Here is an 85,798-nt window from a genome sequence, read left to right as displayed (position 1 = left end):
ACTGTTATACTGAATTAAAATACCCTACGGATACGGCTGCCCCGTCCTCATTTACATGTTGCTTTAACGAGTAACCCCTTCTCTCCCGTAGAACTAAGAAATGAGCCCTCATACCATCCTGTTTTACTCAAAAACAAGAAATGTATTACCCACTGAATCAGACCACCACAACAGAGTCACCTTTAACTTATTCCTATAGATAACGACAGCTACTGTTTTAATAAACAAATCAATACCACAATAACAACATTAAACGCAAGAAAAATTCAATCAGGTAAAGCAAAACAATCAAATAAAAAATGCGAAAATAATGTAAAACCAACAAAAAATTACTTTAATTTTTAAAAAAAAGGTTAAACCATCCTTTCTGAAAAACATCAACAATCCCCTTTTACACAAAATTACCCAATAAAAGGACTTGTAATTACCTACACTTGATATATTGTATACAATATATCAGCAACCAGATGTTGATAGTTATTCTTTCCAAAAGCAAAACAGTAACTCTTATTTGCATGCACAGAAAGCATATGAAAAATATAACAATAATTAGTGATACTAAGGGGTATACACAATGAATAATCAATGGGTAGCTAATACAAAGCTAAATAAAAGTTTACTTGCACTTGCTGTTTCAGCTGCAAGTCTTGGGGCTACTGCACAGGCAAATGATTCAGTTGACGTCGATACACCAGAACGAATTATGGTTACAGGCTCTCGTATAAAACGAATCAACTTCGAAGCGCCTTCTCCTACCGTTGTCATCTCAGCAGAAGACATCAAACTAACTGGTGCTCAGAACGTAAATGATATTCTTACAGGCATGCCACAATTTTCCGATGGTTTTGATTCCGCTTCAGGGAACTACTCGTTTGGTAATTCAGGTCTAAATATATTAGATCTTCGCAATATGGGTGAAGAGCGTACTCTAGTATTGGTAAATGGTAAACGTCCCCCTTCTGTATCTACTGATAACCAAGGGCTTTTCGCTGATGTTGGTACTATCCCGGCCTCTCTAATTGAACGTGTAGAAGTTATGACGGGTGGTGCATCAGCAATTTATGGTTCAGATGCAATTGCAGGCGTTGTTAACTTTATTCTGCGAAAAGACTTTGAAGGTACTAAAGCAAACGCACACCTTTCTGGTACGCAAGAAGGTGGTCATAGCACACGCAGCTTATCATTTACCCATGGTTTTAATTTCGATGATGACAATGGTAACTTTACCGTTGCCGTCGATTACTTATCAGAATCCGCCTTAACGCAAAACGACCGTGAAAAAGCGTATAATTACCAACGTTCAGTAACAAACCCAAATAAAGCCGATGGGCAGCCGAGTAAAATTTGGGTTCAAAACGTCTCACCAATCCCGTGGGGTGTACCTGAAACTATCTTCTCTGTATACAACAATGATGATGATGGCTATGATTGGTACGATTTTGATGAATCGACTCAAGATGTGGCACTTCGAGCTCGATACAGAGACATGTATGACGGCTGGTTAGTCGATGCCAGTAATGGATACGAGGGCACTCGATGGGGTAATATTGAAGACCCATTTGAGCGTATTAACCTATTCTCTTCTGTAAATTATCAGTTTGATGACTTTGATATGTCATTTGATGTAACACTTGCTAGAACAGAGTCTAATAATGTCATTGACCCACCATTCAAACGCGCGTGGATGCAGGTAGCTGATGTTAAGGAACTATTCGACACTCCAGCTTCCATTACAGACAATTTTCAAGATACCGATTGGATTGGCTTTCACCACACATTTCATGAGATTGGAGGTCGTAAGCACAAAAATGTTCGTGAATTCTTCAGTTCATCTTTGACTTTCTCTGGCGTATATAATGACGAATGGTTTTGGGATGTGAATTTTTCATCCGGTAAATCAATGAATGATTTAGAAAACAAAACTCAGTTGAGAGTGGACCGTCTAGATAGTCAATTACAAGTTATTGGTCCATGTGTTGAAGCCGGAAATTGCCCTAGCTTCTCACCTTTTGAACGTCAGTCTCAAGCATTGACAGATTATGTAATCGATGCATTTGTCGCTACAACTGACTCAGTAAACCACGCCTTTACAGCAAACTTATCTGGTGACTTATACGAGCTACCAGCAGGTGTTATGCAAATGAGTAGTGGCTTAGAAGTTCGATACGAAGGTATTCACTTTGACCCTTCAGAGCTATGGGCGTCGGGTAACTTATCATCTACAAAGCTACCATTAGATGTAAGCCGTAATATTAAAGAAGCGTATGTTGAACTATTAGTACCTGTCATTAGTGACATGCCATTTGCCGAACTGCTTGAAGTAGAAGCTGCGTATCGTGTTGCCGATTACTCAACCAATGAAAATCGTTTTGAAAGTACTAAGTTTGCTGTAAACTGGTCAATTAATGAAGAAGTCAGATTACGCTCTATTTTCTCACAAGCCGTTCGTGCGCCTCAGCTATATGAGCTATACGCAGGTGAAAGTGTTGGTTTCTCAACAATTAACGACCCTTGTGATGAATCAAATATAGATGGCGGCCCTGCTGATGGGCGCCGTAAAGCCAACTGTGCACTATACGGTATTCCAGCAGGTTGGAACTCAAATATTAAAACAACTCGCGGAGAAGTCAGAAACTCGGGTAACGCAGACCTGCAACAAGAAAAAGCCAATACACTGACGGTTGGTTTTGTATATACACCAACCTCAATACTTGAAGGTTTGACACTCTCGGTTGACTTTTTTGACATTAAGCTAAAAGACAAAATATCTGAGTTTGACGGTGAAGACGTTATGGAAAACTGCGTAGATTTGGCAGCAAACTCCATTGATAATATGTTCTGTAACCTAGTAACTCGAAAAGACAATGGCGACGTAGATTATGTTCGTCCACTGAGCTTAAACTTCGACCAAGGCCGCGTGAGAGGAACTGATTTCGAGTTATATTATAGCTGGGATGCATTGTCATTTGATTTCAAAGCAACCAGATTATATGAAGACTCAACTACGACTCAAGATTTAGCAGAAGGTACAGCTGAAACGAATAACGAAGCAGGTCAATTAGGCCGACCAAAATGGGCGTCTAACCTCGTTACTAAATATACACTGGATGATTTAACCCTAAGTTGGACATTCAAATTTAAAACGTCAGGTCGATTTGATGATGATGAGGCTGAAAGCTTCCGTGATAGTGATACACCATCACATTCCCGTATTCACAATATTCGCGCAGATTATCAACTAACTGATATGGCTTCTGTCTATGTAGGTATCAACAATATTACTGATAACAATGGCGGTGACCATTGGACCACTGCCCGTGGTGCCTATAATGGTTGGGCTCTACTAGGTCGCTCAGGCTATATCGGCGTAAATCTAGACTTCTAATAGAATTTAAAAAACTCCCTGTTATATAAAACAAACCATAAGTTGCTCTAGAATAATAGAGCAACTTATTTTACATTAGTCCCCCCATACGACTCAGTGCATATTTGCCTTTAGTAAACAATGACATGGGTTTATTCATGCATCTAAAGCACAAGCAAAACAATCAATACTTGCAAAAAACTCACAAGAAAGTTGACTCATTGCTTGGGCGTTCACGTCATAAAAATCACTTTTGGGCCACTAAACCCTTCGTTTGGCAGTTGCACGTTCATTGTGACAATAGATATATCAAAGTGATGGGATAATCACGACTTAAAATCAGCCCCATTATATTGCAAAAAAGTAAACACCCTTCGTTATGCTCATAACGGCTGAAAATAGTCGACATTCAACAGTTCACATTGTACCGAGCTATTGAAAATAGAGATATTGAAATTCAGGCGCCTTAAAAATATTTATCCTGTGCGCATAGCCAATATAGTTGGTATATCAACATTTTTATTATATCGGCATAAGCCTTCTTCTTTTGAGTCTATCGCCAGAATAGACATTCTGTCGGCAAGTTCATTGCCTTCAATACCTACATGTCCATTCACATGATATATCGCGATCTTCGATACAAGTGTCTGATAAAGTGCATACGCAGGTTGAATAATATCTAAGTTTTTTATTTCTCCAGAAGCCTTCGTCCAACCCTTTTTCTCCCAATTACTTGCCCACTTGGTAATACAATCAATTGAATATTTTGAATCACAATAAATAACCACAGATTTTCCTGTTGATAACTTATCTTGTGCTATCAACAAAGCTTGATTTAATCCGCGTAATTCCGCGGTATTATTCGTTCCGACTGACTGATAAAGCCCGTACCACAGCTCACTAAGTACATCATTTTCATAAACAGCTAGCCCTGTTCCCGCTTCCCCTGGGTTTGGTTCACAACCCCCGTCGGTATAAATTTTTATATCATAAGCCATTTGATCAATGTGCGCTTGTGACAAAGCACTAGGCTTCTTTTTTGTAATTTTGGATGAAATATCTTTAATCTTACGCTGTGGGAATGATCTTCCTCCAAAGGCTGACTCAGCTTCTTCTTGGCTTGAAAAAGACTTGTACTTAGCACCTGAAAAGCCATCCACTTGGGCTTTGCATTGTGCCCAATTAGTATAAATTCCAGGCTCTCGCCCTTGCCAAACGACATAAAATTTTTTAGCCAAGGTCACTCCTTATATTAATCAACTATATACCCCCAATTTACGCTTATCTCGCGATCATTTGATGGTATGTATGAAGAGTCATCATAACCCTAGAAACTGGGTACGATGGTTAACTGCATTAATTTCTCATACCAATTTACGACCACTGTGGGTATCTGTGTATAGTGCTGATAAAGGTAGTAATAGCCAGCCCCTACCAGACCTAACTGCGACAACGCAATAAAGGGGTAACGAATATCAATAATCTTCATTGCACTGCCAAATGAAGACTTAATACGATTGTTAGCTAAATCGACGCTGTAACATTCATCTAAAAGCAAGTGTACTAAAGAACCAAAAAAAACAAAGAGTGCTACCAATAGTGAAAAACTCAACGTGGCCCCCAACTGAAGTGCACAAACACATCCAAGTAGCGTAAACATAAGTACAGCTAAAATTGAATGTAAACTTCCCCGGTGCACCGTAATGCTTTCAAATATTGGTTTAACTAAAAACCAAACTAGGCCGTAAATACCGCCTGCACAAAGCCAAACCGACAATAATGATGATAATGGGTAAGTCGCAATAAAACCACCAGCAAGCACACAGCCTAAAATAGAAAATAACCATCCTATCGATGTTGAATCATCCGCATCAAGATCGGGCAATAATCCAGACAAAGCGCCTATTAATATAAGCAGAAAGCTCTCTGACATCGTCACAATGTGTGATGCCAATAAAGTTGTTCCTAGCATGGCACTTGATACTGTACTTGCTGTTATATGAGTAGAGAAATTTGCCAAGTGGGTTCCTTACTAAATTTAGCGACACGATCGAAAGCAACCGTATAGGCTACTGTTATAGAATGATTTTAACACTTTAACTGTACATTAAGCACGAATTCCTGCTGCAGTTAAAATAATTAACCCTACATGCAAATTCAGCAGTGATCTCCAGAGCAATCATTTGCCATATTTACAAGCAGCGAGTTTGTAATGCAATCAGTCTTGCACAACCAAAAAGCATTCATTAAATAACCTCAGCTCTGGATAAGCGCATTTGCCCAATAAAACTATTTTTCTCACTCTCGGCGTTGCTTTCATTTGTAATAGCCCGCTATTACTGCATAAAAGCGCCTTGATATTGAACAAAATATCATCATTGGATTGTACGTAAGTTTGTTTGCAAAACATTTTCTCCTCCAAAACCCTTATCCAAACCTGAGGTTAAATAGGTATCACCCTCAAAGAAGCCATACGCCTGATACTGATACTGTAAATGTAAAAATGTTTCTGTTATCGCAATGCTTTGTTACAACTTACCTTAGACTTTAAACACCTAGAAACATCTATTGTCGTATCATAATAGGTAAAGATATCAGCCGTCATTGATATTGCGTGTTTTAATAGTAGGAAGGACTATAACGTGGCTAGTAAAAAACAAATTATATTACCGATTGCGGTACTCATTACAGGAATTGGCGTTGCAGCAGCATTTTCTGCAATGAAACAACCACCAGAAGAAAAAGCCGAAAAAATCATTCACCCACTTGTTGAAATTGAATCAGTCTCAGTTGCCCCCATGCAACTTACTGTTGACTCATACGGTATTGTAAAACCGAAATATAGTACTGAACTCGTTGCCCAAGTCAGTGGTCAAATAATTCAAATCTCAGAGAAATTTGTGCGAGGAGGTTTTGTTAAAGCTGGTGAAGTATTAGCGCGCATTGATCCCAATGATTATGAAGCGGCGCTCATTGAAGCACAAGCTAATTTAGCCCAAGCGCATTCAGCCCTTGAAATTGAACAAGCTCAGGCGCATGTGGCAAAAACGGAATGGCAACGGATAAAAAACAATGCCAGTGAAACCATTCCATCTGAATTATATCTCAGAAAGCCGCAATTGGCTGACAAACTAGCGCAGTACAGAGCTGCACAAGCCAGCGAAAAGCGCGCAAATCGCAACTTAGAACGGACCTATATAAAAGCACCCTATGACGCCATTGTGGACAGTCGACAAATCAGTTTAGGGAGTGTCGTTAGTCCGGGAAATCAGTTTGGCATACTCAATGCAACATCAGTTGCTGAAGTAAGACTACCGGTTGCTGATAAAGAGCTACAATATTTAGTCAACAATGGCTTAGATTCAAAGGTATCACTCGCCGCTAAATTTGCGGGCAAAGACGTTATTTGGAAAGGTAGGATTGTCCGTAATGAAGGCGTCATAGACGAGCGAAGCCGAATGACTTATTTGGTTGCGCAAGTAGATGTCCCTTACAGCTCTGGCGACAAACAGCTTCGCTTTGGCACATATATTAATGCAAAAATTGAGGGGCAGCTTATCCAGTCCGCGGTATCTGTTCCTCGCCACTTAGTTAAAAATGGTCAAATTGCGACACTTAATGATGATTTAACGCTCAGCTTCAAATCGCTTCAAATTATTAGAGAAAGTAATGGAATGGTTATTGCGAATGCTGGCCTCTCTAATGGCAATAAAATCATCACGTCTGCACTAGAGTACCCTGCTAACGGCATGCAATTACGTATTGAAGATGCTGCTAATCAAGCGCCAACAACACAATTGGCTCTTAAGGAGGAGTAACTTATGTCATTACCATCCGAGAAAGGCATTATCGCATGGTTTGCACGTAACCCTGTTGCAGCAAACCTATTAATGATTTTTATTCTGGTTGGCGGGATCCTCACTGCTTTCTCAATTAGAAAGCAAATGTTCCCTCAATTCGAAAATAACTGGCTAAGTGTGCAAGCTGTTTATCCTGGTGCTGCACCTCAAGAGGTCGAAGAAGGCATCACGATAAAAGTTGAAGAGTCAATGGAAGGACTCGAAGGTATCAAACGGCTGATCACCTATTCCAACCGTGGTATGTCGCAAACATGGATCGAAGTCGAAGAAAAGTACAACCCTCAAGAAGTACTTGATGAAGTAAAAATGCAAGTTGACTCCATATCTAGCTTTCCTGTTGGTATGGAGCGCCCAGTTGTTCGTTACGACAAGTTTGAACAGGAAGTCATGTGGCTTGCTTTAAATGGCAGTTTAAGTCGGGCCGAGCTCAAAGAGTTAGGTAACACATTACACGACGAGATGCTTGCCCTGCCAGGTGTTAACCTTGTTGAATTCAATGGTGGTCTCAACTACGAAATTGGCATTGAAGTTAGTCCTGATAAGCTACGCGAATATGGACTAAGCTTTAGAGATATTTCAAACGCCGTTTCAGCTTTCTCCGCTAACATGTCTGCTGGTCAAATTCGCTCTGACAACGGCTACATATCAATGCGGGTTGAGAATCAGGCATACCGAGGCTCGGAGTTTGAAAATTTACCATTGATCACGTTAGCCGATGGTGCGCAAATTAAACTGGGGGATGTGGCAACCGTCAATGACGGCTTTGAGGAAGGGCTACAGTATTCAAAGTACAACGGTAAAAGCTCTCTCATTTACCAAGTAAGTGCTTCAAAAGATCAAGATATCAGTAAAGTTGCCAATGTTATAAAAAGCTACCTCGCTGAACGTAATACCACCTTACCCGCAGATGCTGAACTAGAACCTTTCATTGATTTAACTTACTATCTTGATGGCCGCTTAAATATGATGGTTGAAAACATGATCTGGGGTGGTTTGCTGGTCATGTTAATGCTGGCATTGTTTTTACGCGTTAGACTTGCGTTCTGGGTTATGATGGGGCTACCTGTTTCGTTTCTAGGTGCTTTTTTATTTATGCCAATGGGCGCGCTAGATGTCACAATAAATTTAGCTTCATTATTTGCATTTATACTGGTACTCGGGATTGTGGTAGATGATGCCATTGTTGTCGGTGAATCCGTTCACTCCGAAATTGAGGAACATGGGCATAGTTTAGATAACGTTGTTCGAGGCGTGAAGCGAGTTGCGATCCCAGCGACATTTGGTGTACTTACCACTGTTGCGGCATTTTTACCACAAACGCTAGCGACCGGCCCTGCTGCTGCTTTTTCTAAAGCCATTGGTGGCGTAATTATACTTTGCTTAATTTTCTCTTTAATTGAATCAAAGCTTATTTTACCTGCACACTTAGCCGCGATGAAAGATAAGCCTAGCAACCCTAAAAACCCCTTTCATCGACTTCGAGCACTTTTAGATGGCGCCCTTAAGAATTTTATTGAAAACCTATACCGCCCTTTTATCGAGCGTTGCATTCACTATCGCTACACAGTAATTGTCGGCTTTTTAACAATTCTTATCGTGAGCGCTGGCATGTTTGCAGGAGGCTTCATTAAGTTTGTTGCGAACCCAAAGATTCCTCATGACTTCCCCGAAATTTCAATTGAAATGAATTTATCCTCATCTGAAAGTGCCACACTTGAAACAGCACAAAAAATAGAAGCGCTTTTATTTGATGTTGATAAGCAAATTGAAGAAAAATATGGACAAGGTATGATCCGTGACTTATCTGTAAGTCTCAGAGGCCGTACCAATGCAAATATCATGGCTATTCTCGTTGAACCGGGTAAGCGTCCAATTGACACATTTGAGCTAAGTGCCATGTGGCGCGAACAAATGCCCCCACTGCCTGGTGTTAAGAACCTGAATATTCGCGACAGCATAATGAATGGCGGCCGAGATGATGGTGACATTAGCTTTAGGCTTGAGGGAAAAGATAAAGAACAATTGACAGAAGTTGCCGAAAAGCTCACCGAAAAACTCAATACGATTACAGGTGTCGGAGATGTCAATGATTCGATGCAAAGTGCAACCGATGAAGTACAACTAGAGCTGAAGCCTTTGGCTTATAGCATGGGCTTAACACTTGCAGACGTAGCCTCCCAAGTAAACTTTAGTTACTACGGATTAGAAGCTCAGCGTATTTTACGTGACGGTGAAGAAATCAAAGTGATGATCCGTTATCCGAAAGAGTCTCGCAATTCAATCAGTGACATTCAAGATGTGCGTATCGTTACGCCAGCAGGCGCAGAAGTACTCCTTGCTGAAGTCGCAAATGTAAAACTCGTCGACGGTGTGAATCGTATTCGTCGAGAAAACGCAAAACGTACTATTAACGTGTGGGCTTCTGTAGATACAAATCAAGCCCAGCCATTTGAAATTGCAACAGAAATACGTGATGAGTATCTGCCATCATTGCTGCTTAATTACCCCGGTGTACAAAGTAATGTAGCAGGTAGAATTCAAGAAGAAATGGACAGTGTTGCAGAGCAAATTCGTGATTTTGCACTTTCAATGATGATCATTTTTGCATTACTTGCGATTCCTTTACGCTCCTACTCTCAACCAATCCTGATCATGTCGGTTATCCCATTTGGTGTTGTAGGGGCTGTATTTGGTCACATGGTTATGGGTATGACCATGAGTAGCTTGTCGTTCTTTGGAATTATAGCTGTCGCAGGGGTTGTGGTGAATGACTCTCTGGTCATGGTCGATTTTGTGAATAAAGCTCGAGATGCAGGCGCTACGATTAAGCAAGCGGTTGTAGAAGCTGGCTGCAAACGTTTCAGGGCAATTCTCTTAACTTCATTAACAACATTTATTGGACTTGTGCCTATTATTACCGAAACCAGTTTACAAGCGCAAATCGTTATTCCAATGGCTGTCTCTTTAGCGTTTGGTGTATTGTTTGCGACTGTAATCACCCTAATACTTATTCCATGTCAATATGTTGTTCTTGAAGATATTAAGGCACTCAAGAACAAATGGTTTAGTAAAAAGGATACGCTACAAAAAACATCTGCAACTTAATAAACACTAAGTAATCCCAACCCCAAAGCTCGGATTCCACCGAGCTTTTTTATTTTTAATAATAATGAGTATGTGTAAACAGGTAATCTGCTGTTGTTAATGAAAATAATCTCTTTAACTAAGACAAAATACCGATCTAACAGAATTTATCTACTCATACACCGTATCGCTCTTTACATATCCATGTTTTAAAGACAAACTGACATATAAATAGATTTAGTTAGACACCACCATGAAGTATTTAACGATAATTTTAACTTGTGCCTTGGTTTTCTTATCTGGTTGCGGAAAAGATAATAAAGGAACTGGTGAATCAAGCTCTCCTGGCTACACCGCCACCGCTTTTTTTGATGCTTTGTACAATCATAATAATTTAGAAAGAGCAGCCAAGAATGCAACACCACGTCTTGCACGTGTCATGCGCTCATATGGAACTGCAAAACAGTTCACGCGAAATCTCGTTAATATGCAGTTTGATCAAGTTACCATAGAATTGGACATGACGAATCAGAGTTTGCGAGAACAATACGGTGAGACAGCTAATATAAATATGGTCTTTACAGGTACACTCAGAGGAGAGCAAGTAGATGATATGCGAAGCGTGAAGCTGCTACGTAAAAAAGGAAAATGGTACGTAGATAAAATAAACCCAGATCCGTTTGCCCGTTAACCCGCTCACTTTACTAGTTGTGCGTTGTTACAATGGACGCTTTTAGCTCGGGTAAGTTGCAGTTGCTTCGCCCGAGAGCTTGCTATAAAAACGGCTCACCTTCCCTTATCTAATGAATGCTATAACTGACAAAATGGTGTTGGCAGCAGTAACGCAAAATGTATGCTCAATAGCATCTATTGTTACACGAGCACAGTCATACATTAGTAAGAGCAATATATCGACTATCGGCAATTTGAGTTTTATTAGTTCAAGAATTAACTTCGTGAATGACCGTTCTAACCGGTAACATTACCCGAGATTTAACAAACGCATGTTGTTTTATCACGACTCTATGTGGCATTAACTCCCAGATTGAAGATATAAAAAACCGGTCTATAAAACCGGTTTATCATTTTAAACTAAGCAAGTATCTTAGCGAACTTTAGCCGCTATATTCACTAAGTCTGTCAAGTGGCAAATTTCACCATCGTGAGTTTTAATGCCATGTTCACCAAAATAATCTCGTTGCGATTGTACTAAGTGACCATTACTGGGTGTGCTTAATGTCGCAATGTAGGTTTGTGTCGATGATAATACAGGAAACGCTAAGCCGCTTGATACTGCTAAGCCTGTCACCTTACGTAACGCCGCCACCTCTAAATCTAAGCCATCAATAAACTCAACACCTTGCGCCACATCATCTAGGTAATCAGCGCGAATAATACAACCAGCGCGCCAAGTCTGTAATGTCTTTGCTAAATCAACTTTCCATTGATGAGCTCGAGATGCGCCTTTTATCAGTGCTAAACCTTGGCGATAACAGAGTAGGCTTGCTAAATAAAATGCTTGCTTAAGCTCCTCAAGATCAACTTCAATATTAATCGTACCTTTTGCTGCATAAGTCATTTCTTTTGCTGCATGAGTATCGATTGTATTAGTCAAATGGCGCGCTTGAACAGCTGCAACCAATGATGGTACTGCAATCCCCAGCTCTAGTGCATTTTGTGCAGTCCAAAGACCGGTACCTTTCGCACCCACCTTGTTATCGATCAAATCAACTAATGCTTCGTTTCGATCTGTTTCTAACTGTAAAATATGACTGGAAATTGACAATAAATAACTATTAAGTGTCCCTTCAGACCAAGACTCAAATACTTCAGCCACTTCCTTAGGTGAACGGCCTGTGCCATGGCGCAGCAATTGATACATTTCTGCAATTAACTGCATCAACGCATACTCAATGCCATTATGTACCATTTTAACAAAATGGCCGCTTGCAGATTGTCCAACACGTGCGAAACAAGATTCGCCGTTATAACTTGCAGCAACCTTTTCAAACCAAGGTTCTACGCGTTCCCAGCCACCTTCCGAGCCACTCGCCATCATAGCAGGGCCATGACGTGCACCTTCAGCACCACCTGATATCCCCATCGTCGCAAACTCAAATTTATTTTGATACTTCAACTTACGGGTAATACCATCTTTATAATTACTGTTACCACAATCGACAATAATATCTTCTTTTGCCACACCCGCTTCAATCAAATCACCACACACTCGATCAACTAATTCACCAGCTGGGACCAGTAGTAAAATTGAACGAGGTGTTTCTAGTCGTCTGACCATATCACCGAGATCTGAAACTATGTGTAAGCGCTCAGCCATGCCCATAGATTGGGCGCAGCTAATTAACTCAGCACCTGCGTCTGGGTTTCTATCATAGGCAACTAGCGTTAACCCCTTCTCAATTAGATTCAATGCTAGGTTTTTACCCATCACGCCTAAACCAACTAATGCAACTTGCATTTAGTTTCCTCCTCGGTAACTACAAAATTGTGAGTAATTTATTACTTCGCGCCGCATTATACCCTAGCTTTAGTAAGAAGCCAGCGCATGACCACGCATTAATAGCAAAGTCAGGTTAAATGTCCTTGCTAATCTGCTTTTTTTCATTATATGACTGTTGTAGTCGCTTCTTTGTACAAATACCATCACTAGTTTTTAAATGAGTAATTTCGAATTCTGTGATTTTTCTTATCTCGACTAACAAAACAACAGATGTAAACTCATATTGTCCGAATATCAGAGATTGACCAATACTGACACCGGTGTCATAATGATGTAATACAGATCATATAATTTAATTGAAGTGTAAAAAAGAGTTTATAGAGCAAATCTTTATACACACGATCTTTATCATGTGATGAATACATTGTTTTGTTCAGTAGCAAGGCAAATCATGTATTATCGATAGGTACGAATTTAAACAACCCTATAAATAGTAGGTCGACAGGAGATCCTGATGCTTAGACGCACAAAAATTGTAGCAACCCTTGGACCGGCAACAGACCGTGATAACAACCTAGAAAAAATTATCCGAGCGGGTGCTAACGTTGTTAGATTAAACTTCTCCCACGGTGTAGCACAAGATCATAAAGATAGAGCTGAAGCCGTTCGTAAAATTGCCAAAGAACTTGGAAATCATGTTGCTATTTTAGCTGATCTACAAGGCCCTAAAATCCGAGTTTCAACATTTAAAGAAGGTAAAGTAACACTTGCGGTTGGTGCTAAATTTACACTTGATGCGCAGATGGAGTTAGGTCAAGGTACTGTGGATGCAGTTGGTATTGATTACAAAGAACTTCCTCAAGATGTCAAACCTGGTGATCTATTGTTACTTAATGATGGCCTCATTCAACTTACCGTTGACTCAATTGATGGCGTTCTGGTGCATACTACCGTTACAGTTGGTGGCGTGCTATCAAATAACAAAGGTATCAACCGTTTAGGTGGTGGATTGACAGCACCGGCTTTTACTGACAAAGATAAGGAAGATTTGATAACAGCAGCAGAAATTGGGGTTGACTATATAGCGGTCTCATTCCCACGCAGTGGCGATGATATGCGCTATGTTCGCTCTTTGGCTGAAAAAGCAGGTTCAAATGCACAACTTCTGGCAAAAATAGAGCGTGCAGAAGCTGTTGCTACACAAGCTGATATTGATGATATTGTACTTGCATCTGATGCAGTGATGGTTGCCCGTGGAGATTTAGGCGTTGAAATTGGTGACGCTGCATTAGTTGGCAAACAAAAACTCATCATTAGCCGTGCTCGCTCGTTAAATCGTACGGTTGTCACTGCGACGCAAATGATGGAATCAATGATCGATAACCCTATGCCAACACGTGCTGAGGTGATGGACGTAGCAAATGCTGTACTTGACGGCACTGACGCGGTGATGCTATCAGCGGAAACAGCTGCTGGTGATTATCCTGAAGAAACCGTCGCAACTATGGCTCGAGTTTGCTTAGGAGCAGAATCACAACCCGAAATTCATGTATCAAAACATCGTTTAGATAGTATGTTTTCTGACACGTCAGAAACACTCGCACTGTCAGCTATGTACGCCGCAAACCATTTGGATAGCGTTAAAGCTATCGTGGCGCTTACTGAGTCTGGCAAAACGGCGAAACTCATGTCTCGTATTAGTTCTGGTTTACCTATATATTCATTATCTCGCCACGCAACTACACTCGGGCAAACGGCGCTCTATCGCGGTGTTTATCCTGTCTACTTTGATTCGACCACCTGTTCAGACCAATCAATGGTTCGCGACGCACTCGCTACATTGCTTGAAGCTGGCTCACTTGAAAAAGGCGATACAGTAATACTAACGCATGGTGATGCGATGGAAACTGTCGGTGCAACCAACACAATGAAAATTGTCACCGTATAAATAGTTTTCTAAGGTAGCTTCCAATGAGGCTACCTTATCTTAACTAGCCAACGCTGCTTTTACTTTATCTCTATAACTACGACTTACTTTCAGCTCTTGCCCATTATCTAAAACCAGTAAATATTCACCACTACTTTGTGTAACTAACTTACTAATTTGTTTGGTATTTACAATTGCAGAACGATGAACTCGAACAAACAATACAGGATCTAGCTCTTGCTCTAGTTCTTTCATGGTTTTACGCAATATGTGGGTTTGACCATCGCTACAATGCAAACACATGTAATCTCCTGCTGCATCTACCCATTGAATACTCGATGTTGATACCCGAACAATTTCACCTTGCTCTTTTACCGCAATCGACTCTGGATATTTTTTATCAACTAGGGTATCCCCTGTTGCTAACTTTTTTAGGATCTCTTCACAATTATTACCTGTTATTCCCGCCACAAAGCTCGCTAGCTTTTTCTTGTGTACGTTGTCTTGTTGTGTCTTCAAATAACTTTGCACTTTTTCCACCGCCTGTCTTAGTCTGTTGTCATCAACGGGTTTTAAAATGTAATCCAAAGCATGGATCTCAAATGCTTGCACAGCATATTGATCGAATGCAGTAACAAATACAATTGCAGGTAGAGGCTTAACACTTTCACTTAAAGTTCGAGCAACCTCAAATCCATTCATTCCTGGCATTTGGATATCTAGAAAAACTAAATCTATATCATTATCTTGGCATTGAGCGATTGCTTGTTCACCACCATTACATAACTCAACTATCTCTAATTCTGGAAACGACTTCAAGCGAACAGCAAGCCCTTTGCGCGCCAGCGGTTCATCATCAACAATCAACGTTCTTATTTTGCTCATTACTTCTTAGCCTTTTCAAAAGGAACTCGAATGTTTACTTTCAAGCCATTCGGTTCGTTATGCGATAACACAAATGAGTAGTTATTCTCATAAAGTGTTTTTAGCCTATCAATCGTATTGGCAATCCCAACACCTTGTGCGTTTTGTAATTGTCCGTTTTTTAATTCTGCACCAGGGCCATTGTCTCCCACTTCTAACAATAGTTCATTTGCAAAAACCTGAGCTTTTATCTCTAACTTACCACCTTCCACGAGGTGTGCTATCGCATATTTTATCGAGTTTTCTATGATTGGTTGTAGTATTAAACTTGGTACTAATGCTTGTTTGGCCTCAGAACTTACATCAACATCAATACTGAGTCGTTCGTCAAACCGCACTTTCTCTATTTCTAAGTAAAGCATCAGCGCATGGAGTTCCTGCTCTAGCGGTACCTTTTTTATAGGGTCAGTGTTTAAGGTATACCGTAAGAAGTCTGATAATCTTGCTACCATCTGGTTTGCATCTTTATTTTCTTCTACCAAAATCAACGTAGAGATAGCATTGAGCGTATTAAACAAAAAATGTGGATTCAATTGATAGCGTAACATTTTTAACTGGGCCTCATGGGCCATTGTGTTCGCTTTTAATGCTTTTTGTCGTTCACTTTGTAATAATTGATAATATTTAACGCCAAAATATAGGCCACTCCAACATAGTACAATGTAAACCGAGTCGAGCCCTTGCTGAAAGTAGTAAAACCACTCAGAGGGACGGTAGCCATGACGATAAATTTCCCACAAATTAAACTTTTGGATGACAGCCCATAGAGTCCCCGTAAAATAGGACGCACTAAATACCACTAAAATAAGAATAAGTGGAGGAGCGTTCCAAATTCTGCGGTAAAGATACCTTATAGGCACAGTTAAAAGACACCCTGCATAAGCATTGAGTACGATCACGAAGACATAAATATCTCTCATCTCAAATACTTTGGACCCTATATAGTTAACTAGCGCGTAACCTAACCAGCCAGCAATTTGAAGAACCCAAAAAAAACGTTGTCGATTATCGACTAATGCTTGCCATTTCAACAGTGTATTTAACTCCTATCATAATAATTTGATTATATATCAGTGATAACCTTTTAATCACTACCGATAGTCTCAGAATTTTTACGGCTCGACGCAAATAAAAAAGGCACTATAAAAGTGCCTTTTTAGAAAATGCTAATAATTACGCTAGTTTATCAGACGCTACCTTATATTTAGGGTCTTCAATTACGTTTACTTCTACTAAGTCATTTGCTTTGTTTAACAAGTCTTTACAATCTTGACTCAAATGTCTCAAATGCAGCTTTTTCCCTGCTTTAGTATATTTTTCGGCTAAATTGTCAATTGCCTCTATAGCGCTGTGATCAGAAACACGACTGTGTTTAAACTCTACAATAACATCTGCGGGGTCATTCAGCACATCAAACAGCTCACTAAAGTTCTTAACAGAGCCAAAAAATAATGGGCCATGCAATTCATATACTTTAGAACCTTGCTCATCAATATAATTGCTTGTGTATATGTGCTTCGCATGCTCCCAAGCAAACACTAATGCAGATACAATAACACCGACACACACTGCAATTGCCAAGTCAGTTACAACTGTCACACCAGAGACAAGTACAATCACAAATGCATCTGTTTTTGGTATACGTTTCATTAATCTAAAACTAGACCATTCAAAAGTACCGAGTACAACCATAAACATAACACCTACTAGCGCAGCTAATGGGATCATTTCAATTAGACTTGCTGCAAATAAAATAAACCCAAGCAATAACAATGCAGCTGTAATACCCGACAATCGACTACGACCACCCGAGTTAATGTTAATCATAGATTGGCCTATCATTGCACAGCCTCCCATTGCACCAAATACGCCACATGTCATATTAGCAGCCCCCTGGCCAATACATTCACGGTTACTATTACCTCGCGTGTCAGTAATTTCATCAATAAGAGTCAATGTAAGTAATGATTCAATTAAACCAATCGCAGCTAAAATAAGTGCATATGGGAAAATAATTTTAAATGTTTCAAAATTAAAAGGCACCATTGGGATATGGAACTCAGGGAAACCGCCTGCAATAGTTGCATTCATATCTCCCGACATATCTTTGAGGTAATCAAGCACTGTTCTAGCTTCAAGGTCTAACCCAATAACTAATCCAGTAACGACGAGAATTGCCGCAAGAGAAGAAGGAATAGCAGTCGTTAATTTAGGTAAGAACTGAATAATAGCCATAGTTAAAGCGACTAATCCAGCCATTATTAGTAATGGGGATCCTTGCATCCATTGTAATTGACCTTCAGCATCCATGACTTTAAATTGACCTAATTGTGCCAAAAAGATGACGATTGCTAAACCATTTACAAACCCAAGCATCACGGGGTGCGGTACCATCCTGATAAATTTACCTAGTTTAAATACCCCTGCAAGGACTTGTAAAACCCCCATCAATAGCACTGTGGCAAATAAATATTCAACCCCGTGCTCTACCACTAAACTTACCATTACAACCGCTAGTGCACCTGTAGCACCTGAAATCATACCTGGACGACCGCCAAATATTGACGTAATCAAACCGACAATAAACGCAGCATATAAGCCTACTAATGGGTCAACTTGCGCTACAAATGCGAAAGCAACAGCTTCTGGGACTAATGCAAGCGCAACAGTCAAACCAGACAGTATGTCATTTTTAGCAGAGCTTGGCGCCTTGCCGATTAAATTAAACATTCATATCCTCTTGATTTACAACGAACAGAAAAGCGCTGGATTCTATCAAAATCCAGCGCTTTTAACAAATGGTGAAGTATGACTATAGTACATCGTCAGTACATTGATATTACAATATCATGGTCATATTCTCAGAGGCTTATAGTGGAAGTGCCGTCGTACGCTTTACGCACGTCATGGTGACGTTAGAATGGACTTCTTGAACATACTCTAAATTGAGTAGATTATCTCTAACAAACTGCTCATACCCTTCTATTCCTCTCGAAATGATGCGGAGCATAAAGTCCATTGTACCTGCCATTGTATAGCATTCAGTCACTTCATCATAACTCATAATTAATCGTTCAAACTCTGATAAATTATTTCTACCATGATTAGATAAACGCACATGTGCATACACTAGCATATCAAAACCAAGTTGCTTCTCGTCGAGTAGCGCGACCTTCCCTTTTATATACCCATCTTGCTCTAGTTTAGCGATTCGACGCCAACACGGCGATTGAGACAACCCGACTTTGTCGGCAACTTCAGCAGTAGATAAACTTGCATCTTGCTGTAACAATGCCAATATTTGGCGGTCAACTTGATTTAAAGACATACATTTTTCTTAAATTTAAGTAAATTAGATAAATTATACATGCAGAATGAATACTTGTCTGCATTTCCTTAGCCAAAACGGCCACTCATAAATGGGTTATTCTGTTTCTCGTACCCTATCGTTGTGTTTTCGCCATGTCCTGACATCACGATAGTTTCATCTGGAAGAGAAAATAATTCTTTCCGAATAGATTCTTTGAGTTGCTCCGTATTTCCCTTTGGAAAATCGGTTCTGCCTATAGCCCCTTTAAATAGTACATCTCCAACAATCACTGTCTTCGACGATTTCTCATAAAAGACAACATGCCCCGGCGTATGACCTGGGCAAAAGCGTACCTCAAGCTCGAGTTTACCCACTTTGACTACATCACCTGCCGTTAGCCAGCGATCTGGTAAAAATGCCTGCTTAGGTTTGAAACCAAACATTTGAGCCTGCATTGGAATGGCCTCAAACCAAAATGTTTCATCTTGATGTGGGCCGATAATATCTACTTTGAGCACTGCTTTCAAAAGATCTGCAGCACCAACATGGTCCAAATGACCATGAGTTAACAGTATAGCCTCTACATCTAGCTTATTCTGCGCAATAACAGATTGCAGTTTATCAACATCTCCACCCGGATCTATAACCGCGCTTTTTCCTGTGCTTTGGCATGTTATGAACCGAGTATTTTGCATAAACGAGGTAACTGGGACAGTTAAAACGTGCACCTTCTTACTCTCCTAGTTCAATTAATACTGGATATTTTAAGTACGCCTGATCGTAAAATGGCGTTTTTTCATATAACCACGATAGCCTTTTTTTAGCATCATTGGCGAATGATTCATCTTCTCGGATTTTTTTATCAAACTCAAGTGCCATCGCTGGATTACTTTTTAACATAGAACGAGCGTAAGGTTCCAGTGCATAATTTTCAACATACTCAGTACGTTGAAATATGGTATTAAACTCCCCCCACTGAAAGAATGAATCAGGTGCTTCAGGGTGTAATAAATGCGTCACTAACTCAGACTTAGCCTGATCTGTAGATATTCGATACCATCCTGTTAAAGGCATTTTCTCAACTTCGTTCAAATCGAATTCAGCCGTTACTCTAAAACGTCCCTCGAAAGGCAATTTAGCGAACTCATATTGAGTAATTTTCGCTTGTTTAAGTCCCCCTTTACTTTCAGCCGTGGTAACTATTTCCACGGAGATACCATGAATCCGTAGTTTCTCTACAATATTCGGGTATGCAGGGGGAATATAAAATGCAGCAGGCACTTTTACCTTCTTCTCGACTGTTTTCTGCCAATATATTGGTAGCGCATCATAAAATTTAGGTTGACCTAAATATTTCACTTCCACTTGACCAGATAGTGCACTATCAAATTGCTTATATGCAATACCTCTAAACGGTATGTGATCAGGCTGTTTAGCATAACTACGTCGTACTACTATTTCTTTTGGCCTCGTTGCATGCTCTATGTCAATGGCTTTTTCTAATGCACTGTGACCCTTTGCCAACGCATCCACTACACCATCAAAAAACACATATGTTCCCAAAACCCTTTGTTTGTAAGGTTTTAGTGAATGATTTTCAACAAGAATAGTTGGTACACTAGCCAAATCACCCCAGCCATTTGAAAAGCGAGGTGTTGCTACCCAACCTGCCAACCCTTGTTTAAAATCTTGCTTGTCCATTACAAACACCAAAGGGCCTGTAATATGGCCTGCTTGAGTTAGCGCGGCGTCTATTTGTGGTTTAAAATGCGTATCCAATACTTTTGCAACAAGAGGGGATTCACTTGCAAATTGTGGGTTATACCCATACGTCACATCATATTGATAATCAGCGCCATCCGTCACATGAACGTCAATATATAGATCCGGGTCAAACGCTTTAATCACTTGTAATACAGCCCGCACTTCTGGTGTATCTAATTTCGTATAATCTCGATTAAGATTTAAATTATTACCATTAGTTCGAAAGCCCATATCAATTGGACCTCGCTGATTTATGCGATTGAATGGGCTTCGTCGCTCATGTCCATCCACATTTAAGATGGGAACAAATAAAATATTAACTTTTTCTAATATATCTAAGCGTTTACCAGTAGCAATATCGCGTAACAGCATAAACCCAGCATCTTTCCCGTCAATTTCCCCAGCGTGAATGCCTGCTTGAATAAGTAACGTGGGTTTAGCGCTAGTGCTGATCTCTGTCGCACTAAACGTTCCTTGCTCTGATGCGACCAGCATTTTAATATCTCGACCGGCCTGACTTTGACCAATGCTAATTGCCTTAAACTGCGTTGGGTTGGCTGCAACTAAACGGTCCACAAATGCCATCGTCAACTGGTAGTCTGGTGACGTTACCCCACCACTAAGTTCAAAATCAGTTGTTAGCGGCCCTTTTTGTTGAATTAGCTGTAGGCTTTGTCCCTGCCAAGCCTCTAAAGGTGGTAAATGTGCATCCAAATTCATTGCTGCGGATAACATAATAATACTGGCAATCATGATGCGCTCTCTAAATAGTTGCCTGAATAGCGCAATTATATCAATATTTTAATTAACAGCTTACAATGTGCGGTGATTCAACAAAAATATGCAGCTAATAACATGCTGCTCACATTTTTTAGGCATTTTTAGCTAAAATAAAGACGGTTTAATATGAAATCAATTTTAATTACCGGCTGTTCATCCGGTATTGGATACTACTGCGCCAAAAGATTACATGATGAAGGGTTTAATGTTATTGCAGCTTGTAAAAAGCAAGTAGACGTTGATGCACTCACAACCCTAGGACTCACCGCCATTTTATTGGACCTTTGCGATGAAAACAGTGTTCAATTAGGTTTTAAACGCGCACTTGAGCTATGTAACAACGAACTAGACGCGCTATTTAATAATGGCGCCTATGGGCAACCCGGCGCTATAGAAGACTTACCAACCGACGCACTAAGGGCGCAATTTGAAGTGAACTTTTTCTCGTGGCACACACTAACAAATTTAGCCATCAAACATATGCGAATCCGTGGACAAGGGAGAATAATTTATAACTCTTCAGTATTAGGTTTAGTCGCACTGCCCTACAGAGGCGCTTACAATGCCAGTAAATTTGCACTTGAAGGACTGGCGGACACGTTAAGAATGGAGTTAGCACAAACAAATATTCAAGTGAGTTTAATTGAGCCTGGACCAATTACGTCTAAATTTAGAGAAAATGCTTTACATGCCTTTATGACAAATATTGACATTGATAACAGTGCACACGCTACTAGTTATCAAAAGCAGCTCGACCGTTTAAAATCAAACTCAGCGCCACAATCATTTACGCTTGGTCCCGATGCTGTTTACAGCAAGTTAATACACGCGTTTACAGCCAAAAAAGCCAAACCTCGCTATTATGTCACTTTCCCAACGTACTTCATGGGCTACTTAAAACGGCTACTTAGTACAAATATGCTAGATAAAGTGTTACTTAAAAATAAATAAGAAGTCATTTACAACTACTTTTTCCCATCGAATTTAATGCGATAAACAAACAGAGTGAATGGATCAAAAAAAGGAGCTCAAGGCTCCTTTTTCACATAATAAGTACGAAACTTATTAAGCAGCAAGACTTTCTTTTGCTTTTGCAACTAGTGCTGCGAAAGCTACTTGATCGTATACTGCGATATCAGCTAGGATCTTACGATCGATTTCAATCGATGACTTTTTAAGGCCATTGATGAAACGGCTGTAAGATAGGCCGTTTTGACGTGAAGCTGCGTTGATACGTGCAATCCATAGTTGACGGAATGTACGTTTCTTAGCTCTACGGTCACGGTATGCATATTGACCAGCTTTAGTGATTGCTTGGAACGCTACGCGGTAAACACGTGAACGTGCTCCATAGTAACCTTTAGCTTGTTTTAATACTTTCTTGTGACGTGCACGTGCGACAACGCCGCGTTTAACTCTTGCCATTTCTGATATCCTCTATTAAGCGAATGGTAACATACGGTTGATAAGACCAAGGTCATTTTTATGAACCATAGACTTAGCACGTAGGTGTAGCTTACGCTTAGATGATTTCTTAGTCAGAATGTGACGAAGATGCGACTGCTTGCGCTTAAAACCGCCTGAAGCAGTTTTCTTGAAACGCTTCGCAGCGCCTCTGTGTGATTTTAGCTTATAAGCCATTGCAATAACTCCAATAGTATTGCTTAAACAAATATAAGTAGGCGGATGTTGCCATCACTTGGAAGGCCTAACTTACAACCATATTCCGGTGAAGGGTCGCCCCTTTCTTTAAGACCGGTCAATACAGGTGGCCAGAGGCACTTTAAACCTGTATTAAATTCGCGCGCATTCTACCGTATCTATTACTTTTTAGCAATAGGGGCCATCATCATTATCATTTGACGACCTTCAACACGATTTGGGAAAGACTCAACAATTGCTAAATCTTCTAAATCGCCTTTAACACGGTTCAATAAGTCGATGCCGATTTCTTGGTGTGCCATTTCACGGCCACGGAAGCGAATAGTGATTTTAGCTTTATCGCCCGCTTCTAAGAATTTTCTTAGGTTGCGTAACTTAACTTGGTAATCACCTTCATCAGTACCTGGACGGAACTTGATCTCTTTAATTTGGATCTGCTTCTGCTTTTTTTTCTGTTCTTTTTGTAATTTTGCTTTTTCAAAAATGAACTTACCGTAATCCATCACTTTACAGACAGGGGGTTCAGCATTTGGACTTATTTCAACTAAATCCACACCTAATTCATCAGCAATCGCCTGAGCTTCTCTTAACGACATGATCTTCGGTTCCTGGCCTTCTACACCAGATAATCGAACTTCTTTCGCTGTTATTTCTTCATTGATACGATTTTTTTGAGCTGTAGTTTGCCCTTTTTTTCCGCCTCTAATGGTACGTTCCTCCAAGAATATCAAAATATATTGTGTGCAGTTTGAATCTAACTACCGCACACAGGTTTTAGTACTTACAATTTTTACTTACGGTCTTTAATTTCTGCGCTAATATGCGCGATAAAATCATCAACCGAGAATTTGCCTAGGTCTTCACCCTTGCGTGTTCTCACTGCTACTTCTTGCTGTTCTACTTCTTTATCTCCAACAACAAGCAGGTATGGTATACGTTTTAAAGTATGCTCCCGAATTTTAAAGCCTATTTTCTCATTTCTCAAGTCGGCACAGGCTCTAATTCCAAGTTTATTTAATTTTTGTACAGTTTCGTGCACATAATCAGCTTGTTTATCGGTAATGTTCATAATTACCACTTGCTTTGGTGCCAACCAAGTTGGGAATAGACCCGCATACTCTTCTGTCAAAATACCAATGAACCGCTCAATAGACCCCAAAATTGCACGGTGGATCATAACTGGCGTTTTACGTTCGTTGTTTTCAGCCACATACGTTGCGCCTAATCGACCTGGTAATGCAAAGTCGAGCTGTACAGTACCACACTGCCATGCACGCTCTAAACAATCATACAAAGTGAATTCAATTTTTGGACCGTAGAAAGCACCTTCACCTGGTAAATATTCAAATTCAATATTATTGACTTTCAATGCTTCAGCCAAAGCTTGTTCTGCTTTGTCCCAAATATCATCCTCACCAATACGCTTTTCAGGGCGCGTTGATAACTTAACAACTATTTTTTCAAAGCCAAATGTTTCGTATGTATCGTAAACCATCTTAATACATTGTGAAACTTCATCCATCACTTGATCTTCTGTACAGAATACATGCGCATCATCTTGTGTGAAACCACGTACACGCATTAAACCATGCAATGCACCAGAGGGCTCATTTCTATGACAACAACCAAACTCCGCCATACGTAGTGGTAAATCACGGTACGACTTTAAGCCTTGGTTAAATATTTGTACATGGCCTGGACAGTTCATCGGCTTAATAGCATATTCACGTTTTTCTGACTCAGTTGTGAACATAGCATCAGAATATTTATCCCAATGGCCTGACTTTTCCCATAAACCACGGTCCATCATCATCGGACCTTTTACTTCTTCGTAGCTATATTCGCGTAGTTTTTCACGAACAAACTCTTCTAGCTCACGATAGATGCTCCAACCATCATTGTGCCAAAACACCATGCCTGGCGCTTCTTCTTGCCAATGCCATAAATCAAGTGCTTTACCAATTTTACGGTGATCACGCTTTTCGGCTTCTTCTAAACGTTTTAAATACGCTTTAAGTTGCTTTTTATCTGCCCAAGCTGTGCCGTAAATACGTTGCAGCATTTTATTTTCAGAGTTACCACGCCAATATGCACCCGCAACTTTCATTATTTTAAAGTGTTGACAGAACTTCATATTTGGAACGTGAGGACCACGACACATATCAACATATTCATCATGGTGATATAGACCGGGCTTATCATCTTTATCGATGTTTTCGTCTAAGATTTCAATCTTATAATTTTCACCACGCGCTTCAAACGCATCACGCGCTTCTTGCCAAGAAACCGTTTTCTTAACAACATCGTAATTCGTTTTTGCAAGCGCTAACATGCGCTTTTCTATTGCATCCAAGTCTTCTTGCGTTAATGAATGATCCAGATCAACGTCATAGTAAAAACCATTGTCAATCGTGGGACCGATGGCCATTTTCACATCTGGGAATAATTGCTTAATTGCATGACCGATTAAGTGAGCGCATGAGTGACGAATAATTTCTAATCCATCATCATCTTTGGCTGTTATTATTTCTAAGCTTGCGTCTTCAGAAATAATGTCACACGCATCAACGCGCGTGCCATTCACTCTGCCAGCAATAGTGGCTTTAGCAAGGCCTGGGCCGATATCTTGAGCTACATCTAAAGTAGAAACTGGATTTTCAAAAGTACGCTGACTGCCGTCAGGAAGCGTAATAATTGGCATGATATGTCCTATTTACAGTGGTGACACCTACGATGCATCACATGTATAAAAAATTAATAATAATTAAATGTGCCTAACAACGCTTTTACGAATAAGCATTGGGTTACACAAGTTATTTACCTGTATTGTGTTTGAGGTCTTTCAAACCAGCAAGTATTTTGACTGCGCCCGTGACGAAATTCAAGAGAAAGACTAAAATTGATTCATTAAATGCAAATTTTCTGCTCAATTTGAGTATAAGTAGTAAAAATATTAAGGTATTCCATGGCACATTCTCAGCAATATTGCTTCGCGTCACTAAATTTGCTTAATTTCACAGCACCTCCATTCTCATTTTATCAACTTCATGAAACTTATAACGATACGCAATGGCAAACCAAGACCCAATTCATCACAGGGCTTATTGAACATATCAACCCGACTTTAATTGTATTTCAAGAAGTTTTTAGTGTTGAGGTACTTGAGACTCTTTGTAAAGATCTGGGACTTATTCATTTCGCGGTTGTGGACATGCCTCAGCCAGACAGCATGTATCCAACGGTTTTATTTAACCCAGTCGTCGCTATTGCTTCTAAACTCCCATTTACCAGTGTTGAAGCACTTGAACCATGTCCAGAGTTACTCGAATATCTTAATAACCAACAACAGTTTAGATTTAATCGTACACCCATTAAATGCCGAATTGAGCTTGACGGCATTGGTCCTATTATGTGCTATGCCGTACACTTCAAGTCCCAGCGAGTTTTATCAATGGCGCACATGCTTGGCGAATCCGAGCAGGGAGATCCGTTACTAACTCTTTTACATGAAACGGTTGGTACTATGCAATCACAAATCTCCCGTTCGTTAGAGGCATCTATTATTTATTATGATGCTCTAAAAACACAACGCGAACAAAACTGCGCCACTTTGGTAATGGGAGACTTTAATGACCACCTGCATAGTCCAGCTCTATCTTTTATGACCCAAACTTTCCCCCCACAAATACACAATAGCTCCCCATTTGAAAGTGTCGGTCTAGTTGACAGTTATTTGTTTGCCGATAATAACCACACTTTTGACCAAAAGCCCCCGACGCACTTTTATCGCGGAAAAGGCAATGTGTTAGACTATATATTGACCTCCAAAGTGTTTAACCCCAACCAAATTAATCCAACAGTTAAAACTTTAACTTACCATAATTATGATGGCCATTTAGATGTAAAAAGAGATGAAGAAGATATTCGCTATTCAGATCATAGTGCAATTGCAATAAAGGTAACGCTATAATCTTTTGATTTAGTAAAGTGATTGCTATAATCGCTCAAAATTTTATATAAACTGGAAAGACTAATGAGAACATGTGGCGTTGAAATAGCAGGTAGCGAAGTTCTACTATGCTTGCTAACCAAAGAAAACGACGTATTCGATATTCGTGATATTCGCCAAACTCGTTTTACGCTAAGCAATGTAGGCTTAGATACTGAAGATATGCAAAAATTTCAATTTGATTTCGCCAAACTTATGCAAGACTATCAAGTTGACTCTGTGGCAATTCGCCAACGTATGCCAAAAGGTAAATTTGCCGGCAGCGCCACAGGCTTTAAAATGGAAGCAGCAATACAGCTAATTGCAGATTTAGATGTACGTTTACTGTCGACAACAGAAGTAAAAGAGCAATTGAAGCGCAACCCAGTACCAATTGACTTCGCCGATACGGGACTAAAAAAGTTTCAAGAAAATGCGTTTATTAATGCCTATGTATATATTCAAAAGAAAACGTATCGTCCAGAAGAATAACACTTCATTGATCAGTTCTCTTGTTGTTGCACAACAACTACGAACCCATAAAAACCGATATTATGTCAGGTTTTTATGGGTTCGTAGGGTGCTCGTGTTGTAGAACGTCATTGGCGTAATGATCAACTGAAAATGCATAACATACTTTAACTAGAAACAAGCCAGCAATACACTGAAACCATAACGGTGATGATAGCGATGCAATCACCCCTGCCCCTAATAAAACAAACACAATTGCAATGAGCGCCTGTGACTTGTGACCATATAATGTATTTAATATTGCTGCTGTTACGACAGTGTAGCCCCATATAATCGCGCTTTCATTGAGTGCAATATTGTAGGCCCATGCGATCACAATAATATGGACATGAATCGCAATAAACACCCAGCGAGACTGGCTACGAGCTTTATAATAATCGTTAGTTCCCTTAGTAAAATTGGCCACACAGCCAGCTATCACATCAATGATCAACAAATCACCAATGGCCAACTGCCACCAAGCGACATCTGGTAACGAATGTTGTCGAACAAAAAGTACATACACAACATAACACCCAAATAAGGTCATTAACCCTATTGAACTCAAAGCTATCCCAGATTGATGGGTGCCTAACACTTCTCGAAGTTGACTGGGAATTTTCACCACTTTCTACCTTCAAATTACCAAAATCATTTTCTAGGGGCTGTCAATCAACACTGCTCTGCGCATGAGTCGCATACAAACTATCAGACACCGAGCGTAAGTTCACATGTTCAATAAAGTCATCACTCAAACTCAAAATACCATTTAGGTTGCTTACCAACTTATCATAATGTAAATCACCTGGTTTAAGTGCAGTTTGCAAAAGGTGTAATGCCATATCAGCCAACAGTAATCGTTGTTTCTCATGCCAATTTGCATCATTTGAAGCAGCGCTATGTTGTAAAATAGCCTGCTCTACTTGGTCATGGATACTCCAACTCAATGTGAGTATTTCTTGTCGTTGTTGCTTGTCCATAGCAGCCTCAATCGTACTTATCTAACATTATTTTGTCACTGTGTAATAAAAATAAAGTAAATTCAATGTAATTTTATTCATAAGATATACATAGAAAAATATGCAATCGTGTGAAGACTGACAACGGCTATATTCATACAAAAAAAAGCACTTCATAAAAGAAGTGCCTAACTACTAGCAACAAAACCTGGAGAAGTGAATGTGCTAGTTTATTATATTCAAACGGCATGCCAAATTAATAAAAGTCTAGCCAGTTGAATTATATATAATAATCATTTTAAGAAATAATTAGTCGCAATTTGCATCGCAAATTTTCACGCATATTGTTTCGGGTTTTTAGGGTAATACTTGACTGGTTGCTCCAAGCACAAATCGAACTCTCTGGTATTTTTATAGGGCAGCTTCATAAACCCTGCGACACCTACATCATCAATACTCATCGCGTATTGCATTATCCGCGCAAGAAGGAGCTCAAATTTTTGTTTCTGGCTGGCGTCTAACAAACGATAGTAATGATGGATTTTCAATCTATTGGGCAATGACTCAAATATAATACACCCTGTATGGTGAATTTGGTTAAGCTCAAATACACATTGAATGATGCTTTTCGGCAATTGTAGCTGTTCGTCTGGATCTTTACCGTCTTCAAAATAACTATGAGGACGAGTTACCTCACTACTTGCAACGTCAACCATTGAATAGTGCAGCTGAGGCAAGGTATCAAATATAAACGCCCCCGTATCATCCCGTTCTAGTTGGATGGTTTGACGTGCATCAAATAAGCAACACTTAAACAACCCCTTTTGTGTTATCCCTTGCGCCAACATGACAGTCGCATTTATCGCATCCGTCAAAGCATTATTTAATGTCTCATCATGCAAAATTAAACTCGATTCAACATACAAAGAATCTTCCTTCCAATGAAAGCTCAAGCCACCGACTAAAGGGTATTTTGCTAAACGGCTTATTGATGCCAAAAATGCTTTTTCAGTGTCACCTGTATCAAATAAAAACTCCTTATAATACCGGTCTAACTGGGCATCATTGATATCATGTAATTGATGGTTATGGTCAGCTCTGCGTAAAAACTCTTTTCTTGAACTATAAACAACAGTATCCGGATGATCATCCGTATTAGTGACCCAAAATGGAATATTTGACTTTGGTTTTTCCACATTTAATACAGGTAAATAAGACTTTGCTATCTTAGGCATATGCTGCATAAAATAGTCACCGGCTTTGTCTCGCTCTTGTTTATCTTTACTCAGCATGGCATCAATAACCGCCGCAAACTCCTGGGGCAACCCCAAGCTCTTTGCAGGAATAACTTGTTCACCAAATCGACATGACTGAGCGCTGGCTAATGCATAAATGGTTGATGCCACGCCTTGTTCATCAAAGCGTGGAGACGATTGAGCACCTTGCATCTGCTCATCGCCAATGAAGTACACATCACCCATACGCGCATTGGTACCCGCTACATCAGACGACATTAGGTCCATAATATTGCTCGCAACAGGTTCCCCATTTGTATCTACTTGCGCATAGACAGAGCTCCCCCAATCGACTAATGAAAAGCTTTTCGAAACCTCATCCCATACGATATTAGAAGGCTTAATATCACCATGAACAATGGGTTGTGGTAAAATCCCATTGCGATGATTTCTTAAATCCAACAACACATTGCGCAACAACAATGCCAGCTCTACCAATTCTTTAGGCTCAAAACAGCCGCGTTTCAGTGATACCTTTTCTAAGTCTTCACCTTTAGCGCGTGCCATCATCAAAATCCCTTGCTTTTTAACACGCTCAAAAGCCAAAAATTTTGGAACCATAGTGTTATCAATTTGCGACAGCATATACGCTTCATCTTCTAACCTATCACGCACACTTTGTGCCAACGTAATACGAGAAAATTTAAACACCCATTGTTGACTGTCAGTACTCACTCCCCCAAACACAAAACCAAATGCGCCTGAGCCGATTAATTCTACCGACTCATAACCTAATACGGTTAATTGCTTTTTACAGATATTGAGCCATTGGCGATGCTTTTTGGCATCATGGTGAGACAACAGATAAATCGATTGCTGTTCATTAATATAAAAATTATTTATCGACTTAATGTTTGCTTTAGATAAGTTTGATATTTTCATCAGCTACAATTTCGGGCATAAAAAAGGCCGAAAAGTTCGGCCTTTATAAACAATATATTATTAAGCGTTTTCTATTTTTGCCCAAGAATCTCTTAAGCCAACCGTTTGGTTAAACACTAACGCGTCAGATTTATTATCTCTACAATAATACCCCATACGCTCAAACTGAAATCCTTGTTCAGCCATTGCATTAGCAAGTGACGGTTCAAGCTTTGCGTGAGTAATAACTTTGAGTGAATCTGGATTCAATACTTGCGAAAAATCTTCTGCCGCTGCTGGGTTAGGTACGTTGAACAAACGATCGTACTGACGCACCTCAGCATCGATACACTCAGACGCAGAAACCCAATGAATCACGCCTTTCACCTTTCGACCATCAGTTGGATTCTTACCTAGCGTCTCAGGATCATAAGAGCAAAAAATCGTCGTAATGTTACCATCAGCATCTTCTTCAATACGCTCTGCTTTAATAACATAAGCATTTCTTAAACGAACTTCTTTATCAAGCACTAATCGCTTGAACTTTTTATTCGCTTCAATTCTGAAGTCTTCACGTTCAATGAACAATTCTCGGGTAAATGGTACTTCACGTGTACCCTTTTCTTCGATTGATGGATGGTTTGGTGCAACTAATTGCTCTACTTTGTCAGCATCATAATTTTCAATAACCACCTTTATAGGGTCTAACACAGCCATTGCTCGTGGTGCATTTTCGTTTAAATCATCACGAATACAAGCCTCTAACATACCCATTTCAATCATATTATCTTGTTTGGTAACGCCAATACGCTTACAAAACTCAACCACTGACCCCGGTGTGTAACCTCGTCGACGTAAACCAGCAATGGTTGGCATACGTGGGTCATCCCATCCTTCAACATGATTATTAACGACTAAGCCATTAAGCTTTCGCTTGGACATAATAGTGTACTCTAGGTTCAGTCGCGAGAACTCTATTTGCTGTGGATGGCACTCAAGACTGATATTATCTAGTACCCAGTCATATAAACGGCGGTTATCTTGAAACTCTAGGGTACATAAAGAATGGGTGATCCCTTCAAGTGCATCAGAAATACAGTGCGTAAAATCATACATTGGGTAAATGCACCATTTATCAGCCGTTTGATGATGATGTACGAAACGAATACGATAAATTATCGGATCACGTAAAACCATAAACGAGCTAGCCATGTCAATTTTAGCTCGAAGTACACATTCCCCTTCTTTAAAATCACCATTGCGCATTTTTTCAAACAATGCCAAATTGTCTTCAACAGCCGAATCTCTGTGTGGGCTATTTTTGCCAGCTTCAGTCAAGGTACCACGATACTCGCGGGCTTGCTCTGGCGATAAAAAGCAAACATACGCTAGTCCCTTTTCAATCAGCTCAACAGCGTACCCATGTAATTGGTCAAAGTAATTAGATGAATAACATATTTCATCATCCCACTTAAACCCTAACCAAGACACATCTTCTTGGATTGACTTTACGTAATTAATGTCTTCTTTTTCTGGGTTTGTGTCATCAAAACGTAAATTACACAGACCTTTATAGTCTTGTGCAATACCAAAGTTCAAGCAGATCGATTTAGCATGACCAATATGTAAAAAGCCATTAGGTTCTGGTGGAAAACGCGTGTGCGTCTGTTGGTGCTTACCACTAGATAAATCAGAATCTATAATATTTCGAATAAAGTTTGATGGGCGATTCTCTGTTTCCGCCATGGGTATGCATTCCTCAAAAATTTAGCGCTCTATATCAGCGCATTATTACAAAAAGCTTCGACAACTTACAGCAAATCCTTTCCTTAGTTTAAAGAATATTGGTCCAAAAGTACTCGTGATCAATGAACTTAGCCAAATTCATGACAATTTTTGTTCTATCGCAATAAAAAAGTCATAAAACGTCTATATAGTGCGCAGCATAGAACGAAGTAACTTAAGGATATTCAACATGGCTTCAATGAACTTAAACCGCGTTTACATTCCCGCTAATGCGCGTAATAACCAATATATATTGGCTGAATTTAAACCCGAAAATGAATTTTACGATTGCTTTGATAACCTAAAAAGTTGCTACGAACGTATCGCCCGACAACTGTTTGCATTATGTGACGAATACGAGTTACATAATGTACATCTCATTGCCAATGATAAACTGCCCATTGTGCGGTTTCACGAAGAATCACATTGCTTGCAAACAGAAAAGCAAATTCTATTTTTCTACAACCCACAATACCATGAAGCCCATAAAACTTACTACCATGATGACACCGCAGCAAAGAAGATACGGCTATTATTTCTAGCCACTGGGGATGATATTAGAGCTAATGCGGCGCATTTTCATAACAAAGTAACCAAAACGCTCGACGCATTACATAACGCCTTAACATTCAAGAATGTGACATTTAAGGTTCGAGACCATCAACATTTAACCTATGACGTTTTTGCTAAATCCAAAGGTAATAAAGAAAGTTATGGATATAAGCTACGCAGTTTATATCCCCGATATCAAGCAAGAAATTGTACATTACCAGCCGACCACTCGGAAATGACATATGCCACATTTAGCATACCTGTGACCCGCTCCCTTAAAACTGAATATCAACACTTATTACTCAGTGACGACTGTTCACAATTTTACAAAACCATCGAAGATCTATTTTTGTCTGCATGTACCAATAAACATCTTACACACTCTGCTTTTGTTGCGAATGGACGATTGCCAATAATCAGAAACAGTAGAACGGATAAGTCGGACGGAAACTGTGAATTACAAAAATTAAGCTTCAATATTGACAATAGTGATGTACAAATTAAATCTATTTGGCAATCGGATGGTTTAGTCGACACAATGCATTTTGTGGTTGTGGCCAAAGCCTCTGATAAAAAAGATGTTGGCTATGGTAAATTCATGAATCAAGTTGAATCTATGGTCAAAACATTCACATCCTCTTTAGCGATATCTCCGCAGAAGCAAGATATTAACATTCGTTTTTTCCAGCATATTAGTTATCAATATTAGCATTAATGTATAGTTAGGAAGAGATCTTATCTCTTCCTAACTTCTTAGAGCGATACATTAGCTCATCAACCGCCTTGATAAGTGTATCTTTGGAGTAATCTGAGCTATTTACAACACCCGCACTAAACGTGACCGCTTCACTATCATGAGATAAGTTTTCTCTCAATACTGCCTGAAGCATCTCTAACCTTTGTGTTAGCTGTGATACATCCATAAATTGACACACCACAACAAACTCTTCGCCCCCATAACGACAAACTACATCAGCGTCGTCTCGAAAATGAGACCTTAAGTGCTGACCAAATCGTACGAGTATTTCATCGCCGATGTCATGCCCGGATACATCATTAATTCGTTTAAAATAATCGAGATCTAGCATGGCTAAACTAAATGACTGCTTTTGGTGGGACAACTTATCAATATGCTCTTGAAAATATCGCCTATTGAACAATTCAGTTAACGGGTCCCTATACGCAAAGTTACGATTAACTAAGCTCGCTTTACGTTGTAAATAAGCAAAAAGACCAATGCTAATACAGCTCAAAAAGGCAATAAAAATATACGCTCTACTCAATTGCTCTTCTTTTTCTAATTCAGCAAGGTTCGCCGCTTGTGCTTTGAGTTTCTCATTTGTCAGCGCTAACTTAAATTTATGCTGTTCCGCTTCAAAAAAACTTTGCGCTTCTTGCTCTAACACTTCTTTCGTTGCCAATTCATTTTCTTCTAGCAATCTAATATAGCGATTCAATACCGCAATACTGCCGATATAATCTTGCTGTAAATCCAATACATGCGCTTTTAATTTAAGTGTTCTACGCATGTACCTATTATTCAAAGGACTCTGATAATTGTCCAATATAGAGAGCGATTCTTTTAAATGGATTTGTGCTTGTGCATAACGGCTCATCGAAGACAGTGCTTTGGCTAAGTTGTTATGCAAAACGATGAGATGTGCCGGGTTAACAATAGCTTTATATTCTAATTCTTTTGCCTGCAAAAAATAGTCGACGGCTTCATCATACTCCTTTAACAATAAAGAGACCTTACCTAGGCCCGCGTTTGCCCAAAAATGATAGCGTGGCAGTGTTAAGCGTTTGGCGCTCACGAGCATGTCTGAATAACAAGATCTTGCTTTTTCAACAAGCTTAGAACGTAATAAAGCCATGCACAAATTGTATTTTATTGGTAGTCCATCCAATACATTTTGTGTTTGTACGGCGAGAACATTGGCTTGATTTGCAAACTCGATGGCTTTCCGGTGATATTTAAGTGTTGAATAATAAGCTGTGAGGCTGTCTAATACAGCTAATTTACTCACATCTCCAATATCATTTCTCATGATATAAGCATGGGCCGCTTGTACAGATTTCAGCGCTTCACTATATTCTTCTCGCCAAATAGAGATCACAGCTTCCATAGCTTGAACCCTAACTAACATAGCGGAGTCTTTAACATGCGTAAATGCCCGTTTAGATTGTTTAACTAAACGCTTCGCATCATCTAAGTGACCCTGCTCAATAGCAAAAAAGCTTCGATATAAATACCAGTACCCTGCCCCCCAAGAGAATTGTTGCGTCTTAAGTGTTGAAGAAAAGCGCGAAAATTCCTTTTTAGAACGTTCTATATGACCGGCAAAAAAAAATGCTCTTGCGCTCAAAGCACTTAAGAAAAATTCAGTGTCGGCAGAGTTTGACGTATTAATCCAGCGGTTTGTTAGCTCAATATGTAGTTCTGGTGATTTGAGTACTTGTTGTTCCAATTCCAAAAAGTCATTTACGCTCGCCTGTACTGGTTGAAAACACGACAACCAAACAAACATAGCGACCATTGCTAAAAATACTTTCACCACTACATCAACTCATCAATTTGTATTAGTATAATGTAATGTTTTGTAAAGCAAATGGCAACAAAAAAGGCCCCTTATGGGACCTTTTTTAAGCAAGAGTTGGTGATTACCAACCCGCTTTTTCTTTTAGTGCAACACCGATGTCTGCAAGAGAACGTACAGTTTTAACACCAGCTGCTTCTAGTGCAGCAAACTTCTCGTCAGCAGTACCTTTACCGCCAGCGATAATTGCACCAGCGTGACCCATGCGCTTACCTTCTGGAGCAGTAACACCAGCAATGTAAGAAACAACAGGTTTAGTCACGTTAGCCTTGATGTATTCTGCAGCTTCTTCTTCTGCAGTACCACCAATCTCACCGATCATGACGATCGCTTCTGTTTGGTCATCTTTTTCGAACATTTCTAATACGTCGATAAAGTTAGTACCTGGGATTGGATCACCACCGATACCAACACAAGTAGATTGACCGAAACCAGCGTCAGTAGTTTGCTTAACCGCTTCGTACGTCAGAGTACCAGAACGAGAAACAATCCCTACTTTACCTGGCTTATGAATGTGACCAGGCATGATACCAATCTTAGTTTCACCCGGAGTGATAACACCTGGGCAGTTAGGACCGATCATACGAACACCTGATTGGTCTAGCTTAACTTTGACGTCAACCATATCAAGTGTTGGAATACCTTCCGTAATACATACGATAAGCTCAATACCTGCATCGATTGCTTCTAAAATAGCATCTTTACAAAATGGAGCTGGTACGTAGATAACTGATGCAGTAGCACCTGTCTCTTGCACTGCATCACGTACAGTGTTGAATACAGGTAAACCAAGGTGCGTTTGACCGCCTTTACCCGGAGATACACCACCAACCATTTGCGTGCCGTACTGAATAGCTTGCTCTGAGTGGAAAGTACCTTGACCACCAGTGAAACCCTGACAGATTACTTTAGTATCTTTATTAATTAATACAGACATTATTTGCCCTCCGCAGCAGCAACAACTTTCTCAGCAGCATCAGTTAGAGATTCTGCTGCGATAATGTCAAGGTCAGAGTTAGCTAAAACTTCACGACCTAGTTCAGCGTTAGTACCTTCTAAACGTACTACTACTGGTACTTCAACGCCAACTTCTTTCACTGCGCCGATGATGCCTTCTGCAATCATGTCACAACGAACGATTCCGCCGAAGATGTTTACCAATACAGCTTTAACATTGTCATCAGAAAGGATGATCTTAAATGCTTCAGCTACACGCTCTTTAGTTGCACCACCACCAACATCTAGGAAGTTAGCTGGCTTACCGCCGTGTAGGTTTACGATGTCCATAGTACCCATCGCTAGGCCTGCACCGTTAACCATACAACCAACGTTGCCATCTAGCGCTACGTAGTTTAATTCAAAGCTTGCTGCATGTGCTTCACGTGCATCTTCTTGCGAAGGATCGTGGAACTCACGGATCTTAGGTTGACGGTATAATGCATTACCATCAATGCCAATTTTACCGTCAAGACAGTGAAGGTTGCCTTCGTCTGTCACAACTAGAGGGTTGATCTCTAAAAGCGCAAAGTCATGATCATTAAACATTTTTGCTAGACCCATGAAGATCTTAACAAATTGTTTCATTTGAACTGGATTTAGGCCTAATTTAAAGCCTAATTCGCGACCTTGGTAAGCTTGAGGGCCTACTAATGGATCGATTTCAGCTTTATGAATAAGCTCAGGTGTTTCTTCGGCAACAGTTTCTATTTCAACGCCACCTTCAGTAGATGCCATGAAAACAACTTTACGAGTTGCACGGTCTACAACAGCGCCAAGGTATAATTCGTTTGCGATGTCTGTACAGCTTTCTACTAAGATCTTAGCAACTGGCTGACCTTTTTCGTCCGTTTGATAAGTAACTAAGTTCTTACCTAACCAGTTTTCAGCAAATGCACGGATTTCGTCTTTGCTATCTGCTAGTTTAACACCGCCCGCTTTACCACGGCCACCGGCGTGTACTTGACATTTAACTACCCACTTGTCGCCGCCAATCTTAGCAGCTGCTTCTACAGCTTCCTGAGGAGTATCGCATGCGAAACCCTCAGATACTGGTAAACCATAGTCGGCAAACAGTTGTTTTGCCTGATACTCATGCAAATTCATGATGCTTTATCCAATTTCTTGTACTAAAAAAGCTGAATATTTATGCAAATAATCAGCTATCCCAAAATGCGCCCCTAGTATAGATCCCAAGGGTACTTATGAAAACCCTAGTTAGACCAAAGGCGCAAAAAAAAAGCTGTATGGACTAACATACAGCTTAATATCTAATCAGACTGCTTATACATCCAACAACAAACGTGTTGGATCTTCCAGAAGTTCTTTAATCGCAACCAAGAATCCTACCGATTCTTTGCCATCAATTAGACGATGGTCATAAGACAGCGCTAAATACATCATTGGTAATATTTCAACTTTACCATTCACAGCCATTGGGCGTTCTTGTATTTTGTGCATGCCTAAAATGGCAGCTTGCGGTAGGTTAAGAATCGGCGTAGACAACAATGAACCAAATACACCGCCGTTAGTAATTGTGAAATTACCACCCGTCATATCTGCCATTGACAGCTTACCATCACGGCCTTTGATTGCTAAATCTCGAATGCCATTTTCAATACCCGCCATACTCAACTGATCTGAGTCACGCAATACTGGCGTTACAAGACCACGAGGTGTAGAAACTGCAATCGAGATATCGAAGAAGTTGTGATAAACAATATCATCACCGTCAATTGATGCATTTACTGCAGGGTAACGCTTAAGCGCTTCAGTAACTGCTTTAACATAAAAAGACATAAAACCAAGACGTGTGTCATGTGTTTTTTCAAACAAGTCTTTATACTGCTTACGAAGGTCCATGATAGGCTTCATGTTAACTTCATTAAACGTTGTTAACATTGCAGTAGAGTTTTTAGCTTCAAGTAAACGCGTCGCAATTGTTTTGCGCAAACGCGTCATTGGTACGCGTTTTTGTGTACGCTCACCTAAATCAGCAACAGGCGCTGGCGTTGACGCAGCTTTAGTTGGAGCTGGTTTCGCCGCCGGAGCTGACAAGAATGCATCAACATCTTCTTTAGTAATACGCCCGTTTTTACCAGAACCTTTAATAGCAGAAGCATCTAGGCCTTTCTCTGCGATTAAACGACGTACTGAAGGCGTTAATACATCAGAGCTATCGTCATTTGCTGAGCTTGCTTCAGTCGCTGCTGCTGGAGTGGCTGGCGCTGCAGAACCGCTGCTAATTTTACCGATAACTTGCTCACCCAGTACGGTATCGCCTTCAGCGTGAATGTGTTCACCCATTACACCGTCTTCCGGTGCAACAACTTCTAATACCACTTTATCGGTTTCAATATCTACCAAGTTTTGGTCACGGCTTACCGCTTCACCTGGTTGAACGTGCCAAGTTGCAATTGTAGCATCTGCTACTGATTCTGGAAGTACTGGTACTTTGATGTCCACTTCGTTACCTTCTGATGCTGTAGTGGCTACTGCCGCTGCTGGTTGTTCATTTGATTGCTGAGCTGGTGCGCTTGCTGATGCACCGGCTGCACCTAAAAGTGCAATAACTTGTTCACCTAGAACAGTCGCTCCGTCTGCTTGTGAAATCTCAACGACAACACCATCTTCTGGAGCTACAACTTCTAGTACTACTTTATCTGTTTCAATATCAACTAGGTTCTGATCTCGCGTTACAGTATCACCAACGCTTACATGCCAAGTTGCAACTGTCGCATCTGCAACAGATTCAGGAAGAACAGGAACCTTAATTTCGGTTGTCATCTCTTATCCCTTATTTTTAATTGTTAAGGCGTCAGCAACTAACGCGTTTTGTTCTTTTGTATGAGTCGACATATAGCCACATGCTGGTGCCGCAGACGCTTTACGCCCCGCGTATGAAAGATTAGCACCTGACGGGATAGCTTCCCAGAAATGATGTTGAGAGCAATACCACGCCCCCTGATTTTGTGGTTCTTCTTGACACCAAACGAAATCTTTAACGTGCTGGTACCGTGCCATAACTTCATCCATTTCCTGATGAGGGAATGGATATAACTGTTCAACACGTACTATCGCTACATTGTTGAGCTCTAACTTGCGTCGTTCTTGCAACAATTCGTAATAGACTTTACCACTACAAAATACAACGCGTTCCACAGTTGCCGGATCAATATCATCAATCTCATCAATCATATTGTGGAATACACCATCTGCCAATTCATCTAAAGATGACACAGCCAATGGATGACGCAATAATGATTTTGGTGTCATTACTATCAATGGACGACGTAATGGTCGTACAGACTGACGACGTAGCATCGCATACACCTGAGCTGGCGTTGAAGGTACACATACTTGCATATTGTGATCAGCACACAATTGTAAATAACGCTCTAAACGTGCAGAACTATGCTCTGGGCCTTGCCCTTCATAGCCATGTGGTAATAACATTGTTAAGCCACACAAGCGGCCCCATTTTTGTTCACCTGAGCTTAGGAATTGGTCAAATACAACTTGTGCACCATTTGCAAAATCACCAAACTGCGCTTCCCACAATACCAACGAGGTTGGTTCTGCCGTCGTATAACCATATTCAAATGCTAATACGGCTTCTTCAGATAAAACGGAGTCATAAACTTCAAAGTTACCTTGATCAGCATGAATATTTTGCAGTGGTAAATATGTATTACCTTCAGCTTGATCATGAACAACTGCATGACGATGGAAGAACGTTCCTCGACCAGAATCTTGCCCGGTCATACGGATATTAACACCGTCATCAACAAGCGTTGCATAAGCAAGCGTCTCTGCCATACCCCAATCCAATGGCTTTTCACCAGATGCCATTAATTTACGATCTTCGTAAATCTTTTTAACTCGAGATTGTGCTTTATGGTCTTCTGGATATGAAGAGATTTTTGCACTCAGATCTTTTAGTTTTTCAACCGGAACCGTTGGGTCGTAAGCTACATCCCAGTCGTGACCTACAAACTTTGACCAATCAGATGAATGCTTCGTATCAGGACGAATCTCTTCAACAACACACTCACCATTATCCAAGCCATTTCGATAGTCATTGGCAAGTCGCTTAGCATCGTCTGCGCTTAATACACCTTCGCTTGCTAACTTGTCCGCGTATAACTGACGTGGTACTGGGTGTTTTTTGATCTTTTTGTACATCACAGGCTGCGTTGCGCTAGGCTCGTCAGCTTCGTTATGACCATGACGACGGTAACATACTAAATCGATAACAACATCACGGTGGAACTTATTACGGAAGTCAAGTGCTAACTGTGTAACAAACGTAACAGCTTCAGGGTCATCAGAATTAACATGGAAGATAGGTGCCTGAACCATTTTAGCAATGTCAGTACAATAATCTGTAGAACGTACATCTTCTTGTTTACTCGTTGTAAAGCCTACTTGGTTGTTTACGACAATACGAATTGTACCGCCCACACCAAACGCACGAGTTTGAGATAAATTAAATGTTTCTTGAACAACACCTTGACCCGCAATAGCTGAATCGCCATGAATAGTTATTGGTAATGCTTTAGAACCATTTTTACACCCTAAACGCTCTAGACGTGCTCGAACAGAGCCCATAACTACTGGGTTAACAATCTCTAAGTGAGATGGGTTAAACGCCAACGCCATATGAACGTCACCACCTTCTGTGGCGAAATCAGATGAAAAGCCCATATGGTATTTAACATCACCCGAGCCCGCTGATTCACCATATTTTCCAGCGAATTCGTCGAACAATTCTTGTGGGTTTTTACCGAGTACGTTTACTAAAACGTTTAAACGGCCACGGTGCGCCATCCCAATAACCGCTTCTTCTTGACCACTTTCACCAGCGCGATGAATCAGTTCCTTAAGCATTGGTACTAAAGCGTCACCGCCTTCAAGAGAAAAGCGCTTTGCTCCAGGGAACTTAGCACCAAGATATTTCTCTAGGCCATCAGCAGCGGTTAAGCCTTTTAATATCCGTAGTTTTGTTTCTTTGCTAAATTTAGGCTGTGAGAAGGTAGATTCAACACGTTGTTGTAACCAACGCTTTTCTTCTGTAGAAGTGATATGCATATATTCTGCACCAACAGACCCACAGTACGTGGTCTTCAAGGCCGAATATAAGTCTTTCAACTTCATTGTCTCTTTACCGGAAGCAAAAGAGCCAATGTTATATTCTTTTTCTAGGTCCGACTCCGTTAAATCGTGATATTCGAGTTCCAAATCTCGAACTCTTTCACGCTTCCATAACCCTAACGGGTCAAGGTTGGCATTTTGATGCCCTCGAAACCTAAATGCGTTTATGAGTTGTAGCACGCGAACTTGCTTGGCATCTGATGTGCCACTTGCTGCAACAACTACTTCTCTGTGTTTGTTTTTAGCAAGATCTTTAAACTGAGCTCTTACCTCGGAATGTTTAACATCAACATCCACACCATCAACTTTAGGAAGTTGATCAAACACTTCTCGCCATTCTTCTGGCACTGAAGTCGCATCGTCAAGATACGCTTCATAAAGCTCTTCTACATAAGCTACGTTTCCGCCGTACAAATGCGAAGATTCTAGCCATGCCTTCATCACACCTTCGTGCATTTATTAGCCCTTTTTTCTAGCGCAGAAATTTAATTATTAACAAGATGGCATACTAGGCATGCCATCTTACTGTTTAAATATGTATTAAACCGAACGATTTAACAACATAGATTTTATATGACCAATGGCTTTAGTTGGATTCAAGCCCTTAGGACAAACGCTAACACAGTTCATAATACTGTGACAGCGGAATACGCTGAACGCATCATCAAGATCAGCCAATCGTTCTTCTGTTGCCGTATCACGTGTATCTGCTAAGAAACGGTAAGCATGAAGAAGACCTGCTGGACCTATGAACTTGTCTGGGTTCCACCAGAACGAAGGACATGAAGTCGAACAACACGCACATAAAATACACTCATATAAACCATCTAGCTTGTCACGATCTTCTACAGATTGAAGACGCTCTTCGCCACCCGTTGGCTTATCATTGATAAGAAACGGCTTAACTTTTTCATACTGAGTGTAAAACTGGCTCATATCAATAACTAAATCACGTATCACTGGTAAACCAGGTAACGGACGTAGAATGATTTTGCCTTTTCCATTTTTTTGTAGTGCTGATATAGGCGTAATACATGCAAGGCCATTTTTACCATTCATGTTCACACCATCAGAACCACATACACCTTCACGACAAGAACGACGGAAAGAAAGTGAAGGATCCTGCTCCTTTAAGAGTAAAAGCGCGTCCAACACCATCATGTCACGACCTTCTTCTACTTCCAGCTTATATTCCTGCATATGTGGCGCATTGTCCACATCAGGATTATAACGATAAACAGATAACTCTAAAATTGCCATCGTTGTGCTCCTAGTAAGTACGTGCTTTAGGCGGGAATGCTTCACGAGTCTTAGGCGCGTAATTTACTTCACGCTTACTCATAACTTCCGTTTCTGGGTTAAATACAGTATGACACAACCAATTTTCATCATCACGATCCGGATAATCAAAACGAGAGTGTGCACCACGGCTTTCAGTACGGAAATTAGCGGCTACCGCTGTTGAATATGCAGTTTCCATCAGGTTATCTAATTCAAGACACTCAATTCTTTGCGTATTATATTCTGTAGATTTATCGTCTAAGCGAGCATGCTGTAAGCGTTCACGGATCTCTTTCAGCTGTTGTAACCCTTCAGCCATCGAGTCACCTTCGCGGAATACAGAGAAATTTAACTGCATACATTGCTGTAGATCTTTTTTGATCTGTACCGGATCTTCACCTTGACCTTTGCTCGAATTTTCCCAGCGATTATAACGCGCAAATGCCGCATCGATGTTATCGCTTGACGCTTGCTTAGTCACTTCAGCATTTGCTAAGTATTCACCTAAGAAGTTACCCGCAGCACGACCAAATACAACTAAGTCAAGCAATGAGTTACCACCTAGACGGTTAGCACCGTGTACAGATACACAAGCGATTTCACCAACCGCAAATAAACCTTCAACGAGTTTATTGTTACCCTCAGCATCAACGCTCAATACCTGACCGTTAACGTTTGTCGGTACACCACCCATCATATAGTGACAAGTTGGAATAACTGGAATTGGCTCTTTAGCTGGATCAACGTGTGCAAACGTTTTAGACAGATCACAAACACCTGGTAAACGTTTATACAGCGTTTCTTCGCCTAGATGGTCAAGTTTCAGCTTAATATGCGGGCCTAAAGGACCATCACAGCCACGACCTTCACGAATTTCTGTCATCATTGAACGCGCAACAACATCACGAGAGGCAAGGTCTTTCGCGTTAGGTGCATAACGTTCCATGAAACGTTCGCCATCTTTATTTAAAAGATAACCACCTTCTCCACGACAACCTTCTGTAACAAGCGTTCCCGCGCCCGCGATACCCGTTGGGTGGAACTGCCACATTTCCATATCTTGCATCGGAATACCAGCACGAGTTGCCATACCAACACCATCACCGGTGTTAATGTGTGCGTTAGTCGTTGATGCAAAAATACGTCCTGCACCACCGGTTGCAAGTACGACGGCCTTTGATTTGAAGAAAGTGATTTCACCCGTTTCAATCTCAATTGCAGTACAACCTACAACATCACCGTTATCGTTTTTAACAATATCTAACGCATACCACTCAGAGAAAACATTGGTTTTATTTTTTACGTTTTGCTGATAAAGCAAGTGTAATAGTGCATGACCAGTACGGTCAGCAGCAGCCGCTGTACGTGCTGCTTGCTCACCACCAAAATTTTTCGATTGACCACCGAAAGGACGCTGATATACACGGCCATTTTCAAAACGAGAAAACGGTAAACCCATATTCTCTAATTCAGTAATCGCTTCAGGACCTGTTTGACACATATATTCAATCGCGTCTTGGTCACCGATAAAGTCTGACCCTTTGACCGTATCGTACATGTGCCATTCCCAGTTATCTTCATGCGAGTTTCCTAGCGCAACTGTGATACCACCTTGTGCTGAAACTGTATGAGAGCGTGTTGGGAAAACTTTCGAAATCAATGCACACGTTTTGCCTGATTCAGAAATTGCAAGCGCTGCACGCATACCAGCACCACCGGCACCAATTACAACAGCGTCAAATTCACGGACATGATATTTCACTTAAACACCCCACAAAACAAACAGGCCTATTGCTACATAAGCAAGTGCCATCAGGTTTAACACGAAGCCAAGTACCGAACGTAATGTCGAACACTTTACATAGTCTGTTAATACTTGCCATAAACCAATAGTTGTATGAACCATAATGCATACAAGCGTGACCAATGTCGCAGCTTTAACAGCTAGGTTAGAAAACAAACCCTGCCATGCTTCAAATGTTAACTCAGGAGTTAGAAGTAAGTAGCCAACGATAAATACAGCATAAGCTGCAATTATTAACGCGGTTGTACGCAGTGAAACGTAATCTTGTACGCCATCACGCTTGAGAGTTGCTTGATTTAAGACCATATCCACACTCCTGCCAATATTGCTACAATCACAGAAAGTGCAATCGCGATATTAGCGCTGCTGTTACCTGACTCTAATTCTTCCCAATGACCCATGTCTTGGATCAAATGACGGATACCAACGATTAGGTGATATGCCAACACAGAAAGCGTGCCCCACGCGATGAATTTTGCAACGAAGCCGTTAAACAGCCCCTTTACTAATTCAAAACCTTCAGGAGAAGAAAGAGACTCAGACCATGCCCAAATGACGAAGGTTAAAGCGAAAAATAATGCAACACCCGTTACACGGTGCAGAATTGATGCTTTAGCCGTTGCCGGCATCGATATAGTCGTAAGATCTAGATTTACAGGTCTTTGCTTTTTCACAGTTACTTGCCCATCTTGCCCACAAAGGAGCTCATCTACTTTGTTTTTATAAAATCCACTTGCACGACATGCACAAATGGCACACTCTAGGTATACCTGCTTTTTCAACGAACCGATCTTAATTCATTCTGTTTGTTGTAAAAAAAGGTTTACCCACAGACGATACGGTGTAAAACCTATCACAGTATATAAGGCCGTGCGCGCTTTTACAATTCTTGTTTAGATTGAGACGCTTGCGAATTAGCCAATGGTATAATATTTAATCTCTACAGAATATTTATTATACATCTTTGCATAATTCCAAGAAAAATTGACTTTATACCCTAGTTTTACGTTAAAATGATCTGAATTTGCTTAACATTAGTATCACAACATAACAATCAGAATTGTTATTCCATAGGAGATAAATAGATGGCAGATAAAAAAGCCACTGTCCATATTGATGGTCACGACCCAATCGAGCTACCAATTTATTCGGGTACCGCTGGTCAAGATGTAATTGATGTTCGTACTTTAGGTGCTCACGGCCACTTCACTTATGACCCAGGTTTTATGTCTACCGGTTCTTGTGAATCATCTATCACCTACATCGACGGTGGAAAAGGTGTACTGCTACATCGCGGTTACCCAATTGAGCAGTTAGCTGAGCATTCAAATTACATTGAATTATGTTATTTATTGCTAAACGGTGAGTTACCAACAGCTGAGCAACATGCTGAATTTTCAGATGAAATCACACGTAACACCATGATGCACGAAAAAATCGCTGCATTCTTCCAAGGTTTTCGCGTTGACTCTCACCCAATGGCTATGCTTTGTGGTGTTGTTGGTGCATTATCATCGTTCTATCATGATGATTTAGATATCTCAGATGCAGACCAACGTCAGCGCAGTGCTATCAAATTAGTTGCTAAGTTGCCTACCATTGCGGCAATGGCGTACAAATATAACGTTGGTCAACCATTTGTTTACCCACGCAACGATTTAAGCTATGCAGAAAACTTTTTGCATATGATGTTCTCTGTCCCAGCTGAGGATTACACGGTTAACCCTGTTGTAGCTAAAGCTATGGATCGTATTTTCATGCTGCACGCTGATCACGAACAAAATGCTTCAACGTCTACAGTACGTTTAGCTGGTTCGTCAGGTGCTAATCCTTACGCATGTATTGCTGCTGGTATCGCCTCACTGTGGGGACCTGCTCATGGTGGTGCAAACGAAGCTTGTCTTAACATGCTTGAAGAAATCGGTTCGCTCGACCGTATCGACGAGTATGTCGCGAAAGCAAAAGATAAGAGCGACCCATTCCGTTTAATGGGCTTTGGTCACCGCGTATACAAAAACTTCGACCCGCGTGCTACAGTAATGCGTCAAACATGTCATGAAGTTTTGAAAGAGTTAAACATTCAAGATCCACTACTCGACGTTGCTATGCGTTTAGAGCAAATCGCGCTTGAAGACCCATACTTCATCGAGAAAAAGCTATATCCGAATGTAGATTTTTACTCAGGTATCATCTTGAAAGCAATTGGTATTCCAACGAGTATGTTCACTGTGATCTTCGCAATGTCACGTACTGTTGGTTGGATCTCGCATTGGGATGAAATGCTATCTCAAGCAGGACACAAAATTGGTCGTCCGCGTCAGCTTTATACTGGCTACGCACAACGCGACTATGCAGACTCTGCAAAACGATAACGTAAAGTCTTAAAAAAAGGCCGCTATTAGCGGCCTTTTTTATTGCATCTTACACAGATCAAATTACAATCCCTTCGTTATATTTGCCGGAATAATATTGAAATGAACATAATTGCTGAGTTGCGCCACGACTTTCCTGTACTCTCTCAATCTATTGAAGGTCAGCCTTTAATCTACCTTGACTCTGGTGCGACCAGCCAAAAGCCTCAGAGTGTGATCGATGAGATAAACGATTTTTATAGTAAAAACAACTCAAACGTACATAGAGGTTTACACTCACTCAGTGAAAATGCAACATCGAAATACGAATATGTGCGGACACAACTGGCTAAATTTTTATCCGTTAATTCCAAAGAAGTGGTTTGGACCAGTGGTGCAACTGAAAGCCTTAACATTATCGCCTCTGGTGTAACATGTGATCTAAATTCACAGGATATTATTCTAATTAGTGCATTAGAGCACCATGCTAATATTGTTCCATGGCAACAAGCAGCGCAAGAAAGCGGTGCAAAGATAGCTATCATGCCCATAAATAAACAAGGGATTTTGGATATACCAGCTGCAATCGCTATGATTGAAGACTTAAAACCCAAAGTTATGGCATGCACACATGCATCTAATACGCTTGGTAATATTAACCCCATCGCCAAGCTAATAGATGCAGCGAAGAAAGTTAATGCCATTACCGTGATTGACGGCGCACAAGCTTTTCTTCATTTAAGGCCTAATCTGTCACAGTTAGATTGCGATTTCTATGTTGGCTCAGCCCACAAAGCATTAGGTCCTACAGGGCTTGGATTCTTATATGGGAAATTTGAAAAGCTCAACGCACTAAGCGTTTTCAAAACAGGCGGCGAAATGATTGACAAGGTAACATACGAATCGTCAAGTTACCGAGAGGCCCCAGCTAAATTTGAACCAGGGACACCAAACATATCAGGTGTATTAGGGTTTGGAGCAGCCATCAATTATTTAAATAAGCTTGACCCTATCGTACTTCATCAATATGAACAAACCTTATATTCGTACTGTCTTAATCAATTACAAGCAATCGATGGCATCATTATTTATGGCGACACGCAAAATAATATAGGTACAATTAGCTTTAATTATCGCGACGAGCACCATTATGACATTGCAATGTTACTCAATAGCTATGGCATTGCTTTGCGAAGCGGCCACCATTGTACGCAACCACTTATTGCTGAACTAGGTATTCAGGGTACATTAAGAGTAAGCCTCGCTTTTTATAATTCACACAATGACATAGATACATTTATTACTGCTCTAAAAAGCAGTATTAAATTAATTGCAGGATAAGATTTGAACTATCAAGAAATACAAAACCAATTAAAAAAGACCCAAAGTTGGCAACAATGTTATCGAGAAATAATGCTATTTGGCAAACAACTGCCCGTTATACCCGACTGCTTAAAGAATGATGATGCCCTTATACAAGGGTGTGAAAGCAAAGTCTGGTTGCATATTAATTTAGATGAAAGCCGGGGAACAATTCTATTAATTGGTGACTCTGACACCCGTATCGTCAAAGGGCTATTCGCAATTATTTCAAGTATGTATAACGACATAACCCCTACCGAAGCTAAAAATATTGATGCTTACGCTGAGTTTGAGTCTCTCGGACTAATAAAGCACCTGAGCCCGTCACGCGGTAATGGTATTCAAGCCATTATTAAGGCCATACAAGAAAAGCTTTCTCAGTGGTAAATCACCGAGAAAGTTTCATACTCATTGGTTTTCAGCTTTGAGTTTTTTTTGTAAATACTTTTTAATTGCTCGTGAAGCCGCGAAAAAACCAAAGGTGCCTGTCACCATGGTTGCAGAGCCAAACCCAGTTGCGCAGTCCATGTTTTTTGCTCCCTCAGCTTGCTGCTTAGCTAGGCAAACTTCACCACTGGCTGTTGGATAAACAAGTTGCTCAGTTGAATAAACACAATCAACAGCAAATTTACGCTTTGGATTTGAGGAAAAATTATAGTTCTTACGCAATAAATAACGTACTTTCGCAAGTAAAGGGTCTTGTGTTGTTTTCGCAACATCGCCAAATAAAATTTGACTGGGATCAGTCTGTCCACCAGCACCACCGGTGGCAATGACTGGGATTTTTCGACGTTTGCAATGCGCAATTAGCGCGGCCTTTTCTTTAACCGCATCAATACAGTCAATGACATAGTCATAATTAATGATATATTCTGCAATGTTATCGACGGTGATAAAGTCATCGATCAAATTCACTGTACAATACGGGTTTATTTCTAATAAACGCGCTTTCATTGCTTCAATTTTTTGCTCACCTACACTACTTGATAACGCATGAATTTGACGATTGATATTTGTAACACAAATATCATCTAAGTCGATCAATGTTATATGGCCTACACCCGTTCGTACTAACGCTTCCGCCACCCAGCTGCCAACGCCACCAATACCAACTACACAAAAATGTGCTTGCTGCAACCACCTAAGCTGCTGTGTACCATAAAGGCGTGAAATACCGCCAAATCTCAATTCAGTTTGCTGCTCAGTCATGTTACCACTCTAACTGCCAAGGGGTTCGCCAATTAGCAAAATCCTCATGGTTAATTAATTTTATAAATTCATCACCATCTTTTGGTGTTGCATAATAGCATTGCTGCTGTCCATCCCAAGAAAACCTTAGTGCATAAGCATGCAAATATACCCGTGCTGCTGGCATTCCCCCGTACAATTCATCTCCCACTATTGCCGCGGATAAACTTTTCATAGCAACTCTTAGTTGGTGTGTTTTACCTGTAAAAGGCTTCAAAATTACACCACGTAATCCAGCAGCAATACTTTTTGAATAAAAGCGGGTAACGGCAGGGCTTTCTTGTGATTTGAGCAGCTTGTGTGCCCCCCGTCGGGATTTGACCATATCACCTTTGATCCACCCTTGCTTTTTATTGGGCTTTTTCGAAATTAACGCCAAATAAATTTTCTCTACCTCTCTTCCTACAAATTTCTGAGTAAAGAGGTTGGCTGACTTACTTGACTTGGCTAAGATTAATAGTCCTGAAGTGACTTTGTCTAAACGATGAACCGAAAACAATTTATAGCCAACTTGTTTCTCTAGTTGAACAACAAACCCAGCCCCGTCTTCGCTATGAAAACTCACTCCTGCAGGTTTTAATGCGATAATATAATCAACTTCGTCTGCGATAACTTCAAATTCACGCATTTAACAACTCAACTACTCGCGCTAAATCCTCTGGTGTATCGACCCCCGCATGGACGGGCATTATCGCCTTGGCTATCTTAATTTGCTTACCATGATACAAAACTCTCAGTTGCTCAAGTGATTCTTGCACTTCTAGTGGCGACACTGGTAACTCTAAGTATTCTTGAATAAACCCTGCGCGGTAAGCGTAAATGCCAACATGGCGTTGAAAATTATGTAAAGGAATTGAGTTTTTATCTAGCGTTAACATGCTATTTCGTTGAAATGGAATTGAAGCGCGAGAAAAGTATAGAGCATTGTTATGTGCATCTTGTACTACTTTAACCGCATTGGGGTTTAGCACTTCTTCAACATTCTCTATATCAACACTAAGGGTCGCCATAGGGGCACTTGAATTAGCCAACAACTGAGCAACTTGATCTATATTTTCAGGTTCTAGCAATGGCTCATCGCCTTGTACATTAACCACTATTGTTTCAGCACCTAAGTTTAGCTTCTCTACCACTTCCGCGAGCCGCTCAGTGCCTGATTGATGGTCAATTCTGGTCATGAGAACATTTTTTGTAAAGCCCATTGCGACATCAAAGACAGCTTGATGATCAGTCGCAATATAAACAGCATTCGCTCCTGAGCGAGACGCTTGCTCAAAAACATGTTTAATCATCGGTTTTCCGCAGATATCCGCAAGCGGTTTACCCGGTAAACGACTCGACGCATAGCGTGCTGGAATAACAACTACGAATGCCACTGTTCAACCTCTTCTAAACTCAACTCTCTCGCCTCATTTTCCAGTAGTACTGGAATATCATCTCTAATTGGATACGCCAATTTTGCCGCTGTACTAATAAGCTCACTTTGTTCTTTATCGTATTGCAGCTTACCTTTACACACGGGGCAAGCTAAGATTTCTAATAATTTTTTATCAAAGGCCATGATAGATCTCTTTTTTCTTTAAAATATCCAATAGCCGCTCAATCAACATCTTACTTGGTTGAGCGTCAACTCGTAAGTAATACCAATTTTCTAACGCAAAGCTCTTACATTTTACCGCATCTTTTTCCGTCATAAAAACGGCGGTGTGACCAAACCCCTCAAAATCACCGTTTTGATAAGCATGATGATCTCGAAAGTGTGCGGTCTCTATAATATCGACCCCTAACTCACGCAATGACTTCTCAAACCGAGCTGGGTTTCCTATTGCACTTACGGCGATGCCCTTATCTGGATATGAGTCACATTTTTCGCCACTTCCAACACGATATATACCGGTGCTTTCAAGTTGATAATTGCAAGGTGCGCCAATACCATTTGTAACAACTAGATCCACACTGCGAAGTCGACTCGGCAACTCCCTTAATGGTCCAGCCGGCAGGAGGCACCCATTTCCAAACCCACGAGTACTATCTACAATACAAAACTCAACAGCACGATTCATTTTATAATGTTGTAAACCGTCATCTGAAATAATCAAATCAACATTGTATTCACGCTTGATATACTCACAACTCGCCTGACGGTCTGGGCCGATAACAACTGGACATTGCAAACGTGAATGAAGCAAAAAAGGTTCATCTCCGGCCTCTAATACCGAGCTATTGGTCGTCACCTCATAAGGGTAATGGGGTGCATTTGATCCATATCCTCGACTGATCACTGCGACTTTCAACCCAATATTTTGTAGGTAGTTAACTAGCCATAATGCAAATGGCGTTTTACCATTACCGCCTATACTAATATTACCTATAACCAATACAGGTACATGCGCATTAAAACGTTCAATAAACCCCAATGAAAAAAGTATCCGTCTTATTATCGCAGCACACCAAAATATAGCACTGAGCGGCAGTAGTAAGTAAGTTATGAAGGATTTTGGTCTATACCAGCTATTTTCTATACTTTTCAATGTCTAATCACCATACTGCATTTTACATAAAGCAGCATAAGCCCCATGCTGTTCTAACAAGGTTGTATGTGTTCCTTGCTCAACTATTCTACCCTGCTCTAATACATATATTCGGTCTGATTTTTCTATTGTCGATAACCTATGTGCAATCACTATCGAAGTCTTGTCTTTCATCAAATTATCTAGCGCTTGCTGTATCAACCTTTCTGACTCCGTATCCAATGCGGAGGTTGCCTCGTCTAAAATCAGTATCGGCGCATCTTTTACAATCGCTCTTGCAATGGCCAAACGTTGCCGTTGTCCACCTGACAACATTACCCCATTTTCACCCACCATAGTATGTAAGCCATCAGGTAATCCCTCTATGAACTCCCAAGCATGTGCTTGTTTTGTAACTGCAATTAAAGCGTCATCTGATAACGGCGTTTCCAGCCCATACATAATATTATTCGCTATGGTATCGTTAAACAAAACCACTTGCTGTGAAACAACCGCAAATTGCCGCCTCAAGTCCTGCAAAGAGTATTCCTGAATATTAACGCCATCGAGCTCGATGCTACCATGTTGAATATCATAAAATCTTGGCAGTAAATTTGATAATGTCGACTTACCAGATCCAGAGCGGCCAACCAGCGCAATGCTCTCGCCTGCATTAACCTTTAGATCAAGTGATTGAATTACTGGGTTTTCTTTAGTCGGATAGCAAAATGTAACCGATTTAACACTTATTAACCCTTTCGCTGTCACTAACGGCGTGGTGCCTTGGTCCCCTTCTTTCTCTGTATCTAATATTGCAAATATACTTTGCGCAGCCGAAATACCTCTTTGCAGATCACTATTTACATTTGCTAACTGCTTTAATGGTCGCAACATCATCATCATTGATGTCAATAGCGCTACAAACGCACCTGAAGTAATCGTATTTATCATAGAAGGCATGGCTATAATTGCCAATATTAACGCCATCGCACTGGCCGCTAAAATTTGAATCACGGATACACTTAATGCCCGAGTCGCATCCATTTTGACCCGTTGCTGCCTATTCTTATTATTGACTGTTGCAAACTTGTCGATTTCTCTTTGTTGACCACCAAAGTTATGAATTACTTTATGCCCCGCAAGCATTTGTTCAGAACCACGGGTCACTTCCCCCATCGCATCTTGAATATTTTTCGAAATCTTACGAAACCGTTTTGATACCACTGAAACGATCAGCGCGACAATAGGAATAATAATTAAAAATACCGAGGACAACTGCCAACTCGCACCAAACATAACAAATAATAAAAAAACAACAAACGCACCTTCACGCACTATGACTTGTAATGCTCGGGTAATGGCTTGCTGAACTTGTTCTGTATCAAAAGTAATTTTAGAGATCATTTCACCATTCGAATGTTTGTCATGAAATGAGACGGGTAAAAATAACATGTGCTCAAACAGCTCTTGCCGTAATGCCCTAACAACTTGGGATCCAACATATGTCAGACAATATGATGCCATATAATTGAAGACACCACGTCCTATCACTAATACAATAACCACAATAGGGGCCCACGACAAAACATCGACGTTTCTGTCGTTTAACCCATCATCAATAAACGGTTGCATTAAGCGGACAAACAGCGCATCCATCGCTGCGTAACCTAACATACCAATGACGGCACATATCGCAACGCCCCGGTAATCTAATGTATAAGCTAGTAAACGTTTGTATATCTGCTTCGCGCTCATTTGCATGTACTTTCTCTTCCACTAACCCATTCTAAAAAAACAGTGTATTGTACTTGCCATACCAATAAAACAAAATGGGCTACTTTAAATTAATCAAACGAAAACCAAATAACTCCCCCCTTTATTGGGGTAAAAACCAATACTTCATTACTTCTCTCGCCTTTTCAGTGATTAGTCCATCAGGTGTTACTTTTATCCTAATATGGCCATCTAATGCCGTATCTAATTGTAACGTGCCCAATCGGGTGAATCGCTCTCGAACATCTGTATGAGGAAGTCCCCATTGTGATGCATAATTGCGCGAATATATCGCGATGTCGGCATTTACAGCTTGTAAAAAAGCCATTGTTGACGATGTTTTACTGCCATGATGTGGGACCAATAATATATCATTCTCTAATTGTTCAGCTGAGAGTACATTTACCAACTGCCGTTCTGCATGAGCTTCTATATCCCCCGTTAATAAAGCTGAGTAATTGCCTCCACTGACTTTCACAACACAAGAATTGTTGTTTTTAGATGCTCGCCCAGCTCGAGGCCACAGTGTTTCAATAGTGACTTCACCCATCTTGACTGTTCGCAAATTACAATCACTATTTGGTATGCCATTATGAAACGATTTAAAGGAGTGTATTCCATCAAATGCAAGCAATTCCTTAACTCCACCAACATGGTCTTTATCTTGATGACTTAAAATTGTGTGTGTTAATACGATATGATTATCCTCTATGTAGGGTTGTACAACATGCTCAAATAGGGAATATCGGTTAAAATATTTAGCTCCAAGGTCATACAATAGAGCTTCACGGTTACTTGATATAAGCACTGCGGTTCCATGTCCTACATCCAAAACATCCAATTGCCATAATACCTCTTCACTCGACAGCCTATGCACCGCATAAATCACGGCAGGAAGCCAAACCAGTTTTCTAAAAGGCGCTAACACTATAAATAGTAAAAAGAGATATATAAACATGGTTATTGATAAAGATGAAGAGCCCGTATGCAACCAGCCGTGACCAGCACTGATCATTGAGGCTCCTTTCAATAGGAAATGAAAGCAACCGTCTAGACTCGTGAGTACAAGACACACTCCCCATGATGCATGGCCTATTGCAAAGCTCAATATGAGCGCCAATATCATAAATGGAAAAACAATTATGCTTAACACTGGAATAGCCAGTAAATTTATAAATAATCCAGCTAAGCTAACTCCTTTAAAGAAATAAATACTGAGTGGCGCCAAGAATACGAAAAGACAAACTTGTATCTTTATCAATAAAATAACCTTAAAAAGGAGGTTCATTTTGTAACTATGCTGTGTGTGCTCAGAACTCATTACAAAAAATATCACGGCAACAGCTATAAATGAAAAATATAGTCCCGGATTAAGTAATAAGAAAGGATCAAGAAGTAAAATAAGGCTCAGTGCGATGACCAGTATTCTCATGCTACTTATCTTTTTACATGCAATGTAGGCTGTAATCGCAAGTAATAACATGCTATACGCTCTTAGCGCCGATACACTAAAACCGCTCAGATAAACATATATAAATGCAATTACTCCCGAGAGACACATATAAAATGTCGTTAAATTGTACTTTTGAAAGCGAGGGTTGGCATACAATAGCAAATAAGCTGATACAACCGCTTTAACAGACCAATATGAAATCCCAAATATAATACCGATATGTAACCCAGAAATGGCCATAATATGGCTCAATCCAAGCCTACGCATCATGACACGGGTATCATGACTTATCTGGCTTGTATCTCCCGTCATTAAAGTATAATAGAGCCAGCCTAACTTTAAACCTCCAAACACTTGCCATGAAAATTGTCTGTATGGTTCATAATATGCGTCATTTTGTTGGGCCGCGATGGTAGCCTCTAGAACACGTCCTTTATATGCAATTTGATTTCTAAATGCATAAAGCTCACTATCAAAACCGGAAAAATTTTTTCGCCCTCTAAATGGACGAATTTTGGCCATACCCGTAATGATACTACCAGCCTTTATCTTTAATTCATTCTGAGAAATAGCCAAGTTCGCTTTGGGGTTCATCCAAGGTAAATAGGAATGTTCACCAACATCACTGAGGCTCACCTGAAAATAATCTGCTGGCTCTTCTCCAAATACCTTTACAACTTGACCACTGAAATAAATTTCATCGTCAAATTGTTGGTTTTCTATACTAAATGAATAAAACAAATGATATTGAGTAATAACGACAAAAATAGCGAAAATAAAACCTAACAATACAGGTCGAAACGGCTTAAAATAGGGGAACAAAATAGTGAGGAAGAAAAGACTGCTATAGAACTGCCACGTTTTGAATAGAAACACGGTAATGATACAGCCGAATAGAAATCCCCAACATATAAAAATTGAAGTAAACGGTTGCATGCTATGGCTAAAAAAACGATTCAACGCTTTTTACCCGATCACAATAAAATAAAACAGCAAAAGTCTTTAAAAATTTTTGGCCGATGGTTGCATGATGCCAACCTGTGGCACCTAAACCGCCGTTCTGCGCGTGGCGCTTTTTCAGTTGGTTTGTTCTTTGCTTTCATCCCAGTTCCTTTTCAGATGATATTAGCTGCCGCATTTGCGATTCCGTTTCGCGTAAATTTACCTTTATCAGTGGCTTTGGTGTGGTTAACAAACCCACTAACTATGCCACCTATTTTTTACTGCTCTTATTTAGTTGGTGTGCTTGCTTTAGGCCAAGAAACACAACCTTTTCATTTCGAAGCCAGTTGGGAATGGCTCGTTCAAAGTATTACCACAATCGGTCCTGCGTTTATGATTGGCTCACTAATTTGTGCATCGTTCGCCGCTATTATTGGGTACTTTGGGGTTGATTACTTATGGCGACGTTCGGTAAATAAAGCATGGCATGCGCGCAATAAATAATACTTCCTCTATATTATAGATAATAAAAAAGCCCTTAAGGGCTTTTTTATTATCACGTCAAAATGCAACAACTTAGGTGCTTACGCAATCTTTAATTTTCGACGTCTTAACCAAACCAACGGCAACGTAATAAGTGCAAACACAGAAAAGCTGCCTGATTGACGTTCATACGTTTCAACCTCTGGCGCAGCACACTGCTCTACTTCACCGTTCGTTGGTGTTAACAGTACAGGTAAAGTCGCTGATTCATACTCAATCTCACCTTTGCTGTTTTTCTCTACCACTCCGAGTCTGTCTCTACGTTCTACTGTTTTAACCGCGATCGCGTAAATTTTATTCGACTCGGTGATCTTAACGGCTTCTGCTATTGTGTATGGGAATGTCGCACCACTGGCATCTTTACAAGGCAATAACGAATTAATATTCACGATACTTTCATCGCCTAACTTATAAATGAAACCTTCTCTGCGTTGGTTGTTTCCGTTTTTCTCAATTTCACCTTGCCCAACAACATACCCTGCATCATTGATGTCATTGATGACTGTTTCAGAACCAGTGAAATAAGTTGGAATATCTGCAAACTTATCCGCGTTAATGTCATAATAAAAGCCAACTGCATCAACGATAGAATTTCGACTTACTGAAGCTCTGTAACCAACAACGACATTACTGTTATTAATATCAACGGCTTTACCTGTTTTGTACCATGCATCACGTTCTTCAATTTCACTAAATTGACCTTCTTTAAAGTACCCAGGTACAACACGTGCATTAATATCATCGTCAAATCGAGTTATTGAGTAGCCAGCCGCAATATTTGAGTTATTTATGGCCATTGCAGCACTATAAATAGTATTATCTTCATTCTCATTTCTGACTGCACCAACACCTAACTCCTTTGCACTAACTACAGCAAAATTATCATCTAACGTCCATTGATATGCACGTAAGTCATAAAACGATGGTAACCCATCTAAGTTAGCCACTCGGCGCTCTTCCAACCAAACACATGCTTGTAATGGTCTATCTTCACCTTTACAACGATCATCATAACCTTCTTGGCGCTGTGTCGTAATGCCAACACTGGCATAACCAACTACGGCATAACCCCCCGTCTCCAAGCGCTGAATATCGGTTGCAATACTGGCACCACCATGTTCGGTAAATGCTGGTTCAAGGGTAAACTTTTCACCTGCTGTATTAATTACAATACCCCGATAGCTCCAATCTCTTACAAAGAAGGTCTTTGCTTCGTTTTCATCTTTAGGTGTAAATTCTGTTTTTGAAAAAGGTGCCGAACCCCAGCCAACGATCACCCCATCATCACTGATCGCCGTTAAATTATTTCCCACTGAGCGTGTCAATGAATTCAGCTCTGAGCTCTGTACATCAAATAAGACTTGTTCATCCGCAAATGTGGGGCTAACAGTCAATGCAATACGGTCTGTCAACTTTTGATATTCAGCTGAATTACTTTGGCGACTTAAAAAGCCTAACATGAAGTTGTTAGCATCTGCATTTGTTGACGCCGCACCGTTTTTTACATCTTCAAGCGTAAATGTAATCGTTTCATCAATCAGCTCATATCTTCTTTTTTCTTCATCATATGCAGCTTTTATTGCTGTACCATCTTTATCAAAATCGATATAGCTAACATCTATCGGCAAATTAAAAAGACGAGTCGCAGCCCCAATGATCTGACCATTTTCATTCGCATCCGAGACAATTGAGTGAACTGCACCTTCGTGTCTTGGTAGCTCTGTAAGTTGATATGTGGCGGCCAAAGCCTGGCCACTCAAGCCAGCAAAAATACTCGCTGCAATTAAAGTATGCTTCATTTTATTCCTTACTACTGATTCTGTAACGCTTCTAATTCTTCCCAACGCTCAAACGAGGTTTCAAGCTTCGACTCAAGGTCCGCCAAATGGTTCAACGCTGTTTGAGTAGTCTCTGCATCTTGTTTAAAGAAGTCTGCCGCATTCACGATTTCTTGTTGAGCCTCTAAAGCAAGCTCTAGCGCCTCTACTTTACTTGGCAGTTCTTCTAATTCAAGTTTTAATTTGTAACTTAACTTAGTACTTTTGTTATTGGCTTGAGTAACTTGTTTCGGAGTTTGTTTATCCGATTTCTGTGTTTTTTGCTTGTCTACCTTTTCAAGCGCTTTAGCCTGAGCCACTCTATGAGCAACATACTGTTCATAGTCAGTATATCCACCCACAATCTCCGTGACCAAGCCTTCCCCTTCAAAAGCCCAAACGCTATTACATGTATTATCAATAAATTCTCTATCGTGACTTACAATCAAAATAGTTCCTTGATATTGATTAATTATTTCTTCTAATAGTTCAAGGGTTTCAATATCTAAGTCATTGGTTGGTTCATCCAACACCAAGATATTTGAAGGTTTTAAGAAAAGTTTTGCTAGAAGTAACCTATTTTTCTCACCTCCTGACAAAGCTTTAACAGGTGTTCTCGCTCTGGCTGGTGGAAACAAAAAGTCCTGTAAATAACCTAATACGTGGCGACTGCGACCACCCATCATAACTTCTTGCTTTCCTTCTGCCACATTATCTTGCACTGTGGCATTTTCATCTAACTTTTCTCGGTATTGGTCAAAATACGCAACTTCTAAGTTAACTCCTTGTTTGATCTTACCCGCATCTGCATCCAGATTACCAAAAAGCAGTTTGAGAAGTGTGGTTTTTCCTACTCCATTTGGGCCAACAAGCCCAACTCTATCGCCCCTCATTACTAGGGTGGAGAAATCTTTTGTGATCACTTTATCTTTAAACGCATGGTTAACATGCTGCGCTTCAAATACTAATTTACCTGAGCGATCGGCGGTTTCAATATTAAAGTCTGTTTTACCAACCTGCTCTACACGTTGCTTTCGTTCATTGCGTAAAGACTTCAGCGCTCTCACTCGGCCTTCATTACGCGTTCTTCGTGCTTTAATACCTTGCCTGATCCACGCTTCTTCTTCTGCTAATTTCTTATCAAAAAGTGCATTTTGCGTTTCTTCAACTTTTAAGTCATGTGCTTTTTGTTCAAGATACGTCGCATAATCTCCTGGGTATGAGATCAACTGTCCACGATCTAAATCTAAAATTCGCGTAGCAACGGCGCGAATGAATGCCCTATCGTGTGAAATAAAGACTATACCGCCTTTAAACTCCTTTAAAAACTGCTCTAGCCAAATAACGCTGTTCATATCTAAATGGTTCGTTGGCTCATCTAAAAGCAGTAAATCAGGTTCACTTACTAGTGCTTTTGCTAACGCAACTTTACGCAGCCAACCTCCTGATAACTTCTCCAAACGCATATCTGCCGTTAATTCCAATTGACTTAATACAGTTTGAATTCGGCTTTCAAATCGCCATGCATCGGCGGCTTCTATTTGAGTCGATAATCGTTCAAGTTTATTTAACTGTGCCTGTGATTGGTCAGTTTGTAGCGCCTCATTAACATGATTAAATTCAATTAATAAATTGGCTATATCAGGTAACCCACTTGCGACGTAATCAAATACAGCACCTTCAACCCCCTTAGGGGGGTCTTGTTCTAGTCTCGATATTTTAAGCTCGCCAACGCGATTAATCTCTCCGTCATCAAGTAATACTTCACCATCAAGTACCTTTAGCAGTGTCGATTTGCCAGCCCCATTACGGCCGACAATACATACTCTTTCGCCTGCCTCGATAATTGCATCTGCGTTATCAAGCAAAGGGTGAGTTCCAAACGCAAGCTGCGCTTTAGCTATTCTAATTAGATCCATATTATTCTACGAGTTGTTGAATTTGTGTTAGTTCAAATGGCCACGTTAATTGTTGGTGGTCACTTTTACGCTCTAATACTGGAATGGTCGTTTGAAAGCGCTGCATTAGCTCTTCGCTACCAGTGATATCAACGTGCTTAATATCGCTGGCGTGAATCGCGTGCAACGCAAGTTCGTACGCCTGTTCGCAAAGGTGGCACCCATCAGTATGATATAAAACATATTTAGCCATGTGTTATTAACCAGCTATTATGTATTTGCTTATTTCTCTTAAAATCAGGAGAGAGTGTTTTGTCAGAAATATTTTCAGCTTTAAGTCCTAATCCAATAAGCGCAACTTCATCTATTTTAAAGCCGCGTTTATTATTAGAGAAAACAAGTGTGCCATTCGGACTCAATATATTTTTTATCCACGTTAATAACTGGATATGGTCACGCTGTACGTCAAACGCTTCTTTCATTCTCTTTGAATTAGAAAATGTAGGTGGATCTAAGAAGATAAGATCATATTGACCTTGGGCATGCTCCAACCATTTCAAACAATCAGCCTGTTCAAACCTGAAGCGAGTATTTTTCAGCTCATTAAGCGCAAAGTTTTCTTCTGCCCATTTTAAATACGTTTTTGACATATCAACAGTTGTGACCGCTTTAGCACCTCCCAAAGCTGCATGAACCGACACAGAGCCGGTATATGCAAATAAGTTAAGCACACGTTTACCATTAGCGTTTTCTTGAATATAACGACGTGCTAAACGATGATCTAAAAATAATCCAGTATCAAGGTAATCAAACAAGTTTACTTTAAACTTAGCGCCGAACTCTTCAACGATCTCAAAGCGATTTTGCTTATCCATCGACGTATATTGAGCTTCACCTTTCTGGCGTTTTCTCACTTTTACGGCAATATTCTCAGGTTCAATGTTGAGTTGCTGTGCCGTGAGTGTGATCACATCTTGTAAACGTTTTTGCGCTACATCATCTTCAATTTCTTTTGGTGCCGCATATTCAAAAATAACAGCACAGTCGTTGTATATGTCTACCGCTACATTATATTCTGGAATATCAGCATCATACACTCGGTAAGCATTGATCTGCTCTTTCTTGACCCAAGATTTTAATGCGTGTTTATTCTTTTTCAAACGATTTGCAAACGCACTTGAGCCTTCATAATTCAAGCCTGTTGCACGGTCGTTTTGATTCACTTGACGTTCGTTTAATTCATATAAATTAAACTCAGCATCTAATGGACCATTCTTAAATTTATAACGTTTTTCTCGTGACAATTTCAATAGTTTAAACAAACTATCGTCTGTTCCTAATAAAGCCAGCTTCCAGTTAGGAAAGTACTTTTTAAATGCCACACCCATATTACGATGCAAACTTACCAGCTCTGCCATAGACCCAATACGTTCACCATAAGGTAAATTACTAATAACAACTCCAGGACGTTTTGCAATACTTTTAAGCTGGTTTGCGTCACCTTGCTTAAATTTTATCGTGCTTCCTACCCCAGCCCTATCAGCATTTTGCTCCGCAACCTCAACTAACTTTCGATCTATATCAGAGCCAATAAGCCATAAATTGTTATCTTGTTGCTGTTCTTTGAGCTCAGCTTTTACCATATCAAATTTTGCTTTTCGAAAGCTTGGTAAACGCTTAAACGCAAATTCCCGCTCTGTATTTGTTGGTGTGTTATTTGCCATGCCAGCCGCTTCAATAAGCAAAGTACCTGAACCGCAACAAGGATCAAACAATGGCTGAGTAATATCGTCTAACCAACCGCTACGCTTTACAAGTGCTGCTGCTAAATGCTCTCGGATAGGTGCTTTACCCTGTTTAGTTCTGTAACCTCGATCTGATAATCTAGGTCCTGAGTAATCAATATACAACGCACATTTATCGCGGTTCAACTTTGCTATTATGCGAATGTTTGGTTCTGATTTATCAACATTAGGACGCTGCTCATACAAGTCATTGAAGTAATCTACAACGCCATCTTTTATCACTAAGCCTGAAAACTGAGTATTTTTCAGCTCAGTATTTGTTCCGTTGAATTCAATTGCAAACGTTTGAGTTGGGCCAAACCAATCTTGCCACGCTTGGAAGCGTGCGAATTTATAGAGCGCATCTTTATTGGTAATTTCTTCACTTTCATCAATTAAAAGCATGATACGCGTCGCAAAACGCGTCATCATACATATGCGTTGTGCTGTGCTGTTATCCGTTTCAAATCGGACCGAACCGACACTTTGTTTACCCAGTGTCACGCCTGCTTGTTCTAGTTCTTCAGCTAATAAGTGTTCTATGCCGATAGATGTAAGTGCGATAAATTGCAATGTGCTAACCCTATGTATTCAATTGAAGGCGAGTATACCATAGGTTCGGCTGAGGAGGTGTAGCGGGATTAAGCTGATTTGATAATTTTATCGGCAATAACCAGAGGATGAATACGATCATTGAGTACTTTGATTGCTTGAAACTGTTCAAGTGTTAAATGGTCATCAAGCTTAAAACTGTCAGTTAAATTAATGCAGAGTGACGACTCTGCACAATATTCAACAATAAAAAACTCACCGACTTGATTTTTTGAATGCAAACTAATGATGGCTTCTGTACAAGGCTCACCACCTACATATGTTTGAAAGAACCAACTTTTAGCCTGTACTGGTAATAAATAAAATTTTGCAGCGGTTGCATTCAGTGCAATTTGGCAACATTGCGCTTCACTCCACACAGCAAATTTGCATAGGTAGGCAAACACGTTTTGGTAATAGCCAGCTTCATTTAGGCTAAAGTTTGGGCTGTGAGTAATATCTTGAGTTAGCTGACGCTGTCTGAATGGGGTGCATAAACTAAGATCTTCACCTAGGTCTACGAGCAAGCGATTTCGTTGGCTACATAACTGCCATTGCCATTCTTTAGATGCCTGCACAATACTACTCCCATCAACTATTTATAATTATTTAATAGTAGATGGGAGTATAACTAAAAAACCTAAACTGTGAAATTTTTTATAATAACAATTTGTTTAGGATCATTTTGTTATATAACGGATCCTTATAACCCGTCAACGATCCTTTTTACCAGCCCTGGGCCTTCGTATATAAAGCCCGTATATACTTGAACTAAGTCTGCACCAGCAGAAAGTTTCTCTTTTGCAGATTCTGCTGAATCAATGCCACCAACGCCAATTATTGGTAATTTACCATCAGTAATACGTCTCAACTCATCAACAACAAACGTCGACTTTTCTCGAACTGGACGACCTGATAACCCACCAGCTTCTTCGGCATACTGCATACCTTGAACAGCAGTGCGTTCCAGTGTCGTATTGGTCGCAATCACGCCATCGATGCGATTTTTTGTAAGAGATTCAGCGATTTGAGCAACTTGGACCGCGTCAATATCAGGCGCTATTTTAACAAGCATAGGCACTGATTTGTTGTGCTTCGCAATTAAATCCATTTGCTCGCATTTTAAACTTTCTAACAAATCATCCAAAGCATCACCATACTGAAGATCACGTAACCCAGGTGTATTCGGTGAAGAAATATTCACTGTAATATAAGACGCATATTCAAACACTTTACGCATACAATGAATATAATCGTCTTTGCCTTGTTCATTCGGAGTATCTTTATTTTTACCAATATTGATCCCCAAGATCCCAGAATAACGAGATGCTTTAACATTACTTACTAAGTTATCTACACCTTTATTGTTGAACCCCATACGGTTGATAACCGCATGTGCATCAGGAAGACGAAAAATACGTGGTTTGTCATTTCCTGCTTGCGGTCTAGGTGTCACAGTACCGACTTCAATAAAACCAAAACCCATTTGTGCAAATGCATCTATACATTCCGCATTTTTGTCTAATCCTGCTGCAAGTCCAACAGGGTTTTTAAAATCAAGTCCTAAGAAGTTCACAGGCTTGTCTGCCACTGTTTGAGACCACGCTGCACTCAGTGGTGTATTTGCAAAACGACGTAAATTATTTAATGCAAAGTCGTGGGCCCATTCTGCATCGCGGCTAAACATATAACGTCGTGCAATATCGTAAAACATGAAAACTCCTAAAAGATCCTAAGTAACACACATCTACTGAATAAACAGCAGATAAAAAAATACCCCAGCAAGGCCGGGGTATTTTAACGAATTATAATTTATTTGGAAGTATCACAGTTATGACTTAATAACATCAATTCTCGTAATGCAACCGAGAACTTCGCAAAATCATGACTTTGCGAAGTCTTAAACTCTAACAACATCTGTTGCCAGCGGTGTAACAACGATGATTGACTATCCATCCACTGCTCCACTAAAGCATTTACATCATGATCATCACCTTCGAAGCTATTTAATACAACTTCTGATAACGAACGCTGCTGCCAATCGAGTTCTTCACGATACGAAGCACGAGCAAGTGCTTGCCAATGGTTCGCAACTGGCTGAGCCGTAATTTGGTCTAAGAACCAATGAAGACCCATGCTTGAACCAAGCTTGAAGTAGGTATTTGATACCACCTCAATCTTACGTTTAGAGTTATCCGCTACTTCAGCTAAATCCATAACCGAGAATAGACTGGACAATGACACAATACGTAATGCAATATCTGCCGGCACGCCTTGCGCTTCGAGCTCAGCAGCCTTAGCTGAAATAGTCTCTTTCTCTTCTTCAATCATGTAGCTGTTTAAGTTGACACTCACATCTTTAAACGTCGGAGTGAAGAACTCTATTGTTTGCTCAATGGTCATTGCTTTATTGCGATGACGTAAGAACCAACGTGTTGCTCTGCGAACCGTTCTACGTAATTGATACAGCATCTCAGTTTGAACCGCAGCTGGGATCTTATTATCCAGCGCCGCAATTGACGACCAAGTTGTACTCATTTCAAAGATAGCACTAGCAATTGAGTAACATAACGCGATTTCGCTATCTGTTGCGCCAGTTTCTTCATTCATACGTACCATAAAGTTCAGGCCCATATCATTGACGATATTATTGGCCAACTTTGTTGCAATAATTTCTTTGCGTAGTGGATGGTTATCCATTGCAGCATTAAATTTGTCACGAAGTGGTACCGGGAACGAAGTTACTAGTAACTGACGGTAATATGGATTTTCCGATACTTCATCAACGACTAATGACTCTTTAAGTACCATTTTAGAATAAGAAACCAACACCGATAGTTCTGGACGCGTCAGGTCTTTACCTGCTGCTGCACGCTCTGCTAACTCTTCATCCGTCGGTAAGAATTCAATGTTACGGTCAAGCTTACCATCTTTTTCTAATGCATGAATAAAGCGTACTTTTTCTTTCAGTGTTGCAGGGCCTTTAGACTTAGTAATAGACAACGTATGAGTTTGGCGATAACAATCTGCAAGCACCAACTCAGACACTTCATCAGTCATTGAGTAAAGTAATTCATCACGCTGTTTCTGAGTTAAATCTCCTTCAGCAACCAAGCCATTCAGTAAAATCTTAATATTTACTTCGTTATCTGAACACGCAACACCACCTACGTTATCAATAAAGTCCGTATTAATACGGCCGCCTTTCGCTGCAAACTCAATACGCCCAAGTTGCGTCGCACCTAAGTTACCCCCCTCACCAAATACTTTAGTACCAAGTTCAGAGCCATTAATGCGAAGTGCGTCATTGGCACGATCACCTACGTCAGCGCTTGTTTCGCTGGTGTGTTTAATGTAAGTACCAATACCACCATTCCAAAGTAGATCTGATGGCATCATTAGCAATGCTTTGATCAGTTCATTTGGCGTCATACTGGCTTTTTTCGTGCCCACCATTTTCTTCATTTCTGGTGTTAGCGTAATTGACTTTGCCGCTCGAGAGAAAATACCACCACCAGCAGAAATTAACGATTTATCATAATCTTCCCAAGAAGATCGTGGTAGTGCAAACAATCGCTCACGTTCTATATATGAAGATGCGGCATCCGGTGTTGGGTCAATAAAGATATGCATATGGTTAAATGCTGCTTGTAAACGAATGTGCTTTGAAGCGAGCATACCATTACCGAATACATCACCCGCCATATCACCAATTGCTACCGCTGTGAAATCGGTTGTTTGACAATCTATCCCCATTTCACGGAAGTGACGTTTTACTGACTCCCATGCACCTTTGGCTGTGATCCCCATTTTCTTGTGGTCATACCCAATTGAGCCACCAGAGGCAAACGCATCTCCTAGCCAGAAGTTATAATCATCGGCAATACCATTAGCAATGTCAGAGAATGTCGCTGTACCTTTATCAGCTGCAACCACCAAATATGGGTCATCTTCATCATGACGTACAACATCAGCCGGTGGCACAATATCACCATGAATAATGTTATCGGTAATATCTAATAAACCACGGATAAAGATTTTGTAACAAGCTTGCCCTTCTTTGAAGAATGCTTCACGTTCACTTGGTAGTTGCTTACAAACAAAACCACCTTTCGAACCAACTGGGACAATCACTGTATTTTTAACTTGTTGTGCTTTTACCAAACCAAGTACTTCGGTACGGAAGTCTTCACGGCGGTCAGACCAACGTAAGCCACCACGCGCAACTTTTCCGCCGCGTAAGTGAACACCTTCAATGCGTGGTGAGTATACAAAAATCTCAAACGCAGGAAGTGGCAATGGCATATCAGGAATATCACTTGACTTGATCTTGAATGATACGTACGACTTATTTACACCATCTGCTTCTTTTTGGAAGAAGTTAGTACGTAACGTGGCATTGATCATATCGACGTACAAACGAATGATTCTGTCATCATCTAAGTTCGCAACGTTTTCCAGTTCTTCATAAATACCCGCAATCAGTTTATCGAGGGTTTTTTCTGCTGCTGGTTTTACAGGTGTGAACTTTTTCGTAAAGAGTTCTACAATTTTTGCTGCAATATTTGGGTAATTATCAAATGTGCTTTCAATATATGTTTGTGAGAATGTAACACCAATCTGACGCATATACTTTGCGTAGGCTCTTAAAATTGACGCTTCACGACCTGTTAAACCACCTAATAAAACTAAACGGTTAAAGCCGTCATTTTCAAGGGTATTGTTCCACACATTTGTAAGCGCAGCTCTAAAGCGCGCTGATACTTTATCAAACTCAGCAATACCTTTGCTGTCTAACAACATTGAAAAGTCCATGATCCAATTGACGCGACCATCGTTTGTCTTCACTGCATATGGTGTTTCACCAATAACACGTAAGCCAAAGTTTTCCAACATTGGCATTACATCAGAAAGATGAATAGGCTCGTCTTTATGGAACAAACTTAAACGGACTATTTGTGAGTTAGCTTCTTCTTGCGGACGATAGAACAGCATTTCTAGCTTATGTTCTTCGTCTAACTGCTCTAGTTTTTCGATATCTACAACAGCTGCACTTGGTAAAACCTGATCTTTATAGGCATGTGGAAAAGCACTTGCATATTTACGATTCAGTTCATTACCCCGAGACTCACCGGCACTTTCTAATAGTGCACCTTGTAGTTTGTCTTCCCAGGTACGAGCGGCTTCAACTAGGTTATTTTCGATGTCTTTCACGTTATATTCAATGTTGTTGTCAGCTACGCGCACGGTGTAATGCGTTCGTGCAAGCGTAGATTCGGAGAAATAAGTTGTGAACTCAACTTTTTCAGAAGACTGAAACGCATTTGCTAACAATTGCTGAGTTTCACGACGAAGCGCAGTGTTATACCGCTCACGAGGAACGTATACCATGCAAGACAAGAAGCGACCGTAAATGTCCTTACGAACAAACAAACGACACATGTCACGCTCTTGAATTTGTAACACACCCATCGCGACTTCTAGCAATTCTGCTTCGCGAGCCTGCACAAGCTCATCACGAGGGTACGTTTCCAAAATATTTAAAACTGCTTTATACGCATGCGTGCCTTGGGCAAAGTCACACATTTGCATAATGCGATTTATCTTAGATTTTAAAACAGGAACATCTGCGGCACTATTATTATAGAAACTTGACGAGAACAAGCCAATGAAACGATCTTCACCAACTACATTGCCTTTGTCGTCAAATCGCTTGATGCCGACATAATCAACATAGGCTGGGCGGTGAACACGTGATAATGAATTCGTTTTTGTTAGAATCAATAAATTTTTACTACGCGCTTCTTTACGCGCAACTTCTGGCAATTCAGATAGAAGACGACTGCCTTCTGAAGAAGAGTTCTTCATCAATCCCAGACTTGTTCCTGCAACTGGTTTTAATTCATGGTCCCCTTGCACTGGGCATAAATCATATTGGCGATAACCCATAAAAGTAAAATTATCACTAACTAACCAATCTAGAAACTCAACCGTTTCATTAATTTCAGCCTTGCTGCAATCAGAATCTCGAGTTGGCAGCTCTTTGCTAACTGAAACTAGTCTATCTCTAATTGCCAACCAATCTGCAACGGCAACAGATACATCTTTCAATACAGATTCTAACTCTGTCTTAAAAGATTCAATAATTGCTTCATCAGTTTGATGATCTATTTCTATAAAGAAAACGGTTTTAGTTGACGTAAGTTCTTGCTCTGTTTTTAAATTCGTAAGGTCGCTGATTTGACCATTTTCACTGCGTTTAATTTTTAATGGGCAATGCAGTAAAAGGTGAGATGCAATGTTTTCGCGACTCAATGCCATTCGCACTGAGTCAACTAAAAATGGCATATCTTTGGCGATGATCTCGACTATCGTGTGAGACGACTGCCATCCATCTTTTGCGACTTCTGGATTAAAAACACGAATGACAGCATCATCCGAAGTATTTTGTTCTAGAGAGTTCCAAAGACTAAGCGCCGCACCGTATAGGTCACTGTCGTTACGATTGGCCAAATCCTCTTTAGACATATTGCTGTACAAGGCTTTGGCGAATGTTTCAACGAGTGACACGTTTTCGGCATGAACTTTCTTATGAATCAACTTGCAGACGTTATCGAGAATAACTGATGCTGAACCTTCATTTTGTGTCATTATGTGTTCCTTAATCTATACCACCTTTGAACGGTAGATTATTTGTACAGCCATTTATTAGCGTGGAGTCAAATGAATTTTAACCTTTCTGGCGCTAATAAACAGCTTTTTCGATGAAAACATTTTAAGCTTTTCAGCTATTTGCTCATCTATTCACAAAATATAGATATAAATGGCCAATCATGGCCATTCCAAAGCACATTTATTCACAGTTTTTTTTCTGGTCGGTCCAGAGTAGCGTGCCTATAGCAGGTAACAACAGTACTGCACCCAGCATATTCACTAAAAACATAAACGTTAAGAGTATGCCCATATCAACCTGAAACTTCAGCGCAGAGAATATCCAGGTACTTACACCAATTGCCAAGGTTATTCCTGTAAATAGTACAGCACTTCCGCGCTCGGCTAATGCATTACGATACGCCGCCGATAAAGGGACTCCTTGCTTCAGTTGCCCCATCATCGAAGACAAAATATAAATGCCGTAATCCACACCAATACCGACACCTAACGCAATAACGGGTAATGTGGAAACGGTTAATCCAATCTCCAATTTCACCATTAATGCTTGAGCTAATGTCGACACAATATACAGAGGTAATACAACTGCAATCGTTGCTTTAACACTTCTGAAGCTGATTAAGCACAAAATAATTACCGCACCATAAACGTAAATCATCATTGGTAATTGTGCTGACGATACCGATTCATTGGTCGCTGCCATAACGCCAATTGGCCCTGATGCCAATTTAAATGCAACTTTATCTGTACCCTCATCATCTGCAAATTGTTTTATATTTGAAATGACATGATCTATTGTTTCTGCTTTATGATCCTTCATAAATATAATGACTGGCATAACAGAGCAATCACCATTGAGTAAGCCTGTACTGGTTTCAACTCGTGATGTGGCTTGTACCAAAGATGCACTATTTCTTGGTAATGTTTGCCATTTTAAATTGCCTTCGTTATAGCCAGCATTAACTGCTTGGGCAACCGACGATAGCGACACCACCGACTGTACACCTGTTAAATTTTCTACTCGCCATTGAAAACGACTGATCCGCTCCATTGTGTCGTGTTCTGTACATGCAGCTGGGTATGCTTCAACGATTACCTTCAAAATATCAGACGAAATCGCATAACGATCTGAAATCAAGAATGTATCTAGGTTATACCTTGCATCTTGGTGTAACGCTGGTGCGCCAGCATGCAAGTCGCCTATTCGCATACTTTGTGATTGCCAGTAACCAAACGCAAATAAAATAGCGGACACCAACAATATAAACCGTGCCCACTTCTTATCTGTTGCTTTTACCAACCCTTCTCTGACTTTTGTGAATACTGTATTTGAGGAACTATTTCCATCATCTAAGCGTCTAATTTTACTTGAGCTAAAATACGATGCCAAAATAGGCAACAAGACCAAGTTCGTAAATATAATAACGGCAACACCCAAACTGGCCGTAATTGCTAGTTCACGAATAATACCGATATCGATCGCCAATAATGTCAGAAAACCTACGGTATCAGATAATAATGCAATACCACCAGGGATTAATAGCGCTTTAAAACTAGCTTGAGCCGCGACTTTACTTGAGACTCCCTCAGCAACTTTCTTCCCAATCGCATTGATCATTTGCACCCCATGGCTTACACCAATCGCAAAAACCAAAAACGGTACCAAAATTGACATCGGATCGAGACCAAAACCCAAGCTTGATAGTAGTCCTAGTTGCCATACAACAGCAATAAAAGAACAAGCTATCGGTAATAGTGTCAACTTAAAGCTTTTGCAAAATAGCCAAACCATGATGAAAGTAAATCCGATTGCCAATGCAAAAAAGAACACCACGCCTTTTGCACCATCAGCGATATCACCAGCCATCTTTGCAAAACCAATAATATGGATAGTAACAGTATCGGTACTTAATGGTGTTCTGATTTCTTTCTCTAATTTATCTGCAAAAGCAAGCGTATCTAACTTTTCTTGGGTTTGCGGATCTATTTCCATTAACTGTGCAGAGACCATTGCACAACTATAATCACTGGCGATCATACGCCCCACAACATTCGCTTTTTCTATGTTTTGTTTGACAGTAGCCAAACCTTGCGTCGTTGGCGCAAAATTGGCGGGAATAATTGGTCCGCCAGCAAATCCATCTTCAACAACTTCAACAAATCGTGCACTTGGAGAAAAAATTGAATTCACTAACGGCCGATTCACACCAGGAATAAAGTAAAGCTGATCATGCACCGCTTTTAATTGAGCAAAAAAATCAGCATTAAAAATATCACCTCCTTCATCACAGACTGATAGTAGTATGCTATTTGCTCCTCCAAATTGCTTTTCATGCTTTAAATACAGTTGCATGTACTCATGTTGCAGAGGAATATTCTTATTAAAAGAGGCATCTAACTGTATCTGTGTTGCTTTATAACCAAGTGCAACCGTCAATAGGCTAAATAGTACAACGACCATCATCCTATGACGAAATACCATATATTCAAGTTTACTCAATATAGCTTGCATTACTTATTAACCTCCCAAGCTATCAAACCTTTCTCTGTCGCCATAATCAACTTACCCTTAAATGAAACGGCCGCTAATACCGAATATCCAGTCTCAAGTTGTGATTGCGTCAATGTATTATTATATTTAAAAATGAAACCACTATTAGCCAACATATATGCTTGCTCTTGATGGGTTACAATCGAGTTAATTGTTGCTGTCGTTGAGATATTTAACCTTCTAAACTTCAGTTGGTTCATGTCTGCTATAAATGCGTTCCCTCTCAGCCCAGCTACAATTAGCTGATCAGAGCCATACGCCGCCACAGTAAAAAACGATCCTGGGTAAAATTCATCAAGTCTCGTCCATGACTCCCCCGAATTTTCGCTTAACGCAACAAGCCCCATTTCTCCAACTAAAATATGTCTGTTTCCTTTTATCAACAGTCGGTTAAAATGTGGGAGAATGAATTGAGTTTCCTCTTCATAGGCGACAATGTCTTCTTCTTTTAATTCAGCCAAATATGCTTTGTCGTCTGGGTGCACAAAATCGTCGATAAATTTATTCTGCCAAGTTTTTCCACCATCAACTGTTACGTAGTACATACCATATGCGCCAATTGCATATCCATGTTCGGTATCAGTAAATTCAATGTCTAAACAAGGCTTTCCTACTTCAGGCAAATACTGCTGTAACTGCCAGTTTTTACCATCATCTTTACTAAACAGAATAGTACCATCATGGCCACATGCCCATGAAGCACTTGGGCTCAAAGAAGTAATAGCCGTCAATAGTACCTGTGCCGGAACTTGTGCTTGTGACCAAGTAACACCATCCGTACTGGTTACAATCGTGCCGTGTTTCCCCACCGCGATTAAAGAGCTGCCATTATATGTAATGTCTGTGAACAGTGTTCTTTCTGGTGTTGCCACTTGTAATGCAGCGTTTGGCATCGCGAAACTATTTGCAGAAATTACAAACAGCATAAATATACTAGCAATGGTTTTTTTAATCATGCTGACTACTCAAAATGCTATATGAATGGCGAGAGTTCGCCTAGATATGAATTGCCAATAGCCCGATGGCTATTGGCAAATGGGATAAGCGTAATATTAACGCTTGCCTTCTCGACGCAATGCGCTTTGTGTAAACTCATTGTCTTGGAAAGATTTACTAAAGTCGTACATGCTTTCTTCATTATCTAGCCCGATAGCAAGATAACGACGTGAGTTCAAATCATGGTAAACATCAAGTGTACTCCAATGAGTGGGTACGTCGTAATAATTTAAACCATGCGCCATTGCTACCCTGTACATTTGGTCTCTATTGTCATACAGGTCAGCGATATGAATCTGCCAACTATCTTCATCAATATAGAAAACACGCTTTTTATAAATATGGCGAGTACCTTCTTTTAAATTAGCTTCTACAACCCATACACGGTGTTTTTCATATCTAACATGCTCAGGGTTAACATGCCCGGCCATCAAAATATCATCATACTTAAGTTTATCGCTATGCAATTTGTAACTATTGTATGGGATATATAACTCTTGCTTACCTTTGAGCGTCCAATTGTAACGATTTGGTGAACCATTGAACATATCAAAGTCATCCGTCGTTCTTAAACTATCAGATGCTGTACCAGGTGCATCATAAGCCACATTTGGTGCTCTACGAACGCGTCGCTGGCCAGTATTATATGTCCATGCTTGGCGTGGCGTTAAAATCTGATCCATGGTTTCATGTACCAGTAGAGCGGTACCTGCTAAACGTGCAGGTTCTGTGACTTTTTGTTTAAACTTAAACAACACATTTGACTCTTTAAGCTCTTCTGGTGTCACATCTGGATCCGAATACTTCACCAATAGCTTTTCATCAAAACCAATTATATTGTAAGACCCAGACTCAGTTGGCATCGCCTGACCGCCAAAACGTGCTATCGATAGCCCTCGATAACGAAGTAAGTGGTTCCAAATTGCTTCTAAACCATCTTTTGGCACTGGGAAAGGAATACCAATTGCTGTATTTTTAATACCATTCCCACCTTCAATCAGCTCCGCTGTAGATGCATATTTTTTTGTCGCGTCATAAACAAACTGAGGGTATGCCGCTGTTCGGCGTGTCTGATAGATATTCATCTTAAACGTTTCTGGATACGTTTCAAACAATGAGATTTGGCCAGGGCTTAATAACGATTTGTACTTATCAAGATTACCTTTATCTATTGTTAAAATGATTTTATCATCAGCAAATGGGTCTGGGTGATGCATTCCCGATTTAAAACTCGCTGGTGGTTTAGTTATTCCACCAGTCCACGCAGGAATAGAGCCATCTGCATTACCCGCAGTCTCTGCGCCAATTGGTGTCAAATCTGCACCTAAACGTGCAACGTCTTCTGCCGACATTTTTGCTATTGCACTCGGTGCTGATAGCATCGCTATTATTGTCGCGGCAACAAATGTAGGTTTTCTAAACATACTGAAAGCCCTTAAATTGAATACTTAATATTAAAAGATACAAAATCACGGTCTGCAAATGTATTGGTAGCACCGCCACCCCAGAACGTGTTGTAACCAAAATCAAATGACCAAGCATTTTGATAGCTAAAGTTCATAGTTACACCCAATGACTTACGATCTTCCACAAACAAAAACATTGGATCAGGAGTGATACCATTCACATCATGAGAGAAAACAAATCGTGGCGAGAAATTAACGCCGGCGAATAAGTTGTTATATTCACCTTTAGCAATAAGTCGATAACCCCATGCAGATGCTGTTGGAAATGGGTTGACCTCAGGACCGTTAGACACTGCTTGGTGTATTAAATCATAACTGCGACCCGATAAACCTTCCACAGTACCGCTTCGGCCTGTACCTGCAACGTTAAGTCGCAGCTCATCATAGCTAGGCATGTCTTTAATTGTAACCCCACCGACTTCGCCCACAACCGCCCAACTATCAGCTCCTAAGCTCGGACCGAATAAATGTGTCGCAGTAAACTGCAATTGCATCGTGTCTTTTAATACAAAGCCTTGAGCAATTTCACCTGGGTTCACATAGCTAACAGCATCACCTTGACTCAATTGAGAAAAACCAGCGAAATCATCTCGTCGACCCGCGTAAGCAAGCTGCTCGACCATGCCTGCGTATAACAATTCAACATCATCTATTTGCAGCGGTTCATCTTGACGATAGGTAAACTCACCTGCAAACGCTGTTTCACCTATGGCGGTATTAAAACTTAACCCATATAGTTTAATATCTTCTGGGTACGCTATTTGCCCCTGAGTAAATGCATTCAAGTTAGTAATATTATCTTCAGTGATTGTATTTTGCGAAATATACTGAAGATCAGCACCAACCGCAGCATTGGTAAAGTTCGAAGCTTTACCTGATATCAATGGACGCCGGCTATGATAATTTATGTAGTAAAGCGCAAATTCAGTGTCATTCAGCTCAGGTGAATAAATACCTAGACGCAAACCGAATTGACCAGAGTCTTTAGGTTCTACTTTGCCAGCATCCCCTTTTCCCTTTAAAGCAACCTTTGTCGGGTATTGCAAATACATACTCGCCAGTAAAGTTTGGGCTGAGGCACTAGTTAAAACACTCGTGTCAGTTGTATCTAAGCCCTGAGCCGCTAATGCGCCAAGCCAGTTTGCTTGCAAGCCGTTAAGAGAATCAGTTAGATGCATTAAATCTATGTCAGGATTTGATGTGAAACCAAGCTGGACATTTTGACTATAACCATTCTCAGAAGCAAAATCATTGGTTGAAAAATAGCTACCCGAGGCCGGTAAGCGCGTTTCATGCCATTGATACTGATAAAAACCTTCTAAAGTGATATTTTCAGTGATCCCTAATGATGCCCAAAGCATCCCAACAGGAATGAATGCTTCTTTAAGCTCCGAACCTGGTGCTTTCAGCCGATCAATATCAACCGGGTTAACATTTATTCCGTGAGAAATAAGTGTACTTTCCCCCCAGTTCACAACTTGCTGGCCCAGACGAACAGACAATGGGTTATTGCCACCATTTAAGTCAAAGTCAGCCCACACAAATGCATCAAGAAGGCGTACATCAGAACAAACTTGCTTTTTCGTCTCATCATCAGCACACGGATCGACTTTATTACCTGACACGGGATTTCGATAAGCAAAATCGCCATCTTCCATTGCAAAATCATAGAAATACATAAAGCGAGAAAAGAAACCAAAGTTATCTTTACTTATGCCAAAGTCATGGGTCCCTTTCACCAACTGAGAAAATGTGTCTCCAGAATCAAAGTTTAAATTCCCAGCATCGCCATTATTTGAGTACGCACCAGCATTAGCCCATACATCTGCAGACGTGTAAACAGTATTACCAGTCAATGCATTGTAGCCATCCCAATTAAAACGAGGGTGGTTACTTTTACCTATGTACTGAAAATCACGATCTTCTACTCGTATACTTTGACCATAGGAAAATGTTGAGTCGAATGTGATTTCAAAATCACCAACTTGGAAGTTTGCAGCAAGTAAAGGTGCACTACTTAGCGTTAACGCCGCAGCACTAAGACCGAGCATTATTTTGTTTTTAACAAAGAGCGATCTTTTTATCATTATTTCTCCCCCTTAAAGCGGGTTTTTATAATCGAGTTATTGTTTTTTGTTGTCGTAACGATAGAAGCGATCAATTCAAATTACAAATAGAACGCGTCCAATCGGTGCTTTTTTAACGTTTTAGGCTCTATATTACTCATGGTAAGACGTCCTACCAGATAATATATAACACGTAATTTAAGTTTATAACAAACTCATTTAACAAAAATACAATAATAGTTATAAGAAAAAGTCTCATTAAGCGATTTTCTCGAGTGAAATAAACGCACTCTGTGCATCTAAACATAACCGAAAACGGCCCCTAATCCCTATCGATGAGACAAACTTTCTTACATGAGTGGCAGGAAAGCGGATCCGCTTTCCTTGGTCTTCTACGACTTGAACAAACTTTATACTTCCATCATAAAAGTCTAAACATTGCTCATAGTCCAAATACATCGTGAAAAAGTATTCTTGCATACAAATTAGCTCAGCGCTTTTTCGACTTTTTCATATAAATCATCACTTAAATTCGTTAAGTCAGCTAATCTTTGTAATTGTGCTTTCATCAGTTCTTGGCGTGTTTTATCAAACTTTTTCCATGACATAAACGGAGTCACCATCCTAGATGCATTTTGCGGGTTGAGGCCATTAAGCTCAATCAGCAGATCACCTAGCAGCTTATAACCTGCTCCATCCTCTCGATGGAACTGAGCTGGATTACTTCTAGCAAAGCTCCCTACTAATGCCCTCACCCTATTTGGATTTGATTTATCGAAGCACGGATGGTTATAAAGTCCATAAAGATTATCAATCGTAGAATTTGAATCAATTGTTGCCTGTAAAGAAAACCACTTATCCATGACGAGTAAGTCATGGCGCCAAGCTGCATCAAAATTTTCCATCAACGCACCCGTGCAGGAAAGATCTGCGGCAGTAGCTGCTTTCAGCGCCCCTAACTTTAAAGTCATATTTTCACTCAGGCTTTGAGTTTCCAACCAACCTTCAATATCCTCATCAGCCACATACGCTAAATAATATAAACAGGTATTTTTCAGTGCCCGAGCAGATACACCATCATGAGATAATTCTCCCTGCTCTTTAGCGCTTACATAAGCTGTCTTGAGCGCGTCAGTAAGACTAACAGCAATATCATGCTTAAAGTCCTTAATCACTTTTACAAGCGCATTGACAGGTACTTGCGTAAATCCTGCTGATAATGCATCAAAGTTAGGTAATGACATCAGCTCCGCAATAAGCGCAATATCACCATTACGTTCTGTCAATAATTGCTTCAACACAGCCATTAACTTAGGATTTAATGTATGTGTGATATGTCCATCAAACTTGTTTACTTCTGCAAAGACTTCTTGTGAAAAGGCCTGCTGCATCGCCTCCCAACGTGCATAATCACTACTGGCATACTGAATAATATGGATCAACTGCTCCAACTTATAATTGTATTGGATAATGCATGGGGCAGAAAAATCTTCAAGTAATACCGGTACAGGCTCCTGCTCAAAACCTTCAAAAACAAATTGGTGGTGTTCATTCGTGACATTTAATATTTTCGAAACTTCCCGGGAGTTGCATATTAATGGGAGTATTTCTCCATCAGGTCCTAACAGCTCAAGTGCAAACGGGATATGTAACGGCTCAACCACTGGGTCATTGGTTGCTCTATGTTGAGTCAATTCAATTATGAAAGTTTGCTTTGTCGGATCAAAGGATGTGACCACCTCAATTGTTGGTGTGCCAACTTGCTCATACCATCTTTTAAATTGAGTTAACTCAACACCACTGGCATCTTGCATCGCATTCACAAAGTCATCACATGTCACAGCTTGACCATCATGCCGGTCAACATATAATTTCATGCCTTTTTGGAAGGCCTGCTCTCCAAGCAAGCTATGCATCATCCTAATGACTTCTGCACCTTTATTATAAACGGTAACAGTATAAAAATTATTCATCTCGATAACTTTTTGAGGTCGAATTGAATGTGCCATTGGCCCTGCATCTTCGGTAAACTGGTGCGCCCTCATCGCCATCACGGCATCTATTCTATTAAGCCCCCTAGAACCGAGATCACTACTAAATTCCTGATCTCTAAATACAGTCAAACCTTCTTTTAATGACAACTGAAACCAGTCTCTACAGGTCACTCTATTGCCAGTCCAGTTATGAAAATACTCATGACCAACTATCGACTCAATCGTGTGATAATCCCTATCGGTTGCCGTTTGTTGATTCGCTAATACACATGCACTATTAAAAACATTGAGGCCTTTATTTTCCATGGCGCCCATATTGAAAAAATCAACCGCAACAATCATGTATATATCTAAGTCGTACTCTAGATTAAAACGACTTTCATCCCATGCCATTGCCCGTTTTAACGACTCCACCGCATGGGGAGCTTTGTCGAGGTTACCCTTGTCAACAAATAAGGCTAGCTCAACCGCCCGGCCAGACTGAGTGATGAATTCATCCATTAAAACATCAAAATCACCAGCGACTAATGCGAATAAGTAACTCGGTTTTTTAAATGGATCTTGCCACTTTGCATAATGGCGCCCGTCTTCAGTTACCCCGTCTTCAATTTTATTGCCATTTGATAGCAAGTATGGGATAGACTTGTCAGCAACAATCTTCACATCGTACGTAGTCAAGACATCTGGTCTATCCAGGAAATATGTGATTTTACGAAAGCCTTCAGCTTCACACTGAGTACAATAAGCACCAGCTGACTGATACAAACCTTCCAAAGAAGTATTGGTACTTGGAGATATCTCTGTGCTTATCTCCAAATCAAAAGAGCTTGGCAACTCTGTCAATAATAAATGGCTTTGTGACTGTTCATACTGCGTATGTGCTTTACCATTTACCTTTAAAGTTAACAATTTTAAATCAATACCATCCAGTCGTAAATCGGTAGTGTCGCTTATCGCATTATAGTGAGCGATAGAAATTACTTTGGTATTAGTTGGTTGTAAATCAAACGATAAATCCAAGTGCGAGACGGTGTGTGAGGGAGGTTGATAATCTTTTAGGTACTTTGCTTGAGGTTTTTCTTGCATATTTATATCCTTGCATAAGTGTCCGAACTGAGTTCGGACACTTATTCTACATTTATTCTGAACTTTGTGGTTTAATTCTAAGTATTTTCACACCCAAGTAGGCATAAACCACAGCCAATAATGGATTTATTAAATTAAAGAACGCATATATAGCATAGTCAAATGGGTTAATAAGTAATACGCTTTGCATGTAAGCACCACATGTATTCCACGGAATCAATGGACTCGTTATCGTACCACCATCTTCTAGCGTTCGAGATAAATTAACACTACGCAAACCTCGTTTTTTATATTCATCTTTGAACATTCTGCCAGGTACAACGATTGCGATATATTGATCGGCTGCAACAATATTTGTTCCTACGCAGGTCGCAATAGTCGACGCGATCAACGAGCCAGTACTTTTAGCGATTTTTAAAATACTGCGAACAAATATTTCAAGTAGACCTGTTTTTTCCATAATCGCACCAAACATCAACGCAGTCATAATAAGCCAAGTTGTTGTCAGCATACTCGCCATGCCTCCGCCACTTAACAAATCATCCATTTTAGTGTCACCAGTCGTAATACTAAAACCTTGATAGAAAGTTGCCCAAACTAATTTAATATAGCCAACTAATTCACCTTGTGAACCATCTAGCTGGCTTTGAATTAGATCCCCTTGGAACAAAATGGCCCAAACAGCCCCCACGACTGCACCAATAGAAATAGCGGGAAATGCTGGCATCTTTTTAAACGCCAAGACCAATAATACCAGTAACGGTACAAGCATCATCAAATTAATATTAAAATTGCCTTTTAAAATACCAACAATTTCATCGATTCGACCAACGTCACTACTAGCATCGGCATTAAAACCCATAAAAATAAATATAATTAGCGCTATGACAAAGCTCGGTACTGTTGTCCAAAGCATATGATGAATATGTTCAAATAGATCGGCTCCAGCCACGGCAGGTGCTAAGTTTGTTGTTTCTGATAATGGGCTCAGTTTGTCACCAAAGTAAGCACCTGAGATAACGGCTCCGGCTGTAACAACTTGATCTAACCCAAGACCTGTCGCCACTCCTAACAAAGCCACACCGATTGTTGCCGCTGTGGTCCAAGAGCTTCCAATACTCATCGCAACTATGCCGCAAATTAAGCAGCTTGCTGCATAAAACCAACTTGGATTAATAACCTGCAAACCATAATAAATTAAAGTTGGTACGGTACCTGACAATAACCAAGTGCCGATCAAAGCACCAACCATCAGTAAAATCAGGATCGCCCCAAGAGAAATGGTGATCCCTTTTATCATTGCTTCTTCTAAGGTTTTCCATGTATACCCGTTTTTCAATCCCACCAGAGCTGCCGTAAAAGTAGCAAAAAGCAATGCAATTTGATTCGGACCAGAAGACGAGTTATCACCGTATAAATAAACCGCGCCACCTAAAAGACTGACAAGGACAACTATTGGGATCAACGCATCCAATAGTGAGGGTAGTTTTTGTTGTTTCAAATTGAGTACTCCTCTGCATAACAACGCTATGCTTATTCTTATTTTTACTAAGGCCTATTTCAGGCTTATTATTACTGTGTGAATCCACAGCCTATTAATTGCAGGTATAGTAGCAAATTCATAGATAAAATCGTAACAAAAAAGGCGCCTAAGCGCCTTTGTATCTATATAGGGTTCATTTATAGGTCATTTTTTACCAACCGACCAAATGAAATTAAATCTTGTGTAATTAACGCTGCTTCTTCTAAATACGGGTCGAGCTCGCCAATCACATCTGGCACATCATCTAAGTCTGTAATTGCTGCTAAACCTAAGCGCTTTAAACGAGTATTAGTACGGACAAGCGCGCGCTGTTCCGAATCATCACGCTCCTTTAATCGCTCAGACTCCACCAGTGATATTTTCTTGTCATCTTTTTGCGCTTTGTATCGTGCAATATCATCAAATACATAGTTAAATTCAGGTTCTCCTTGGATACGAGAATTATGTTTTGCATCAACATACTTAATGACCGGCGTTAAGTTATCTAAACTACTATAAGTTGCACGCTTAATACTGTCCCATGGTAACGCGTTGTCTTCTTGGCTCTCTCCCCACTCTTGTGGCTCTATTGCTGAAGGCAACATAATGTCTGGTACTACCCCTTTATGTTGCGTACTGCCCCCATTTATGCGATAGAACTTAGCAATGGTATATGTAATGCTACCAAGTGGATTGCTGAATAAATCGTAATTTTTTCCAAGTCCACGATGCTGCTGTACAGTACCTTTACCGAAAGTCTGCTCGCCAATAACAACACCACGACCATAATCTTGTATTGCGGCAGCAAATATTTCAGAAGCCGAAGCACTATACCTATCAACAAGTACCGTCATAGGGCCATCATAAAATGTAATGCCATCACGATCTTTTTGCGCTTCAACACGATTATAAAGTGTATGAATTTGCACCACTGGACCTTTATCAATAAATAGTCCCGTTAATTGAGTCGCTTCATATAAAGAACCTCCGCCATTTTGACGTAGGTCAATTACAACCCCATCAACCTCCTGTTCCTTTAACTTCGCAAGCTCGACCTTAACATCTTTTGATAAGTTATTGTAAAAACTTGGTATTTCAATAACACCTATTTTGCTAGAGAGTTCAGAGTATTTCGCCTCAAACACTTCTGACTTAACGGCTCTATCTTCTAGCCGAATTTTATCTCGCGTTATCTCAACAACTTTAGGAGTACCATGTGCATCAGACCCTTTCAAGTATTGAAGTCTTACTTTGGTTCCTTTCGGACCTTTTATGAGATCAACAACGTCATCAAGGCGCCAGCCAATCACATCAACAAATTCTTTGCCATCTTGCGCTACACCAACAATTTTATCATCTGCTTTAATACGCTCTGATTTATCAGCCGGACCTCCGGGCACTAATGAACGTATGACAGTGTAATCTTCGTCATACCCTAAAACAGCCCCGATGCCTTCGAGCTCAAGCTCCATATCCATTTTAAATTGTTCAGCACGTCTCGGAGACAAATATGATGTATGCGCTTCAACGCTTCTGGCGAATGCGTTCATCATTACTTGAAAAGCATCTTCACTATTCGTTTGGACTAACCGCTTTAACGTGTTCTTATATCTTTTAGTGAGAACTTCTTGAATTCCGTCCCAATCTTTACCTGTGAGCTTTAAGCGCAACGCATCCGATTTAACTCTTTGACGCCAATATTCATTTAGCTCTTGTTCTGTTTTTGCAAAAGGTAAGTCTTCACGGTCATAATGAAAAGCGTCAGGTTTATCAAACTTAATTTCAGTTTCTAACAAGCTAATAGCATATTGAAAACGCTCAAACCGACGTTTCATACTCATATTAAACATGTCAAAAGCAAACTCAAGCTTACCCGCTTTCAACGCATCATCAAATTGTAAGCGGTGTTTTTCATAAGCATCAATGTCGCTTTGCAAAAATACCGACTTAGTAAAATCTAATGACTCTACATAACGATCAAATATTTCTTGTGACAAAGCGTCATCGAGCTTAAAACGTTTATAGTGCTGGCGAGTAAATAAGTTGGTCACTCGTTTGCTTGCCGTTGTATGTTGGATTTCCGGTTTTAACGTCGGTATGTCTTTTTCTGTCACCGAATCCGGTGATGCAATCGAAACGCTTGATAACAGCGCTGCTACAACGGGAATGAGTGTCAACTTTTTACTCATACACAACTCCTTAAACTATGTACAGACTATCTACTTTGGTTTTAACTTGCATACCAGTCACTAACTCTACGTGAACGTCATCTTTGTTCACTTCAGTAATTGTAGCATTAACCAAAGCTTGCCCTAATTTAACTTTAACTTTGTTATTAACCTTGACCTCATTAGCTGGTAATGGTTCAACTTTACCTGGGTTTCTTTTAGCTTGCTGAGGAGCTGGCTTTTTGTTAACCCGAGTATTTTTGTCTCCATTACGTGCATGAGCAGGACCTTTTTTCTTGTAAGGCTTCGCATCACCGTCCTGACGTGGACGCTGCGTTTTCTTACGTTTAGCCATTTTCGCGCGACTCTCTTCAAGGGCTTTTTGCGCGTGCTCAATGTGCTCTTGTTCAACTTTTTCAGCATCGTTGCCATCAAGATCAATACGGAATTCGTTTTTAGTAACCGCTTCTAAATAGCGCCAGTTCGACGTGTATTTACGTAACGCTTGACGTACTTGCGTCTTACTTACTTTCTCTGAGCCTTCAATTCGCTCGGCGATATCTTTAAAGATACCGACTTTAAGCGGCTTGATGCCATCTTTTTGTTTAAAACACTGAGGAAACTCTGAATATAGAAAATCCAATACCTCATTAATATCTTTTAGCTTGTTTGTGGCTTCCATTTTTGAACCTATTTGTTATACCTTTTCATCTAACGATGAATGGATATAGTGTATTACCCAGTCAGTTAACTCTTCAAACTCAACTTCAATCAAAGCTAAGTCTCCACGAAGATGTTCCCAAATACCGTTGATTATATTATCGATGGTCTCACAGTCGAGATCATCTGGTAAAAGTTGCCAAGCAAAATGAATTAACTCATTTAAAGTCTCGGTAACTTGCTCTTCTTCCCCTTCCCAATCGCCAACATCAGCAATTGCAAAAAGGTAATCTTGTACATTGACTAAATCTTTCATTATAACGTTGCCTCAAAACAACGTACGAGCGCTTCAAGGCCGGCCTTATCTAATTCGTCAAACCTTGCCAAGCTCGGGCTGTCTATATCTAACACAGCGAACAGCGCACCATCTTTCATTATTGGAATAACAATTTCAGAATTAGATGCAGCATCACATGCTATATGTCCAGCAAATGCATGAACATCATCTACCAATTGAGTTGAGTTCGTTTGTGCTGCTGTACCACACACGCCTTTGCCAAGCGGAATACGAATACAGGCAGGGTTACCTTGAAAAGGTCCAAGCACCAACTCTTGAGGTGTGTCGATAAGATAAAATCCAGCCCAATTTATGTCTTCCAAAGAAGTAAATAAAAGGGCACTGATATTCGCCATATTTGCAATAATATTTTGTTCATCGCAAATTAAAGAATTAGCTTGGTTTACAAGTGTCTGATAAAAATCTTGCTTGTGCATCTACTCAATATCACAGTTACGTCATACAAAAGCTTAAGGTACTCTTTCGAGCTATTAAATGAAACCTTTTCTGACGAAAAAGTATTAAATATCTGTAAATATTAACTTACTTGATTAATTTACAAGCAGGGATTTACGCAAAGCGTCTTAAGCCATAAAGAAACAACCCTGAAGCTAGGGCTGCCATGCACGTATTAACAATAAATCCCATTCCAGATGTAGCCGCAAGAACATAACTAAAAAATGCACCGCCTATCATACCCAAGGCTAGCACTGCTGAATATTGCACTTTACTATACTTATGCATAAGCAAATATCCAGGCACAACAAACACGGCCATGGCTAAGCCAGCGATATGCGCGTTAGAAAATGCACTTATCAATATACTAAAAAATATCTGGATACCTGGCTGGCTAAGCGTAAAGGTATAATAGCCCCCTAGCAAAACTCCGATTAACAATGGTGACAAAAGAGACATAGCAATACTTTTAGCTAGCAGCTGCTTCATAATAAATACTCTGATTTTTAAACAATCATCATTAAAGTATTCGCTGCAAAACACCAGTCAACTTTAGTCGCATTTACTAGCCGTAATAAATTTTTGGCAAAAAAAAGCCGCTTTATAAGCGGCTTTTATATTCATTTAAGAATAA

The 85,798-nt window shown here is 40.3% G+C and carries 65 protein-coding genes; 13 read left to right on the top strand and 52 right to left on the bottom strand.

Annotation, left to right across the window (positions count from 1 at the left end; all coding sequences use genetic code 11):
* Window positions 1–574 precede the first annotated feature (574 nt).
* Window positions 575–3,385 carry a TonB-dependent receptor gene (locus tag J8L98_RS17330; RefSeq protein WP_210997459.1) on the top strand — a complete coding sequence of 937 codons (2,811 nt, stop codon included), beginning with the start codon at window positions 575–577 and terminating at the stop codon, window positions 3,383–3,385.
* A gap of 455 nt (window positions 3,386–3,840) precedes the next feature.
* On the opposite strand, the gene J8L98_RS17325 is transcribed toward J8L98_RS17330, so the two are convergent.
* Window positions 3,841–4,608: a ribonuclease H family protein gene (locus tag J8L98_RS17325; RefSeq protein ID WP_348771912.1), complete on the bottom strand. Its 768-nt coding sequence runs from the start codon at window positions 4,606–4,608 to the stop codon at window positions 3,841–3,843.
* An 83-nt stretch (window positions 4,609–4,691) separates the two neighbouring features.
* Window positions 4,692–5,384: a metal-dependent hydrolase gene (locus tag J8L98_RS17320; RefSeq protein WP_210997457.1), complete on the bottom strand. Its 693-nt coding sequence runs from the start codon at window positions 5,382–5,384 to the stop codon at window positions 4,692–4,694.
* A 622-nt stretch (window positions 5,385–6,006) separates the two neighbouring features.
* Between J8L98_RS17320 and J8L98_RS17315 the strand changes: the two genes are divergently transcribed.
* From J8L98_RS17315 to J8L98_RS17305, 3 genes are all read left to right on the top strand, one after another.
* Complete coding sequence (locus J8L98_RS17315) at window positions 6,007–7,182, top strand: efflux RND transporter periplasmic adaptor subunit (RefSeq protein ID WP_210997456.1); 1,176 nt, start codon at window positions 6,007–6,009, stop codon at window positions 7,180–7,182.
* 3 nt (window positions 7,183–7,185) lie between these two features.
* Complete coding sequence (locus tag J8L98_RS17310) at window positions 7,186–10,329, top strand: efflux RND transporter permease subunit (RefSeq protein ID WP_210997455.1); 3,144 nt, start codon at window positions 7,186–7,188, stop codon at window positions 10,327–10,329.
* 232 nt (window positions 10,330–10,561) lie between these two features.
* Entirely contained in the window at window positions 10,562–10,999 is a 438-nt protein-coding gene (locus J8L98_RS17305) for a hypothetical protein (protein ID WP_192507271.1), read from the top strand.
* A 414-nt stretch (window positions 11,000–11,413) separates the two neighbouring features.
* Here J8L98_RS17305 and gndA read toward each other — a convergent pair whose 3' ends face one another.
* Complete coding sequence (gene gndA, locus J8L98_RS17300; protein ID WP_210997454.1) at window positions 11,414–12,787, bottom strand: NADP-dependent phosphogluconate dehydrogenase; 1,374 nt, start codon at window positions 12,785–12,787, stop codon at window positions 11,414–11,416.
* Window positions 12,788–13,283: 496 nt separating this feature from the next.
* On the opposite strand from gndA, the gene pyk reads away from it, so the two are divergent.
* Entirely contained in the window at window positions 13,284–14,717 is a 1,434-nt protein-coding gene (pyk, locus tag J8L98_RS17295) for a pyruvate kinase (RefSeq protein WP_192507269.1), read from the top strand.
* Between the two features lie 39 nt (window positions 14,718–14,756).
* Here pyk and J8L98_RS17290 read toward each other — a convergent pair whose 3' ends face one another.
* The 6 genes from J8L98_RS17290 to J8L98_RS17265 all read right to left on the bottom strand — a co-directional run bounded on the left by J8L98_RS17290 (window position 14,757) and on the right by J8L98_RS17265 (window position 21,447).
* Complete coding sequence (locus J8L98_RS17290) at window positions 14,757–15,581, bottom strand: LytTR family DNA-binding domain-containing protein (protein ID WP_210997453.1); 825 nt, start codon at window positions 15,579–15,581, stop codon at window positions 14,757–14,759.
* Window positions 15,581–16,651: a histidine kinase gene (locus tag J8L98_RS17285; protein ID WP_210997452.1), complete on the bottom strand. Its 1,071-nt coding sequence runs from the start codon at window positions 16,649–16,651 to the stop codon at window positions 15,581–15,583. The genes J8L98_RS17290 and J8L98_RS17285 overlap by 1 nt, the downstream gene beginning before the upstream one ends.
* A gap of 142 nt (window positions 16,652–16,793) precedes the next feature.
* The gene (locus tag J8L98_RS17280) at window positions 16,794–18,350 is read right to left on the bottom strand and encodes a SulP family inorganic anion transporter (protein WP_192507266.1); all 1,557 of its coding nucleotides are present in this window, start codon (window positions 18,348–18,350) and stop codon (window positions 16,794–16,796) included.
* Between the two features lie 139 nt (window positions 18,351–18,489).
* Window positions 18,490–18,948: an Lrp/AsnC family transcriptional regulator gene (locus tag J8L98_RS17275; protein WP_192507265.1), complete on the bottom strand. Its 459-nt coding sequence runs from the start codon at window positions 18,946–18,948 to the stop codon at window positions 18,490–18,492.
* A gap of 68 nt (window positions 18,949–19,016) precedes the next feature.
* Complete coding sequence (locus J8L98_RS17270; RefSeq protein WP_210997451.1) at window positions 19,017–19,658, bottom strand: MBL fold metallo-hydrolase; 642 nt, start codon at window positions 19,656–19,658, stop codon at window positions 19,017–19,019.
* Between the two features lie 4 nt (window positions 19,659–19,662).
* Window positions 19,663–21,447: a M14 family metallopeptidase gene (locus tag J8L98_RS17265; protein ID WP_210997450.1), complete on the bottom strand. Its 1,785-nt coding sequence runs from the start codon at window positions 21,445–21,447 to the stop codon at window positions 19,663–19,665.
* 153 nt (window positions 21,448–21,600) lie between these two features.
* On the opposite strand from J8L98_RS17265, the gene J8L98_RS17260 reads away from it, so the two are divergent.
* On the top strand, window positions 21,601–22,425 hold the full coding sequence (locus J8L98_RS17260; RefSeq protein ID WP_210997449.1) for an SDR family oxidoreductase: 825 nt from the start codon (window positions 21,601–21,603) through the stop codon (window positions 22,423–22,425).
* Window positions 22,426–22,539: 114 nt separating this feature from the next.
* Here the strand turns inward: J8L98_RS17260 and rplT are convergent, their stop codons facing one another.
* From rplT to thrS, 4 genes are all read right to left on the bottom strand, one after another.
* Window positions 22,540–22,899: a 50S ribosomal protein L20 gene (gene rplT / locus J8L98_RS17255; RefSeq protein WP_192507261.1), complete on the bottom strand. Its 360-nt coding sequence runs from the start codon at window positions 22,897–22,899 to the stop codon at window positions 22,540–22,542.
* A gap of 15 nt (window positions 22,900–22,914) precedes the next feature.
* Window positions 22,915–23,115, bottom strand: coding sequence for a 50S ribosomal protein L35 (gene rpmI, locus J8L98_RS17250; protein WP_010363888.1), 201 nt, complete (start codon window positions 23,113–23,115; stop codon window positions 22,915–22,917).
* Between the two features lie 182 nt (window positions 23,116–23,297).
* Window positions 23,298–23,858 (bottom strand): translation initiation factor IF-3, encoded by a 561-nt coding sequence (gene infC, locus J8L98_RS17245; RefSeq protein WP_084622626.1) that lies wholly within the window; start codon window positions 23,856–23,858, stop codon window positions 23,298–23,300.
* Window positions 23,859–23,926: 68 nt separating this feature from the next.
* Entirely contained in the window at window positions 23,927–25,837 is a 1,911-nt protein-coding gene (thrS, locus tag J8L98_RS17240; RefSeq protein ID WP_210997448.1) for a threonine--tRNA ligase, read from the bottom strand.
* A gap of 264 nt (window positions 25,838–26,101) precedes the next feature.
* Here thrS and J8L98_RS17235 point away from each other — a divergent pair, with 264 nt between their 5' ends.
* Together J8L98_RS17235 and J8L98_RS17230 are read left to right on the top strand one after the other, a co-directional pair.
* On the top strand, window positions 26,102–27,106 hold the full coding sequence (locus tag J8L98_RS17235) for an endonuclease/exonuclease/phosphatase family protein (protein ID WP_210997447.1): 1,005 nt from the start codon (window positions 26,102–26,104) through the stop codon (window positions 27,104–27,106).
* A 63-nt stretch (window positions 27,107–27,169) separates the two neighbouring features.
* Window positions 27,170–27,616, top strand: coding sequence for a DUF3010 family protein (locus J8L98_RS17230; protein ID WP_210997446.1), 447 nt, complete (start codon window positions 27,170–27,172; stop codon window positions 27,614–27,616).
* A gap of 73 nt (window positions 27,617–27,689) precedes the next feature.
* Here J8L98_RS17230 and J8L98_RS17225 read toward each other — a convergent pair whose 3' ends face one another.
* The 4 genes from J8L98_RS17225 to glnS all read right to left on the bottom strand — a co-directional run bounded on the left by J8L98_RS17225 (window position 27,690) and on the right by glnS (window position 32,495).
* Entirely contained in the window at window positions 27,690–28,259 is a 570-nt protein-coding gene (locus J8L98_RS17225) for a hypothetical protein (RefSeq protein WP_210997445.1), read from the bottom strand.
* Window positions 28,260–28,302: 43 nt separating this feature from the next.
* Window positions 28,303–28,614, bottom strand: a complete 312-nt coding sequence (locus tag J8L98_RS17220) for a hypothetical protein (RefSeq protein ID WP_210997444.1) — start codon at window positions 28,612–28,614, stop codon at window positions 28,303–28,305.
* 314 nt (window positions 28,615–28,928) lie between these two features.
* Window positions 28,929–30,770, bottom strand: coding sequence for a serine/threonine protein kinase (locus tag J8L98_RS17215; protein WP_210997443.1), 1,842 nt, complete (start codon window positions 30,768–30,770; stop codon window positions 28,929–28,931).
* A 60-nt stretch (window positions 30,771–30,830) separates the two neighbouring features.
* On the bottom strand, window positions 30,831–32,495 hold the full coding sequence (glnS, locus tag J8L98_RS17210) for a glutamine--tRNA ligase (protein ID WP_210997442.1): 1,665 nt from the start codon (window positions 32,493–32,495) through the stop codon (window positions 30,831–30,833).
* A gap of 229 nt (window positions 32,496–32,724) precedes the next feature.
* On the opposite strand from glnS, the gene J8L98_RS17205 reads away from it, so the two are divergent.
* Complete coding sequence (locus tag J8L98_RS17205; RefSeq protein ID WP_210997441.1) at window positions 32,725–33,795, top strand: DUF3083 family protein; 1,071 nt, start codon at window positions 32,725–32,727, stop codon at window positions 33,793–33,795.
* Window positions 33,796–33,808: 13 nt separating this feature from the next.
* Here the strand turns inward: J8L98_RS17205 and J8L98_RS25195 are convergent, their stop codons facing one another.
* The 9 genes from J8L98_RS25195 to sdhC form a co-directional block, all read right to left on the bottom strand.
* Window positions 33,809–35,644, bottom strand: a complete 1,836-nt coding sequence (locus J8L98_RS25195; RefSeq protein WP_210997440.1) for a tetratricopeptide repeat-containing diguanylate cyclase — start codon at window positions 35,642–35,644, stop codon at window positions 33,809–33,811.
* A 103-nt stretch (window positions 35,645–35,747) separates the two neighbouring features.
* Window positions 35,748–36,620: a succinate--CoA ligase subunit alpha gene (gene sucD / locus J8L98_RS17195; RefSeq protein ID WP_210997439.1), complete on the bottom strand. Its 873-nt coding sequence runs from the start codon at window positions 36,618–36,620 to the stop codon at window positions 35,748–35,750.
* Window positions 36,620–37,786 carry an ADP-forming succinate--CoA ligase subunit beta gene (sucC, locus tag J8L98_RS17190; protein ID WP_192507251.1) on the bottom strand — a complete coding sequence of 389 codons (1,167 nt, stop codon included), beginning with the start codon at window positions 37,784–37,786 and terminating at the stop codon, window positions 36,620–36,622. The genes sucD and sucC overlap by 1 nt, the downstream gene beginning before the upstream one ends.
* Before the next feature lie 177 nt (window positions 37,787–37,963).
* On the bottom strand, window positions 37,964–39,466 hold the full coding sequence (gene odhB, locus J8L98_RS17185) for a 2-oxoglutarate dehydrogenase complex dihydrolipoyllysine-residue succinyltransferase (RefSeq protein ID WP_210997438.1): 1,503 nt from the start codon (window positions 39,464–39,466) through the stop codon (window positions 37,964–37,966).
* A 3-nt stretch (window positions 39,467–39,469) separates the two neighbouring features.
* Window positions 39,470–42,289 carry a 2-oxoglutarate dehydrogenase E1 component gene (gene sucA / locus J8L98_RS17180; protein ID WP_210997437.1) on the bottom strand — a complete coding sequence of 940 codons (2,820 nt, stop codon included), beginning with the start codon at window positions 42,287–42,289 and terminating at the stop codon, window positions 39,470–39,472.
* An 84-nt stretch (window positions 42,290–42,373) separates the two neighbouring features.
* Window positions 42,374–43,093 (bottom strand): succinate dehydrogenase iron-sulfur subunit, encoded by a 720-nt coding sequence (locus J8L98_RS17175; protein ID WP_192507248.1) that lies wholly within the window; start codon window positions 43,091–43,093, stop codon window positions 42,374–42,376.
* A gap of 10 nt (window positions 43,094–43,103) precedes the next feature.
* Window positions 43,104–44,876: a succinate dehydrogenase flavoprotein subunit gene (gene sdhA, locus J8L98_RS17170; protein WP_192507247.1), complete on the bottom strand. Its 1,773-nt coding sequence runs from the start codon at window positions 44,874–44,876 to the stop codon at window positions 43,104–43,106.
* Entirely contained in the window at window positions 44,877–45,224 is a 348-nt protein-coding gene (gene sdhD, locus J8L98_RS17165) for a succinate dehydrogenase, hydrophobic membrane anchor protein (RefSeq protein ID WP_192507246.1), read from the bottom strand.
* Window positions 45,215–45,592 (bottom strand): succinate dehydrogenase, cytochrome b556 subunit, encoded by a 378-nt coding sequence (gene sdhC / locus J8L98_RS17160; RefSeq protein ID WP_192508535.1) that lies wholly within the window; start codon window positions 45,590–45,592, stop codon window positions 45,215–45,217. Before sdhC ends, sdhD begins: the two co-directional genes overlap by 10 nt.
* Before the next feature lie 411 nt (window positions 45,593–46,003).
* On the opposite strand from sdhC, the gene J8L98_RS17155 reads away from it, so the two are divergent.
* From J8L98_RS17155 to J8L98_RS17145, 3 genes are all read left to right on the top strand, one after another.
* On the top strand, window positions 46,004–47,290 hold the full coding sequence (locus J8L98_RS17155) for a citrate synthase (RefSeq protein ID WP_210997436.1): 1,287 nt from the start codon (window positions 46,004–46,006) through the stop codon (window positions 47,288–47,290).
* Window positions 47,291–47,392: 102 nt separating this feature from the next.
* Complete coding sequence (locus J8L98_RS17150; RefSeq protein ID WP_210997435.1) at window positions 47,393–48,610, top strand: cysteine desulfurase; 1,218 nt, start codon at window positions 47,393–47,395, stop codon at window positions 48,608–48,610.
* Between the two features lie 3 nt (window positions 48,611–48,613).
* Window positions 48,614–49,018 (top strand): SufE family protein, encoded by a 405-nt coding sequence (locus J8L98_RS17145; protein WP_210997434.1) that lies wholly within the window; start codon window positions 48,614–48,616, stop codon window positions 49,016–49,018.
* A gap of 21 nt (window positions 49,019–49,039) precedes the next feature.
* Here J8L98_RS17145 and tcdA read toward each other — a convergent pair whose 3' ends face one another.
* From tcdA to J8L98_RS17110, 7 genes are all read right to left on the bottom strand, one after another.
* Complete coding sequence (gene tcdA, locus J8L98_RS17140) at window positions 49,040–49,840, bottom strand: tRNA cyclic N6-threonylcarbamoyladenosine(37) synthase TcdA (RefSeq protein ID WP_210997433.1); 801 nt, start codon at window positions 49,838–49,840, stop codon at window positions 49,040–49,042.
* A 1-nt stretch (window position 49,841) separates the two neighbouring features.
* Window positions 49,842–50,507: a TIGR01621 family pseudouridine synthase gene (locus J8L98_RS17135; RefSeq protein WP_210997432.1), complete on the bottom strand. Its 666-nt coding sequence runs from the start codon at window positions 50,505–50,507 to the stop codon at window positions 49,842–49,844.
* Window positions 50,500–51,255, bottom strand: coding sequence for a 3-deoxy-manno-octulosonate cytidylyltransferase (gene kdsB / locus J8L98_RS17130; protein WP_210997431.1), 756 nt, complete (start codon window positions 51,253–51,255; stop codon window positions 50,500–50,502). The genes J8L98_RS17135 and kdsB overlap by 8 nt, the downstream gene beginning before the upstream one ends.
* The gene (locus J8L98_RS17125; protein WP_192507239.1) at window positions 51,243–51,440 is read right to left on the bottom strand and encodes a Trm112 family protein; all 198 of its coding nucleotides are present in this window, start codon (window positions 51,438–51,440) and stop codon (window positions 51,243–51,245) included. Before J8L98_RS17125 ends, kdsB begins: the two co-directional genes overlap by 13 nt.
* On the bottom strand, window positions 51,430–52,410 hold the full coding sequence (gene lpxK, locus J8L98_RS17120; RefSeq protein ID WP_210997430.1) for a tetraacyldisaccharide 4'-kinase: 981 nt from the start codon (window positions 52,408–52,410) through the stop codon (window positions 51,430–51,432). The genes J8L98_RS17125 and lpxK overlap by 11 nt, the downstream gene beginning before the upstream one ends.
* 3 nt (window positions 52,411–52,413) lie before the next feature.
* Complete coding sequence (gene msbA / locus J8L98_RS17115; protein WP_192507237.1) at window positions 52,414–54,150, bottom strand: lipid A export permease/ATP-binding protein MsbA; 1,737 nt, start codon at window positions 54,148–54,150, stop codon at window positions 52,414–52,416.
* Window positions 54,151–54,265: 115 nt separating this feature from the next.
* Window positions 54,266–56,491: a DNA internalization-related competence protein ComEC/Rec2 gene (locus J8L98_RS17110; protein WP_210997429.1), complete on the bottom strand. Its 2,226-nt coding sequence runs from the start codon at window positions 56,489–56,491 to the stop codon at window positions 54,266–54,268.
* 63 nt (window positions 56,492–56,554) lie between these two features.
* Between J8L98_RS17110 and J8L98_RS17105 the strand changes: the two genes are divergently transcribed.
* Entirely contained in the window at window positions 56,555–57,061 is a 507-nt protein-coding gene (locus tag J8L98_RS17105) for a DUF2062 domain-containing protein (protein WP_192507235.1), read from the top strand.
* An 80-nt stretch (window positions 57,062–57,141) separates the two neighbouring features.
* On the opposite strand, the gene J8L98_RS17100 is transcribed toward J8L98_RS17105, so the two are convergent.
* The 19 genes from J8L98_RS17100 to J8L98_RS17010 all read right to left on the bottom strand — a co-directional run bounded on the left by J8L98_RS17100 (window position 57,142) and on the right by J8L98_RS17010 (window position 85,653).
* Complete coding sequence (locus J8L98_RS17100; RefSeq protein WP_210997428.1) at window positions 57,142–58,899, bottom strand: DUF3466 family protein; 1,758 nt, start codon at window positions 58,897–58,899, stop codon at window positions 57,142–57,144.
* Between the two features lie 11 nt (window positions 58,900–58,910).
* The gene (locus J8L98_RS17095; RefSeq protein ID WP_210997427.1) at window positions 58,911–60,836 is read right to left on the bottom strand and encodes an ABC transporter ATP-binding protein; all 1,926 of its coding nucleotides are present in this window, start codon (window positions 60,834–60,836) and stop codon (window positions 58,911–58,913) included.
* Window position 60,837: 1 nt separating this feature from the next.
* A complete protein-coding gene (locus J8L98_RS17090) occupies window positions 60,838–61,068 on the bottom strand; it encodes a glutaredoxin family protein (RefSeq protein WP_210997426.1) in 231 nt (76 codons plus the stop codon).
* Window positions 61,061–63,172: a bifunctional 23S rRNA (guanine(2069)-N(7))-methyltransferase RlmK/23S rRNA (guanine(2445)-N(2))-methyltransferase RlmL gene (rlmKL, locus tag J8L98_RS17085; protein WP_210997425.1), complete on the bottom strand. Its 2,112-nt coding sequence runs from the start codon at window positions 63,170–63,172 to the stop codon at window positions 61,061–61,063. Before rlmKL ends, J8L98_RS17090 begins: the two co-directional genes overlap by 8 nt.
* Before the next feature lie 68 nt (window positions 63,173–63,240).
* Window positions 63,241–63,771, bottom strand: coding sequence for a cell division protein ZapC domain-containing protein (locus tag J8L98_RS17080; RefSeq protein WP_210997460.1), 531 nt, complete (start codon window positions 63,769–63,771; stop codon window positions 63,241–63,243).
* Between the two features lie 122 nt (window positions 63,772–63,893).
* Window positions 63,894–64,904 carry a quinone-dependent dihydroorotate dehydrogenase gene (gene pyrD, locus J8L98_RS17075; RefSeq protein ID WP_210997424.1) on the bottom strand — a complete coding sequence of 337 codons (1,011 nt, stop codon included), beginning with the start codon at window positions 64,902–64,904 and terminating at the stop codon, window positions 63,894–63,896.
* A 98-nt stretch (window positions 64,905–65,002) separates the two neighbouring features.
* Window positions 65,003–69,841, bottom strand: a complete 4,839-nt coding sequence (locus J8L98_RS17070) for an NAD-glutamate dehydrogenase (protein WP_210997423.1) — start codon at window positions 69,839–69,841, stop codon at window positions 65,003–65,005.
* Window positions 69,842–70,043: 202 nt separating this feature from the next.
* Window positions 70,044–72,374: an MMPL family transporter gene (locus J8L98_RS17065; protein ID WP_210997422.1), complete on the bottom strand. Its 2,331-nt coding sequence runs from the start codon at window positions 72,372–72,374 to the stop codon at window positions 70,044–70,046.
* Window positions 72,374–73,369: a YCF48-related protein gene (locus J8L98_RS17060; RefSeq protein WP_192507227.1), complete on the bottom strand. Its 996-nt coding sequence runs from the start codon at window positions 73,367–73,369 to the stop codon at window positions 72,374–72,376. The genes J8L98_RS17065 and J8L98_RS17060 overlap by 1 nt, the downstream gene beginning before the upstream one ends.
* A gap of 96 nt (window positions 73,370–73,465) precedes the next feature.
* Window positions 73,466–74,833 carry a DUF1329 domain-containing protein gene (locus J8L98_RS17055; protein ID WP_210997421.1) on the bottom strand — a complete coding sequence of 456 codons (1,368 nt, stop codon included), beginning with the start codon at window positions 74,831–74,833 and terminating at the stop codon, window positions 73,466–73,468.
* A gap of 11 nt (window positions 74,834–74,844) precedes the next feature.
* Window positions 74,845–76,962, bottom strand: coding sequence for a DUF1302 family protein (locus tag J8L98_RS17050; protein ID WP_192507225.1), 2,118 nt, complete (start codon window positions 76,960–76,962; stop codon window positions 74,845–74,847).
* A 237-nt stretch (window positions 76,963–77,199) separates the two neighbouring features.
* Entirely contained in the window at window positions 77,200–77,421 is a 222-nt protein-coding gene (locus J8L98_RS17045; RefSeq protein WP_210997420.1) for a DUF2835 family protein, read from the bottom strand.
* Between the two features lie 5 nt (window positions 77,422–77,426).
* Complete coding sequence (gene pepN / locus J8L98_RS17040) at window positions 77,427–80,021, bottom strand: aminopeptidase N (RefSeq protein WP_210997418.1); 2,595 nt, start codon at window positions 80,019–80,021, stop codon at window positions 77,427–77,429.
* Window positions 80,022–80,073: 52 nt separating this feature from the next.
* Complete coding sequence (gene nhaC, locus J8L98_RS17035) at window positions 80,074–81,522, bottom strand: Na+/H+ antiporter NhaC (RefSeq protein ID WP_192507222.1); 1,449 nt, start codon at window positions 81,520–81,522, stop codon at window positions 80,074–80,076.
* A gap of 179 nt (window positions 81,523–81,701) precedes the next feature.
* Window positions 81,702–83,732, bottom strand: coding sequence for a carboxy terminal-processing peptidase (prc, locus tag J8L98_RS17030; RefSeq protein ID WP_210997417.1), 2,031 nt, complete (start codon window positions 83,730–83,732; stop codon window positions 81,702–81,704).
* A 10-nt stretch (window positions 83,733–83,742) separates the two neighbouring features.
* Entirely contained in the window at window positions 83,743–84,393 is a 651-nt protein-coding gene (gene proQ / locus J8L98_RS17025) for an RNA chaperone ProQ (protein WP_210997416.1), read from the bottom strand.
* A gap of 15 nt (window positions 84,394–84,408) precedes the next feature.
* The gene (locus J8L98_RS17020; RefSeq protein WP_010363951.1) at window positions 84,409–84,687 is read right to left on the bottom strand and encodes a hypothetical protein; all 279 of its coding nucleotides are present in this window, start codon (window positions 84,685–84,687) and stop codon (window positions 84,409–84,411) included.
* The gene (locus J8L98_RS17015; protein WP_210997415.1) at window positions 84,687–85,145 is read right to left on the bottom strand and encodes a GAF domain-containing protein; all 459 of its coding nucleotides are present in this window, start codon (window positions 85,143–85,145) and stop codon (window positions 84,687–84,689) included. The genes J8L98_RS17020 and J8L98_RS17015 overlap by 1 nt, the downstream gene beginning before the upstream one ends.
* A 133-nt stretch (window positions 85,146–85,278) precedes the next feature.
* Window positions 85,279–85,653: a hypothetical protein gene (locus J8L98_RS17010; protein ID WP_210997414.1), complete on the bottom strand. Its 375-nt coding sequence runs from the start codon at window positions 85,651–85,653 to the stop codon at window positions 85,279–85,281.
* Window positions 85,654–85,798: the final 145 nt, after the last annotated feature.

Source organism: Pseudoalteromonas sp. MMG013 (genome assembly GCF_018100885.1).
Taxonomy (GTDB): domain Bacteria; phylum Pseudomonadota; class Gammaproteobacteria; order Enterobacterales; family Alteromonadaceae; genus Pseudoalteromonas; species Pseudoalteromonas aurantia.
This window is presented reverse-complemented; position numbering and strand designations above follow the sequence as displayed.

Bases quoted from the DNA above. Each gene is read 5' to 3' on its own strand.
- J8L98_RS17205 (WP_210997441.1), top strand. From the start codon at position 32,725: ATGGCTTCAATGAACTTAAACCGCGTTTACATTCCCGCTAATGCGCGT.
- J8L98_RS17090 (WP_210997426.1), bottom strand. From the start codon at position 61,068: ATGGCTAAATATGTTTTATATCATACTGATGGGTGCCACCTTTGCGAA.
- J8L98_RS17125 (WP_192507239.1), bottom strand. From the start codon at position 51,440: ATGGCCTTTGATAAAAAATTATTAGAAATCTTAGCTTGCCCCGTGTGT.
- J8L98_RS17015 (WP_210997415.1), bottom strand. From the start codon at position 85,145: ATGCACAAGCAAGATTTTTATCAGACACTTGTAAACCAAGCTAATTCT.
- J8L98_RS17330 (WP_210997459.1), top strand. From the start codon at position 575: ATGAATAATCAATGGGTAGCTAATACAAAGCTAAATAAAAGTTTACTT.
- sdhD (WP_192507246.1), bottom strand. From the start codon at position 45,224: ATGGTCTTAAATCAAGCAACTCTCAAGCGTGATGGCGTACAAGATTAC.
- odhB (WP_210997438.1), bottom strand. From the start codon at position 39,466: ATGACAACCGAAATTAAGGTTCCTGTTCTTCCTGAATCTGTTGCAGAT.
- pyk (WP_192507269.1), top strand. From the start codon at position 13,284: ATGCTTAGACGCACAAAAATTGTAGCAACCCTTGGACCGGCAACAGAC.
- thrS (WP_210997448.1), bottom strand. From the start codon at position 25,837: ATGCCAATTATTACGCTTCCTGACGGCAGTCAGCGTACTTTTGAAAAT.
- sucC (WP_192507251.1), bottom strand. From the start codon at position 37,786: ATGAATTTGCATGAGTATCAGGCAAAACAACTGTTTGCCGACTATGGT.
- J8L98_RS17060 (WP_192507227.1), bottom strand. From the start codon at position 73,369: ATGATTAAAAAAACCATTGCTAGTATATTTATGCTGTTTGTAATTTCT.
- J8L98_RS17070 (WP_210997423.1), bottom strand. From the start codon at position 69,841: ATGACACAAAATGAAGGTTCAGCATCAGTTATTCTCGATAACGTCTGC.
- rpmI (WP_010363888.1), bottom strand. From the start codon at position 23,115: ATGGCTTATAAGCTAAAATCACACAGAGGCGCTGCGAAGCGTTTCAAG.
- msbA (WP_192507237.1), bottom strand. From the start codon at position 54,150: ATGCAAATGAGCGCGAAGCAGATATACAAACGTTTACTAGCTTATACA.
- pepN (WP_210997418.1), bottom strand. From the start codon at position 80,021: ATGCAAGAAAAACCTCAAGCAAAGTACCTAAAAGATTATCAACCTCCC.
- J8L98_RS17215 (WP_210997443.1), bottom strand. From the start codon at position 30,770: ATGAAAATATCAAACTTATCTAAAGCAAACATTAAGTCGATAAATAAT.
- J8L98_RS17065 (WP_210997422.1), bottom strand. From the start codon at position 72,374: ATGCAAGCTATATTGAGTAAACTTGAATATATGGTATTTCGTCATAGG.
- J8L98_RS17275 (WP_192507265.1), bottom strand. From the start codon at position 18,948: ATGTCTTTAAATCAAGTTGACCGCCAAATATTGGCATTGTTACAGCAA.
- proQ (WP_210997416.1), bottom strand. From the start codon at position 84,393: ATGGAAGCCACAAACAAGCTAAAAGATATTAATGAGGTATTGGATTTT.
- glnS (WP_210997442.1), bottom strand. From the start codon at position 32,495: ATGGCGGAAACAGAGAATCGCCCATCAAACTTTATTCGAAATATTATA.
- tcdA (WP_210997433.1), bottom strand. From the start codon at position 49,840: ATGACTGAGCAGCAAACTGAATTGAGATTTGGCGGTATTTCACGCCTT.
- J8L98_RS17010 (WP_210997414.1), bottom strand. From the start codon at position 85,653: ATGAAGCAGCTGCTAGCTAAAAGTATTGCTATGTCTCTTTTGTCACCA.
- gndA (WP_210997454.1), bottom strand. From the start codon at position 12,787: ATGCAAGTTGCATTAGTTGGTTTAGGCGTGATGGGTAAAAACCTAGCA.
- J8L98_RS17150 (WP_210997435.1), top strand. From the start codon at position 47,393: ATGAACATAATTGCTGAGTTGCGCCACGACTTTCCTGTACTCTCTCAA.
- pyrD (WP_210997424.1), bottom strand. From the start codon at position 64,904: ATGTTTTACGATATTGCACGACGTTATATGTTTAGCCGCGATGCAGAA.
- J8L98_RS17235 (WP_210997447.1), top strand. From the start codon at position 26,102: ATGGCACATTCTCAGCAATATTGCTTCGCGTCACTAAATTTGCTTAAT.
- J8L98_RS17050 (WP_192507225.1), bottom strand. From the start codon at position 76,962: ATGATAAAAAGATCGCTCTTTGTTAAAAACAAAATAATGCTCGGTCTT.
- J8L98_RS17290 (WP_210997453.1), bottom strand. From the start codon at position 15,581: ATGAGCAAAATAAGAACGTTGATTGTTGATGATGAACCGCTGGCGCGC.
- sucA (WP_210997437.1), bottom strand. From the start codon at position 42,289: ATGCACGAAGGTGTGATGAAGGCATGGCTAGAATCTTCGCATTTGTAC.
- J8L98_RS17155 (WP_210997436.1), top strand. From the start codon at position 46,004: ATGGCAGATAAAAAAGCCACTGTCCATATTGATGGTCACGACCCAATC.
- J8L98_RS17305 (WP_192507271.1), top strand. From the start codon at position 10,562: ATGAAGTATTTAACGATAATTTTAACTTGTGCCTTGGTTTTCTTATCT.
- J8L98_RS17260 (WP_210997449.1), top strand. From the start codon at position 21,601: ATGAAATCAATTTTAATTACCGGCTGTTCATCCGGTATTGGATACTAC.
- J8L98_RS17310 (WP_210997455.1), top strand. From the start codon at position 7,186: ATGTCATTACCATCCGAGAAAGGCATTATCGCATGGTTTGCACGTAAC.
- sucD (WP_210997439.1), bottom strand. From the start codon at position 36,620: ATGTCTGTATTAATTAATAAAGATACTAAAGTAATCTGTCAGGGTTTC.
- J8L98_RS17135 (WP_210997432.1), bottom strand. From the start codon at position 50,507: ATGCGTGAATTTGAAGTTATCGCAGACGAAGTTGATTATATTATCGCA.
- J8L98_RS17100 (WP_210997428.1), bottom strand. From the start codon at position 58,899: ATGAAGCATACTTTAATTGCAGCGAGTATTTTTGCTGGCTTGAGTGGC.
- J8L98_RS17230 (WP_210997446.1), top strand. From the start codon at position 27,170: ATGAGAACATGTGGCGTTGAAATAGCAGGTAGCGAAGTTCTACTATGC.
- J8L98_RS17280 (WP_192507266.1), bottom strand. From the start codon at position 18,350: ATGTTTAATTTAATCGGCAAGGCGCCAAGCTCTGCTAAAAATGACATA.
- J8L98_RS17220 (WP_210997444.1), bottom strand. From the start codon at position 28,614: ATGGACAAGCAACAACGACAAGAAATACTCACATTGAGTTGGAGTATC.
- J8L98_RS17265 (WP_210997450.1), bottom strand. From the start codon at position 21,447: ATGATTGCCAGTATTATTATGTTATCCGCAGCAATGAATTTGGATGCA.
- J8L98_RS17055 (WP_210997421.1), bottom strand. From the start codon at position 74,833: ATGTTTAGAAAACCTACATTTGTTGCCGCGACAATAATAGCGATGCTA.
- J8L98_RS17045 (WP_210997420.1), bottom strand. From the start codon at position 77,421: ATGCAAGAATACTTTTTCACGATGTATTTGGACTATGAGCAATGTTTA.
- J8L98_RS17095 (WP_210997427.1), bottom strand. From the start codon at position 60,836: ATGGATCTAATTAGAATAGCTAAAGCGCAGCTTGCGTTTGGAACTCAC.
- J8L98_RS17175 (WP_192507248.1), bottom strand. From the start codon at position 43,093: ATGGCAATTTTAGAGTTATCTGTTTATCGTTATAATCCTGATGTGGAC.
- prc (WP_210997417.1), bottom strand. From the start codon at position 83,732: ATGAGTAAAAAGTTGACACTCATTCCCGTTGTAGCAGCGCTGTTATCA.
- rplT (WP_192507261.1), bottom strand. From the start codon at position 22,899: ATGGCAAGAGTTAAACGCGGCGTTGTCGCACGTGCACGTCACAAGAAA.
- J8L98_RS17020 (WP_010363951.1), bottom strand. From the start codon at position 84,687: ATGAAAGATTTAGTCAATGTACAAGATTACCTTTTTGCAATTGCTGAT.
- J8L98_RS17105 (WP_192507235.1), top strand. From the start codon at position 56,555: ATGGCTAAAAAAACGATTCAACGCTTTTTACCCGATCACAATAAAATA.